Source organism: Veillonella sp. 3310 (genome assembly GCF_003999875.1).
GTDB lineage: Bacteria > Bacillota > Negativicutes > Veillonellales > Veillonellaceae > F0422.
The window spans coordinates 57,672-173,014 of record NZ_RQVJ01000002.1 but is presented as its reverse complement, the minus strand read 5'-3'; the positions used below and the strand labels follow the sequence as shown (position 1 = coordinate 173,014).

Sequence of the window (115,343 nt, the reverse complement as noted above, 5' to 3'; positions counted from 1 at the left end):
CACATCGGCCACCGTTCCTAATGCCACAATATCTAAATCTTCACGATATTCTTCACCGGTACGACGTTTCCATAAAGCTTGGCACACTTTAAAAGCAACTCCTACACCAGATAAGTTTTTATCAGTATAGGGACAGCCTGGCTGCTTATGGTTGACTACCGCTGTAGCTCGCGGTATTTGCGGAGGCGCCGTATGATGATCCGTAATCACCATAGACACCCTATCCCGCACAGCCTCTACAATATCATAAGAACTAATACCACAGTCTACAGAAATAATTAAATCTACCTTCTGAGATATTAAATATTCTAAGGCATCTAGGTTTAGACCATAGCCTTCACTTTGTCGCTCTGGAATATAATAGGTTACATTCGCTCCTAAGCGCGAAAAAAAACGGTACATTAGTGATGTAGCAGTAATCCCATCCACATCATAATCGCCGTAAATCACGATGGATCCGTTCATAGCTAAGACTCTTTCAATCTCTTCCACAGCCTCTGCCATACCTTTTAACATAAAAGGATCTAATACATCATCCATTGTGCTATATAAGAATGTTCGACCTTCTTCTACAGTAGTAATCCCACGGTTTGCTAATAAATGAGAAACAATAGGATGCACTGCTAATCCAGAGGTCAATTGAGATTCTACGTCGTCTTGTGCTTCCGCAACATTCCAACGTTTACCTTTTCGTTTATCTAGTTTCATAAGTACCTCTTGGATGGATATTTCTTTCATTATCATTATCATTATTATACATGAAAGTTCAAGCATTTTCAATAAGTATCATTATTAAAAATATAATAATTTGCTTTTATTATGATATATTATGATAAAAGTAGTGCTTGTAATTAAACTTCTTTACTCCTCAATTATCAATTTCAACTCCAAAAAACCACTATAACAGATGTGAGGACTACTCGTATATGAGCATCCCACACATTTAGCATAAAACAAAAAAAGGTTGTACCTAAATGCATGTACAGCATTTCAGTACAACCTATCCTAGTTCTAATTATAAAGGATATTACATCCATTACTTCTATGGAGTCATATACTATCATCATTACAGAGAAATCAAATACTCATGTACTACGATGACTACACAGGAAGTATTTCCCTATATACATTATCTCAGATGATTCCAAATAACTTCATGCTTAGGTTACCAAAGAAGAAATGGAAGATATAATTCAATACGGAAATATAAAATCCTACTTTCCACCAGGTCACTTGTGGCACGTAGTGACTGCCAAAGAAGATTGGCGTTACCCCAGAGCTATAATGTGTCAACGTACAGCCGGGGCTATTCATCAAGCCAAACATTAAAATCGCATAAGGAATTGGTGCTCCCAAGGCAATTAAGATAGACGCAAAGGCAGAAAATAAGGCTGTAATACGAGCGGTACCACTGGCGAAGAAATACTGCGAGTATACAAAGACTAACGAAATAATCAATGCCGCCCACTCCCAAGACATACCACCTAACATAGTGCTGACGAATTTTGCAAAGACAGCTACAACGCCTAATTTACCAAGCAATCCAGCCATACCTACTAGAGTACCCATCCAGATTAAAATATCCCAACCTATGGTTTCTTTCAAAATATCATCCCATGTAAGACATTCGCTAATGACACAGGCTAGTACGGCCATAATCGCAATGACCGTCGCATGTAAACCCGTAATTGTCGTAGTAGACCAGAGTAGAATTGCCCCCACAAAGATAGCTGCTACCTTTTTTTCCATCGTCGTGATCGGACCTAGTTTATCTAACTCTTCACGAGCCATAGCTGGAGCTTCTGGTGTTTCTTTGATTTCAGGTGGGTAAATCTTATAAATAAACCAAGGCATGATAACCATACTGAGCAAACCAGGCAAAGCTCCTGCTAAAAACCACTCCCACCATGTCACAGTGTAGCCAAATAATTTTGCTCCTAAAGATGTAATCAACAAGTTACCACTACAAGCGGTCAAGAATACAGTCACTGTACAGGCATTTACTGTGTGAGCCGTAGTCATTAGGTAGGCTCCCATGCGACGTGCCGTTTCTCCTGGTCTCGAATCAAAGGCAATAGAAATATTTTGCACGATAGGATAGATAATACCACCTCCACGAGCAGTATTAGATGGAGTAGCCGGAGAAATAATTAAATCTGTCATCGCCAAGGCATAGGCTAAACGCAAGGTACTCGTACCGAACCAATGAATTAAGGTATACGCAATGCGTCGCCCTAATCCAGAGTTAATAATTCCTCTAGAAAAGAAGATAGCCGACACGATAAGCCATACATTAGGCTCTGCATAGCCTAATAACGCTTCATTCATCTTAATCGAACTAGTAGCGACTGCCCCCGCAGATCCCATAAATGCCATTACCCCAGTGGGATATGGTCGTAGTATAAAGCCCACAATAGTAGCTGTAAAGATAGCTAATAAATGCCATCCTTGATCTGAAATTTCTGGCGTATGTGGCAAATACCATATGATCAGTGCCACAGCTACCACTCCCAATAGTCTTAGTAGTTTATCCATGTAGTATCATTCCTTTCTTTATTAACACATTTCCTCCAGAGACAACAAAAAACCCAGCACCATAAGGGTACTGGGTTCTGTAATCGCCAAATTAACGTTTGGAAAATTGAGATGCTTTACGAGCTTTTTTAAGACCGTATTTTTTACGTTCTTTCATACGTGGGTCACGAGTCAAGAAGCCAGCTTTTTTAAGACCTTGACGAAGTTCGCCATCAACTTCTAATAATGCACGAGACACACCGTGACGAATTGCACCAGCTTGACCGGATGGGCCACCACCAGCTACAGTTGCCACAACGTCGTATTGTTCCAAAGTGTTTGTTAATACCAATGGTTGTTTAACAATCAACTCAAGAGTTTGACGACCGAAATATTCATTTAATTCGCGTTTGTTTACAGTGATTTTACCTGTACCCGGTACCAGACGAACTCTAGCAACGGAAGATTTTCTACGACCAGTGCCGTAGTATTGTGCTACTGCCATTATATGTTCCTCCTCCCGGTATTAACGGATATCTAATTCCAAAACTTCTGGTTTTTGAGCAGCATGTGGATGCTCTGCGCCAGCGTATACATTCAATTTACGGTATTGTTGTGCACCCAATTTATTTTTTGGAAGCATACCTTTAACTGCCATTTCGATTACACGCTCAGGATGTTTTTCCAACATCATAGCAAGTGTAGTGAAACGGGATCCGCCTGGATAACCAGAATGACGGAAATATTCTTTTTGTAATAATTTTTTACCTGTTACACGAACTTTTTCTGCGTTCACAACGATAACGTGGTCACCAGTGTCTGCATGTGGTGTAAAAGTTGGTTTATGTTTGCCCCGAAGAACTTTAGCAACTTCGGCAGCAAGACGTCCTAAAGTTTTACCTTCAGCGTCAACAACATACCATTTGCGTTCAATATTGTTCGCATTGGCCATAAATGTAGTTTTCATGCTGCTTTCCTCCTAATAACAAGAATGTATTAACAGAAGCAATTGCCACCTTCCGGGGCTAGTGGAAGTCCGTACAAATTGCTTACCGAAATATTATACTCAAAACACAGTAGATATGTCAAGGTTTATCACAAAGATTTCTTCAACAACCAATCGATATCCGCTTTCTCTGGAGTTACAATGAATTGGTGTTCTCCAAATTTTTCAAACCCATAGCATTTATAAAAATGTTGGGCTTTGTAATTTTTCTCCCAAACGCCTAACCAGGCCCAGTCAAAATCACCCGACTCAGCGATACGCAAGGCTTTTTCAAACAAGGCTTTGCCCACCCCTTGTCCATGGTAATCTTTCAGCACATATAGACGTTGTACTTCAAAGGCATTCACTAGTTCACGTTCTGTTTGTGCATCGCCCCAGTTCACCTTCAAATATCCTGCTAACTCATCTTCTACATATGCTAAGTACGTTTCACTCTCACTGTCCCCTAACTCACTTTTCAATATATTATGGTTATAGGTCTCATCAAAAAAAGCTTGTAATTCCTCTTCTGTATTGTCATGGCTGAAAGTTTCTCTAAAGGTATCAGCACATAATTTAGACAACGCAGGAATATCTTCCTCTTTAGCTCTTACAATGGTGACTACAGAACTAGTTCGCTCTTGGGCTTCCCCTAAAATACGCACCTCTGGTTCCAACTGCACTCCATGACCTGCATAGATCCTTTTTTGCACTTCATGAATCACACCTAGTACATCATTAGCGGTAGCGCCTCCACGATTGACTACGAAACCCGCATGCTTCACAGATACTTCTGCGGGCCCTACGGATAAACCTTTTAAGCCAGTTTGGTCAATCAACGTTCCTGCATAATACCCTGGTGGGCGCTTGAAAGTAGACCCTGCGCTGGCATGCTCCAACGGTTGTTTAGATTCTCGTTTTTCTGTCAGTTCATCCATTCGCTTTTGGATGTCATCGGGATTTCCTTCCTGTAATTCCATAGTCACACGAACGATAATTTCATGATTCTCATGAAAGCGACTATGACGATAGGCAAACTGCAAGTCTTCTCGGTTATAGTGATGTAAGTGTCCCTGCATATCTACCGCATCCACACCGATTACCACTTGATCCATTTCTCCATCGTAGGCACCTGCATTCATGAACACAGCACCTCCCAAACTACCGGGAATACCGATGGCAAATTCCAAGCCACTTAAACTTTCACGTTGAGCATATTCAGACACTTCTTTCAATGTATATCCTGCGCTCATAGTAATCGTTGTGCCCTCGTGATATTGTTCCTCTTGTAATTCTTTCAAGCAAAGCACAACGCCACGCATGCCACCATCTTGGATTAGCACGTTAGAACCTAGGCCTAGCACAAAAGGTTCTATTTTATGGTCGTGTAGTACACGCATGCAATCCTGCAACTCTCGTATAGAATGAGGTAGTACAAGCAAATCTGCAGGTCCCCCTATTTGAAAGGTAGTGAAAGGTGCCAACATCGCATCCCTTTGAATGCGATCTACTGGAACCACCTGTTGCAATGCTTCCCATACAGCGTTCATATTACTGTGCCTTTTCTAAAATTTTCATACCTTCAGTGATTGGTTCGCTGATGATGCGATAAATATCATTCGCTACTTGTGTCCAACGTGCATGCGCTGTTAAGTACGCATTCGCACCAAAATTAGCTTGCACCATTGGCAATAAACCTTCTAATTTTTTCAACAAATCTTCCGCTTCAGGAGCGTCTGCAATTTTTGCATATTCCAATTGCATTTGTAAAGACATGAATTCTTCTACCATGCCTTTTGCCGCTTGGTCATCTTTAATCGCTTCTTGGGCTGCCATCATTTCTTTATGTTCTTCGCTGTCGCGCATTGCTTTTTGTAATTCATATGCTAAATCGTAATTCATAATTCCTCCTCCATCCTATTAGGATTTCATTCTTATATACTTTCATATATTGTGTATGCTATACAGTCTATATTATCTAATTCTTTGGTCATTCTGTGAAAGTCTATGATATTTCACTGTATATAGGCTATACCGTATGATTAAACTTACTATATTTACCATTTACTATAGACCAACACCTACTATCAAGAGCTTACACCTCGATAGATACTCCTGGTCCAACGGCCTGCAAATCTGGGAAATCCAGTTGACGCATACCTTCATAGGCAATGATTGCCACTGCATTCGATAAATTCAAAGACCGCGCTTCATCAATCATAGGAATGCGAATGCACGTATCTGGATTAGCCGCAATAATTTCTTCTGGCAAGCCTTTTGTCTCTTTACCAAATACTAACATATCTCCAATTTCATATTGCACTTCTGCATGGGTATGAGCTGCCTTTGTCGTAGCATACCAAAAGCGCCGGTCTTTATATTGTTCATACACTTCATCCAAGGACTTATGTATTTTTACATCTACTAGATGCCAATAATCAAGTCCCGCTCGTTTTAAATATTTATCTTCAATGGAAAACCCCAAAGGTTCCACCAAATGTAGTGTCATATGATTTGCTGCACAAAGGCGTGCAATATTGCCTGTATTACCAGGAATTTCCGGTTCTACTAATACAATTTCCATGATTCACCTACTATCTTATCGCTTAAAATGTCCGCTTTTACCACCTTGTTTTTCCACAAGATACACAGGACCTATGGTCATAGTTTTATCTACGGCTTTTACCATGTCATAGACGGTTAACAATCCAACTTGAACCGCTGTTAAGGCTTCCATTTCCACCCCTGTAGGGCCCGTAGTCTTCACTGTGCTACGAATGCACACAGCTTGTTTCTCTTCTACCAAGGAACAGTCTACACTCACCTTCGTCAACGCCAATGGATGGCACAAGGGAATGAGGTTAGACGTTTGTTTCGCTCCCATGATGGCTGCCAATTGTGCCACTGCTAACACATCACCTTTTTTGACATTCCCACTAGCCACAATACTAAAAGCTTCCTCACTGAGCGTAATAAATCCTTCTGCTACGGCCACGCGCTCTGTGTGATCCTTTTGGGACACATCCACCATATGCGCATTACCGCCTTCATCAAAATGTGTTAATTTCATAGATACCTCCATGTGAAGATTATTATACCATAGAGAAGGGATTGACGTCAGTAATCTGTATTGTGAAAGGTCTAAGAGATAAAAAAGAACTGTCCCGATGTGATTCAGGAACAGTTCCTTTCTATTATACGTCTTCATGTAAAGATCTTCTATCGCATCTAAATGAATATAAGCTTAGTGATATGTAATTACAGTTCGATAGTTTGCCCCGGGTCGACCACAAGTCCTGCTTGTTTATGTTTTGCTTCTAACAAAGCCACAAAAGTTGCTGGTTCTTTATCGATGACAGGCCATGTTTTGTAATGAATTGGAATGGTCGTATTAGCTTGAATCCAAGATGCTGCTGTCACTGCATCTTCTATACCCATCGTGTAGTTATCACCAATTGGTAGTAATGCATAATCGATGTCACCGTGACGGCTGATTAATTTCATATCGCTGAACAATGCAGTATCACCCGCAAAGTATACACGCTTACCAAAGAACTCAATCACCACACCTGCTGCATGTCCACCTGGCACACCAGAACCATGGAAGGCTGGTGTCAATCGAATAGAACCGAATGGAAAATTGAACTTTCCACCTAAGTGCATCGCATGAGTACGTGCACCAGCAGACGCTGCTTTACCTGCCACCTCGGCCGTAGAAATAACAAGGGCATCGTTATTCTTAGCAATCACATCGGTATCACCATAATGATCATCATGACCATGGGATACAAAAATGTATTGGCACTCTATGTCCTCTGCCTTTGCCACATCCCAAGTATTACCTGTAAAAAACGGATCACATACCAACGTGACCTCACCATTGCTCAAAGCAAACGTAGCATGACCATAATACGTTAACGTTACCTTGCTCATAAGAATACCTCCCTCATATTATCTTAGCCCAACAATATTTGTTAAGTAAATTATATCATTCATAGAAAGTGAATCGCAAGATAAAGGGCATGTATACATAAAAACAACTACCCCTCACATTTACTGCGAGAAGTAGTCGTTTTTAATTACATGTATTGTCATAATCATAGCATTGATCAAGTAATATATATACACTAAATCATTGTACTGTAAAAGTCAGCAAAACCCTACGCTTCCGCCCACTCTGTATGGAATGTACCTTCTTTGTCTGTACGTTCGTAAGTATGAGCACCGAAGAAGTCACGTTGTCCTTGAATTAGGTTCGCAGGCAATACACCACGGCGATAGGAATCGAAGTAATCTAAGGATGCACTGAAAGCAGGTGTTGGGATACCATAACGTTTCGCCGCAATGATCGCTTCACGCCATTTTGCTTGGTGTGTTTGCAATGCTTCTGCGAAGAATGGATCCAACATCAAGTTATTTAAATCCGGGTTATTAGTGAATGCTTTTTTAATATCTTCTAAGAATGCTGCACGAATAATGCAACCGCCACGCCACAATAATGCCATATCACCGAAGTTGATGTTCCAATTATATTCTTTTGCTGCTGCTTTAATCAATGCAAAGCCTTGTGCATAGGAACAAATTTTGGACGCATATAAGGCAGAGTGAATTGCATCAATCAAGGCTTCTTTATCGCCTTCGAATACATCTGTAGGACCTACTAACACTGGTTCTGCCAACACGCGTTCAGATTTGTACGCAGACATAGCACGAGCAAATACCGCTTCAGCAATAGTTGGAATTGGCACACCAAGGTCTAAACCTTCTTGGCTTGTCCATTTACCAGTACCTTTTTGACCTGCTTTGTCCAAGATTTTTTCTACTAATGGAGTTCCATCAGTATCTTTTACTCTCATAATTTTAGCAGTGATTTCAATTAAGTAAGAATCTAATAATCCTGTGTTCCATTTTGCAAATACATCGCCAATTTCATCATCGCTCATACGAAGTAATTCTTTCATCATGAAGTAGGCTTCGGAAATCAATTGCATGTCGCCGTATTCGATACCGTTGTGCACCATTTTTACATAGTGACCAGCACCGTCATCGCCTACGTATGTGCAGCAAGGACCGTCTGCCACTTGAGCTGCAATAGATGTAAAGATCGGCGCCAATTCGTTGTAAGACGCTTCGTTACCACCTGGCATCAAACTTGGACCATTCAAGGCACCTTCTTCGCCGCCAGATACACCAACGCCTAAGAAACGGAATCCTTTGGATTCTAAGTATTTTGTACGACGGATTGTATCTGGATAATGGGAGTTACCTCCATCAATTAATGTATCGCCTTGGTCTAAATATGGCAAGAACGCTTCGATCATGTCGTCTACAGGTTGACCTGCTTTCACCAAGAACATGATTTTACGAGGTTTCTCTAACATCGCTACAAATTCTTCTGGTGTATGTGCTCCGCCGATTGTTCCTTCATGGCTATAGTTTGCTACAAACTCATCTGTTTTTTGTGGTGTACGGTTGTACACAGCAATGCTGAATCCATGACGGGCAATGTTGCGGGCCAAGTTTTGTCCCATAACAGCCAAACCGACTAGACCAAATTGATATAATTTTTCACTCATCGTCATACCTCTTTCTTGATTGACTACCGTGTGTGAGCTTGTTCTTCTTTCAAACGAGCCAACATCACTGATGAACTAAACATAATAATACCTGCAATGACGGTCGCCAATGCTAGGTTTTCTCCGAAGACGATAAATCCCCAGAAGGAGTTAAAGAATACCCCTACATATTGCATAAATTGTGCCACCACCGCATTGGTTGCCACAAATGCACCGGTTAGGAAGAACTGAGCCACTACGGAAATGGCTCCAATGCATCCCAAATACAGCGCTTGTGTTGCATTAGGCCACACAAATTCTGGTATCATCACGATGCCGCCTACTAACATGGTAGTCACTAAAAAATAAAACATAATTTCATAAGAACTATGACCACCTTTTAAGCTAATGGTGCGAATCGTTGTATAGGCCGCCGCCGATAAGGCCGCTCCTGCAATGGCAATGAAAGAATACCAATGTAAGCCCGATAAATTCCACGGTTGAATCATATACACAACGGCTAAGAAGATTAAACCTAGCCATTTAGCGGATCCATTGGGTAATTTTTCTTTCAATACAATGTTGCTGAAAATCAGCACGAATATGCCCGACAGTTGAAATAAAATAGACGCATCTGCCATGGACATATACACCAAGGCAATAAAATTACTCAAGTTTCCTAATCCACCAAAGATACCTCGCAAGGTTAATAACCCTCGATGCTCTGTGGAAAAGGAAATTCTTTTTTGTCGCATCACTATGAGTACGGCAATTGTCCCTATCAATCCTCTGAAAAATGTCACCTCTGCCGCTGGCATACCATCGCCTAAAAGTTTCACAAATAAATTCATAATACTAAAAGCAAAGGATGACATGAGGGAAAAGAAAAATGCTTGTACCATAAGGTCACCTACTGTCTGAAAGTATCCACAAAGGATAGAATTTCTTCTTTCATAGATTCTTTCGGAATTACCTTAGTAAAACGCAATGGTTTATGTTGCAACTCCGCCAATTGTTTTGGACAACCCACACCTGTGACAGCCGAAATATTATCTAAGCTTTCATAAGGAGTCGCCCCTACTTTGATATCCAGCGCTTCACAAATCGGCGTTGGGAATTTGAACGGATGCGCCGTGGAGGCAATCACTGTGTGACGATGACCATCTTCTGGATGGTCTTCCAATTCTTTCATGTAAGCACCCATCGCCACCGCTGTGTGTGGATCCATTACATAGCCATAGGAGTTATACACTTGTTCAATGACAGCTTTTGTCATCTCATCGTCTACATAAGCACCAGCAAATTCTTTTTGCACCGCTTGTAGTTCTTCTGTGGTTACAGAGAATTTACCCTCTGCTTTCAACGCTTTCATGCGCTGTGCTGTCAATTCCGCATTTTCACCGCTCACATAATAGATAAAACGTTCAAAATTAGAGCTTTCTAAAATGTCCATAGACGGGGATATGGTCGTGTAGAATGGACGATTCATATCATACGTACCAGTACTAAAGAAATCTGTCAGTACATTGTTTTGATTGGATGCACAAATCAATTTGCCCACTGGAATACCCATGCGTTTTGCATAGTAAGCCGCCAAAATATTGCCAAAGTTACCTGTTGGCACCACCACGTTGAACGCTTCATCTTCGTGGATAGCCCCAGTGTTCACCAACTCAGCATAGGCTGCTACATAGTATACCACTTGTGGCGCTAATCGGCCGATATTGATGGAATTTGCAGAGGAGAACTTCACCCCTTTGTCTGCCACTTCCTTTGCCACATCAGCATCCACAAAGAGACGTTTCAAGAATTGTTGCGCATCATCGAAGTTCCCTTCGATGGCCGTTACATTCACATTGGCCCCTTCTTGCTTTTGCATTTGCTCTTGTTGCATTGGGCTAACGCCGTCTGTTGGGAAGAACACTTGAATGTGCGTTCCTGGTACATCTTTGAATCCTTCTAAGGCTGCCTTTCCAGTGTCACCAGAAGTGGCTGTCAGGATTAACACTTCTTTCGTTTCTTGCTCCGCTTCTTTCGCTGCCACCAACAAATAAGGGAATAGAGACAACGCCATATCTTTAAAAGCTTGGGTGCGACCGTGGAATAACTCCAACACAGACACTCGCTCTAACAAGGAATGCATAGGCGCCATATCTGGTGTATCAAAGTTCACCGTATTGTAAGCACTGCGAATCATCGTTTCTAATTCTGCTTCTGTAAAAGTAGTAAATAACTTACTCAACACAACCAGTGCAATTTCTTCATAACTTTTCTCTGCTACATCTTTATAGGAAAGGCATTTCTCCGGAAATGTTTCTGGCACGTAAAGACCACCATCACTTGCCAATCCATTGAGCAACGCAAAGGTTTCGCTCACCGTTTCATGACTGCGCGTACTAGTATACTTCATCTTATCATCCTTTATGTTACACAATATATTGTATTATCTTCATTCATTATAAATTAATGCTATCTATTTAGCAAGAAAAGGAGTACTATCATCCAGTAATACTACCTATACATCATAGCTTACTAACATAGCTAGAGAATCAAAACATCATTCTAAATTGTCAATTCTACTATAAAGTACTATACTATGAAGAAGGTATTATTTTAAAATGGTGGATTTATTATATCCACTAAAAGATTTTATCATTCTAAAAAGTTGGTGCTTCATTTGAAAAAACTATTACTCATATTTTTTACAATGTTCTTTTGTCATTTAACAAATTATGCTTACCAAACCACTTCCGATTTAGATATATCAGCTACTTATATAGACGTCCGTAGTTCTCATGCAAAAGAACTATTGAATGAAGATATGCCAGGAGCTATATGGGTAAACCCTCAAAACTTACTAATTATCAATAATTTCCTAAAAACGTCTGACAAAAGGAAAAAGTACATCGTATTTTGTTCCTGTCCCCACGATGAACATTCCATAGCCTTAGCTGAAATAATGGATCGCGAAGGGTATGAAAATGTATATGTATTAGAAGATGGTTGGGATATTATTACAGACAATCATCTTACCACAAGGAGGTCATAAAAATGAAAAAACTATGTATCTTAACAATCATGGCACTCTTCCTAGGGTTTCAATCTAACCTAGACGTATTCTCCGCCTTTGATCAACCTACGACAAATGGCACTATGATCGCCAAACGAGGCTGTTGTTCTCACCATGGTGGTGTAGCTGGTTGCAACAGCAACGGTTCTGTAAAATGTAATGACGGCACTACCTCTCCAACTTGTACATGTTAATGCAAAGGTAAACGTATGGGATTTCGGTTTAGAAAAACGTTAAAAATTGCACCTGGTATTCGCCTTAATTTGGGAAAAAAGGGCATAAGCACTAGTATAGGTCCACGAGGCACAAAAATCACCCTAGGTAAAGGTGGAGTCAGAACAACCGTAGGCCTTCCAGGTAGCGGTCTATCTTACACATCTTATCACCGATATAACGACAGTGTCTCTATTCCTTATACCCCTGTTTGCCCCTATTGTGGTCACCACATGAGAAAAGCTTGGACCAATTGTCCTAAGTGCAATTATAATTTATTATCCGCCCCCTCTGACAATCCTAATCCAGCGGATACAGGGACCTTAGAGGAACCTTCCTCTGCAGCAGGCTGTGGTTGTATACTTATAATTGTATTGGTAATTGCTTTGGCTATCTACATCGTTTAACTATACAGTTACGCTATGATTCTAGAACAAAATTAACAGCAACCATAACTAGGACTGTAGTACTATGCATTTGTATAGCACTACAGTCCTTTTCATAGACATTACAATAATCTCTTGAGCCCTTAAAGGGATTTTTAAATATGATGCCCATTCTTATAGAGGTAGGCAACACCGCCCCATATATTACATTTTGTAATATACATCACACATATATCCCTATTCTTACAAAATAGTCATACGTATTCATCTTGTTCTTGACAGCAAAAAACCAAAAGAGTACAATACACACATACAATCAAACATTCGGGAATAGGTGCGAAAGCATAATAGAGAAGCCAGTTAAAGTCTGGCACGGTCCCGCCACTGTAAAGCAGAGCAAATCCAAATTATGTCACTGGGAAACTGGGAAGGCTGGAGGCGCGTTGAAGCTGAGTCAGGAGAACTGCCTATTCATCATTCACCACTTGACCTACGAGAGATAGGGAGGAGAATCAAAGGCCTTTTTCTGATACTCCAAACACAAGAAAAAGGATTTTTTATTGCAATATGCGTAGTATGGGATACGACACATATTGATGATCGCCTTATCATGGACAAGTGAACTTACCATTATGGTATTAGCACTCAAAGTGTTGATATAGTTGTCATGATTTTGTATGGGCGTACATCATCATCCTAAAAAAGAACCTGCCGGCGGGCAGGTTCTTTTTTTATTTTCTCTCTATCGTCATTGCCTTTCACATGGTACAATACAATTGCATGGGGATTCCGGCCCCTTGCATCATACCCTCAAAGGCAATATGCGTGTCCAGCGCTAGCTTTAGAGGGTTTTTTCTTTGTCCATATACATGGTCTTAAAATCTTCATAATCTTCCACCATGTAGTCTGGCATCATTGACAAGGCTTTTTCTTGTATCCATTTTGGAATACCATAATAAGCACCTGCTACAGCACCAACAATAGCACCTAATGTATCGCAATCACCACCGATGTACATCACATTGCGGATAGCCGATTCATAATCTTCACTTTCAAAGAAACACTGCATGCCTTCCAGCACAGTTTTCTGACAGCTTGGCTCAAACGTATACGTCCTGTGCAGTTCTTCCACACTGTAGTCACCTGGATAGTAGGATTTTACCATCTTTTGGATTTCCTCTTTCGTCGCTCCATGCAATGCTTTGAACACGGCTAACGCTATCACCTCTCCCCCTTTTAATCCTTCTGGATCATTGTGAGTCGTACCTGTGACAATCCGACTGAGCAGTTTGGCCTCCACTTCCGTATTCGCTACATACGCTACAGGGCTAATACGCATAGCTGCTCCATTACCCCAACTACCATAAGGTTCAGTTACATCCGACAAAGCCCATTGAAAAAACTTCGCTCCAAATCCACCCATTGGTAACGGATTGGCAAGAAAATATTCTTTCATGCGAAACATAGTCACTCGTTCTAGCCGTGTCCCCCTTCCTTTTACATCCATCAAAGCCCGTGCAATAGCACATGTTAAAATTGAATCATCTGTAGGCTCACATTGTTCTGATAAGAACTCAAAATCTCGGCTTTTGATATTATCAAACTCATAGATAGAGCCTGCCATATCACCAATGATTGCTCCTAACATATAACTCCTTTCTGGTGTCTCCACCATAACAGTTGCATTAAAAATATAGTTCTATGCAAAAATTATATACTTCTATATTTTCTATGCAACATACCACGTTATACCCATTGATATAACTGAATTGTCATCATTATATACCATATCCTTTTATGAGACAATACCTCCCGATAGTCATAGACATGAAGTATATTTAGTGATAAAATTAAATGTTATTAACAATATTAAAAATGTAAGTAAGTTTGTTTTGGGAGGCACTATGTCTTTACTTTCGATGATTAAACACTTTTGTTTAGTGGCCGCCCCCGTCACAGCAACACAAGTTTCATTAATTCTCGGCAGCTTTGTAGCTGTCACCTTAACGGGGCAATATAGTACAGTGGATCTAGCCGGCATGGCTATGGGCTATAATTTATGGGTAGCAGCCTTTTTTGGTCTCACTGGTATTCTTCTAGGAGTCACTCCTATCGTATCTCACGCTTTAGGAGCTAAAAAAACAGAATCTATTGCTTCTATTATGTGGCAAAATGTATACCTAGGACTTATCTTCGCAACATGTCTTATTATAGCCACCGTCAGCGGTCTTTCTCCTTTACTAGACATACTCGGCATTGAACCCGCCGCTAAAACAGTATGTCTGCAATATATGTATGCAATGTGCGTCGCCTTTCCCGCCATGATGATCATGTCCGCTTTCCGCTACATCATCGACGCTCATGGCAATACACGCTATTCTTTATACATTATTAGCAGTAGCGTATTAATTCAGTCCATCGGTAACGCTATCTTTATTCCAGGTCTCGGCCCTATTCCTGCCTTCGGTGGCTTCGGTGCCGGCATCGCAACAGTCATCGCCTATTGGTATATGATGTTCTGTTATCTTGGAATGATTACATATCACAAGAAGTTTAAACACTATCATTTTTGGTCCTCTTTCACAGGGCCTAGTTGGGTACTCATTCGAGACCAATTGTCCTTAGGTATTCCTATTGGATTATCTATCTTTGCTGAGATTAGCATTTTCAGTGCCGCTGGTATTTCCATGGCCAACTTCGGCACGGACATCATTGCAGCCCATCAAGCTGCAGCTAGCTTCCTAGGTGTTACTTTCTCATTTCCTCTTAGCTTGAGCATGGCTTCTACCATTGTCATCGCCTATGAATTAGGCGCCAAACGATACGAGCAGGCCGTCACATACACATGGATCACTCGTGGCGTAGCTATCTTTATCGCCCTTTGCATTGGCACCTACTCTTTTACGCACATCGATTACTTGGCAGGACTGTTCACCAATGAGGAGCACATGATTCCTTTAATTGAAAGTTTCATTTCTTACGCCGTATTCTTCACTATTATCGATGCCTTAGGCACCCCTCTGCAAGGAGTGCTACGCGCCTATCGAGATGTAACAAGCGTATCTATTATTGCTATCGGCACATACTGGGGCGTGACTGTCCCTGTGGCCTATCTTTGCTTCTTATTCACAGACTTCGGTCCCTATTCTGTATGGATTGGATTATTAACTAGTACCTCGACCGCTGCCTTGTGCTATATGTATCGTTTGCGGAAAGTACAGCAAACCCTATTAACAATATAACTATGTAACCTTTACAGGACCGTTCTTAAAGCGGTCCTGTTTTTTGCTTTGACATATTGCTATTAATACTATAGAATATAGAGATGCAAATTAAAGGTTCTCATGAAGGGCCTTTACTTCTCTATAGATTACTATTGTTATATTTTAAGATAAGGAGCTCCTATGGCTACTGTAAATCCAAATTATGAAAACCTACAAGGTTCTTATTTATTCGCTAATATTGCTCGTAAAGTAGAAGCTTTCAAAGAAAGCCATCCTGAGGCAGACATCATTCGCCTTGGCATTGGTGATGTGACACGTCCCCTCGTACCAGCTGTCATTGAAGCTATGCACGCAGCAGTAGATGAAATGGGATCTGCCGACACATTCCGTGGCTACGGCCCTGAACAAGGCTACGATTTCTTGCGCAATGCTATCGCTGAAGGCGATTACGCTCCCCTAGGTATCACAATCCAACCGGATGAAATATTCATATCTGACGGAGCAAAATCTGATGTGGGTAACATCCAAGAAATTTTCTCCGAAGATAACATCATTGCAATCACCGACCCTGTATATCCTGTATACCTAGATTCCAATGTCATGGGCGGTCGTACTGGCAAAGCTATCGATGGCATTTATGAAAAAGTGGTATACCTACCAACGAATGCAGAGAACAACTTCTCTCCTGCATTTCCAAAAGAGCGAGTAGATATCGTATACCTTTGCTGCCCTAACAATCCAACTGGTACTGTATTAAGCCGCGCTCGCTTAGCAGAATGGGTGCAATGGTGTAAAGAAAACGAAGCGATTTTGATGTTCGACTCTGCTTACGAAGCTTTCATCACTTCTACGGATACAGTTCGTTCTATTTATGAAATCGAAGGCGCTCGTGAAGTGGCTATTGAATTCAGATCTTTCTCTAAAACAGCTGGATTCACTGGCACTCGTTGCGCCTACACAGTAGTTCCTCATGAAGTAACGGCTAAAAATGCAGAAGGCAAGCGTGTTCCTCTAAATCCTATGTGGAATCGTCGCCAAACAACAAAATTCAACGGTGTTCCTTACATCATCCAACGTGGTGCTGCTGCTGTTTACACACCAGAAGGTCGTGCCCAAATCAAAGAGCACATCGCTTATTACATGGAAAACGCTCGCATCATTCGTGAAGGCTTAGAAGCTATTGGTCTTACTGTATTTGGTGGCGTTGATGCTCCATACATTTGGATCCAAGCTCCTGCTGGCATGAGTAGCTGGGACTTATTCGACACTTTATTAGAAAAAGTACACATTGTGAGCACTCCTGGTTCTGGTTTTGGTCCGGAAGGTGAAGGTTATTTACGCTTAACTGCCTTTGGCAGCCGTGAAAATACACTTCGTGCCGTAGAACGTATTAAAACACTACAATTTTAAAATCCCCCTTTTCTCTATGGGAATTTTTCGCTATAATGATAGATACAAATACAAGGGAGATTAATTCCCTTCATCATTTCATACATATACTGTAAGATCATTACAGTTCGTACACTTTTATCATTATGAAAGTATAGACTTTCACGAAAGGAAGTAACATGAGCAACATTCGTATTGGTATCGTTGGATACGGCAACCTTGGTCGCGGCGTAGAAGCGGCTGTAGCATTACAACCAGATATGGAATTAGTCGGTATATTCTCTCGCCGTTCTGGTTTGCAAACTGTCAGTGGCGTACCTAGCTACACTATGGAAGAAGTTGAATCTTTCAAAGGCAAAATCGATGTCATGGTATTATGCGGTGGTAGTGCCACAGACCTAATCGATCAAACTCCAGCTATCGCAGCTCATTTTAACGTCATCGATAGTTTCGATACACACGCTCGTATCCCTGAGCATTTCGAAAACGTACGTAAAGTAGCACAAGAAGCTGGCACTGCTGCTTTAATTTCTTGCGGTTGGGACCCTGGCATGTTCTCCTTGCAACGTGTATACGCTGAAAGCATCTTACCACAAGGCGATTCCTACACATTCTGGGGCCGTGGCGTATCTCAAGGTCATTCCGATGCAATCCGTCGTATCGAAGGCGTAGCAGATGCTCGTCAATACACTGTACCTAAACAAGAGATCATCTCCGCTATCCGCAATGGTGAAACTCCTGAAGTCACAGCGACTTCTTCTCACCTTCGCGAATGCTATGTAGTGCTTGAAGAAGGCGCTGATGCAGCTCGCATTGAAAACGAAATTAAAACCATGCCTAACTACTTCGTTGGTTATGAAACAACAGTGACATTCATTTCCCAAGAAGAATTAGATGCGAACCACAAAGGCATCCCTCACGGTGGTCTTGTCATCCGCAGCGGCGAAACTACAACAGGCACAAAACACATCTACGAATTCGGCTTACAATTAGATTCTAACCCTGAGTTCACTGGTGCTGTACTTGTTGCCTTTGCTCGTGGCGTACATCGCTTAGCAGCACATGGCGGTCGTGGTGCTTTCACAGTATTCGACATTGCACCAGCTTGGTTATCCCCAAAATCTGCTGAAGAATTACGTGCCCATTATCTATAAGATGTACGTTTGACAATAGTATCTCCTTTCATGAGATATACGAGGCTGTAACAAAATAGCGTCAAATAAAATAGAGGAACGTCGATCAAGAAATATCAACGTTCCTCTATTTTTATATTTTCTACAAATCTATTGGCAGGTAGTATGCAATTATGGTATACTAGGACTGTAAAAAAGAGAGCCCATAACGTGTACTAGGCGTTAAGCTCATCTCGAAACGTATCAAAAATCGAAATGCCTAACGTGTTAAGGTACGCGAAACCTTATATCGTTAGGCATTTTACTTACTTTTACGATAAGTCAAAATTGCTACAACTAACATTCCAAACTGTATCAGTAAAGATACGATTTCAAATGGTGTCATAGTATCACCTCCTCCCAGAGTAGGAAGAGATGAGCCCAACTCACGTTGGAAGCTCTCTTATTTATAGTATATCACAAATTATACATACCGTTTATATTACTTCGATATTTTTTCGCAATTAACAAAGGAGTTACCCACCAATGAGCACAAATTTAGAAGTAGGCATTGTAGGCCTTCCAAATGTCGGAAAAAGTACATTGTTTAATGCTATTACAAAAGCTGGCGCAGAAGCGGCAAACTACCCATTCTGTACGATTGAACCAAATGTAGGTGTTGTTGACGTACCAGACGCTCGATTAGCTGTGTTAGCTGAGATGTTCGGTTCTAAACGCATCTTACCTGCTGCCATGCGATTTGTAGACATTGCAGGCTTAGTAGCTGGCGCTTCCAAAGGGGAAGGTTTAGGCAACAAATTCTTGAGCCATATCCGCCAAGTTGATGCCATCGCTCAAGTTATCCGTTGTTTTGATGACCCTAACATCACACATGTGGCAGGCTCTGTAGATCCTGTTCGTGATATTGAAATTATCAACACTGAACTTTGCTTAGCTGACCTTGAAAGCGTAGACAAGCGCTTACAACGTATTGCTAAGTTAGCAAAATCTGGCGATAAAGATGCTCGTGTGGAAGCTCCTATTTTAGAAAAAGTATCTGCTGCATTAGGAGATGCCATCCCTGTTCGTGCCCAAGGCTTAACAGAAGATGAATTAGATATTTTAAAAGATTTAACACTATTGACAGCAAAAAAATCTTTATATGTAGCCAATGTAGGAGAAGACGAAGTATCCGATTACTCTGGCAACGAATTCGTCAAACAAGTAGAAGAATACGCAGCCAAAGAAGGTTCTGGCGTAGTTGTGGTATCTGCTCGCATTGAATCTGAAATTGCTGAATTATCCGACGAAGAAGCAACGGCTTTCTTAGCTGACCTTGGGTTAGAAGAAAGTGGCTTAACAAAATTAATCAAAGCTAGTTATTCCTTATTGGGTTTAATTAACTACTTTACAGCTGGCGAAATGGAAGCTCGCGCTTGGACTATCGTGGAAGGTACAAAAGCTCCTCAAGCAGCTGGTAAAATCCACTCCGATATCGAAAAAGGCTTCATTCGTGCAGAGATCGTATCTTTTGACGATTTAGAAGCTTGCGGTAGCCAAAATGCTGCCAAAGAAAAAGGTCTTGTTCGCCTAGAAGGTAAAGACTATATCATGAAAGACGGCGATGTAACACATTTCCGTTTCAACGTATAATTACCATAGTAACACATAAGGCATATACAGTATCCCCCCGATGAGAATACACCTGTATATGCCTTTTTAGATGCAACACCTTATATGCTATTTCACATAATCTGCTTAGCTATTATAAAATTCTTACATATCCACAACGCTATCCATAGCAAAAAGCTAGGTACACTTCTTTGAGTGCGCCTAGCTTTTCTATATATACCTATGTCAAAAATATTTCTCAGCGCCCATGTTAATAACATCACTGCTTGTATTCTATCGGTTCTTTCCCCTTTTCATAATAATACATATGAGAAGGGGTTATTTTTTCTACTTCAAAGATACGTAGCACTTCTTCTATGTATTCTTCTTTTATACCAATAGATAGCCCACAAGCGCTGGATAGTTCTGGTGGCACTGGCATCAACTGATGAGGCACTGTATATTGCCCTAGCGTTTTATCTGCTTTATCTGCAAAATAGTAAGAACTAAATAGAATAAGTATTTTTGGTGATACCTTATCTATAGGTATCTTAAGCTGTTGACTAATTACTTCCAAAGCAGACACCCCCTATCCCTCATGCAATCTCTCCAGTTATATCTGTCAGTGTCACCACGCATCTAATTACAATGTAACAAATGGTTCTTGCATCATGCTTTCAGTAATAGCATAGAGATTGGTAATAGTGCCCACTTGTACTTTATCTTTTACCCCATAAAAGTCTAAGCAAATACCACAACCACTTACAGTCACGCCTGCAGCTTCTAAGACTTTGAAGTTTTCAATATGTTCAGACCCTTCTACAAGCATTTTAACAGCACTATTGATGCAATAGATGGCTTTGGGTTTCACATCCGTTTCCGTCAATACATAGATGAATGTTTTCATCAAGTTGCGGCCTAACTCTTCACTACCTTCACCTAAATAATCCTTCGTGAATAGCAACACTTTACCACCCATAGAAGCGGTTGGCACAGAAGGCACCACGGCTCCCATCAATTCAGGTGGCACTGTATCTTGACTAATTGGCGCACCCATAGCCGCTTTTTCTGCTTTTGTTTTTTCATAGGCTGCAATACTACGTTCTAGACTACCGGTTCCATTCGTCATATAAAACGGAGCTTCCCCACCAGCAATCGTTGTATTCGTTACGACCTTTCCTAAAGGTGCGGCAAATTCATTTTCAAAAATATCTTCCAAATCTAGGTCTTCTAGATCATTCGATGTTTGAATATTCACAGCACTAACCGCAGCCACTTCCTCTTTCACTGCTGTAGGCGGAATCAATACCACAATGTAATTTCCTTCTTGCTCTAACACATGGTTTTCATAGCCTCGGTATTCCCCTAATTTCACCACATTGTCACGACTCACGTCATTATCAACGATGACTTTTACATACGTATTTGCATCGGCATCCATCGCCTTTTTCGCTTCAATCACTGGTGCTGGGCATACTTGACCTCGCATATCTATAGTTACTTCTTTATTTGACATATACTTGTTTCCTTCCTTCCTGAATGACACGGCCAATCTGTGCAGCCTGTAAACCTTTTTCTTGTAACTTTGAAAGTAGCTGTTTCCCTTCACTTTCAGAACACGCAAATAATAAACCACCCGATGTTTGCGGGTCGAAGCAAATATCACTCCATACAGGATCTAAGTAGTCCTCGAATTCTGCTTGATCACCTAAAGCCTTGCGATTTCCATACGTCGCTGCAGGGACGAGGCCCATACGAGCAGCCTCTAATACATCGGTAAATAGAGGAATTTGCTCCGCATAGAGTTCAATAGAAGTTCCACTGGCTTTTGCCATTTCAGATACATGACCAATTAAACTAAATCCTGTAATATCCGTACAGCCATGAACGGCAAACTGTGCAGCCACATCTCGAGCCCCTTTATTAATCGTCCCCATGCTTTGCATAGCTTCCTGCACACCTTCAGGGAATACGCCACCTTTTGCAGCCGTGTTCATAATTCCGGTCCCAATCGGTTTAGATAGAATCAGCACATCACCAACTCGAGCATCCCCATTGGTCCAAATATGACGAGGATCGATGAGACCTGTCACAGCCATCCCAAAAACAGGCACTTCATTTTCGATACTGTGACCACCAAGAAGAGCTACTCCCGTCTCTAGTAAGACCTCATTGGCACCTTCTAATACCTCACGAAGGACACCTTCTTTCACTAAAGGCACCGGAAAGCCTACAATATTCAGCGCTGAGATAGGAGTACCACCCATAGCATATACATCGCTTAGGCTATTACACGCCGCCACTCTACCAAAGAGTCTAGGATCTGCCACTGGAGGTGTAAAAAAATCCACCGTCTGTACAATGGCTTGACTATCATTAATTTGATACACCCCAGCATCTTCCATACCAGACGCATCGGTCAATACAGCTGGATGCGTAGGCATCAGCATATGTTGTAACACATCCGCTAAGATATGAGGCCCAATCTTACACGCGCAACCACCCTTGGCTGCATATTTCGTTAAATCAACCATAGATATCCCTCTCCTAGAAAACTATACTGATATACGAACACATCTTATTCTTCTGTTGCTTCTTTTCTGGATACTATCTTTTTTACATTCTTTTCAAACTTAGGTCGTGGTATCATCACTTGATGCCCACAGCCTTCACAGACTGTTACGAAGTCAACGCCAGTTCGTTTAATCTCCCAATTCTGACTACCACAAGGATGGGGTTTCTTCATTTGTACCACATCACCTACTTGGTATTTTACAAATCCCATAGGCACCTCCTATTTTCATGATTATGTGTATAGTATATCATCTAACTTTATATTTCTCTATAGGGCCCTATGTGCATTTGTAAAAGTTTCTCCTCTATCTTATACAAATATACCAGTACCATTGATGACTAGTATCACTTAGTAGTATCTCATAAGCACCCGTTTCTTCTTCCTATCTAGGAAAGCCTATAAATAGAGGGTTTTCTATATATTATCATTATGGTTTTATCTTTTGAGTTCGATTCTCAATTTCTATTCTGTATAATCCCCTTATTTTCATAGGGAATTAAATAGCTATAAATGCGATAACAAAGCCGATTGAGAGGCTTTATCATTTATAAAAAATTTTTAAAATTTTCTAAAAAAAGACTTGCATTTCTCATTTTCATAGTCTATAATGTAATCAACAATGATTATTCGTTAAGTAACGAAATCAATAGGGACTTGTTCAGGTGAACAAGCCCACTATACAAATAAGTATTTATTTTATTACAACTATGTAAAGTACATGGAGGAAAGAAAATGCCAGAATTAAAAGGTACTCAAACAGAAAAAAATCTTCAAGCAGCATTCGCTGGTGAATCTCAAGCTAACCGTAAATATACATACTATGCAAGTGCAGCTCGCAAAGCTGGTATGAACAAAATCGCTGATTACTTCGAAGAAACAGCAATCAACGAATCCGCTCATGCTAAAGTATGGTTCAAATTATTACACGGTGGCGATGTAAACGCTGACGTAGCGATCAACTTAAAAGACGCTGCTGCTGGTGAACACTACGAACACACTGTAATGTACCCAGAATTTGCTAAAGTTGCAAAAGAAGAAGGTTTCGCTAAAATCGCTTACTTATTCGAACAAGTTGGTGTTATCGAAGCTCGTCACGAAGAACGTTACCTTGACCTTGTAACAGCTGTTGAAGGCGGTACAGTGTTCAAACGTGAACAACCAGTTGCTTGGATCTGTGCTAACTGTGGTTACATCCACATCGGTGAAGAAGCTCCTAAACTTTGCCCAGTATGTGCTCATCCACAAGCATTCTTCTCTCAACACGGAGAAACTCTTATCTAATTAGTAAACCGAGTGGTTTCTTAGATAAGTACTATACAACTGTATCAAGTGATACAAACCAATCAACATAAGAACTAAGTAGTTCTAAAGGCAAGTGCCTGATATACACAATATACTAAGTAGTAATGATATCTACCCAAGTGGGTCAAATTACATATACATCATCCCAAGTGGGTTAGAGCTAGTATAGGTATACTAAAGCGACTGTGAAAACAGTCGCTTTTTTGTATGCTAATCTATATAAGTTCATGGATATTCTCTATGTAGCCGAGATAACTATCTTTTAGTATTCATCATCTTCTCTTCATATTAGTAAGATATACTTTAGTTACAGATGATAGGATACACTAAATTAGTTCTAACTCCTATGCTTCTAATTATATGTTAATTCATAGTTTACCCTCCCTATGAAAGCCTTGAAATAGCATATAATATACTCTGGGTAACCTACTAATAGGAGATACCTAATTAAGATTTATACACTAGATACTAAGAAGGAGACGCTTATGAAACGTGCATTACTATTAACAACCCTAGCCATGACTATCGGCTCTTCCGCTTTTGCTGCATCCATTAATTATCCTAGTTTTCAGGGAGAACATAAACCTGTGTCTTTCAAAATGGCATCTACGGAAGATATGAAGGCCTATACAAAGGATCTAGAGGATTACTTAGCCGATACAGATGCAGTAATTCAAATGTTGATTACTAAAAAACGTGCCGCTATCGATGCTTACAACGCGGGTGTACGTGAATATAATAAGGACGACTTCTTCCATAAAGATCGTGTAGAACCATACTCTTACGATGAAAGCTACTCCCAAACTAAACGTGTAGGTAGTCATACATACCATTCCTTCGGAGATACAGTAATTATCACATCTAACAATATCATTCCTGTAGCTGAGGAAACAAAATCTCAAAAGAAAGAAGATGATGACGCTTTCGCACGCATGATGCGCCGCATGGAAAAACATCTTGGCGTTGATCGCTGGTAAATATACAAATAGGCTGTAGCCCCTGCAAATCAGTAGGCTACAGCCTTTTATTTATTTCTCAGTACTTTCATCATAGATACATCCTGTATCTATGGCATTACTTATACCTTATCGAATTGTTTTTGTATCATTAAATGCTTCTTGATCAAAAGTTCCTTGTAATCTATCCACCACAATTGCATTTGTCATGGAACCGCTTACATTTAACATCGTACGTCCCATATCAACGATAGGATCGACTGCTAAGATTGGAGAAATAGACCCAAAGAATGCACCCATACCTGTACCAGATAAGGAAACAGATGCTGCCATAGTCGCCGTACCAGGTACGCCAGCAATCCCTAAGGAGCCCAATGCAATAACGATTACACTCATTACATACATTGTGAAATCTAATGGCACGCCAGACACACGAGCAATGTAGATGATACACAATGCTGGGAAAATGCCCGCACAACCTTGCATGCCTGCTGTAGTACAGAAACTTGCTACTGTATTCGCAGTAGCAGGATTAACACCTAATTTTTTAGTTAATGTTTCTACTGTTAATGGCAATACGCCCATACTAGAACGAGATGTGAAAGCCAAAATTAACGCTTCTTTTGCCTTGCGGAAGTACATAATAGGGCTCACACCGAATAGTGTTAATAATACGGCTTGTACAAGTAACATAATCACTACGCCTACATAGATCAGCACAATGAACAATGCCATATCCGCAATAGCACCAAATCCTTTTTGCGCTAATGTAGTTGCCAATAGAGCAACCACACCGTAAGGCATCAAACCAATGATGAAATCAGCTACCCAGAAAATCACAGTATAGGCTTCATCAAATAATTTTGTGATAACTTGTAAATCAGTAGCCCCATGTTGTTTAGCCAATCGAGCAATGCCACCGATGATAACACCGAATACTACGATGGCGATGACATTCGTTTGCGCCATAGCATTCACAGGGTTGGACGGAATCAAGGCACGTAGTGTGTCAACCACTGGTTTCACTTCACGCATTTTAGAATCGCCTACAACCGCTAATGTGCCTTCACCTAATCCTGTTACTGTACCTAATACCAAGCCCACGATAGCCGCAATACCTACCATGACTAAGGCAACTATACCTGTGGAAGATACAAGGCGTTTTAAGTTTGCGTTCGTATCCATATGTAAGATAACATGAACAATGGAAATAAATACCACAGGAATAACAAGCATACGGATTAAATCAATAAATCCTCCCCCAATCAGAGAGAACCACTTCGTGCTTTCCTTAATGAACACCACGTCCATTGGATTTTTAGGAAATCCTGCAATCAACTGCACTGCAACCCCTAGTACAGCACCCACTACTGTGGCAATCATTACTAGTGTGCCGAAGTGAACGTTTCTTTTTTGAAGAAAATAGACATATCCTAAGGCGATAACAAATAGCACGAGTACGCCGATCGTCATAGGATCGCTAATCATGAGAAATTGTGTAAAAAATGGCATATCCATACAAATTCTCCATCCTTTCCAGACCAAACTATAGTCCAATTTACTTTTACGTCCCTGTACTATACAGGCAACAATACGCCTTATTATACCATTCTCAATATACTTTTGTCTATATCCTACTTCTTATATAGGTTTATATCCATGCATTATATTCATATAGCAGACAATAATTAACACTATTACTTAATAAATATAGGAGACGAATTATAAAATTTATAGTACAATAGAGTAGTAAAGGTTAACAATAAGAGATCTATTGTACGATGATGTGCGCCCATGAATAGAATTGATCTAACATGACATCTGACTACTTTTGTTTAGGAGGATACCATGGATACATCTTACTATTATAATTTTATCATCTTAGTACAAACGGGGAATATGACTCAAGCAGCAGAGATACTGCATATTACACAACCAGCTTTAAGTAAGCAGCTCAAGTACTTAGAAGCAGAATTTGGTACCCCCCTATTAGTGATCAAACGCGGTCAACGCGGATCCAGCTTTCACCTTACGGAAGCAGGCCGTATTTTTTATGAAAAAGCGCAGCAATTATGCTCCATCGAAGAATCTACCTATGCCGATGTAAAAAGACTTAGTTCGGAAGTAGAAGGCACCTTACGCATTGCCTCCTCTGCTTCAAGGTCTACCGCTTTAATTCAACAATATTTGCATTTCTTTTCGCGCCAATATCCTGTCGTTCGTTATGAAATTTATGAAGGACTAATGACAGATGTAACCGAATCTTTATTGAATGGCAGCGCTGAAATTGGATTATGCAATGAACAAATGGTAGATTCTAACAAATTTGATGTTCTCTACACACAAGCAGAGGATCTATATGCGCTCTTTAGAAAAGATTTATTTTGGACAGACCGTGACTTAGAAAGTATTTCTTGGAAAGATATTTCCAAGTGTCCTCTTAGTCTATCTGGTGGTTCCGTACGGATGCTCATGCAAGCTCATCATAACGACTTCTCTTCTCTTAATGTCATTTCTGTGACTACCACGAAGAGTTCTGCCATTGAATGGGCTCAGTCAGGACGTACCATAGCTATCATTCCTATGGATGCTCAAGAAACAGTATCTCATCCAGATATGACACGTATTAAGTTAACAGAACTGACAAATACATTCTATAAAGCATTTATCACCATTAAAGGTCAACCTTTATCTATGGTGGCACAACAATTCTTAGAATTCTACAAAGCTCATTCTGGAGAATAATATAGTAATACAAAAGGGTCCCGAAGGACCCTTTTTTTCATATCCGATTATAATTCTTCTGTTTCTTTAATTAAGCCTCGTTTTTTCTTATTTAAATATAAGAAATACAATGGCAAGATAATAATACAACCACCAAGGCCCCAAATCAATTGATTAGGTTTTGCTTGTGCCAGCATCCAAAGAGATGTAATGATGGCAATTACAGGGATAATAATACCTCCTGGAATTTTGTATGGGCGCTCTTTATGAGCCCATTTTTTACGGAAAATAATGACAGAAACACAAGTTGGTAAATACTGTGTAAACCGAGATACGGCACTGATGGCTGCCAACTGAACAAAGCTACCGCTCCATGCTAGTAATAAGCTAAATACACCTGTCACAATACATGCTACAACTGGTGTACCCCAACTCGTACGTTTTGCTAGGATGCTTGGTAACATACCATCTTCTGCCAATGATGTTGCAATACGAGGCCCCAAGAAAGATTGAGCAATGTTAATGCCACCCATAGATAATAATGTACCAGCTAGCACGAAATACATGCCCCATGGGCCCATAATTTGACCAAATGCTGTTTGCAATGGTGCTTTATCATTAGCAAGGCTATCACCCATAATACCGATACATACTGCCAATACCAACATATATAGCACAGATACGATGATCATGACCGTAATGATGGCACGAGGCAAATTCTTTTTAGGATTTTCCATATCTTCTGCGGCAACCGCAATGGCTTCAAATCCAGTGTAAGCGAAGAATAGCAATATCGCAGTAGCTGCAAATGCGCCCGATACGCCTCCATCTGAAAGTTCCACAAAATCTGGTACAAACGGTGTAAAATTCGTTCCATTAATAGCAAATAATCCGATCACAATAAATGCAAATAGAGGTACTAACTTAGATACGGTAATCAAGTTGTTCAGAATTTTAGTCATGTTAACGCCAATAATATTAATCACTGTTAATAAAACGATGATAATCGTGGCGATGACATCTTTCATAAAGTCACCAGATAGCGCCGGAATCGCTGCCCCCAAGGCTGTCGCAAATCCTACTGCCATAACGGCCCAAGCGATGAGCACCACAATCCATTTAAGAACGCCTACTTCAAATCCCCAAAAGTCACCTAAGGAATGTTTGGCGTATAAATAGGGTCCTCCATTACGAGTAAAGAATCCCGCTACTTCAGCAAAGCATAGAGCAATACAAATAGCAAGGAATGCATCAAATAACAGCACCCCTAAACTCGCTGGACCCATAAGAGCATATGCTTTATTCGGCAATAAGAAAATCCCTGTTCCTACAATGGCGTTAATACCGAGGAGAACGATGCTCCAAAAGCCAAATTTACTATCTTTTTGTTCCATATTAAGCCTCTTTCTTAGCTGCTTCTACAAAGTCTTTGAAAATCGCTGCATTCAACTCTGTATGACGCATCATTTCTGGGTGGAATTGATACGTACGTAGGTATGGATAGTCAATGCCTTCCATAGCTTCTACTACGGTATCTTTTGCACGACCTACTACACGTAATCCTTCGCCTACTTCTTTCACAATTTGGTGGTGATGAGAGTTAACCATGACTGTATCAGAGTCTAAGATACCAAATAATTTGGAATCCTTTTCAATCACCATAGAGTGAGTTGGTAATCCTGCTGTTTGATTTTGGGAATGCTTAATCGTAGCAAAGGCAGGTAAGTCTTGATATAAGGAACCTTTATGAGCTACATTGATAATTTGATGTCCACGGCAAATCCCCATAATAGGAAGCTTGTATTCTTTTGCATAGGCTAATAAACGCATATCAAAAATATCTCGTTCTGGCCAAATAGCGCCTAATCCACGCTCTGGTTCTTCTCCATAGAATTGTGGGGCAATATCATGACCACCAGAAAGAATGAGACCATCTAAGCGTTCCACCAATGCTTTCAATGTGGCTTCATCTTCTTGGAATGGAATAATCACAGGAATGCCGCCTGCTTCTAATACAGACTGCACATAATCATCATTCACATAGGATCGTTTATATCCCGGAAATGGACCGCCTTGGTCAATCATATGAGAACCTGAGATACCGATTAATGGTTGTTTCATAAGTAACACCTCTCCTTACTAATATAGAGTATACATTATAATTCTATGATAAAGGATATAAGGCGATATGACAACCCATAAAAATAAACAACATTTTTTTATTGTAAGCCTGGTGTTATTGCCTTATACCCATGTATCTTCACCACTATATGTAGAAAAGAGACTAGACCTAAGGTCTAGCCTCTTTTATTAACTACTATAAATATCTTATAGCAATGGTTTACGTACTACGTCGATGATGGATCCATCACGATATTCGATGATCGCTACTACATCTTTAGGGTCATGAGATACTTCAATACCTTCTGGTTTACCTACCATGTCGTACGCCATTTGTTGTAACTCTTCAATTGTGTAAATTGGCAAGTTAGAGTCTCTGAATCGTTCGATCAAATCTTGACGATTTGGATTGATCGCGATACCACGTTCTGTTACCAACACATCGATACTTTCACCTGGAGTGATCACGGTTTCTACGCGTTCACGAATCATAGGCAAACGACCACGAATCAATGGGCATGTAATAACAGTTACTTTTGCACCTGCTGCTGTATCGGAGTGACCACCGGAAGCACCCATCAAGATACCATTGGAGTCAGTCATACAGTTTACATTGAAATCTGTATCGATTTCTGTAGCACCCAAGAAAACTACATCTAAGTAGTTAGTCATGCAGTCTGTAGTAGGGTCTGCGTACATGGATGCGCTCATTTCGATATGATTTGGATTGTTGTCCAAGGAAGCTGCTGCTGTTGTATCAAATGTTTGTGTATCATAGATGGCTTTGATGTGGCCTTTTTCAAGCATGCTTACTAGTACGCCTGTAGCACCGCCAACGCCGAATCCACCAACAACGCCTTTTTTCTCTAATTTTTCACCAATGAATTTAGCTACTGCTAATGGAGCTCCGCCAGCGCCCAATTGGAAGGAGAACCCTTCTTGGATAATGCCAGCTTGATCAAGGAATTCAGCCGCCATTTCAGCAATTTTGATTTGTACAGGATTTTTCGTAATTCCTACGGCACCAGATGCGATACCTTCTGGATCACCGATAGCTTCTACTTCAACGATGTAATCTACATCTGTTTGCGGAATGGAGATAGGATATACATAATCAATTAGGTTGTCTGTTAACAATACAGTTTTATCTGCATAGTGGGAGTCAACCATAGCGTAACCCAAGGCACCGCAAGCAGATTTGCCTTTACGGCCTGTGGCATTACCACGACGGTCACAAGCAGGTACGCCCATGAAAGCTACATCAATGTGAGCTTCTCCAGTGCAAACTGCACGAGCACGTCCACCATGGGAACGAATCACTACAGGTCGTTTTAATACGCCAGGGTTCAATGTTAAGAATTTACCCAACGCATCACGAAGACCAGATGTTTCGATAGCTGTTACAGTACCATCTTTGATCATATCGATTAAAAACTCATGACAAGGAGCTAAGGAAGAGTTAAGAATTGTAATATCTTTAATTCCTTTTGCTTGTACACGATCCATTACCAATTTCATCACATAGTCACCATTACGTAAATGATGATGGAAGGAAATGGACATACCATCTTTTAAACCTACTTTTTCAATAGCTTCATCGATGGAGCCTACTAATTTATTTTCACCTGGAGTGTGAAGTTTGACTGGTTTACCTGCACGAGTACCAGTTTCTGTCATAGCGAATTGACCTTCATATACACGACGACCTTGAAGGCATTCTAATTCCATAGGAATGTCACGACCAATTTTATTTAACATCGATTTCTGCTCCTTCCTCAAGTTCTACTTTAATACCTGCTGCACGGGCTTTATCTACCACACGTTGCGCACGTACTACGATAGGACCATCGATCATTTTACCATCTACAGCGATAACGCCTTTATTGTTGCGAAGTGCTTCTGCATAGGAGTTCAATACTTTTACAGAATGAGCAATTTCTTTTTCATCTGGAGTGAACACTTCATGGATAATTTTGATTTGGCTTGGGTGAATACAAGATTTTCCATCATAACCAAGAGCTTTGATGAATTCTACTTCTTCACGGAAACCTTGTGGGTCTTTCACGTCGGAGAATACTGTATCAAGAACACGGATACCTGCTTCACGAGCTGCATGAAGGATAGTTTGACGAGCAAATAATAATTCATGAGCTGGTTTATGTTTACCTGTACGAAGGTCGGCACGATAATCCTCTGCACCTAATGCGATAGCCACTACACGAGGACCTTGTGCAATTTCACGCACATTGTATAGACCTTTTACAGATTCGATAGCAACGATAATGTTGATAGTGCCTTCTTCCCAACCGTTAGCTTTTTCTACTTCTTCAATTTTTTTAGCAACGATTTCTACTTCAGATACATCTTCAGTTTTTGGAAGACGAATCAAGTTAGGTTTTGCTGGTACAATCACATCAAGGTCAGCATAACCATATGGGGTTTGTGTTGGATGGTTGATACGTACTACTGTTTCACCTTTGAATTTTAAAGTTTTCAAAGCTTCTGCTGTCAATAAACGAGCTGTATCTTTTTCAGTGACTGCTACGGAGTCTTCAATATCAAACATGATGGAGTCGGCACCGTGGATATCAGCACTGTTAATCATTTTAGGTGTGTTACCTGGTACGAACATCATGGAACGAGATAAACGTTTTTTTGCTAATTCAGTTAATCGGCTCATTATTCTGCGCTCCCTCTTTCTAATGCACCCAATACACGGGCTTTAATCGTATAATCCCAAGCTGCTTTATCGATAGCAGTTACTTTCACGCCATCGAATCCTGCTTCTTTTACAGTCGCTTCGATGAAAGCACGAATATGCTTACCATAAGCACGCTCAACTTTAGATTTCAATTCTACTTCGATACCAGATGCAATTGGTTCTACTGTTACCAATACATCATTTTTTTCATCAAAGCCAGCCATAGCTGCTTTCACTAGATGTTTCATAGCAAATCCTTTCTATTACATCAAACTATAGTATGAAAAGTCAGAGACCAGTGATATAGAATCACTGGATTCTGACTTCATCAACCAAAAATACTCCCTATCTATTTGATAGAGTAAGACTTATTAGATTAATCCTACAATGGACCACCAAATCGGACCAAAGCCAAGTGTCACAATCAAGCCTAATACAGCCACTACTGCACCAGTTACCCACCATTGGCGAACTTCGTTGTAGCCTTCACCGAATACAATTGGGCCAGGTCCACCACCAAAGTGAGTTACAGCACCACCGAAGGCATTTGTCATGAAGATTACAAGACCTAATGTCCAAGGGTCAATGCCCGCCACTTTACCAACTGTAAAGAATACCGGTACCATGGCTGCAATGTAAGCACTGCCGGATGCAAACAAGTAACGAACTAGCACAGACAACACTGCAATCACCACAAGTGCCAATGTCTCATGATGTCCGAAGTTCATTTGAGCTTCTAACACTTTTGCTAACCAAATGAAGAAATCCGCTTTTGTTAACGCACCGGATAAACCAAGGATACCACCGAACCAGATCAATGTGTTCCAGCCACCTTTGTTTTGAAGAGCATCTTCCCACTTGATAGCGCCGAATATGTAGCAAGATACCATCGCTACTAATGCTACTGCTGTCGCATCTAATTTAAATTTAATACCTACCATACCAAGGATAGATGGTAATGCCCATCCAAGTAAGGATAAGAAGAAAATAGTAATTAATACTTTTTCACCTGTCGATACAGGGCCTAATTCTGCCAACCCTTCACGAGCAATTTTCTTATTGTCGATTTCTTTCAACTCAGGTTTATTTAATACATAAGATACGAATGGAGTAATCAATAACAAAATCAAACCAGGTACGAATAAAGCTACTGCCCAAGTTACCCAGTCAATAGAAAGGCCTAGGATTTTTTTGAAGTAATCCGCTGCCAATGCATTTGGCGCCATGGCTGTTAAGAATAAAAGGGATGTTATTTTTGTTACCATATATGTATTAGTCATTAGGTAACGACCTACTTTATTCGCTGTTTCACCAGGTTCAGAACCTAAAGATCTTGCTACAGAGTTCATGATTGGGAATACGATACCACCACAACGAGCTGTGTTGGATGGTGTAGCTGGGGAAATAATTCCGTCCAATAAAGCAGTTACATAACCAAGACGAAGTGTAGTATGACCGAAGGCATCAATCATATGATACGCAATACGACGACCCAAACCCGTTTTTACGAAGGCTACAGAAATGGAGAATGCCGCAAAGATCAACCATGTTGTAGTAGATGCATATCCAGACAATACTTCTTTTGGATTATTTAAAAATAATGCAGAGGCACCAATGGCAGATAATACTGCTACTGGAGCTGGGAATGGTTTTAATACCAAACCAACGATAGCGGCTAAATAAAAGCCAAACAATTTCCAAGCGCCGTCAGCTAAGCCTTCTGGAGCTGGAGTGAACCAGATTATCAATGGGATAGCCCACGTAATCAAGGCATTGATGATTTTTTTGTTCATCTTGTGTCTCCTTACTACATAAGATATAAATACATTGCCTATATCGATTGCACTCATACTTTCTATAAACGTGAAACTTACTATATCAATAATTATATATAAGGGCGGTTCACCACTTACTAGAATACTAGAACGTGCAAATGTCTAGGTCTTTCTACGCTCTCATTATATCCAATCATTTCAGGCGGTAAAAATAAAAATCCTTTATAAGGCTTATAAAAATTTTATTCTCCCCAAAAATCTTTCATGTATGCATTTAGAGAATGTCTTATAAACTTAGGTCTCATGCGGTTCTTATGCTATTCCTACTAAATTATTCCCATTTTCATGATAGATAGCTATGATAATTGCTACTTTTATATACATTAACAGTACGTTTATAGTATTCTAAAGTAATCAAATTTGCTGTTAGAGCAATCTGTCCATTTTAAACTATTCAGACATACTGAAAGTAAAAGATGGTTACCTACAAAACGCTAGCTACAATAAAAACTACACACAACGAGAGCGCAACTCTATTAGCTGCGCTCTCTATCTGTAATACTATATGTTCTTTATTAACTATGCATACCATTCATATAAAAATTCAAGCCCTACCTATATAAATAGGCAGAGCCATTCTTTTGCTTACCATACGCAAACAAGCCTCTTAGCTCATATACCCCGGTAAGGTAACGATTTGATGATTTTCGTAATAATCTGTTACATAATCGATGAAAGTTTTCACCGCAATAAGTTTCGTGCTTACCTCATCATGGAACAAATAGGTAGAACGCACCAATGGACGATTATCTTTCATCCGTAAAGGTTCTACATAAATACCATGTTCACGGCAACTGCCTAATCCCAAATACGGTAAAATAGCCCAACCTAGTCCTTCTCGTACGAAGTGACGGCACGTCACCATAGAGTCTAGCTCCATGGCTGGTCTCACATCCCCTACGTTATGTTCTTTCTTCCAATTTTCTACCACTGTTGCAATGGATCCATCCGTGCGATAGTTAATCATAGGAATGTCCCGTAATTCCTTGTAATCTACAGGATGCTTATACACTAAACAGTACGGTTCATCAAAGAGACGCACACCATTGGGCACATGATTATATTCGCCACGGGCAAAGGCAATCATTACTTCTCCAGAATTGAACATTTTATTCACGTGGGAACTATAACCTGTCTTCACTTCGATGCGAATCTTGGGATACTGTTTCGTAAAATTATTGAGTAAATGGGGCAACTCGTAGTCTGCAAAATTGATGGATGCCGCAATTTTTAAGGTACCTTGGATCTTCCCCGTTACCTTTCCAATATTTTGTCGCAATTCCTCTCGGGACCGAATCATACGTCGGCAATAATCGTAGTACAGCTCACCTTCGGCAGTTAACGCAATACCATCATTGGCACGAATTAATAAGGGACGCCCTAATATATCTTCTACTTGCTTTAATCGATAACTTAATGCAGGCTGTGAAAGAAATAGTTTTTCTGCCGCTTTCGTAATATTTCCTTCTTCCACCACTGTGACGAAGGTTTGCCATTCTTTTGCTTCCATCGTATCCCTCCTTACTAACTATCATCTATATCAATTTATTAATTACATACTAAAGGGGAGCTTCAGCGCTCCCCCATGCTAGTATTATAACATACATTAGCGACGACCGAAAATGCGAAGTAAATTGATGAAAATATTGATGAAATCAAGGTATAAACCTAAAGCACCAATCAATTCAACACGTTCAAGAACACTTTCATCTTCATAAGCCACTTCCATGATGGTCCGTTTAATGCGATACACATCATACATGGTAAATAAGGAGAAAATCCCTACAGCTATATAGCTGTACACCAATAATCCAAAGTCGCTAGCTCCAAAGAACATCATAATCAAGCTAGCAATGAGTAAGGCAATCACTGCCCCCATTAAAAATGTGCCTAATCCTGACAAATCCTTTTTCACCACTATTCCTAAAAAGGCAAAGCTACCAAAGACCGCTACAGCTCCTGTTAAGGCATACACCACAACCTCAAAGGAATAGTGTAACGCGATGGCGGTCAAGGTCAATCCATTCATAATGGAATAGAGGAAAAACATGGCTTTCAAAAATGTATTAGATGCTGTGTATTGACGGAAAGAAAATAAGAAAACCACCGCCACTTCAGCTAACAAAATGATATTAAAGTTAGAATGAGCAAAGCGCAACCAACTAGAGTTCGTTAACGCCATAAATCCAATGATGGCTGTTGTCAATAAGCCCCAGACCATCCAAAGCATAGAATTGCGCAATTTACGATTCACAATTTCTTCCACTACCACTGTATCTGCTTGTGTAGGAACATGATATTCCATAGTTACCTCCTATCTTGCGTTTGCAATACCTTCATAGACATTACCACGAATGCCATCGACTGTTACAATCTGACCATTTGTTAATTGAGATTGATCATGAGCCCCTAAAATGACAGGAATACCAAATTGAATCCCTGCAATCGCTGCTGTCGATGTGTATCCTTCTTCTGCAGTAATAATAGCGCCAGCTCGTTTCGCTAGTTCCATATATTCCGGTTCTAAGTCACGAACTACTAAGATACTGCCATCTGTCATAGGCTCTGCAGAATCACCGTGGTGAATTGGTCCTGTGACAGACAATTTACCAACTCCACGACCATTAATCAACACATTACCAGTGACATGAACACGAATCATATTCGTTGTACCAGATAAGCCAGATGGCACGCCTGCTGTAACCACTACTAAATCACCAGACTGAATCAATCCTTCTCCTAAGGCTGCACTCATGGCGCAGTGTACCATTTCATCAGAATTGGAATGGGAAGGCCCTTGGATAGCTGTCACGCCCCAGTATAACTGCATACGGCGAAGAGCACTCTCATGCGGGGTAACCGCAATGATTTGGCAATTCGGACGGTGGCGGGAAATGCTCATCGCTGTAATGCCAGATTCAGTACAAGTAATAATAGCTCCAGCACCTAAGGAACGACCTACTTCCACGGTAGCAGAACAGATGGCATCTGTCGTTTTGGCTTCTTCTAATGGTACTGTATGATTACTATTCACATACAGATCAGATGTTTCAGTTACCTTCGCAATGCGAGCCATAGTTGTCACCGCTTCCAACGGATAGTCACCACCTGCGGTTTCACCAGACAACATGACCGCATCCGTACCATCTAATATGGCATTCGCTACGTCACTGGCTTCTGCTCTTGTCGGTCTTGGATTCGTTACCATGGACTCTAACATTTGTGTGGCTGTAATCACCGGCTTAGAAGCAGCATTACATTTTTGAATCATCATTTTTTGTAATACTGGCACTTCTTCAGCAGGAATTTCTACGCCCAAATCGCCACGAGCCACCATCAATCCATCAGACACTTCTAGAATTTCATCTAAATTATTAAGTCCCTCTTCATTTTCGATTTTGGAAATGATGCGAATATCTGCCCCTTTAGATTCCAAAATACGACGGATTGCCACTACATCGCTAGCTCGTTGCATGAAAGAAGCTGCTACATAGTCCACACCCATTTCACAACCAAATACCAAATCTTTTTCATCTTGCTCCGACACTGGTGGCAACGATAAGGACACTCCTGGTACCGCTACGCGTTTACGGTTGCTCATCATACCAGTATTCATAACAGTCGTATGAATCTCTGTGCCTTCAATGGAATCGATGCGCAATGTCACTAATCCATCAGACAAGAGAATTTGTTTGGCCTCTTTCACGTCTTCTGGTAATCCTGCATGATTCACGGAGCAAATTTCTTTTGTTCCTTCCACATCTCTTGTGGTCAATGTGAAGGCTTGCCCTTCTTCTAAACACACTTTACCTTCTTTGAACAAACCAAGGCGAATTTCAGGGCCCTTTGTATCCAACATTAATGCCACTGGAATCCCTGTTCTAGTAGAGGCTAAGCGAACGAGTTCCATACGTTTTGCTTGTTCTTCATGAGAACCATGAGAAAAGTTAAAACGTGCCACGTTCATCCCTGCTCGCAACAAGGATTCTACCATTTCTAAACTATCTGTACTAGGTCCCATGGTACAAACAATCTTTGTTTTTTTATTCATATCTATCTCCTTATAGTAACTCGACTGTATTTGCCCCTAATAAAGCTTGCACACGCCCAATGGACTCTTTCGATGGGGTGAAATAAAAGCTGCGGTTCACCGCTAAACTGCGTTTTTGTCGTTGTAAGAATAAGGTTACTGGTGTATCTCCCTGCAGTTCTTGCAACAACTTTTGTAATTGCTGGCTCACTTGCGGTGTGTCATGAGCTATATCTATATGAATACGAATCTGTCGCACTTTATCATATTCTACTTTTAATAGTTGTACGGAGCTAGCAATACATTGTACCCCTTTCTCATCCGCATCAATACGCCCTTCTATAGCTACCACACCATCACGTTGCAATAGCATATGGCTTTTTTGATACCCTTGAGGGAATACTACCACTTGCACAGATCCTGTGAAATCTTCCAAGGTTAAGGTACACATTTTTTCTTGCTTTGCCTTCGTTAATCGATCCACTTTCTCCGTAATCAATCCACCAATGGTAACAGTTTTGCCGTCGAAATCCTCTGGATTTTCTGCTAATCTCCCTAATTGAAATAGTCCTTCCAATTCATCACGGTAGGCATCTAAAGGATGGCCCGTAATATAAAAGCCTGTATATTCCTTTTCATCTTTCAGTTTCAGCTCTTTGGGCAAGTCTGGCAAGTCTGGAACATGGATACTCTCCATTTCCTCTACCTCCGCAAAGAGGCTCACCGCTCCTAGGGCACTATTCTTTTGTCCTTTAGAACCAATGCCTTGAGCTTGTTCATAAATCTGTAACAGCTGGTTTCGATTTTCTTTGAAAGAATCCATAGCTCCGCAGCGGATTAAACTTTCCAACAAACGCTTATTTACGACACGATATGGTATACGTTCACAAAAGTCGACAATGGACGTAAATTGGCCATGTGCCTTACGCTCTGCTAGCAATTCTTCGATCGCATTATCTCCTACATGTTTAATACCACCTAAGCCAAAACGAATTTGTCCATTTTGTACGGTAAACATACGCTCTGAATGGTTGATATCTGGTCCTAACACTGCTACTTGTTTCGCCTTACACACATTGATGTAATTCGTCATTTTATCCATATTGCCCATGAAGCTTGTCATAGTAGCCGCCATAAACTCTGGGAAATAATGAGCTTTCAAATACGCCGTTTGATATGCAATATAGGCATAGGCTGCAGAGTGAGATTTATTGAATCCATAGCCCGCAAAGTATAGTAAGAGGTCAAATACTTCATTAGCCAATTTCTCATCAATACCATTGTTTACAGAGCCAGTGACAAAGGAATCTCGTTGTGCTTTCAGTACAGATTCCTTTTTCTTGCCCATAGCACGGCGCATTAAATCCGCTTGCCCCAAAGAGAATCCACCCATGGCGGAGGCAATCTGCATAACTTGTTCCTGATATAGAATAACTCCGAAGGTATCCTCTAAAATAGGCTCTAAGATTGGATGTAAATAGGTCACTTCTTTTTCTTTGTGACGGCGCTTGATGAAGTCTTCCACCATGCCCGATCCCAACGGTCCAGGGCGATAGAGGGCTACCAAAGGAATTAAGTCTTCAAAATGTTCTGGCTTTAAGTCCATCACCAGCTTTGTAATCCCTTCTGACTCTAATTGGAATACCCCTGCCGTTTCACCACGACTTAGAAGTTCGCAAGATGCCTGATCATCTAAGGGTATCGTATCTAAGTCTAAGTCGATACCGTGGTTTTCTTTAATCAAGCGCAATGCCTCACCCATCACCGTCAGCGTACGAAGCCCTAAAAAGTCCATCTTCAATAGGCCTAGTTCCTCAATATTATCTTTGTCATATTGCGTAACAAATCCATCTTCATTGGAGTTTTGCACCGGTACATACTCATCTAGAGGCGCCGCTGAAATTACAACACCCGCCGCATGAGTAGAGGAGTTACGAGCAATACCTTCTAGCCGTAAACAGAGGTCAAATAATTCTTTGACAGATTCATCTGTATCATACAAATCCTTAAGTTCTTTTACCTCTAAGGCTTTTTTCAAAGTGATCCCTAGTTCATTGGGAATCATCTTAGCTAATCGATTCACCTCTGGCAACGGCATATCTAGCACACGACCTACGTCACGGATAACGGCACGAGCCGCTTCGGTACCGAAGGTAATGATCTGCGCTACTCGCTCTTGTCCATATTTTTCTGTTACATAGTCGATTACCTTATTGCGAGTTTCATAGCAAAAATCGATATCGATATCGGGCATACTTACCCGCTCTGGGTTCAAAAACCGTTCAAAGAGCAAATCATATTTGATGGGATCTAGGCCTGTAATACCCAATAAGTAGGCTACCACTGACCCTGCCGCACTACCACGACCTGGGCCTACTAGTACCCCATGCTCCCTGGCATATTTGACATAGTCCCACACGATAAGAAAATAATCTTCAAATCCCATACGACTAATAACACCTAGCTCATAGTCCAATCGTTCTTGCAATACCGGTGTTATTTCTGGATAAAATTGAGGAATATAGGACTCGCAGACTTTACGCAAATAACTATGCGCCGTTTCCCCTTCTGGTACATCGAATTTTGGCAAATGATGCGCATCAAAATTAAACTCTACATGACAACGTTCCGCAATCTTCAACGTATTATCCAAAGCTTCTGGAATATGCCCAAAAAGCTCTTCCATTTCATCGCCGCTTTTCATGTAAAACTCATTACTGAAAAACTTCATACGGTCTACATCATTCCGCCTTGCGCCGGTAGCAATACATACCTTAATATCATGAGCCTCCGCATCATCAGCATATACATAGTGAAAGTCATTGGAACATACTAAACCTACACCATATTGCTCTGCCATCTCTACTAGCACATCTTGAACACGCAATTCCTTTGGATCTCCATGGTTCTGAATTTCTAAGAAGAAGTTATCCTTTCCATAAGTCTCTAGGTACCACTCCAAGGCACGATGGGCCCCTTCCATATTATCTTGCAATATAAGCTGTGGAATTTCTCCAGCAATACAAGCGCTCAAAGCGATAATCCCTTTACTGTAGGTAGACAGTAGTTCTCGGTCTGCACGAGGCTTGCGGTAGAACCCTTCTGTGGAAGACTTGGACACGATTTTTACAATATTCTCATATCCTTCCATAGTTTCCGCTAAAAGAATCAAATGCTTTAATCGTTCATAAGTTTTACCTTCGGGGCGGTCAAAACGACTCCCTTCCGTAACATACACTTCACACCCTAAAATTGGTTTGACCCCTTGTGCCATGGCCTCTTTATAAAAATATATGGCACCATACATATTCCCGTGGTCCGTTAACGCTAGGGCCGGCATATTGAGTTCTTTCGCACGACTCACCATTTGTGGCAATCGACTAATGCCATCAATGAGGCTATATTCACTATGACTATGCAGATGTACAAATGGTCTCATGTGCCCTCCTTACTAACGTAACGCGATATGCTTTCATTCCTTCTATTATATCATAATTTGCATATTTCAGTGTACCGTGAAAGCGTTTGTCATCTATCAATCCATGGATACTTACAAAATAAAAATGCCTATGTAATCTGTATAACAAACTACATAGGCTTTGCATTATTTAATAAACTTTACTTCTTGGTAGATAGATTCTAACACTTCTTCTTTTTTCGCATTATACTCTACTTTTTTCTGTTCAAACCAGTTATTGCCTTCTGTATCAATGGATACAATTAAAGGACCAAACTCTTTCACACGACATGTCCAAAGCGTTTCTGGCATACCTAGCTCTCGCCAGTTAGCGCTTTCAATTTCTTCCACTTCTGTAGCCGCTAGTACAGCATTGCCCGCAGGAAATACTAGATGCAAGGCTCCAAACTCTTTACAAGCACGTTCTGTATTCGGACCCATACCGCCTTTACCAACAATAAGGCGTACACCTGTCTCTTTCACAAAATCGTACTCAAACTTTTCCATACGCATACTTGTGGTAGGTCCTACAGAGACCATTTCAAATGTGTCCTCTCCCAGCTCTCGGACGATAGGCCCCGCATGCAAGATAGCTCCATCCCGTACATCCACAGGCAATTCACGGCCTAATTCAATCAACCGACGATGCGCTACGTCACGACAGGTCGTAATATGACCCGTTAAATAAATGATGTCCCCTGCTTTAATACCTTCTAAATCTTTCCGCTGAATCGGCGTTGTTAATACTTTCTTTTCCATTAATATGTCACCCCACTATGCGATAGAATTGTACATTGTCCATCTTTATCAAATACCATATGGCCTCTGCGGTGATTCCAACATCCCACATTAACTGCAACAGAAATAACCGATGGATGACGAGCCCCATGCTCAATATTGACACCTAGCAAGCACTTATCTCCACCCATACCTTGTGGGCCAATATGCAAGGAATTAATCCCATCTTCTAGCAATTGTTCCATTTTTGCTGCTCGTTCATTAGGTGCTACGGAACTTACTGGTCTCATTAACGCTTTTTTTGAAAGTAACGCCGCTGTATCAATAGACGTAGCCACACCGACACCAATTAACAATGGTGGGCACGCATTTAATCCGTAGGATGTCATCAAATCTAAGACAAACTTTGCTACTCCTTCATAGCCTTCTCCAGGCATCAATGTCTTACCGCTACCTGGCAAGGAACAACCACCACCTGCCATATAAGGGAAAATTTCAACATCATCTCGATCCGGCACAATATCCCATAAAATATAAGGTGCTAAAGTACCAATGTTTTTTCCAGTATTATATTCATCAAACGTTTCTACACAATTATGTCGAAGCGGAGTTTCCTGTGTTGCTTGATACGTTGCATTTCTCAAGATACTTTCCAATTCACCAAGCAATGGATAATTAGCACCTACTTTCACCCAATATTGCAATACGCCTGTATCTTGGCAGGATGGGCGACTTAACTCTTTTGCTAACTTCATATTTTCTTTCATAGTTGCATAAATTGTTTTTGCTAGCGGATTTCGTTCATCATTTGCTAATTCTGTAATTTTTTCTTGCACATCGTCAGGTAACACTTTAGCAACATGGCCTACAAAATCACTAACGATCTTTGTCATTCGTAACACTTGTTCTTCTTTATTCATAGAAACCTCCTAAATTATGGGTAAAAGGGAAAGAATATTGGCAAAATAATTAATGACACGATTGTCACTATCACAATGAGAGGAACTCCTACTTTCACGTAGTCCATAAAACTATATCCTCCAATGTTGTACACCATGGTATTGGCGGGCATACCAATTGGTGTTGCATATGCACAAGATGCCCCAATAACAGTAGCCATCAACACTGCTTTTGGATCAGCTCCCATGGTCTGCGCTAATTGCAAACCGATAGGTACCAACAATGCTGTAGCTGCCGTATTAGACATAAAGTTTGTTAATACAGCGGATAAGATAAAAATCACTGCCATCACAATATATGGGCTTGGATTGCTACCTAATAACCCCATGATTGTATTGGCTACTACAGAGCCCGCACCTGTTTTCACAAGAGCTGTAGCAATAGATAAGGAACCAACGAACAAAAATATTGTTTTCATATCAATGGATTTTACCGCCTCTGTTTCAGTCACCACATTCGTAGCCACTAAAATAAGTGCCCCAATCCATGCAGATACATACAGTTTAACACCAATTTGAGATTCAAAAATCATTGCTAAGATAGTACCTACCAATACCAATGTCGCCATCCATTGTTTCCATTTTGGTACATGGCTATAATCTTCCACTGTATCATAGGTAGAGTCTACAGCACGACTTGGTGTGTCTGGCAGTAATTTATATCCCAATAACAAGAAGTAAATAATACCTACTAACAAAATTGGTCCACCAATTAAAGCATAATCAAAGAATCCAAAGGATAAGCCAATTTTTTCTAATCCTGCTTGTGCGATCATATTTCCTGGGGCCCCAATTAAACTAAGATTACCACCCATAGCCGATGCCAATACTAAGGGGATTAAAAATTTTGATTGGTTAAATCCTGATTTTTGTGCAATTCCAATTGCAACAGGAATCAATACCGCTGCGGTTCCCGTATTAGACAAGAAGCCAGATAATAATCCTGTAATTAGCATGACTGCAACAATGAGCATTTTTTCAGTGCTAGCCATTTTTGTAACTACACTACCTACCACTTGTGCCACACCAGTTTCAAAGAATGCTGCACCCACGATAAACATAGCCATAAATAAAAGAACATTACCATCTACAAAGCCTGCAAAGGCCTCTTTAGGAGATAAAACTCCAGATAAGACTAGACCAACTGATACTAACATCGCCGTAATCGATAAAGGTATCTTCTCCCATACAAACATAACTATGGCAAACACTAAATAACATAACGTAATACTAACTGCATCCATTCCATTCCTCCTGAATCTCTAGTACCGTATTAATATATGCCCTCATTATAGCTATTTATACATCCTCCCTTCTATCCAATATTCATCATGATACTTTTCTATAAAATAGGCATATTTATCTATATTTTTGCAATTTTAAGTCCAATATATATAAAAAAATGCTATGTTATTACATGTAATAACATAGCATTTACCAGCATTAATTAAATTCAGCCTTATTTTATTATATAAAAATATATCCATATACTTAATATTATATATATGCAAGTAAAGTATACCTAGCTTATTCTAGGGTCTGCAATAGCTGCTGTAATTCTTCTTTAACCCGCTGAACCTTACTAACAAGGCTTTGTTTTGTATATTCATTTTCCTCATACTTCACATTCTCTCTAGTCAGGTAACTTCCATACATTGTTAATATCCCCTTAATTTCTGTATCATCAGAGCTAATATATTCTTTCCAATCTTCTAACACTGTATGACGCTCAATTCTCTTTGCCCGTTCACGATAGGCAGAAGGAGTTAGTTTAAAATGCTTTTTAAACGCACTATTAAAAGCTTTTACGTCAGGGAACCCACAATAACTTGCAATATGAATAACCATATCATCCGTATTTACTAATCGTATCGCTGCTTCACGCAATCGCATACGTGACACATATTCTAAAAAAGTAATCCCCAGCTGCCGTTTAAATAGTTGAGAGGTGTAGCTTTCAGTATATCCGCCTACATCAGCAATCGTTGCTAACTCAAGACGGTCGCGAAAATGTTCATCGATAAAATGAACCATCCGTTCAAAATTTTCTTCTTGATGCAATATCTTAGTGGATAATTGATTCTCGTATCGACTAGCCAGTATAATCTCATACACATTTGACAACACTGTATATATAACACCATCTACCTTCATGGTTTCTAACGCACTAATGCTTATTTCTGCAGTATGATGATTCATAATATACGCTAACGATTGGCGAAGCTCTTTATACCTTTCAGCAATATTTATATCTTGTGTGGAGACTGACACAAATCGATACTTCATAAAATCCTGATCATACTGCAAAAACCATTGTGGTTCTACATGAAAGACGAGAGCAATCGTATCCTCTTCTAATGCCAATGTAGCATGCCCACATTGTGATGAATACAAAATCATGTCATCTCGTTGTAATGTATAGGTCTGCCCCTCTACACACACTTCTAAAGCTCCCTTTAATACCCATAATAACTCAATATGATTATGCCAATTATAATGATAGGTGGAAATACGATATATGTGACTTTTAACTTGTAATAACCCTCTATCAATAGCGTATCTAAAATATTTCATAGGAACCTCTTCATCTCTATAATTGTACATTACCTAACCCTGCTTATGTATAATATGCCTTCATCTCCGCTTTCACTTGCTCCCAATTTGGCAACACATCGCTCATAACCTTATAAAAGCGTGACGAATGGTTCGGCTCTATAAAGTGCGCAAATTCATGGACCATCACATAGTGAGCAAACTCGGTAGGCCCTAATAGCAATCGAGTATTCATAGTGATAATTTCTTTTACAGGCATACAGGATCCCCAACGGCTCGTCATATATCGCAATCGCAAGGTCGGTGTCGGCACTGTATACCCCGCTTGTTGAAACTCACTATACACTTGTTGTGCTAGTGTTTCCATGAAGTCCTGACCTATGGTTTTCCAAAAGCTAAGCCACATTCGTTCTACTTTGCTAGCATCCAAGGTCTCATGATTACTTGGGTAGCGTACCAACAATATGTCGTCTACCACCGTTACTGCATAGGTAGAGGCGTTCCCTCTCGACAGTTTTCTTTGTGATCGGCTTCCTTGTGTGCCCTTCCTTTTTGATGAACTACCTTTCAATGGAGAATCTGACGGAGTATCGCTTAATTGACTATCCTGCGAAGATATTTCCAAGTAGGCAGATACTGCGTGAGGCTTTTCTAGTACTACTCGATACATCTTACCCATCACCATGATTTCTGTATCTACAGCAGGTACCATCGGATGACCGCCTCTGCTTTTTCGATTTTGTAGTGCTTTTTTAATGAAAGCTCGATGACGACAGATAAACTCTTCAATCATCCCTAGGGGGACACGAGGGGAGGCAGACACTCGTACTACGCCACTGGTGGTGACACGAAGATTCATGTTCTTCACGCGTTTTCTATGCAGTTCATAAGTAATGCTACCATCTGGCAGTGTGCGAAGTTCTTTCATCCTGTCTCCTATATCATTACTAATGTATTACTTATATATCTATTATAGGCTTTCACCCCTATAAAACACAACAAAATAGAGAAAGCCATGGTATCCCACTACTTTCTCTATTTCTATGTACATAGACTATTCCTAGTCTAGTATATGTAATTATTTTGCTGCTTTTGCTGCTTTCGCACGAGCGGAACGATCCAAGATCGCTTTACGCATACGAATATTTTCTGGTGTTACTTCTACCAATTCGTCATCGTTAATCCACTCTAAGGCTTGTTCCAAGCTGAAGATACGTGGGGGTGTTAAACGAACTGCCTCATCAGAGGAGCTAGAACGCATATTAGTAACATGTTTCTTTTTGTTAGGGTTTACGTCCATATCGTTTTCACGAGCATTTTCGCCGATAACTTGGCCTGTGTATACTGGCACGTTAGCACCTAAGAATAAAGTACCACGGTCTTGTACAGAGTTCAAGCCATATGGTGTTGTTTCACCGTCTTCGAAGGCTACCAAGGCACCGCGCGTACGGCCTGGGATATCCCCTTTGTATGGTGCATAGCCATGGAATACATGGTTCATGATACCATTACCTTTTGTAGCTGTTAAGAACTGCGCACGGAAACCAATCAAGCCACGAGCAGGTACTACGAATTCCATACGTAAGTAACCAGCTAATTCAACCATGTTGATTAACTCAGCTTTACGAACACCTAAGTTTTCCATAACAGCGCCCATAAATTCTTGTGGCACATCGATAGTTAAATGCTCCAATGGTTCACATTTTTGACCATTGATATCTTTGAAAATTACACGAGGTTTACCCACTTGCAATTCGTAACCTTCACGGCGCATAGTTTCGATCAATACTGCCAAATGCAATTCGCCACGGCCAGATACTTTGAAAGAGTCCGGAGAATCTGTTTCTTCTACACGCATGGATACGTTAGTTTCTACTTCTTTGAACAAACGGTCACGTAAATGACGACTTGTTACATAGTCACCTTCACGGCCTGCGAATGGAGAGTTATTAACGGAGAACATCATGGATAATGTTGGCTCATCGATAGAGATTGTTGGTAGTGCTTCTGGATTTTCTGCATCCGCTACAGTCTCACCGATATTGATGTCATCGATACCTACGAAAGCGATGATGTCGCCCATGCCTGCTTCATCTGTTTCTACACGATTTAAGCCATTGTATGTGTACACACGGCCGATTTTGCCTTTACGAGTGCTTTCACCATTCATCAACACCACTTGTTGATTTGTTTTCATACGGCCACGAACGATACGACCTACGGCAATTTTACCTACGAAATCATCATAATCAAGTGTGGTAACCATGAATTGCAATGGACCATCGATATCGCCTTCTGGAGCTGGAATTTCTTTGATCAATACATCGAATAAAGCCGTCATATCTGTGGAATCATCTTCCATGGATGCTTTCGCAATACCATCACGAGCTGATGCGTATACCACTGGGAAGTCCAATTGATCATCGTCTGCTTCTAGTTCCATGAACAATTCTAATACTTCGTCTTCTACTTCGTGAACACGTTGGTCAGGGCGGTCAATTTTGTTGATAACCACGATTGGTTTCAAACCTTGTTCCAACGCTTTGCGCAATACGTATTTCGTTTGTGGCATTGGACCTTCGAAAGAGTCAACCAATAACAATACGCCGTCAACCATGTTCAATACACGTTCTACTTCACCACCGAAGTCAGCATGGCCCGGTGTATCCACGATGTTGATTTTTACATCGTTATGCATAACTGCTGTGTTTTTGGAAAGGATTGTAATCCCTCTTTCACGCTCTAAGTCATTAGAGTCCATTACACGTTCAGCAACTTTTTCATTCTCACGGAAAATATGGCTTTGTTTAAGCAATGCGTCTACCAATGTTGTTTTACCATGGTCAACGTGGGCGATAATCGCCACATTGCGAAGATTTTCACGAATCATTCTATACTCCTTTATCTACTTAAGTAGGATATTCCTAATAGTTGTACAAATCGTACTACGACAGTCTATTATATACTTTATTTTAGGATTTTACAAGGAAAAAACGCCACATACTTTTATCTTATAACAGACAATGAAAGTACATGACGTTTCTAATAGATATACAATTTTTATCGACTGATACTCAATATATCCTAACTTTCAGATTAGTGTTTACTTTTAGAATCGTTTCTTCGGCAAATGCCTGCAAAGATAGATCCTGTAAAGTTATGGATAATAGAGAACACGGCGCCTGCTACGGCTGCTTGTGGTGTAAAGTGTTTCAACGCCAAGCTAGCTGCTAGCGCAGAGTTTTGCATAGCCACTTCGATTTGCATAGCACGACGATCTGGTACGTTAGAACCAAATAGACGACAAATGAAATACGTCACTACATAACCACTCACGTTTTGCACTAAGCAAGCCAAGAAAATCATCACACCGTGCGCTAAGATATTATCACGGCTCACCGCAGTGACGCCAGCTAAGATAATCAATACCGCTACGGCACCTACTGTTGGCAACACCTCTTTCACAGGTTCAATGCGAGAACCGATGAAATAGTTCACAATAATGCCCAATGCAATTGGCACAGCAATGATTTTCACGATGGACATGAACATTGGCCAGAATGCAATATCTACTGTTTGTCCAGCGTATAAAACGATGAAAATCGGTGTTAATACCGGCGCTAATAGAGTCGATACTGTCGTCGCAGATACGGACAACGGCACATTACCATTTGCTAAGAATGTCATCACATTAGATGCAGTACCGCCTGGAGCAGCCCCCAATAGGATGAAGCCTAAAGCAATTTCAGGTGGGAATCCAAACAAGGTACCCACTAACCAGCCTGCTAGTGGCATCCATAAGAATTGAATCAAGGATACCAAGATCACTTGCCACGGTTGTTTAAATACATCTAAAAATACTTTTCCTGTTAACGTTAAGCCCATGCTGAACATAACTAACTGCAACAAAGGAACTGTTTGTTTCGCTGCCCCCATGAATACTTCTGGCACTAAGAATGCGATAACTGCCATAGCCAACACAATCCATGCTAGGTAATCATTGAACAAGCGATTGATACTACGAATAAAATTCATATGTAACCTACTTTCTATAAAAAATGAGAACTTTACAATTATAGCAAATCTTCGTATTAAATAAAAGATAATTATGGTAAATTTATAATATATTTGTCCGTTTATAAATCACAGCTATTAAAAGTTATCTTCATCATACATTCTTGGATAACATTTCCATGTGCAAGATCTAACACGCACATGGTGCTCCTGGATTTGATTAGAAAACAAAAGAAACATAAGTGACAGCAACTCCTAACATCCTCATTCGATGCCTTGAGCCCTCATCACTTATGTTTCTTACTTGTAAGATAGTTTTATGTAAATTGATTGGCTAGCTATTTAAAAACTCCTCGATTACTGGATTTTCCATCATCTCCGCTTGTTCTTCTGGAGTAATGACTTGCACCTTATCTCGATCCACATTGACCAAGCACAAAAATCCTAGATGATCTCCTTTGTTCGCACGAAATTGATGCGCCATCAACTTAGGGATTTCAATCATATCCCCTTCTTGTACATCTTCTATGGTATCACCCATTAAACATTGGCCTTTTCCGCGGAAGATCATCACCATATGCGTATGCTCATGGCGTTCCATAGTACTGTAACCACCTGGTTGTACTTCAAAATAGCGGAACTGACATGGAATATCCCAAGCCCCATCGAAAAGAACTTGACGGGTTACATCTTTAAATGGGCTATTATCTTGCTTGTACACCAACGTGTCGACTCCATCCCAGGTGTATTCTTTTTGATTAAACTTGCGTATCATGCTAACTCCTATAAAAGGGCCATCTTGGAATCAATCCAGATAGCCCCTCCTTGTATTCTAATATATACCTGGCATATCACCAGATAGGTACGCCTTATTTGAATATTTTCTTAATAGCACCCAAAATGCCACCATGTTCATGGACATAATCTTTCACAGATTCCACTTCAAAGCCTGTTTCATCGATGGCTGCACGAATGGTCGCTTCATCAGTTTTTGTATGGTCAAAGCGAATACGCACTTCTTTTGTTTTCAAATCTACTGTAGATTCTAGTACGCCTGGTAACCCACGAACAGCACCATTCACAGTATTTTCACAGTTCACGCACATCATGCCTGGCACGTGAAATAATTTCGTAGTCACATTACCTGTGCTACCACAACCGCAATCTTTGCACATAGTTCCTCCTAATTGTTTTGTTTATGACTATTAGTAGCACCAGCTTCTACATCAATAGTTTCTGCTTTTGCTGGTTCTTCTTTAGCTACTTTTTTATCGCCACTAACAGCATCTTTAAATTCATTAATCCCTTTACCGATGGCTTTACCAATTTCAGGTAACTTTTTAGGCCCAAAGATAACAAGAGCAATAATTAAAATAAGAAATAATTCTTGTGTACCAAAATTAAACATGTGTATCACCTCGTATTTCACATCAACTAGTTTTTATGAGCTGCCTCATCTACATACCATTCCACTGGCTCATGGGTTAGCACTGCACCTGGTAAACAATGGTCTACTCGGTCTTCCCAAGAATATTCTTCGTATTCCTTACGTTGGCGAAGCACGCGAGCTAAGGCCGACTCTTTAGATGCACCTACCACTGTAAACCACACAGATTTCGCATTCACTAGCATTGGGAATGTCAATGTCACACGCTCCCATACTTTGCCGTCTTTTACGGCTACTACCATACGATCACGTTCGTATAACGCTTCAGATTTAGGGAATAAGGACGCTGTATGTCCATCATCACCTAATCCTAATAACACCAAATCTATGGATTCCTTTTCTGTACGCTTCAAGACCATTTGTACTTCTTGTTCATATTTATCTGCTGCTTCCTCCACAGTACCGTTATTCGTTGGTACTGGATAATAGTGAGCAGCTCCCATAATATTTCCAAATAAGCGATCTTTCGCACGGCCAAAATTGTTATCTGGATTTGACTGTGGCACAAATCGTTCATCTACCCAAAGGAAGAAAATATGCTCCCAATCGATGCGATTTGTATACTCATCAGAATCAAGCAAAGAAAACAATGCATTCGGCGTGGTACCCCCAGATACAGCCACCACACAAGTTCCCGTCTCGGCAATATATGCATTGGTATAATTTAAAAATCGATCGGCCACTGCTTTCGCCACGTCATCTCCTGTAGGAAATGCATGAATTATATCTCTCGCCACGACCATGATCCTCCTTCTAATAACTCTTCTGCCTCTTTTGGTCCCTCACTGAAAGCCGGGTAGAAGCATAACGGTGTTTCTTCATCATTTCGTTCCCATGCCTCAATCAATGGCTTAAATAAGCGCCAAGATTTTTCCACCGCATCATTGCGAACGAATAGCGTTTGGTCTCCTAGTAAACCGTCTAAAATCAATCTTTCATAGGCATCTGGAATGTCTGCTAATTCCTTGGAGTTGCTATAGGAAAAGTCCATTTCTAACGTATTGACACTCAATTTAGATCCTGGAGATTTTACCTCTAAGGACAATCCCATACCTTCATTTGGTTGCATGCGAAGCACCAATACGTTTTGGTTAAAATCTTTCGCATGGAACGGTTTAAAGATAGAGTGCGGAATAGGTTTGAAAGTAATAGCAATTTCACTAGATTTCTTCGGCAATCGTTTTCCTGTACGCAAGTAGAACGGCACATCACGCCATCTCCAATTATCAATGAACAATTTCAATGCCACATAGGTTTCTGTCGTAGACGTAGGTGGTACGTTTTCTTCTTTTCGATACTCGGGAGCGGGACGTTCTGTATTGCCAGAATCTACATATTGACCACGTACTGCGATATCACCCAATTTTTGACGATGTAAACTACGGATAGAGGAAATCAGCTTACCGATTTCATCACGGTAATCATCAGCATTAAAACTAGCCGGTGGTTCCATGGCAATCAAAGATAGCACTTGAATCATATGGTTTTGCACCATATCACGCAAAGCGCCTGCCCCATCATAATAGCCTGCACGTTTTTCTACACCTAACTCTTCAGCTACGGTAATTTCTACACGTTCAATATATTTGCGATTCCAAAGTGGTTCAAATATAGCATTGGCGAAACGAAGCATCAAAATATTTTGTACCGTTTCTTTCCCTAAATAATGATCAATACGATAAGTTTGCTCTTCCGTAATATATTGTTTTAATGATTCATCTAAGGCAATAGCACTTTCTAAGTCATGCCCAAATGGTTTTTCAATGATCACACGAGACCATGAGCCAACTTCTTCTAATAGCTTTGCCCCATGTAATTCACGTACGATAGGTTCAAATAACTCTGGTGGCATGGCCAGATAAAATAGTGCATTTCCACCCGTACAATGAGCCGCTGCCACACGCTCTAACTCTTCGCGCAACGCTACATACGTAGACGGATCTGTATATTGGCCCGCTACATAGGAAAAACGTTCAATAAATGCTTGTTCTTCTGCACTTGGTTCACGATCACCTAGTATGGACGCTTTCACTTGTTCACGAAACTCGTCGTGGCTCATCGCTGTACGCGCTACACCCACCACGGCTACCTTTGGTGAAAGTAAGCCCCGTTGAAACAAGGAATAAATAGCTGGTAACAATTTACGTTTTGTCAGGTCTCCGGAGGCCCCAAAGATAACAATGGCACCCGCCCCTGGTGTATGTTCAATACATAATTCTTCTTTTACATTATAGGACACATTCATGGTGAATCTCCTCTTACATCAGTTCCCAATGGAAACACTAATACTGCACCTTTTATTATAGCACAAACCCTACTATTGACAATGGTCATACGCCTTTGACTTTTTCATTTTCATAAGGTATAATGAATAAGCACAATTTGTGCAAAGTTTTATTAATCTATGAGGTGATAATCACATGGCAACGAGAAGAGAAGCACGATTTAAGTTATGCCGTCGCTTCGGTGTGAACGTTTTCGGTCACGCGAAGGCTTTAAAACGTGTAAAAAAAGACCAACGTCAAAAGAAAATGTCTGAATATGGTCTTCAATTATTAGAAAAACAAAAAGTTAAAGCATACTACAACTTGCTAGAACGCCAGTTCGTACGCTATTACGATAAAGCGAAAAAAATGCATGGTGTTACAGGCCAAAACATGTTGAAATTGTTGGAATGCCGCTTGGACAACCTTGTATATCGCATTGGCTTCGGTAACTCCATCCGTCAAGCACGTCAAATGGTAAACCATGGTCACATCCTTGTTAACGGCAAACGCGTTGACATCCCTTCTTACCAATGTAAACCAGGTGATGTAATCGAGCTTCGTGAAGCTAGCCGTGACAACGAAATGTTCAAAGTGAACTTCCAAGAACTTCGTTCTTTCGAACTTCCTTACATTGAAAAAAATCTTGACGCTTTCCAAGGCACATTAACTCGCCTTCCTGAACGTGAAGAACTTCCTATCGAAGTAAACGAGACACTAATCGTCGAATTGTACTCCAAATAATAGGATACTACAGCAACCAGTCTTCGGATTGGTTGCTTTTTTTATGCTCTCATAGTTGAAATTATTATGGACAGTTTATATAATGAAAGTACATATCATTTATTATGTGTTAAGCGAGGTGCGATTATGAAAAAACTGTTTCTTCTATTAACGATTTTTTCGCTCTTTACAATGTCAGCGTTTGCCATTTCATTAGACGAGCTGAGAAATTCACCTGAAAAATATAAACATGTCTATGCAGATCAAACTCTCGATGGATATGTAGAAATGCCTTCAATCAATGTAACACGTTATAATCCACCATACTATATTATCAACGCAACTATCTATACGGTACAATACAAAACAAATACCATTGGTAAAACAGATACTACCTTTTTCTATGATTATAATCGTAGCTCAGAAGTGCTAAAGAAAAAGTTCTCTGGCGATATGGCAATTTTTGATGAACAGAAAAAAAATTCTGGAATACAATGGAAAATGACTGGCCTAGCAGGTTATAATTTTGATGGTTCAATATACAAGCCTTATCGTCAAATACACCCCACTGACCCTAAATTTACAACCAAAACGGCTACTATCGCTTCACTAGGCTATGTGGCAGCTACATATAGCTTCTACAAATCTTACAATATGTATTTTAATCCACTTGCTGATCAATATTTACTCTAAAGGTACTCATTATGTCGCAAATTCTTCTCTCTATTTTTTACTTTATTCTAGCCGGCATTGCTGAAATTGGCGGTGGCTATTTAGTATGGCTGTATCTAAAAGATGATAAAAGCCCTTGGTATATGCTCGCTGGCGCTATTACCCTCATCATTTATGGTATTATCCCTACTTTACAAGAAGCACCTTTCGGCAAGGTCTATGCTGCCTATGGTGGTATCTTCATTGCTCTCTCTATTTTATGGGGCTATTATGTAGATGGCATTACGCCCGATCGATATGATATCATCGGCGGCATTGTATCTATCATCGGGGTACTCATTATTATGTATTATCCTCGGTAATAGATTACTTTTAGTCCACTATATCACGAAATAGGAAAGTACTGCTCGGACTAATGAGTAGTGGCCTGCAATACAAATTAAATACACAAAATCTCTAGTCCAAGTTATGCTATACACAATCGCTAAGACTAGAGATTTTTTATTATTAACATACGCTATTCTTTCTACAACTCCTAAAATCTGTGTATTGTTCTAGCTATGTTCTATTAAATTTTTTCACCATAGAAGATTAACTCTTCGTCTTTCACTAAGGCGTAGGAACGTGTACCAAGTCCCATGCGGTCTGCACGTAATAAAATGGCTTGCCATTCGCTATTAGGGGAAATATCTTTGAAATAATCCCATGTGCGTTTTTCCACTGTGCTTAATACACCGTTTTCCACTGGTGTAGCTTGGGTAATAATATCGCCTAAGGCTTCGTCCATCGCCACCATATCGTAGGACACAACGATACCTAGGTTTCCTACGATTTCGTTAGTGGCACCTGCGTCTTTTAATTTTTCTTGGTTCACATAATCCGCCACAACATCCATAGCCACGCCCACATGGAATCGTTGACGATTCCGTGTGGCAGCTGCTGCATATTCAGCCACCGCTTTATGATGCTCTGTACCTGTTAAAGCTACCAATTCACGACGACCTTCTAAGCTGGCGGAGTACCATCCTGTATTGTTCACAGCCCCAGAGAATCCGCTGTACTCATTCGCTTTAATGTGATTCACGGAAATCACCACATCACTAGTTGCAATGCGTTCATCGATATAGGCTACTTTCACAGATTCACCATCAGGAATAATAACCTCACGGGAATGATGGCTAGGCTCATCTACATAGACCACAGTGCCGCCTTCGGATTCGATGCGTGCTTTCATATATGCCACTACCGTTTCATAGGCCTCATAATCGCTATGCAAATCATTGCGAAGTAGAGCCACTTTTTTGCCAGCGCAACCAATTTCATCAAAACCGATTTTACGCAACAAAAAATCTAATCGTTTATGGATTAATTCTTGATTAACCTCTTGTAAAGGGGAGTAATATACTTCCATATCATACCTCCTATAACTACGTCATTTTGTAAAAAAGGGCTGCATCTACTGACACAGCCCTTACTTTGGCGGAGAGAGGGGGATTTGAACCCCCGCGCCAGTTTCCTGACCTACCGCATTTCGAGTGCGGACTCTTCAGCCACTTGAGTACCTCTCCGTATACGACGGCGTTCTTTGAAAAAATCTTTCATAATTTGACTGCATTCTTCTTGCAATACACCCGCCAACACCTGTGGTTCATGGTTTAAATTCGGATGTGAAAGTACATTAAACAAAGATTCTACCGCACCGCCCTTATAGTCGCTACTACCATAGACAACACGATCAATGCGACTGTTAATAATAGCACCAGCACACATAGGGCACGGCTCTATGGTAACATAAAGCGTACAACCGGTCAACCGCCACCTTTCAAGCATAGCATTCGCCTCACGGATGACAAGGACCTCTGCATGGGCCGTCGCATCATGGTCAATCTCACGACGGTTGTGATGACGACTAATAATTTGGCCTTCATGCACTAATACAGCACCAATAGGAATCTCACCCATATCATAGGCCTTACGTGCCTCTACCAAGGCTTCACGCATATACTCTTCATCAGTCATACAATCACTTCCTTTCCACTTGCCGCTACACAATAGAATACCATACTTTCAGAGAATCGTCACTTCTTAAGCTAATTATGATATAATAAAAAGTACATGCAAACATTTTGATGACTTCACTGAGGTGACAATCTTATGGAACAACGAGCTTTTAGTAAAATCAATGTGGGCCTTGCTATCACCGGCAAACGTGATGACGGGTACCACAATATAGATACCATTTTTCAATCTATTTTCTTAGGGGATTCTCTTTATTTCGCACGCCACCACTCTGTGGTATTCTCTGGCGATGCCCCTGAACTGCCATATTATATGGCACAATTAATCCCCTATACAGAAAGCAATATTGCTATGAAAGCCCTTCATATGGTGCAAGACTATACGGGCTGTACGCAAGGAGCTGCTATTCATTTGTTAAAACGGGTTCCCCCTTGTGCTGGCATGGGCGGTGGTAGTGGCGATGGTGCCGCAATGCTACTGGGTCTTAACAAATTCTGGGACCTTCGCTTAACCGATGAGGAACTAATGACCATGGCTTCTAAACTTGGTTCTGACGTACCTTTCTTACTGAAAGGCGGTACTGCCCGCGGCACTGGTCGAGGCGAACGATTAGAAACTTTACCTACTAGCGGTGCTCAATGGCTACTGATCGTAAAACCAGAAGTAAGCATTTCCACTGCAGAAGCCTATGGAAGATTTACAGGTACTTCTCGTGTGACTTCAGCAACGATGGATACCGTTACCACACATATGAAAGCCAAAGACTTTCGTCAGGCTTTCATAACTAGTGACAACACCTTTGAAGAATTAATTTTCCCTGTCCACCCAGAACTTGTGATATGCAAGCAATTTTTCTTGGACCGTGGATTCCCTACCATCATGACGGGTAGTGGTCCTACTATGGTGGTGTTATTGGAAAAAGCACTGGATGCTATTCGATTACAAGAAGAAATTAAACAAGCCGGTCATAACTGGCTTTCACTAATTACGAAAACACATGATGAGGAGGCCCTACGATGAATGCACCACGTTTACAACCCATCCGTTTAGATGCGTACAAACCACTTCGTGAGATTGTTAGCGATGCGTTACGCCAAGCCATTCGTGACGGTCTGTTGCCACCAGGTGAGAGGCTAATGGAGATTCCTCTTGCAGAGGAGCTCGGTGTGAGCCGTACTCCTATTCGTGAAGCGATCCGCATTTTAGAACAAGAAGGTCTTGTGGTTATGATTCCTCGCCGTGGCACCTATGTGGCGGATATGAGTTTAAAAGATGTAACAGAAGTATTTGAACTTCGTTCTATCTTAGAAGAACTCGCTGCCGAACTCGCCGCAGAGCGTATTACCAATGAAGAAATCGAGGCCTTAGAGCAGCATCTTGTTGAAATCGGCAACTACATGAATGAAAATAATTTAGACAAAGTTGTGCAAGCCGATATTCTATTCCACGAAATTCTCTATAAAGCATCTCGTAATGATCGTCTTGTGGAAATGATTCACAACCTACGGGAGCAAACTTTGCGCTTCCGTACGTTGTCTATGAGTCAGACGGGACGTCTTGCAAAAACGTGGGATGAACATCGTCAATTAGTAGAGGCTATTTCCGATCGCGATGTAGAACGAGCTCGCCATATTGCTCGCATCCACATGGAAGAATCGGAGAAAACATTACTTGCTGGTATGAAGCTCAAAGGACATGAGGAATAATTACATACTATATAGAAAAGGCTCCTATGGAGCCTTTTCTGTTTCTCTATATACATGAAATCATGTTAATATAGCATTTACACCAAAAGAGGAATGGTTCTGATGTATCAGTTCCATTCCTCTTTTTATATCTATATTATATTGGTTCTATCATATATTTAGAGAAGACTGCAAGCGCCCCCAAGATATATTGCCACGCATAGACATAGGCATATCATTCAGTTTGCATAGGGTCCAACCTCTATTTTCCACTCATATATTTTGCTTTAAATGCTGCTAATTGCGCTTCTTCTAATGACATACCTTCCCCTTGGAAGTGAGCAATGCTTTGTTGCATTTCTTCATAAGCGGTTGGCACAATTTTGGTAAAGCGATCTTTGTACAATACCCAGTTCTCTAGCATATGGCGACCTTGTTTAGAGTTCGTATGCAATACATGTTGTTGCACTAACTCATGAATCCGTGTTAGGTCACTTTCACTAGGCTTACGAAGTTCCACAAGTCCTGTATTGCAGTAACGTCCATCTAGGTCAAGCACGTACGCATAGCCACCGGACATGCCGGCGCCAAAGTTACGGCCCACACGTCCAAGGACAAGGACCTCGCCGCCTGTCATGTATTCGCAACCGTGGTCACCCACACCTTCTACGACAGCAGTAATACCACTGTTACGAACGCAGAACCGTTCCCCAGCGACACCATTGATATAGGCAGTACCAGAAGTAGCCCCATAGAATGCCACGTTGCCGATCAAGATATTTTCATGCGCTTCATAGGTAGCTGCTTTTGGAGGGTATGCAATAATCGTACCGCCGGACAAACCTTTACCAAGGTAATCGTTCGCATCCCCTTCCAGTTCTAAGGTCATACCGTTCGGAATGAAAGCCCCGAAACTTTGACCTGCAGAACCAACGAAATTCAATTTAATCGTATTATCTGCCAAGCCCGCTTCACCGTAACGACGAACCACTTCACCGCCGACTAAAGTACCTACTACACGATTCACATTGCTAATAGCCAATTTCGCACGAATAGGTTTTTGATCATCCAAGGCAGGACGGCACATACGAAGTAATTTTTTCATATCCAAAGTGCGTTCCAATTCATGGTCTTGATCAATGCTATGCAAATGTCCCACAGAAGCATCTGTGTATGGTTTGAACAAGATTCGTTTCAAGTCCACACGAGACAATTTAAAATTATCGTCTTGGGAGCATTGGCGCACTAAATCAATACGACCTACTAACTCACGCACGCTACGAATGCCTAAACGAGCCATGATCTCACGCAATTCTTGGGCGATGAACTTCATCAAGTTTTCTACATATTCTGGTTTGCCTGTGAATTTAGCACGCAATTTTTCATCCTGCGTTGCCACGCCGTACGGACATGTATTCATATGGCAAACCCGTGCCATGCGACAACCTACTGCCACTAATGGCAAGGTACCAAATCCGAATAACTCTGCCCCTAGCAAGGCTGCGATAGCCACATCATAGCCAGTCATGAGCTTACTATCTACTTCCAGTTGTACACGGTCACGCAAACGGTTCAACATCAAGGTTTGATGTGTTTCTGAAAGTCCTAATTCCCATGGCACACCTGCATGTTTCACAGACGTCCGACCAGCTGCACCCGTGCCACCATCATAGCCTGAGATAAGGATGCTATCTGCTTTCGCTTTTGCTACCCCTGCAGCAATGGTACCAACCCCAGCTTCGGAGGTCAATTTCACAGAGATCGCTGCACTTGGGTTCACGCATTTCAAGTCATAAATCAACTCTGCCAAATCTTCGATAGAATAAATGTCGTGATGTGGAGGCGGGGATACAAGTTCTACCCCTGGTGTGGAGTGACGGGCTTTACCGATCTCAGGATATACCTTTTTACCTGGCAATTGGCCACCTTCACCTGGTTTCGCCCCTTGGGCACATTTAATTTGCAACTCTTTCGCATGTACTAAATAATTCGTAGTTACCCCAAAACGACCAGACGCAATTTGTTTAACTTCACTATTACGATTGTCGCCATTGGCGTCTAGGACAAAACGACTGGTATCTTCGCCGCCTTCTCCGGAGTTCGATGTAGATCCTAAACGGTTCATAGCGATAGCAATAGTTTCATGGGCCTCTTTACTGATGGCACCATAACTCATAGCACCTGCTTTAAAGCGTTTCACAATGTCTTCCACTGATTCTACTTCTTCTACAGGAATACCGCCACCCACAGGGAAGTTTAATTCCATCAAGCTACGCAAGGTTACGTGATAATCTTCACGAATCATTTTAGAGTATTCTTTGTATGTATTGTAATCCCCTTCAACCAAGGATGTTTGCAATAACTTAATCGTATCTGGATTGAATAAATGCTCTTCCCCATCTTTCATTGGACCGTACCAACCGCCTGGTTCGAGGACTTTCACATCTTCTCTGAAAGCTCGTTGGAATCGTTCCAACGTTTCACGGGCTACGCCACCTAAGCCGATACCGCCAATGCGTGTCGGTGTATTTGGGAAGTAGGTACTAATAAAGTTTGTATTCAAGCCCAATGCCTCAAAGATTTGCGCTCCATGGTAACTGCGTACAGTGGAAATGCCCATTTTCGACATAACTTTCATAATGCCTGATACAGAAGCCTTGATGTAATTCGCTTCTGCCTCTTCTGGTGTGAGATCGCCCAAGCGATTCGTTGCTTGTAGTTCACGAACTGTCGCTAATGCCACATACGGATTGATGGCTGTTACACCATAGCCTAATAAAGTACAGAAATGATGTACTTCACGAGGTTCCCCAGATTCTAAGATTAAGCCCATTTCTGTGCGCAATACGGTGTTAATCAAGTGATTGTGCACCGCAGCCACTGCTAATAACGCAGGGATTGGCGCATGATGTTCGTCTACGCCACGGTCAGATAAAATCAACACATTTTGGTCAGTACGAGCTGCTTCCTCTGCATCTTTGCACAAACGGTCTAAGGCTTCTTTCATGCCTTCCGCACCTTTGGCAGGGTCAAACAGGATGGACAAGGTCACCGATTTCATGCGACGACAGTCCAATTGTTTGATACTCGCCAATTCTTGGTTCGTCATGATTGGTGTCCGCATAGATACGGCGTAGGTACCCACTTTGTTGGGGTCCGTCAAGTTACCGCTATTGCCAAGCATCACTCGTGTAGAGGTCACCATTTCTTCGCGGATGGCGTCAATTGGCGGATTGGTTACTTGCGCAAATAGTTGTTTGAAATAGGAGTACAACATTTGTGGTTTATCGGACAAAATCGCCAATGGTGCATCGGCACCCATGGAACCTACTGGATCTTTTCCATCTTTCGCCATAGGGATAATCATACGTACCAAATCTTCTTGGGTATAGCCGAATACTTGTTGTTGCATGAACAAATCGCCCACTTCTGGAATGCTATCTTCCGTAGCTTGTTGAATTTCCGACAAATGAATCACATGCTCTTTTACCCACTCGTGATAAGGAAGTTCTGTAGCTACTCGTTGCTTGATTTCTTCATCAGAAATGATACGACCTTCTTCTGTGTCGATTAAAAGCATTTTACCTGGCTCTAAGCGACCTTTGGCGCGAATCATATCGTCCGCTTCGTTCACTACGCCTACTTCAGATGCCATGATCACACGGTCGTCAGCAGTCACATAATAACGTGCAGGGCGCAAGCCGTTTCTGTCCAAGACACCACCGATAACAGTCCCATCGGTAAAGCCCATAGCTGCTGGACCATCCCATGGTTCCATCATGAAACTATTGAACTCGTAGAAGTCATGTTTTTCTTGACTCATCAAAGTATTGCGTTCCCATGGTTCTGGAACCATCATCATGATGGCATGTGGCAAGCTACGGCCTGTCATGTGTAAGAACTCAAGGGTATTATCGAACATGGCAGAGTCAGATCCTGTATCATCCACCACGGGGAATACTTTTTTAATATCTGGGAACAATGGAGATTCTGCTTTTCCTTCACGAGCATTAATCCAGTTTACATTACCACGGATCGTGTTGATTTCCCCATTATGTACTAAGTAACGATTAGGATGGGCCCGTGCCCAGCTTGGGAATGTATTTGTACTGAAACGAGAGTGGACCATCGCTAAAGCAGAGGTGAAATCTAAATCGTTCAAGTCAAGATAAAAGTTACGTAATTGTACTGGTGTCAACATGCCTTTATAAACGATCGTTTTAGACGACAAGGATGCAATGTAGAAATCGCTACTCATTTCTTTGCTCAATGGAACGATGCGTTTTTCCGCAATTTTACGAATCATATATAATTTACGTTCAAACTCCGCTTGGTTTGTCACATCTGGACCTTTACCGATGAGGATTTGGATCATCCAAGGGCGAATCAAAGCAGCCTCATGTCCAACAGCTGTAGAATCTACCGGCACTTCACGCCAACCCAGTACGATTTGCCCTTCTTCACGAACAACCTCTTCTAGGATACGCTTTTGCTCATTTCGCAATGTTTCGTACTTGTGAGCAAAGACCATGCCCACACCGTAGTCGCCTGCCGGCGGTAAATGGATACCCAACACTTCGCACTCACGACGGAAAAAGTCATGTGGAATTTGCACCAAGATACCTGCTCCATCGCCCGTATCCTTATCAGCGCCAGCACCACCACGGTGCTCTAAACGCTCAAGAATACGCAAGCCATCATCGATGATATCGTGGGATTTCTTACCTTTAATATTCACCACAAATCCCATGCCGCATGCATCTTTTTCAAATTGGGAACTATACAAACCATTTGCTTCCAAATGGCGCTGCTCCTCATGTTGTTTTGCAATGGTACTCATTTCCATCATAACCCTCTCCTCCTGTAGGCTCTCTATCACTACACTAGCGTACTTAACACTAGGTATACACATACTGAAAGTTCTAATTCATATGTCAAATGACTGTACTTCATAGTAGTTCGGCTAGATGCTGTATTAGCATCCACCTACTATATGCTCACTCTGTAAAGAGTTAGCCTCTTATGATAATCAGTAACTACATTTCATAATAATCATAAAATATAGCTCTAATTCTATAGAATATAGAACTGTATATTATAGTAGCAAATATTATACTATTTTTCAATACATATCCATCATGTATACATGTATTCTTAAACGATTCACCTCTTTTTACTTCTTATCTCACGACTTCAAACTCATATATTATTGTGTATCATCTATCAACTCTTCAAAAATTTATACATTTACTTTCATGGGTTCTTTCAACATTACTTTCATCCACATCCTTATATATGCCTACTATGCAAGAAAACGCACAGCTACCCTAAGGTAACCATGCGTTTACGTCATTGTAAAAGTATTCTATTATACGATGCGAACAATCCAGCCTTCTGGTGCTTCGATTTCACCATGTTGAATGCCAAGTAATGTTTCGCGCAATTTTGTTAATGTTGGGCCCATTTCATCCATGCCGCTTGGGAAGAAGATATCTTCTTCTTTGGAATGTACCATTCCCACAGGAGAAATAACAGCCGCTGTACCACAAAGACCACATTCAGCGAAGTCTTTCAATTCTTCTCTGTACACTTCACGATGTTCTACGGTCATGCCCAAATAATGTTCAGCCACATACATCAAGGAGCGACGTGTGATAGATGGAAGAATACTATCGGATTTAGGCGTTACTAATTTGCCATCTTTCGTAATGAAAATAAAGTTCGCTCCACCAGTTTCTTCTACTTTTGTGCGAGTTCGAGGATCCAAATATAGATTTTCTGCATACCCTGCTTCATGGGCTGCTTCTAAGGCATGCAAGCTCATAGCATAGTTCAAGCCCGCTTTAATATGACCAGTACCATGTGGTGCTGCACGGTCAAAATCGGAAATTTGGATTTTCAAAGGTTTTACACCGCCTTTGAAATAATCTCCTACAGGAGTACCGAAAATACGGAATTGGAACTCATCTGCTGGTTTCACACCGATAACACTGTTAGTACCCATCAAGAATGGACGAAGATACAAACTACCACCTGTGCTATATGGAGGCACAAACTCTTGGTTTGCTTTTACCACTTCTTTCACAGCCTCGATAAAACGATCTGTTGGGAACGGTTGCATCACAAGGTATTTCGCAGAATCATACATGCGCTCAGCATTTAAATCTGGACGGAAACACACAATGTGACCATCTTTTGTGTAATATGCTTTCAAACCTTCAAAAATCGTTTGCGCATATTGGAATACACCAGCACATTCATTGAGGACAATATTCGCCTCACCCGTTAAACCGCCTTCATCCCATTGACCATCTTTGAAATTAGACACATAACGGAATGGCGTTTCTTTATAACTAAAATCTAAATTGTTCATATCAATCTTTGCCATACTGTCCTCCTACTATTCCATACCCGTGAAAGCCTATGCATCAGTGCATTTTCCTTCTTCACATCATATGAATATTTACTGATTTGTATTTTAGATAAAAACTATTATACACCCAACACGGAAAATGTACAAGAAGAATTATTCTATCACCCCCCACCCTAGGAATGCCCTCATTCGTAGATCATCTCGGGGCGCCTCGTTCTTCTACATTAGGCAACCCCAGAAGAGGGGAACATATAAGGGAATAAGCTTCATAAGCAGTAGCCTGTGGGTATAATACTGCTACACCACATAAACCAAGAAGAGCGCGGCATGTTCCGGAGCAAACCTACCGTAGGATCAGTTTGTGGAGGAATGTGCCGCGATCTTCCATTTGCAAAAAAATCCACCACAGGCTACAAATGAAGCCAGCATAAGTATTCCCCTCTTCCCTTTGCCCAAATCAAAATAACCGACCGCCCCAAGATGGAATAGAATAGAAAAGACTCTCGAGGGAATAGCCCCAGAGAGTCTTTTCGTCTTGCAGTATGTTGTCATGCTTAGATGACTATATAATAACTTCGTTCAGCAGCAAACCAACTTACACATTCGCTGACTCACCGGAGTTGAAGTTACTAACTAAATTATTCCGGCTTTTTAAATTTTGGAGATGTTGGACATGTTTCAGGAGTCACGTCTTTACGAGCTCCCAAATCACCACTACGATCTACATAGGTAGTATGTAATAATTCATGAGCAATATGTCCTAATGGTTTTTCCAAGAAATTAGCATAAGCATCTTTAATTTCAGGGTTTTCATAGGAAGAACGAAGCTTCATGTTGGAATCCCAATTATAAAGACCATCGATACGCTCACCTTTTACTTTATCAGCAACTGGTAATTTTGCACGTGGTTGTCCACCACCGCCGATACAGCCACCTGGGCATGCCATCATTTCGATGAAATCATATGTTTTACCAGATTCTTTCAATTCGTTCAAGAATTCACGGATGTTTTTACCACCATGGCACACAGCCACGTTGATGGTATGTCCACCGATTTCTACAGTAGCTTCTTTCACACCGTCCATACCACGCACATCTGTTAAGTTAAGAAGTGGAGCTGGAGATGGTTCGTCACCAGTGATGAATTTATAGGATGCACGCATAGCCGCTTCCATAACACCACCAGTATTACCGAAGATAACCCCACCACCAGTAGCAGCACCGATAAATTTATCGTATGCAGAGTCTTCTACTGCAGCAAAATCTAATTCCGCTTCACGAATCCATTGTGCAAATTCACGTGTAGTGATACAGATATCTGTATCTGGACCCAAGTCTTCGCCAGTGAAACGAGACGCGTTATTTTGCTCAGGACGACGGATTTCTGCTTTTTTAGCAGTACAAGGAGCTACGGATACGGATACGATATTCTTAGGATCGATATTCATATTTTTTGCAAAATATGTTTTTACCATAGCAGATTCCATAGCGATACAGCTACGAGCTGAAGAAATATGAGGTACATATTCTGGGAAGAATGTTTCACAGAATTTTACCCATGCTGGACAACAGCTAGTAAATTGTGGCAATGGACCTGTACCATGTAATTTACGTTCTAATAGTTCGTTTGCTTCTTCCATGATAGTTAAGTCGGCACCGAAGTTAGTATCAACTACATAGTCAGCACCTAACGCACGAAGAGCACCTACCATTTTGCCTTCTTGGTATGTACCAGGCTCAAATCCAAATTCTTCACCGATAGACACACGAACGGCTGGCGCTGTTTGGATAACTACGATTTTCTCTGGATCTGCAATAGCTTCTTTTACTTTATCTAATTCTGTACGTTCGTACATTGCACCAAATGGGCAAATTACCGCACATTGACCACATTGGATACAAATAGGATTATCTCCTGTTGCTTCCAAATCATAATAGTCAAGTACGCTCATAGTGTCAGCACATGCTTTACGACATAGAGTACAGTTCTTACATTTTTCTAAATCATGAATAATCGCCACATTATCCTCAGCAATAGGGGCACGGCGATCAAGATGTTGGAATCGACTTTCGAAACTCATTATTATGCACCTCACATAGTGTAAACAATACTAGTTATGTATTCATTAACTTTCCGTCATATTATAACAAATATTCAGACTTGTGAAAATAAATAAATACGCCATTTATTTTCCTATTCTTTTAAGTTCTAGTAAAGTTTTACACATCCACTTAGAATATACATTTATGTCATTTTTATGTTACTTTTGTCACACATGTAGATTTTTATTATATATTTTTCATTTTATATCTTTCAAAATCCATATACCCAAAAAACTACTAGGATTTTGACCACAATAGCAGAAAACAGGAGAGTTTCCCCTCCTGTTTCTATGTTATTTCAGTTCAAATAACGGAACATTTTTAGCTTGGTCTCCCAAGGCTGTTTGTGTGAAAGTAGTAATGAACTGTTGTACTGCTAAAGTCGGTGTCAAACGACCTTCTACAACGGCGTCCTCAATACCGCCTCGACAGGCTACAATTTCTGGAGCTCGATAGAACAAGTTTTGCAAATGTTCTTCCACCATGGAGTATACCCACGATAAGGTTTGATCACGACGACGTGCTTGTAGCACTCCATTGCCTTTACATTGTTCCATAAATTTCTCAATAACGCCTTGCCACAATTCCATGATACCATCCCCTGTGTAAGCAGAGCATGTATACGCATGAGTTGTCCATTGTTCCGTGGCATCCCGAATGAACCATAAAATACGTTCATATTCTTGGCGAGTGACTTTGGCACGTTGCAAGTTATCCCCATCGGCTTTATTGACAACGATGGCATCGGCTAATTCCATAACGCCTTTTTTCATACCTTGCAATTCATCACCGGCACCAGTCAACACCACCAGCAAGAAGAAGTCTACCATGGAACGTACCGTCGTTTCACTTTGACCAACCCCTACGGTTTCTACTAAAATCGTATCATACCCAGCGGCCTCACATAATAGCAAGGTTTCTCTACTTTTACGCGTCAAACCGCCCAAAGTGCCGCCCGACGGGGATGGACGAATGAATGCATTCGGCTCCCGTGAAAGTTGTTCCATCCGCGTTTTATCCCCTAGGATAGACCCCCCTGTCACTGTGCTCGATGGGTCTACTGCAAGAACAGCCACCTTATGACCATTTTGACACAGCTTTGTACCGAGTGCTTCAATCAAAGTCGATTTACCAGCACCCGGTACCCCTGTTATCCCTACACGGGTAGATTTACCAGTATATGGCAATAATCGTTGGATTACCTGCTGCGCCATTTCAAAATGGGCTGCTGCATTACTTTCAATTAAGGTAATGGCACGGGATAAAACCATTCGATTACCGGCTAGCACCCCTTCTACATAGTCATCAACGGTCAATTTTTTCCGTTTTACTACCTTAGGAGCTACTGGCTTTTGTGGGGCATGGGTATGTTCATCCATCCCATCATGGCCACCGTCCACACCTCGCATGACACGGCATGCAAATTTATCATCTTTCTCCTCAGGAACCCAAGAAGGCTTATAGGTATCATCACTCATAAGACACCCTCCTTTCACCGATTCGAATATGACAAACACGCAATCAGTAGCCAGCTACAAAGTAGCACGAGGCACTGACTACGTGTCATGTCTTACCTATATACGTATATCAGATTGTGAATACTTATTATTCTTCCTCTTCTAGACGTTCTTCTAATAACTCAAGTACTTTTTTAGCACATACTGGAATGATTGTACCAGGCCCAAAGATTGCTGCCGCACCATGCTCATAGAGATAATCATAATCTTGAGCTGGGATAACGCCACCAATAACTACCATAATATCTTCACGGCCTAATTTTTTAAGTTCTTCACATAATTGAGGCATCAATGTTTTATGACCTGCTGCTAAGGAACTCATACCTACGATATGTACGTCATTATCTACGGCATCTTTCGCTGCTTCTTCTGGAGTTTGGAATAAAGGTCCGATATCTACGTCATAGCCCATATCTGCGAAGGCTGTAGAAATAACCTTAGCTCCGCGGTCGTGACCATCTTGGCCCATTTTCGCTACGAAAATACGAGGACGGCGACCATGTTTTTCTTCAAATTTTTCAGTCATGCTGCGTACTTCTGTGATGACATCATCATCGCTGAATTCGCTACTGTATACACCAGAAATAGAACGAATGATCGCTTTATGACGGCCACATACTTTTTCTACTGCATCGGAGATTTCACCTTTAGATGCACGAGCACGAGCTGCTTCTACGGCTAATTCAAGCAAGTTTCCTTCTCCTGTTTCCATCGCTTTTGTAATGGCATCCAAACAGCTACGTACTTTATCATTATCGCGATTAGCACGCAATGTTTTTAATCGTTCAATCTGTGCCAAACGTACAGCTGTATTATCAACTTCTAAAATATCTAATGGATCTTCTTTATCAAGGCGCAAGTAGTTAACACCGACAATTTTTTCACTGCCAGAGTCAATGTGTGCTTGGCGACGAGCTGCCGCTTCTTCGATACGCATTTTTGGAAGACCTGTATCAATCGCTTTAGACATACCACCCAAAGCTTCAACTTCTTGAATGTGAGCCCATGCTTTACGAATCAATTGGTTTGTCAAGAATTCTACATAGTAAGAACCGCCCCATGGGTCGATAACTTTACATACATTAGTTTCATCTTGGATATACAATTGCGTATTACGTGCAATACGAGCGGAGAAGTCTGTTGGTAAAGCAATGGCTTCATCAAGGGCATTCGTATGCAAGGATTGAGTATGACCCAAGGCTGCTGCCATCGCTTCGATACATGTACGAGTGATGTTATTGAATGGATCTTGTTCTGTTAAAGACCAACCAGATGTTTGGGAGTGCGTACGCAATGCCATAGATTTAACATTTTTTGGGCCAAAGGATTTAACAATTTTAGCCCATAACATACGGCCTGCACGCATTTTAGCGATTTCCATGAAATAGTTTTTACCCATCGCCCAGAAGAAAGATAATCGCGGTGCGAATTGGTCAACTGTAAGACCTGCTGCCACACCAGTACGCAAGTATTCTAAACCGTCAGCCAATGTGTAACCTAATTCGATATCAGCTGTAGCACCTGCTTCTTGCATGTGGTAACCAGAAATGGAAATACTATTGAATTTAGGCATGTATTTAGATGTATAGGCAAAGATATCACCAATAATACGCATGGAAGCTGCTGGTGGATAAATATAAGTATTACGCACCATGAATTCTTTCAAAATATCATTTTGGATCGTACCTGCCATAACGGATTTATCTACGCCCTGTTCTTCACCGGCTAAGATATAGAAGGCCATAACTGGTAATACGGCACCATTCATTGTCATAGATACAGACATTTGATCTAATGGAATACCAGAGAACAAGATTTCCATATCTAGAATGGAGTCTACCGCAACGCCGGCTTTACCAACGTCACCGACTACACGAGGGTGGTCAGAGTCATAACCACGGTGAGTAGCCAAGTCAAAGGCGATAGACAAACCTTTTTGACCTGCCGCTAAGTTACGACGGTAAAAGGCATTGGATTCTTCCGCTGTGGAGAAGCCAGCGTACTGACGTACTGTCCAAGGACGTTGTACATACATCGTACCATAGGGTCCACGAAGATACGGAGGAATACCCGCTACGTATTGTAAATGGTTACATTGATCATAAATGGAGGCATCATACACAGGACCCACATCAATTTGTTCCATAGTACGAATGAAGTTGTCATCATAGGACTTGCCAGTTTCAGCTTGTAATTGCTCTTTCCATGCATCTAAATCGGATGCTTTTGGGCTAGCAGCTGTAAAAGGAATATTTCTAAAATCCGGAATCATCTACATCATTCCTTTCTCGCGTTGCATTGCTAATAATGTTTGATAGCAATTGGAGCGTACACTAATATAATCATCCATGCCTGCTGCATCACAAAGTTCTTTCAACTCTGCAGATGGAGCCCCTGCCAAGAATACTTTCATAGCTGGGCGAGCAGCTTTGATTGCTTTTGTCACTGCTGGTGCCAATTCTGGGTATGTATCGTCAGTGGAACATACGATTGTCACATCTGCATTCGATGCTAAGGCAGCTGCTACCGCTTCGTCTACAGTTGGGAATCCATCATTTGTAAGCACATCAAATTCAGCTACTTGCATGAAAGAAGTAACGAAATCGGCTCTCGCTTTATGTTGAGGAATTGGACCCATGTTAGCCAAGAAGATTTTAACATTGTCCCCATTATGTGTTTCTTTGAAGTTTTCAGTGCGCATACGCAATTCTTCGTATTGTTCTGTCCAACGATGAGATAGAATTGCTTTCACAGTGATACCTTCACTGCCATCTGCTAAGGCTTCAAAAACTTGTCCAAAGCTAGCGCCCGCTACTAATGCAGTATACGCAGCACTTACCAAAGAACCAATTTCACTGAAGTCGGATTCTTGTAGTTTTTTTAGAGCTAATTCAGCTGCATCAGTTGTACCCACATTAGCTAATGCTGCTACACGAGCTTGGCGTAAGCCCTCAAAATCTACCACTGGTACTTCTAGTAATTCTTCCGTCATATTTGGATACATGTTACTACCAACGGCACGATCTTTACGAGTTGCCAAGTTTTTAAAGCGGCTTTGTAAAATAGCATCCACGGCTTCTTGCGTTTCACCAGATACTAATGTTTCTAAGATGCCACCTTTACCTTCTAATTCTTGGAACAATGCCCAAGATTTTTCAGTCAATTCTTGTGTTAATGGTTCTAAGTACCAGCTACCACCAGCAGGGTCAACTGGTTGAATGAAGTTGAACTCTTGTTGCTCCATGATTTGAATATTACGGGCAATACGGCGAGAGAATTCATCACTTGGACGAATGCAGCCATCAAGAGGTCTTACAAACATACCATCCATACCACCTACTACTGCGGAGAAGGATTGAGAACCAGCACGTAATAAGTTTACATATGGATCAAATACAGTTTGTGTAAAGTGAGATGTACTTACGAACAAGTTTATTTTCTTCGCTGCTTCATCACCGCCACAATGTTCAATAATTTGAGCCCATACCATTTTTATAGCACGTAGTTTAGCTATTTCCATGAAGAAATTAGCTCCTACACTGACATGGAAACGGATTTGTTTCGCAAATGTATTCACGTCGATACCACGGCGTTCCATCTCACGCAAATATGTGACAGCCGTAGACATAGCAAAGCCTAATTCTTGTACATCATTGCCACCGCCATTATGGTACACATCTGTGTCTACCAACACTGTGCGTAATTGTGGTGCATGTGCAGATGCCCAAGCAATGGTATGTGCCATATCGTCAAAATATTCATCCATAGGGCGTGGTAAATGACCGTCTTGTGCCAAAGTACCAATTGGATCTGCCCCAATCATACCGGACAAGGATTTCACATCCACCCCTCGGGATTCGCAAAGTGCATGTAAAGCAGCCGCCCAACATACGCTACTAGCACCTGTACGAATATCTAATTCTTTTGTAGTTAAGTCCATGCCTTTTAATAAAGCTTCCACTTCTTCTACAGTGGACAAGGATACCCCTACATCAGCCACATCCTTAGCTTCAGCTTTCGTAGCATCTTGTCCTTTCCGTGTAGCACTATCTAGCGTGAAACTGATAGCTGTGCTACCTTTATCTAATTCAAATTGTAACATGTCATGCATGTCAGCAATTGTTTTTCCGTCACAACGTTGTGCAATTGTCCAAGGTGTATGGATATATCCACTAGCTTTCGCTCCCCGTAAATTGCTATCACGACCAGGATATGTCAAGTTTTGAGTCAATCCTTCTTGGTCGCTCAACCAATACATTGGTTGTAAAGTAATTCCTTCGTATGTTTTTGTATACATACTTTTTTGGAAATCTTTCCCTTTCAAGATACCTTCTACCGTCGTTTTCCACTCCTCGTAGGTAGGGATAGAAAACTCATCAAACGATACGTCTGGTAGCTCAAACTGTTCTTCGTGAACTTGTGGTTCATGATGCTTGTCTTGTCCCATAGTCTAGCTTCCTTTCTCTGACCACATAGGCATACGTTCCCTTACTCAAACCACTTTTCTAGTGAGATTTGCCTCATCATAGAGATTCTAATAGCTTATGTAATCGTTGCAGCTCTCATAAAAATAAAATAAACAATTAGAAAATGGGTATACCCTACCCAACCCTATAACTCATCACCCTACCTAGTCTTTTACTGAAAGATATAACTACCATTCATAAAAGAAAAACCGTTTTCGATGGAAAACGGTAGGTTATGATTTAGCGTATGCACTTAGCGCAAAACCATCTCTACCCGTCTCTCGCGGATCTAACGACATGCTTCTTACGGCAGTTCTTCTGACTCAGGATCTTCGCTACGCTTCGCCTTCCCAGTTTCCCAGTGACGTTACATGAAGTTTCGCTCCCCTTTACAGCGGCGGGACCGTGTTGGCTTTTCACCAAGCTTCCCTATTAAGCCTTGCGGCACCAGTAAGGCGAATATAAAGTTATACCTTGATTATAAACTGTTTTCTTAAAGAATAGAACGTCATTTACAGACTATAACAACATTTCACGTTGACATAAACTTCAGTTATCATAAGATATCTTTATTGCATTTTACAAGCTCATCAACACAATAGTTAACAGTTATCTCATAATAGACTGTTATTTTATTACCATAGGTTATTCATCATATTATTAATATTTATTCTCAAAATAATTATTATAGATCTTTACATCTACACCCTGCCTACGGAACCTACACCACATCTATCCTCTCATCACCCACTAATGTGACTAGCTAAAGTAGTTAGACAACACCATATGCTGTATACACAAAAAACAGAGGTACGCCTACAGCAGCATACCTCTGTTCACTTTCTCATATTCTGTTAGAAAAATTTATTTCTTTTTCCATTCCATTATTTCAAAACCATAGTTGCGAATATGTTCTTTCAATAGTTCCAAATATTTTTTCGCAATCGGACTTGGTTCTAGCATATGTGGCATTAAGTACCCCATAGTCATCGTATCTTCTACATCCAATGGGATAGCGATAATCTTGTCATCGTTCAACTCACGGCTCAAAATACCAGAACTGATGGTATATCCGTTCAAACCGACCATTAAGTTAAAAATTGTGGCACGGTCCGATACTTTGATCGTCATTTTTCTGTCCAAAGTACTTAAGATTTCCTCTGAAAAATAGAAGGAGTTATCTTCCCCTTGGTCATAACTTAAGTATGGGAAGTCTTCTAATTCTTCTAGTGTAATTTTATCTTGTTTCGCTAATGGATGTTCACGACACAAAAATACATGTGGTTCCGCTTCAAATAATGGATAAAATGTCAATTTATACTCTTTAAATAATTTCTCCATCACTTGACGATTGAAGTTGTTCAAATACAAAATACCTAATTCACTTTTGAAAGTAGCTAAATCTTCAAAAATATTTTGCGTTTCTGTTTCACGTAAACCAAATTGATATTCATCAGTATCTACACTTTTAATAAGCTCTACAAATGCATGGACCACAAAGGCATAATGCTGAGCGGAAATAAAGAAATGTTCTTTTCGTTTGGTATTCGATTTATATCGCTCTTCTAATAATTGAATTTGATCTAGCACTTGCCGAGCATAAATCATAAATTCTCGACCATCATGAGTCAAAGTAACTCCTGATTTAGTACGCAATAGTAGTTGAACACCCATTTCATGTTCTAATTCTTTCACTGCATTGGATAAGCTAGGTTGGGATAAATATAATTCCTTAGCCGCTTCATTAATAGATCCTTTTTCTGCAATTTTTTCTAAATATTGTAATTGTTGTATTCTCATCTGTATTGGCCTTTTCTATATCTATCATGAAGTACATCCATTGATCATTACTTTCATAGGAATGAAAAACCTAACGAGTAAGATATACATACTTACACGTTAGGTACTTCATGTTGTTAACGATTCCATTATTCACCCTCATAGGGTAATAGTCTTGTACAAATATAATACAAAAAAGACCTCTCATCGTCAACATTTAATTTCTATCAAATTCTTAGGAATTACAGAAAACCTTACTTCTATACGACTTTCACCAATTAATGGAAAATCAAAATACAAATGGTAGAAGTAATGAAAGTAATTAATACTGGCACTGCAGTTCGTTTTACTAAATCAAAACTAGAAATATTTGCCACACCAGCCACGGCAATCATAACTGCACTAATTGGACTTAACAAACGTCCTACAGAGGCCGCATTTTGCATACCAAGTAGCATAGTAATTGCATTACCACCTAATTCTTTGGCAAAGTTTGGCACTAATGGGGAGAATGCAAACATAGAGGCCACACCAGAGCCCATCACAATGCTCAACACTAAAATAATACCAGATACAATAACACCTACTATATCTGCTTGGATGGAGAAGGTTTTAATGAATGCTACGAACTCATTAACAATTCCTAACGATGTCAAACCAAATGCAAAGGTTTCCCCTGCTACGATTAAAGTTACGGTATTTGTAAATTGATCGCCCATACCTTTAAAGAATGTTTGGATAGACGCAGCTACTTTTCGGAAATCACGGAATCGAATGAATTCAAACACCATAGCAATGAATAAGCTCAAGAACATCGCCAAGTTTACATTCATCTTAATGCCCGCAATGCCATATTTACTAAATCCTAACATAAATACAAGTGGCAAGAATGGTAATACTAGGTACACAAGAGGTCCTACTGCTACTTCTTCTTGTGCTTCTGTATGTACTACTTCGGACGGAACATGACCAGATTTTTTATCCATATATTGTTGCCAAATGTAATGAGCAACGGCCGTCACAATACCACAGATAATATATACTTTCAATTGATAGCCTACGAAGTATTCTTCTACTCCTAACCCCACTGTTTTAGACACTAATAGACTTGTAGCAGAGGCTGGTCCAATATCCAACAAATGACCAGTAGCTACCGCTGCCGCCGCCCCAACTGGACTTACGCCTAAGCGTACCAAGATAGGGAAAATAGTGACCATCATCAACATAGCTAGACCGGATGTGCTAGGGATTACCAAGGACATAAACATATTCACTAAGAATGTTAAAGATAATACCAAATAAGGCGCTTTCATCGCTTGCAATGGTTTAATCGCAGTTGTCACCAAACGAGAGCTAGCACCGATATGATCCATGTATTTAGCAAAACCAGTACATGTCATAATCATGAGACCCAAGCCTGCTGCATCCTTTGCAGTGGTATTATTAATCCACTCAAAGGCATCGAAGAACATCATACCAGTTCCTTTTTTCGCCTCCACGAACTCCGTTGTATACCCAAGGAAGTACGCCCCTAGCATCATAATTAAACCACCTAAGAGCAATACTGTTTGTGCTTTAAACTTTTTTATTACCAATGTGCCTGCGCCTAAAATTACGATAGCGCACAACAATAAATTCATAACTACTTCTCCCTTACCCATTCAAAATAGGCTACTTAATAATTTGCTTTCGACTGTTGAAAGTCTTCTTGAATCTTAGCCAATAAGCCCGGTGTAGTGAGAATTTCCTCTACTGTGAGAGCGATTCCTTTGGCACCGTACATAATGGCATCCTCTGCTAATTGAGTTTTTCCATTATCTAGCCATTCTTGGGAATGACTTGTTACTCCTCTGCCTACAAATTTAACCCGCAAACAAGCTCCTGGTACACGGAATGTAACACTGGAAAAATCTGTAGAACCAGTGACTTTACGCGGCTCAGAAATATCAGGAGCCCCCACTTGTTCTGCATTCTTTAAGAGCAAGTCATTCAAGCTTTGCACATTGACCTTATTATCATAGGCCTTCACTTCATCCCATTCCATAGTGGCTCCCACTTGCAAGGCTGCTCCTTGCGCCACTTGTTTCACGCGCTCCACCACTTCATCTAAGCGAATGCGACTAGAGGAACGAATATACCACTGTGTACACGCATAATCTGGCACGATATTCGCTGCTTTACCACCATCTGTGATAATCCCATGCATACGTACTTCTGTAGGCACGTGCTCGCGAAGATATTCCATGCCATTAAAGAATAACAATACCGCATCCAACGCACTAATACCTTTTTCTGGGGCAATCGCTGCATGCGCCGACTTACCATGGAATTTAATATTCACCAAGTTAAGCGCCAAGGACTTACCATCTACCGTTGTAGAATCACTGCCGTGCATCATAAATGCTACATCTAAGTCGTCGAATACGCCTTCTTTGGCCATCACTAGCTTACCCGATGCAGTCTCTTCTGCTGGCGTCCCATACACCACCAATGTGGCTGGCACTTGCAGGGTACGACGTAAACCAATGGCGGCCGCACAGATAGAAGGGCCTTGTAAGTTATGACCACACGCATGACCCAAGCCTTCTAAGGCATCATACTCGCAGAGAAGTCCAATTTTGGGACCTCCTCCTTGCACATGGTACACAGCACGAAATGCAGTTTGTAAACCACTCACTTCACGGTCTACAGTAAATCCTTCGCTTTCTAGTAAATCTGTTAATTTACCATGGGCTAAAAACTCTTCATTCCCTAGTTCTGGATGATCGAAGAAAAAATCATTTAATGTTTTCATGGATCCTCGCAAGGATTCAATTTCTTCTAGTAATTGACTCATCGCTTTCTCCTTTCTTGCACAATATACATGCACAACTCTATGACTACAGGAATTACATTCCCTCAGTTTTCTCTTCTGAAAGTCCTGCTATAACTGAGCAGCAATAGCAGTATTCCGAATACTTCTATTATATAGATTTCTAGTGAAAGTTCCAATACATATAGCATAGGATTCCTCCATTTTCTCTATGCTAATTTAATATGCATCCCCTCCTAATTTCTATTGTCCATTATATATTTATAGTTTTTACCTATAACACACAATATATATTATCAATTGGTCTATATAGAAAAAAATTGGTATCATAGAAACATCTTTTACTAATAAGAAAGGAACTAGCCATGAGCGATACTATACAACAAAAACGACCAACATTATCTTACGAAATATTCCCTCCTAACACACAAGTGGGAGATGAAAAAATCATTACTGTCTTAGATGAATTAAAAAGCCTAAAACCAGAGTTCATCTCTGTTACCTGCAGTAATAAACAACGTAATATCGAAGAAACAACTATCAAGTTGTCCAACTATGTACAAAATACATTGCACATCCCTACGAAAGCCCATTTACCGGCCATTTATTTATCCAAAGAGCAAGTTAAATCTGTCATAGATAGACTAGATGAGCTAGGAATCCATAAATTATTAGCCCTTCGTGGAGATATTTTAGAAGATTTACCTCCCGTAGGTGACTTCAAACACTCCACAGAGCTCGTACGCTTCGTAAAGGAATATGCACCTCATTTCCAAATTTCCGGTGCTTGTTACCCAGAGGTGCATCCAGATTCACCTAACCAATTGCAAGACATTAAATTCTTAAAAGAAAAAGTGGATGCTGGTTGTGAACTATTGGTTACACAATTTTTCTTAGATAATAATGTATTCTATGACTTCCAAGAAAAATGTGCACTAGCAGGCATTGATGCACCAATTTTAGCAGGGGTAATGCCTATCATCAACCGCAATCAAGCTTTGCGTTTATTAACAAGCAATGCTACCGCTATTCCACGCAAATTCAAAGCCATTTTAGACAAATATGAGCATGATCCAATTGCCCTTCGCGATGCTGGCCTTGCCTATGCATTAAATCAAATCGTAGACCTTGTAACAGAAGGCGTATCTGGCATTCATTTATACACAATGAACCAATCCAATACAGCGTTGTATATCGAAAATGCAGCACGTTCTTTATTTAGCTCTCCTATTTATGAAAGCCAATAAATAAGAAGCACAATATAGCCTACAACACGTATAGTATACATACAAATTATAAAAAGAATGCTCTACCTAGTGTCTCTCTAAGAGAACCTAAGTAGAGCATTCTTTTTCTTCATTTTGGCCTTATCAGTATAGTTATATTGCAGAAACAATTTTCTTTTATCAATATCCTCTAAATATAATGTCGTGGCACCCGCTCTGAGAAATTACAGAATATTTCATAAGGAATGGTTCCAACCAAATAGGCCAATTCAAGCGCTGTAATACTCTCTTGTCCTTGTTGTCCTAGTAGTACAACCGCATCTCCTGGGGCTACTGTTATATGATTAGGTACTTTTACCATGAATTGGTCCATACAGATGCGTCCTACAATAGGACAGCGTGTGCCATGAATCAATACAGACCCTTTATTTGATAAGGATCTAGGATACCCATCGGCGTACCCTACAGGTATGGTAGCAATCGTTTCCTCTCCCAATGTTGTATACGTGCTGCCATAGCCGATCGATGAGCCTTTCGGCAGATGTTGTACATGTACTACCTTACTATATAAACTCAAAGCAGGTTTCAATCCCAATCGATTCGGCACATCCATAGATGGCATAATACCATATTGAATAATACCTGGTCGAGCATCATTAAATAGACTATCCCTTACCGCTAATAGACCAGCACTATTTGCTAAAGAAAAGCGATATGCTTCATCCCGATGGGTACGAATCATTTCTACGACCTTTCTAAATTGCTCCACTTGAAAATTAGCATGGCTTTGATCGGCTGCATCTCCATTTGCTAAGTGAGAAAAAAATCCATCAACTCGTAAATATTCATAAGATTCTACTTTTTCTAAAAATACCAATACATCTTCGGGCTTACTACCGATACGATGCATACCTGTATCTACTGCAATGGCGCACTCTACAATTGTTTCATGTCGACGAGCACATTCATTTAAAGCTTCTAAATCTGTAGATTCACAAATAGCTGGTCTAGAATGCCCTTCTATTACCAAATCAAAGGATTGAGGCAACGTCAAACCTAATAGATAAATAGGTACCGTAATGCCCGCCTCACGCAAAGGAATAGCCTCTTCTGGGAAAGCTACAGCTAAGGACTCATACCCTTCCTCTACGGCAATCCGCCCTACCATGACACTCCCATGTCCATAGGCATTCGCTTTCACCACTGCTGTACTCGTGCACCACTCCGGCAAACAATCTTTAATTTTCCTTAAATTACTTCGTATTTGTGCTGTATCAATTTCTACATAGGTAGGTCTCACACATTCACCTTCTTATTGTTAGTATATACACTCTAATATTGGCTAATATACTATTTACTAAGCTAGTATAATAGCCCTTGAATATCCCAAACTATCATCTATATGACTGATGTATCATCTATAAAATGCCCAGGTACTATTTATTATAGAACACAATGAGCACCTATAGATAACCAAAGACGACTACAGATAGCTACAGATAACTATAGACGACTACAAATAATCATCATCAACTATAAAATTCTATATTTACTTTACTATTATACACCTAAATAGAATCAAATTCTCTAGATAATCAAATATTTTCTTTGAAGTAGTGAAAATTTTAAAGTATATTATAGAACAAAAATCATACTTTGCGAAATTTCTACTGTTCTTTCGCCAAACTACCTTATAGAGATCTTTTTGATTACTTCAATATTCGTATACTTCTATTAAGTAAGAAGAATAGCACTAGCTATTTAAATAGCTAGTGCTAAAAACTCTTTATCTGAGTAGCCCCAATTTGACAAAGAGCTTATATGAGCAGCCTCAATTTAACAAAGGGACAAAAAGGACTGACTACAGAATCTTATAAACAAGATTCCGAGTCAGTCCTTATTTATTATCTATTTATTTTTACATTATACCTAAACGACGTACGTTACATTATGGCATATTGAAAGGCCATACCATTGGAATGATGATAAGACTTACAATAAAGCATACTACGATTAATGGAGTACCTGCTTTCACATAATCCATAAATTTGTAATTACCAGGTGTTAATACGATTGTATTAGGTGGTGTACCTACAGGTGTGGCGAATGCACAAGATGCGGCAACGCCAATCGCCATAAGTACTGCATGAGGGCTTGCACCCATCGCTTGGGCAATGGAGATACCAATTGGTGCTAACAATGCACAAGATGCTGTATTGGACATAAATTGTGTTAATACACAAGACAAGATAAATAATACAGCTGTTGCAAAGTAAGGACTTGGATTATCACCCATGATACCTACTACTGCATTGGCAATCATTTTACCAGCACCAGAATCATTCATAGCAGCTGCTACTGGCATCATACCTGCAAATAGGAAAATAGTTACCCAATCTATAGATTGATATGCTTGTTTCTCTTTCAAGCAACCAGCTAAAACGGCTAAAATAGCACCTACGATAGCAGCTAAATGAAGAGGAACATTAATACCAATACTTTTTAATGGATCAGACAATGCCATAAATAATACAACGCCTAATAAGATGATACCAGAGTACCACATTTTTTTAGGGTCGTTAGAAATTTCACTAGCATCCACTTCTTGTTCTACTTCAGCATCTGCATTACCATCATGTTTAGGTAAGAAATGTTTACCAATCGTTACCATGTAGATCATAAATGCAACTGTTAAAGGAATACCAATCCATGCAAATTCAAAGAAACCGAATTGAGGTAGTTTAGCTTGGCCTAATGCACCATTGATGATGATATTAGGAGGTGTACCTACTAATGTGATGATACCACCAATCCCAGCAGCAAATGCCATAGGCATTAATTGACGGGATGCTGGAATTTTAGCAGATGCACAAATACCACTAACTACTGGCAATAACGCTGCTGCCGTACCTGTGTTAGAAAGCACAGAGGACATACCTGCTGTTACAAGCATTAAAGCAATCATAAGACCGTTTTCACTTTTACCTGCTTTGTTAACAACGGAAATACCAATTTTTTGTGCTAAACCAGTATGGAATAATGCAGCACCAATAATAAACATACCTGCAAATAAAACTACTGTACTATCGGATAAACCACTAAATACTTGTTTCATTGGAATAACACCTAATAAACCAAGTGCCATAGCACCACCGATAGAAGTAATTGCGAGTGGAATAATTTCTGTTACAAATAATAACGCCATTACACCAAGGACAATTAAGGTTTGTACAGCCGGATCCATAAGAATCAACTCCTCCCTAAGGGATACATTCCTTATTAGCCGCAAAACGCTCTAAAAACAAGCGCATATAATATAGGAAGATAGGCCAATAAGAAATAACATAATCGCCGCTACTCCATACCCTTCTACTGTACAAGGGTATCCAAAATGTAGCCACTCTCCAAGTAGGCCACGGCGTAGAAAAAAGCTATATGTTTTTCGTTTTTGAAACCATTTAGATTTTCGCTCTTCACCTAATAGGAGTGCGGTGATGATAAAAATAAAAAGCGCAATACAAATACAAGCAAAAACCTTTCCTTCGTCTGATAATATCATAGGCGTCACCTCATACATAATAAAAAGTGAAAAAAGTCTGAGTATTTCTAAAGCGCTGTAAGACAAACTAAATAGTTTATCATAAAAAGTATCTGTAATAGCCTAGGCAACCCTTAGGCGGATTGCCTAGACACTGTTACAAATTATTTCATCATAGCAAGCATCGTACCAGCTGCTACAGCTGTACCGATAACACCTGCCACATTTGGTCCCATCGCATGCATCAATAGGAAGTTCGCTGGGTTTGCCTGTGAACCAACTACTTGCGATACGCGGGCCGCCATTGGTACGGCAGATACACCTGCGGAGCCGATCAATGGATTTGTTTTACCACCATCTACCCAGCACATTAATTTACCGAAGATAACACCACCTGCGGTGCCACCGATGAAGGCGATTAAGCCTAATACGATAATTTTAATGGTTTCTAAATTTAAGAAACTGTCTGCTGTCATTGTAAGACCAGTACCAGTAGCTAAGAAGATTGTTACTGTGTTAATCAAAGCGTTTTCAGAAGTATCTGCCAAACGAGCTGTTACACCAGATTCACGGAATAAATTACCAAGCATCAACATGCCTAATAAAGAAGTGATTGGTGGTAACAACAAAGAAATGGAAATTGTCGCTACTACTGGGAAAACAACTTTTTCAAAACGAGTTACTTCACGCAATTGTTCCATTACAATCTCACGGTCTTTTTTAGTCGTAAATAACTTCATAACCGGAGGTTGAATCAATGGTACGAGGGACATATAGGAATATGCCGCTACTGCGATAGCACCTAATAACTCAGGAGCTAATTTTGAAGCTAAGTAAATGGATGTAGGACCGTCAGCACCACCGATAATACCGATAGCTGCTGCCTGTTTAGCAGTAAATCCAACCATCATCGCTCCACCAAGAGCCACGAATACGCCGATTTGAGCTGCTGCACCTAATAATAATGTTTTAGGATTTGCAATGAGTGGACCGAAGTCAGTCATAGCACCTACCCCTAGGAAGATAAGAGGTGGGAAAATTTCATATTTAATCCCTAAGCCAATCAGGTTCATAACGCCTTCATGGAAACCATTATTAGGAATGTTAGCCAAAATACATCCAAATGCGATTGGACTCAATAATAGAGGTTCAAAGCCTTTCGCAAAAGCTAAATACAATAAGATAATTCCGACAAGGATCATGATACCATGACCCATTGTGAAACTAATAAAACCACTATCCACCCAAACAGAGTTGAGTGCAACAAGAAAAGCGTCCATATGGAGTTCCTCCTTTAGTAATAGAAGGGTTTAGTTTAAGCAGTATAAAGTTATGATTAGCCTAAAACAACTAAAGCGTCGCCAGTTGCTACAGTTTGGTTAGCTGCTACACGAACTTCAGCTACTGTTGCATCATGTGGAGCGTAGATTTCGTTTTGCATTTTCATAGCTTCTAAGATGCAAAGAAGATCGCCTTTTTTAACTGCTTGGCCAGCTGTAACTGCTACGGATAAGATTTTACCTGGCATTGGGCATTTTACTGTTTCTGCACCTGCTGGTACTGGAGCTGCTGCCGCTGCTGGAGCTGCTGCTGGAGCTGCTTTAGGAGCTGGAGCTGCTGCTTTAGGTGCTGCTGCCACTGGAGCTGCGCCACCAACTTCATTTACTTCTACTTCATAAACTGTACCGTTTACTGTAACATTGAACTTTTTCATTATAACTTCCTCCTGAATTACCTATTTGTAATGAAACTTTTTCATAAGCTTTAGATTAGCTTATAGGGCCTGTAAACGACTAGCTAGTCGCCAAGAATTAGACACTACAGGGCGAATGGATGCAATTTGGTTTTGCGAATAGCCCATAGCAACGATAGCACTGACAATAGCTGCTACAACTTCTGTTTCTTTGTTAGCAGCTTGTGCGTTGGTAGTCTTATTCATTAAGTTCTCCTCCAAACTATCTGGTTACATTCCTACCTAGCAGTCTACCGTCCAATTTCCAACCTGTGCTCACAATCGGTCTTACGGAAGCAATTTGTGATTTGGAATATCCCATCGCACATACTGCTGCCACGATGGCTGCAACCACTTCATCATGATTAGTAGTAGTTACCGCACTAGGAGCTGTGGCTGATGATACCTCTGCTACCTCAGCCTTAGTTGACTTTTTTTTTGTAGGATCTACTAGATAAATAATATGCATAAGCACGCCTAATAAAATTAGAACGGCGAATACAATTGTCATATTGATGGCCATAATTAGCCACGGATTATCTGTCATACTTTCACCTCATTAATAGAGAACCATGATAGTAGAATCATGCAAGAAGCAAAGTGTGTAGTATGCCTCTACCTAATATCTTATAGAGGGATATTACCGTGTTTTTTCGGAGCACGGGTTTCGCGTTTACTTGCCAACATTGCTAATGCATTGATGATAGCAGGACGAGTATGTTTAGGTTCAATTACTACGTCAACGAATCCACGTTCAGCAGCTTTGTATGGAGTTGCGAACTCTTCTACATATTTAGCTGTTTTTTCATCTTTATCTTCATCGCGTTTGAAAATGATGTTAGCTGCACCAGCAGGTCCCATTACAGCGATTTCAGATGTAGGCCATGCATACACTTGGTCTGCACCCAAATCTTGGGAACACATTGCAAGGTAAGATCCACCATATGCTTTACGAGTGATAACAGTAATTTTAGGTACTGTTGCTTCAGAGTAAGCATATAACATTTTCGCACCGTGACGAATAATGCCACCCCATTCTTGGTTTGTGCCCGGTAGGAAGCCCGGTACGTCAACGAAGTTTACAACAGGGATGTTGAAAGCATCACAGAAACGGATAAAGCGGGAAGATTTGTCGGATGCATTGATGTCTAAGCAACCTGCCATTACGCGTGGTTGGTTAGCAATGATACCTACGCTTTGTCCAGCAAAACGTGCGAAACATGTAATAATATTTTGTGCATAGTGTGGTTGTACTTCATAGTATTCACCATTATCGACTGTTGCACGGATAACATCGAACATGTCATAAGGCATATTTGGATTGTCTGGAAGTAAAGTATTTAAACCTTCATCTTCACGAGCTGGGTCATCACCAGTGTCAACTAATGGAGTGTCTTCCATGTTGTTGCTTGGTAAGAAGCTCAACAAGTAACGAATTTGTGCTAAGCAATCATCTTCGTTTTCTGTTGCAAAGTGAGCTACACCAGATACACTGTTATGAGCCATTGCACCACCAAGGTCTTCTGCTGTTACTTCTTCTGCTGTTACAGATTTGATAACAGCTGGACCAGTGATGAACATTTGAGATGTATTTTTAACCATGTAAATGAAGTCAGTTAATGCTGGAGAATATACAGCACCGCCTGCACATGGTCCCATGATAACAGAAATTTGTGGGATAACGCCAGAAGCGTTAGTGTTTTCAAAGAAGATTTTACCGTAGCCAGCTAATGCGTCTACTGCTTCTTGAATACGAGCTCCACCGGAGTCATTGATACCGATAATAGGAGCGCCCATTTTCATTGCCATACGTTGTGCTTTAACGATTTTAGCAGCGTGCATTTCCCCAAGGGAGCCACCTTCTACTGTGAAATCTTGAGCAAAAGCAAATACCAAACGTCCGTCAATAGTACCGTAACCAGTCACTACGCCTTCACCTGGTAATTCTTTTTTCTCTTGACCAAAGTTCACACAACGATGTTTAACGAATTGATCCAATTCAACGAAGCTATTATCGTCGAATAATTTTTCAATACGTTCACGAGCTGTATATTTACCGTTCGCGTGTTGTTTTTCTACGCGTTTTTCACCGCCACCTTGTTTTACAGTGGACAGCTTTTTATGCAATAATTCAATTTTTTCCTGAACTGTTGCCATTTTACACCTCCATAGAATAATTACGGATATAGTCTATTATTTCATGCGTTGGCAAAGTTCTAATAAAACACCGCCAGTAGCTTTTGGATGAAGGAATGCAATTGCAGATCCACCAGCACCATAGCGAGGTTCTTCGTCGATTAATTGAACACCTTTTGCTTTTAAATCAGCGATAGCTGCTTTGATGTCATCAACGCGAAGTGCTACGTGTTGGATACCATTACGGCCACCATTTTTTTCGATAAAACGACCGATAGGGCCATCTGGAGTTGTAGATTCTAAGAACTCAAGTTCAGCATCACCGCAAGGGAAGAAGCTTACTTTTACTTTTTGTTCTTCAACCACTTCATCTTCTGGTAGATGTTCCATACCAAGTGCGTTTTTATAAAATTCTTTTGTTGCTGCTAAGTCAGATACACCGATACCGATGTGGTCTACTTGTAATACTTTGAATGCCATAATAACTCTCCTTTCAAATGAGCTGCAACTCGAAAGTGATTTTTATCATCCTTCGATTACTTATATGATACCACGATATTAGATTTTTATCATTCTTTTTATTATCTTTTTAATGACTTTTCCAATACCGAGTTAACAACACTATAAGGGTCGTTAGTTCTATTATTAACAGCTGCTACATCTTGTTTGAAAGCATCACTTTCTACAACATGTTCGTGAACATAGCGCATGATTTGTTCATTAATCATCGCTACGAGCTCATCGTGAGTACGTTCTGCACGACGAGTTGCTAATTCTCCACTATCTTCAAGATATTCAAAGTGTTCATCTAGTGCTTCCACTAATTCATCAACACCTTCATCTTTACTAGCGATAGTTCTCTTAATTGGTGGTCTCCAATCAAGTTCACGAGAATCTAGGTCTAGCATCATTTCAATTTCAACATTAAGCTTATCACAGCCATCGCGGTCTGCTTTATTGATAGCGAATACATCACCAATCTCTAAAATACCTGCTTTGATAGCTTGGATATCATCACCTAAACCTGGTACTAATACAACCAATGTAGTATCTGCATTTTTAACGATATCTACTTCTGATTGTCCAACACCTACAGTTTCGATGATAACAAGATCCATGCCAAATGCATCCATTAATTTAACAACATCTGCTGTTTTTTTAGATAATCCACCTAGGCTACCACGTGTCCCCATACTACGGATAAATACATTTTCATTTAATGTCAAATCATTCATCCGAATACGGTCACCTAAAATAGCGCCGCCTGAGAATGGACTGGTTGGGTCAACAGCAACGATGCCGATCCTCTTACCTTGTTCTAGATAATGCTTAACCACTTTATCTGTCAATGTACTTTTACCAGCTCCTGGAGCACCTGTGATACCCAAGATACGAGCTTTACCAGTACGTGGATAAATAGCTTTCATAATATCGATCGCATTATCGTATTCATTTTCTACAGCCGTGATCGACCGTGCCAAAGCAAGACGAGAACCTTCTAATAGTTCTTTGATTAAATCCATATTGTCACCGTCCCAATTATATATACGTCTAGGCTCGAACATAGATGCCCGAGCCTAGCTCAAGTATATTATTTTACGTTAGCTTTGATGAATTCAATTACATCAGCTGTTGGAGTGCCTGGTGTGAATACTGCGGATACGCCAGCTGCTTTTAAGCCAGGGATATCAGCGTCAGGAATAACACCTCCACCAACTACTAATACATCGCCCATGCCTTTTTCTTTTAGCATTTCAACGATTTTAGGGAACAATGTGTTGTGTGCGCCAGAAAGAAGAGATAACGCAACTACGTTAACGTCTTCAGAAAGAGCTGCTTCAACGATTTGTTCTGGAGTTTGACGAAGACCTGTGTAGATAACTTCGAAACCAGCATCGCGAAGTGCGCGTGCTACTACTTTTGCACCACGGTCATGACCATCAAGACCTGGTTTTGCTACGATTACTCTGATACGTTTTTCTGCCATGATGTTATACCTCCAAATAGGTTCGATTAATTATAGTGTGGAATGAGCTTGGTATTCACCGAATACGCCGCGCAATACGTTACAAATTTCACCTAATGTAGCATATGTTTTAACGGCAGCCAAGATTAATGGCATCAAGTTTACAGATTCATCTTCTGCACCAGCTTTTAATGCTGCTAATGCTGCATCAACTGCTGTTTGATCGCGGTCTGCACGAACTTGTTGTGTTTTCTTGGATTGGTTGATACCTACAGAAGCATCGATACGAAGAAGACCTTCAACTGGTTTTTCTTCTACTTGGAATTTGTTAACACCTACGATTGTACGAAGGCCAGATTCCACTTCCATTTGCCATTTATAAGCAGACTCTTGGATTTCTTTTTGGATGTAACCTTTTTCGATAGCTTCAACAGCGCCACCCATTTCATCGATTTTTTGGATGTATGCTTTAGCTTCTTCGTAAATAGCATTAGTCATAGCTTCTACATAGTAGGAACCGCCCAATGGGTCAACTACGTCAGCTAAACCGGATTCGTAAGCAACGATTTGTTGAGTACGAAGAGCGATTTGTACAGATGCTTCAGTTGGAAGAGCCAATGCTTCGTCACGAGAGTTAGTATGTAAGGATTGAGTACCACCCATTACAGCAGCTGCAGTTTGAAGAGCAACACGAACGATGTTGTTGTCAACTTGTTGTGCAGTCAACATGGAACCAGCTGTTTGAGTATGTACACGTAACATCATGGATTTAGGTTTTTTAGCACCAAAACGTTCTTTCAAGATATGTGCCCATAGACGACGGGATGCACGGAATTTCGCAACTTCTTCTAATACGTTGTTGTGTGCGTTCCAGAAGAAGGATAAACGACCTGCGAAATCGTCAACTTCTAAGCCAGCTTTAAGAGCTGCTTCGATGTATGCAATACCATCAGCAATTGTGAAAGCGATTTCTTGCGCAGCAGTAGAACCAGCTTCACGAATATGGTAACCGGAGATGGAGATAGTATTCCATTTTGGCACATATTGAGAGCAATATTCGAAAATATTAGTGATCAAACGCATGGATGGTTTTGGAGGGAAGATGTAAGTTCCGCGAGCTGCGTACTCTTTCAAAATATCATTTTGAATTGTACCGCGAAGTTCAGTGGAAGGCACACCTTGTTTTTCAGCAACTGCAATGTACATAGCAAGAAGTACAGATGCAGGAGCATTGATTGTCATAGAAGTGGAAACTTTACCTAAGTCGATACCTTGGAACAAGATTTCCATATCTTTTAAGGAGTCAATCGCAACACCTACTTTACCAACTTCGCCTTCAGCCATAGCGTCGTCGGAGTCATAACCGATTTGTGTTGGTAAGTCGAATGCACAAGAAAGACCAGTTGCACCGGACTCGATTAAGTAACGGTAACGTTTATTGGACTCTTCAGCAGTTGCGAAACCAGCATACATACGCATTGTCCAGAAACGGCCACGGTACATAGTAGGTTGTACACCACGAGTATAAGGATAGAATCCTGGGAATCCAAGATCACGTTCATAATCAAAACCTTCTAAATCAAGCGGTGTGTATACCGGTTGTTCTGGTAAGTTTTGACGTGCAGGTACTTTCTCACAGTTTTTAGCGTACGCTGCTTCGTATTCAGCAAGTTTGGCTTTTAAGTTGTCATTAGCCATGTCATCATCCTCCTAAAAAATTAACCTTGTTTTTTCATGCTTCCTGTTTCAGTGAAGCGTTTATGCCAAGAAAGAGCTTCATCTAATAAGATAGGTGTATGGGCGCCATTTGTCTTTTCAATAGCTCTTTCGAGGTAATCTAATAATTCTTGTTTGTAGTCTGGGTGAGCACAGTTTTCAATGATTTTGTATGCTCTTTCAATTGGAGCCAAACCACGAACATCGGCAATACCTTGTTCTGTACAGAATACTTGTACATCATGTTCTGTATGGTCAATGTGAGATACAAATGGAACGATAGAACTGATGTCTCCGCCTTTTGCTACAGAGTTCGTACAGAAAATGGAGATATAACCATTTCGAGTAAAGTCCCCGGAACCACCGATACCATTCATCATTTTGCTACCCATGATATGAGTAGAGTTTACATTACCGAAGATATCGAATTCGATTGCTGTATTCATAGTGATAACACCAAGTCTACGAGCTAAGCCCGGGTTATTGGAAATCTCTTGCGGACGCAAAAGAATATGTTTGCTATATTTATCAATATTAGCGTAGAAGCGTTTCAATCCATCTGGAGATGGGGACAATGCTGTACCAGAGCAGTCTGTTACTTTACCTGCATCAATTAAGTCCAACATACCATCTTGAATAACTTCTGTGAAAATGGATAGGTTTGTGAAAGGACCTTCAGCCAAGCCAGACACAACAGCATTTGCTACAGAACCTACACCAGATTGTAATGGTAATAAGTTTTCAGGTAAACGGCCTGCTTTAACTTCTTCTAAGAAGAAATTAATCAAATGTTGACTCATCGCTTTTGCATCATCATCGATTGGTGCTAATGGACGAGTTGTGTCAGGCACATCACATGGAACGATAGCTACGATTTTCGCAGGGTCACATGGGATGTAATCTGTTCCGATACGATCGCCAGCCGCTTTGATTGGGAATGGCTCACGGTATGGAGGATCTTGTGGTTCATAGATATCATGCATACCTACCAAGGACATTGGTTGGGATACGTTTACTTCTACGATAACTTTTTTAGCTTGGCTAACAAATGTTGGAGAGTTACCAACGGATGTACTAGGAACGATACCACCATCTTCACGGATGCAAACCGCTTCAACGATAGCTACGTCAGTGTCACCGAAGAAACCATAACGAATTTGTTGCGCCATATGACTAAGATGCATATCAATATAACGAATTTTTTGGCTATTTAAAGCTTTACGAGTATCGTTATTTGTTTGATATGGGAAGCGACGACGAATACCATTTACACGAGTCAACGCTCCGTCTGCTTCATCACCAACTGAGGCACCAGTCCAAAGATCAATTTGAAAAGGATCTGATTCCATGCGTTTTGCAAGGGCCAATGGCACTGCTTTAGGGTAACCAGATGGTGTAAAACCACTGATACCTACATGGTCTCCTGGATTAATCAATTTAGCTGCTTCTTCTGCTGTAGTAATTTTTGCTTGCAACGCTGCGCCTTGCACGCGATCTAAAATGTCGATCATACTACCATCTCCTTTAGTTTGAATGACTTATTCAGCTATCTAACATTCACACACTTTTCATTTTTTATTTCTACTAAGAATTTCTTAAGTTAAAAAATTCTTTATAGAAATATTAGATTAAATATCTACTCAAAGTGTGATATTTGTTAATTCTCATAAATACTACTCATTTTTCTTGTTATTGTCAACCACATATGTAAATATATGCATAATAGGCATACTGAACAGGAAAATTTAATGCGAGTATAACTTTTTGTTATACCCTTTATCTACCTATATCTATAAATATTGGTATAGTACAAATTTTTTCGATATTTTAATTCTTATATATAAACTCTATTTATGTTTATGCATATCTAGCTGTTATATTATTCATAACTAACAGTTATTTGCTTTTATTACTTTTTGTTATTTCCCACGTTATATTCTTTAATCCGTTTCATATCTTAACTTAAAACTATATGAGTAATGATACTTCTCTTAATTCTTAACCTTACTAGTAAGAAATCATCTTTCATTATTGTTAAGCTTATGTTCATAATCATCTATAGAAATTGACTTATACAAATAATGTTATAAACCATATACATGCTTAGATACAATAGTCTCCACAATACAAAAAGTATAGAGACAGTCATATAACAATCTCTATACTTTCAGTTTTATATATTATATTTTATTTCGTATGACACTCATAGCAAAGCCCAAAAATTGCCATAGTACCAAGCTTACTTGCTGGCTATATAAAGCATGATCAAAAAGACCACTTACCAAAACAACTACGGTAATTAAGGTCATACCATACCGGAACGGAATAGATAGATGCTTTTGTTTTTGCACATTTCTGCTATGTCCCAATAAAATTGCTAATAATAAGCATAAAGATATCGGTCCTGTTTCTGCTGCCACTTGCAAATATAAATTATGAGCGTGATAGATAATCACCGTTGGATCTTGGATGAAATAATTATAATCTGGATAAGTCAGCCAAAACGTATCCCAACCAATCCCGAAGATTGGAAAATCTTCTATCATGTACATAGTACTATCCCACAGTGCCCACCGGAGCATAACCGATGTATCTTGTCCACTAAAAAGGGACCACAATCGACTGGACACTTCTCCATGGTAAAAGAATAACACTAAGGGAACCGCTAATAACGCATATAATAACCTACGCTCTACACAGATACCGGCTACAAAAACAGCTACTGCCAAACTTAGCCACATACCACGGGAATAGGTAAGGACTAAGCACAATAACATGACTGCAACGGCGAAACCCATCATAGCTGAGCGATTCCAATCTTTTGCTTTTAGCACTTGCATGGTGCCCAATCCACCAATGGAAATGGTAAAAAGTAAGTATTCTCCTAATAAATTAGGGTTCTGCAATGTTCCATACATGCGCCGCATAAGTCCCGGAAAATGGACATTATCTACCCATTCATGGATATGCTCTGGAGTCATATAAAAATATTGATACCCAGCACCTAAGCAGACAAGGAATCCAGTCATACAAAACAAGGACAAAAACGTTTTCTGTCGTCTTTCAGTATCCATATAATATGTCATCAACCAATAGATACTGCCATACATCCCTATGTGATAGAGCCAACTCATAGCCGACCATGGGACATTCGCAGAGTTAACAATGGAAATGCCTGTCCAGAGAATAAACCCCAAGACTGCCCATTGCAGCCAATGCAAGGTTCCGGTAAAACGTTGTCTATCGAATAGTAACGCTAGTAATCCCGCCACGATAATAAGAACATTACCACCTATGGGCAACAAAGAAATACACACCGTTGCTCCGTATAGTAGATAGACTATCCATTGATCCACAGATAGTCTACGTAGGGCATCCATTAGTGCCCCATTTCTTGGGCGAGCCATTGTTGCACGTCACCAAGAATGTATAAGGATCCCACTACAGCGATGATATCGCCTTCCTTAGTTATTTTCATAGCATGGTCTAAGCCCTCTTGGATAGTCTCCATAGGTTCTGCTTGGACTGGCATTTGTTTCGCCAATTGCACTGGATCAGTACCTCGTGGCGTTGGTGCTGGTACCGTAATCACACGATCCTTTTGCCCCACTAAATAGCTGACCATCGTGGATATATCTTTATCTTCTAAAATCGATAGCACCACTGTTTTCGCTTGTTCTGGGTACAGTTCATTGAAGGTCATCGAAAAGGCTTCTGCCCCGCTTGCATTGTGGGCTCCATCTAAAATGATAGTTCGTCCATGGACTTTGAACATTTCAAAGCGACCCGTCCATGTAGCACGAGCTAATCCTTCACGATACGTTTCTTCACTCACTGCTGGTTCTTTGTCTTTCAAGATTTGCAAGACCCGTGCTGCACAGGCTAAGTTTAAGGCTTGATGGATACCATGCATGGATGTGAAAAGCATATCTTTATGACCGTCTTTGTCTTTCACGGTAATCATTTGTCCCATCGCCATGGCACTGCGACTATCGATAGTAAAATCTTCGTTGAACACATGATATTTCACACCTAAAGATTTTGCCGTTTCTTTAATCACATCAAGGGCACCACCTTGAGCTGCCGTTACAAGAGGCACGCCTTGTTTGATAATTCCTGCTTTATGGCGGGCAATCTCCTCTACTGTATCGCCACAGTACGCTTGATGGTCAATGGTCACATTTGTAATCACTGCCACTTCTGGAGTGATTACATTAGTAGAATCCAATAATCCACCTAACCCCACCTCGATGACAGCGTAGTCTACGCCTTGCTCTTGGAAAAACAAGAAGGCTGCAGCTGTTAAGATTTCAAATTGTGTAGGCGCTTCTACGCCACGGTCTATAATGGCTTTCACGGCATGGCTCACACGTTCAATCAGATCAGCAAAGGCCTCTTCTGTAATATACGCTGTGTTTACACGCATGCGTTCCGTATAGGATTGGAGGTGCGGGGACGTAAATGTCCCCACACGAAGACCGCTCATGTACAATCCATAGGTAATATAGGTGGAAACGGATCCTTTCCCGTTCGTCCCCGTTACATGGATTGTCTTATATGTATTTTGTGGATTTCCTAGCTCTTCTAATAGAGCAGTAATCCGTTCTAATCCTGGATGAATCCCAAAGGAGGCTACCTCTTCTAGGTAGGCAATCGCTTCCGTATAATTCATGATGGATCTCCTTATGCTAATGTTTTTAAGAACTCTTCACGTTCGTTCAAAGCTTGTTGTTTTTGTTTGTATTCTTCTAATTTTTCTTTTTCTTTCGCTACTACCGCTTCAGGAGCTTTCGCTAAGAATCCTTGGTTGTTCAATTTTCCTTCTAAACGAGCGATTTCTTTCAATACGGTGGCTTGTTCTTTAGCGATACGTTCTTTTTCTTTGTCAGCATCGATTAAATCTTTCAACAACAAGTACACTTCTAACCCGTTCACCACTGTTACTGTCGCGTTTTCTGGTTTAGGCGCATCTGGTGAAAGTACCGTTACTTTTTCAGCCCAACCTAAGGTATGGAAGTAATCACCATGCGTTTCTAAGATGCCTTTTAACTCTTCTGTAGCAGGCACTAAGATAACTTCAGAGCGTTTGCCCATTGGTACATTCATTTCTGCACGCATGTTACGGATGCCTTTAATGCCGTCCATCATTACATTCATATAAGCCGCTGCAGAGCTAAAACCTTCCATAGATAATGTACTTGGCCATGGAGCAACCATGATGCTCTCCCCTTCATGAGGCAAGTGTTGCCAAATATGTTCTGTAACAAATGGCATAAATGGATGTAATAATTCCATCATATGACGAAGGATAGATACCAATAAGTATTGTACTGTTTGACGGTCACGACCACCTTCTTTGTTGTACAAACGAGGTTTCGCTAGTTCAATATACCAGTCGCAATAGGTATTCCAAATGAAATCATATACAGAGCTTGCCGCTTCCCCTAATTCAAATTTATCAAGATTATTCGTAATGTTAGTGACAGTTTTATTGTATTCTTCTAGAATCCATTTATCCGCCAATGTGTAATCTTCTGCACTTGGTACAAAACTTTCATCAAAGCCTTCTAAGTTCATCAATACAAATTTGGATGCATTCCAAATTTTATTGGCAAAGTTACGGTTTGCTTCCACACGTTCCATGTAGAAACGCATATCATTGCCTGGCGTGTTGCCTGTTACTAATGTAAAGCGCAACGCATCAGCACCGTATTCTTCAATGACTTCTAATGGATTGATACCATTGCCCAAGGATTTACTCATTTTACGGCCTTGGCTATCACGTACTAACCCATGAATAAATACGTGTTTGAAAGGAATTTCTTCTTTAAATTCTAAGCCCATGAAAATCATACGAGCTACCCAGAAGAAGATAATATCGTACCCTGTGACCATCACGCTAGTTGGATACCAATGTTTCACTTCCTCTGTGTTGTTAGGCCAACCCATTGTGGCAAATGGCCATAACGCAGAGCTGAACCAAGTATCTAATACGTCTGGATCTTGTTCTACCTTACCATGACAATGTGGACATTCTGTCAATGTTTCTGTGGTTACGATCGTTTCCCCACACTCTTGGCAGTACCAAGCTGGGATACGATGACCCCACCATAATTGACGAGAAATACACCAATCACGAATGGATTCTAACCAGTTCGTATATGTTTTTGTAAACCGTTCTGGTACAAATTCAATGGATTTGTCACGCACCACTTCTAAAGCAGGTTTTGCTAATGGTTCCATGGATACGAACCATTGTTTCGATACCATAGGTTCAACAGTTGTATTACAACGAGAACAATGACCTACACTGTGACCATGTTCTTCCACTTTTTCTAATAAACCTTGTGCTTCTAACTCAGCTACTACTTGTTTACGAGCCAATTCACGTGGCATATTCACAAAGTGACCTGCTCCTGCATTCATAGTGCCATCTGGATTCATTACCACGATACTTTCTAGGTTGTGGCGTTGTCCCATTTCAAAGTCATTAGGGTCATGAGCTGGTGTAATTTTTACGCAACCAGTACCGAACGATTGATCTACGTATTCATCGGCAATGATTGGGATATGACGATTCACAAATGGAAGTAATAATTCTTTGCCTACTAAGTGCGCATAGCGCTCATCGTTAGGGTTCACCGCTACGGCTACGTCACCAAACATCGTTTCAGGACGTGTGGTAGCTACGGTTAAGAATGTATCTTCTTCCCCGATAACAGGATATTTAATATGCCATAAATGACCATTTTCATCTTCGTGTTCTACTTCGATATCAGATAAAGCTGTCAAACAATTAGGGCACCAGTTAGTAATGCGTTCTCCACGATAGATTAAACCTTTTTCATATAATTCTACGAATACTTTTAATACCGCTTCATGATATCCTTCATCCAAAGTAAAACGCTCTCTCGTCCAATCACAAGAAGCACCTAAGCTACGAATTTGTTTTACAATAGTGCTACCATATTCTTGTTTCCACTCCCATACACGTTTTAGGAACTCTTCACGACCTAAGTCATGGCGAGACTTTCCTTCTGTTTTCATGATATTTTCTTCTACTTTTACTTGCGTTGCAATCCCTGCATGGTCTGTGCCAGGCATCCACAACACATTGTAGCCTTGCATACGTTTCGTACGAATCAAAATATCTTGCAATGTGTTATCTAGGGCATGACCCATATGCAATTGACCTGTTACATTTGGCGGTGGTAGCACAATACTGAAAGGCTCTTTATTCGTATCTACTTCCTCGTGAAAGTACCCTTTCTCTTCCCAATATGTGTACCATTGTTGTTCAATCTCTTTAGGATTGTAGGTTGTCAAATTTTTATATTCTTTCATATGTCCTCCTAGTTCAAATATATCTTTACATTGCTACTCTTCAATTAGCATATTTCCATGGTAAACTTCCAAAGTCACAAAATGATAGATATGCTTTACTATATACAAAAAAAGACCCCTCGTCCGTTAGGACGAAAGGGTCTATACTTCCGCGGTACCACCTAGATTATTGCCGTAGCAATCACTCATTATCGTTAACGCTGATCAGCGGGCACACTTACTCTAGTTCACCATGCCAACTCCGAGGCTACCCTCTTCCTACTACATACATTGTTCCACCACCCCAATGCTCTCTGTGATGCGTTCAAAAGATTTTTCCTCTTCCTAGTTATTATCCATATAGTATTAGTATACGTGAAAGTATGCAACACCGTCAATATATCAATCTATAAAACTATCTATTTTGTAAAGGACACATTCATTTCATCTAAGGATTTTGTCAAACTAGGAACATAGACTTTCAAAAATAGATCTACTTCTGGCAATTGCATCTGTACTAAACGTTCATAAATCGTATCATAAGCCGCATTGAACTCATTATTACCGGCAGCTTTTTCTGTGACACATTTCATAAACGCTGACAAGGTATCCGCTGCTTTCACTAGTACTTCGTATTCCTCTGGCACAGATACTAAAGCTTCCTCATAGGCTGGTTGCACTGGTTCTGGCAATGTACGCCATAAGGTTTCATTGGCCAATTGTTCTACTTCCCCATAGAGAGCGCGCAACTTAGGATTAAAATATTTCACTGGCGTGGGCATATCTCCTGTAAATACTTCACTTACATCGTGATACATGGCCAGTACCGCTAATCGATTCACATCCACATTTCCAGCAAAATATGTATTCCGAAGTACTCCCAGTTGATGAGCAATCATAGCCGTTTCTAAGCTATGACCTTGTAAATTTTCTACTTCTGTATTACGCATCAAGCTCCAACGCTGAATATATTTCATACGCCCTAAGAGGGCAAAAAAATGACTTTCTTCCATGGTATATGCCTCCTAATAACTATTTATATTATACTATCCCTGTCACTTTTGTGGTACTATAACTATATAGAGAATACAAATTTAATTCCTAGGAGGATTCATGACAACTCAAAACTCATACCTTGCCCCTGCTACATTACGCAGTGGTGGCTATGTAGATATACACAATTCTGCCATTACTGTGACCTATGACATGCCTTATTATGCCATCAGCACAAGTCCCTTCAACGGAGGCTTGCACCATGTAATGGCTGTGCGCAATCAACAACTCACATTTTTCGTCAACGATGAAAATGAGTTACCTGGTGGATCTACATCTGCTTATTTGGCAAAAGAATGCGTACAGTTAGACTTACCTATTCATTTCTGTACAGCCTTATTGACTAGTGCCTCTATGGATCGACATGCCTATGTATGTTACCAAGAAGGAACTATCATCGTAGAGGTCATTGCCACCGCAGGTGTTGAAAAAACAGCCCATCGAGCAGGCGATGGCTATACGTACTACGAAAAAGATGGCGCCTTCCATTCTGGAGGCACCATCAACTTATTAGTATTTACCAATTGCGCCCTCACCGATGGGGCTCTCACAAAATCATTGCTAACCATAACGGAAGCGAAAACTGTAGCACTCCAATCCAAAGGCATTACTAGCATTGTATCTGGACAACCTGCTACGGGGACATCTACAGATGGCGTCATTATGACCATCGATCCAAACGGAGAACTCCTTACAGACTCAGGTACATTCTCCCAATTTGGCGATACCTTAGCTAAAGCCGTACGATCCGCCATCGAAACAGCATTAGAGAACGCAGATACATTAGATACCTAAAGAACTAATAGGTAGCAAATATCCGTTCTAGCTCTTCTCGACTTCGTTCTTGTTGCAACGCTAACATCAATAAAATTCTAGCTTTCACAGGCGACAGGGAATCACTCACGATAAAGCCTTCTTTCACATCCGATGAATTGCTAGACACAATGCCATTTCCAATGCGGGATGACCGTACTTTGGGAATGGCAATTTTTTTGAGTGTATCACGAACGCCCTGTGGTAAGGTACCATGTCCAAAACCACCAATCACTAAGCCCTGAGACCGACTAGCTACCATGTTTAAAATCTCTGTATCCATACCTCCATAAAGATTAACAATTCCTACAGCTGGGAATTCCACTTCCTCACGCAAAACAAATTCACTGTCACTGGTATGCTTACGACATGGAGTATAGTAAAAATAAGCCTGTCCATTTTGTACACAACCCATATGACCTAATTGGGCATTTCCAAAGGTAGCTACATCAGTGGTGTGTAACTTTGCCACCTCTCTAGCGCTATCAATATAGCCATTCATGACCACTAATACCCCTTGATTCCAAGCATTTTCACTACGCGCTACTTGCACTGCTTGCAATAAATTCACAGGACCATCTGCACTAAGTGCTGTAGCAGGACGCATAGAACCAGTCATTACTACGGGCTTCTTTGTATTCACAGTCAACTGCAAGAAATACGCAGTTTCTTCCATCGTATCTGTACCATGGGTAATGACAATACCACCTATATCATCTCGCTCAGCCACTTCATTCACAAGCAACGCTAAATGCCCCCAACGATAGGGACTCATTTCAGAACTATCGATATTAGAGAATTGCATACTTTCAAAAGGGCCATACTCCTCCAAAGCGGGTACTGCCTGCATCAAATCATCCACACCAATCGATCCTGCTCTATATTCCGTTAATGCACTAGCCCCATTCCCTGTACCTGCAATGGTGCCTCCTGTGCCTATCATCATAATCTTTGTACCCTTCATGTGGTAACCTCCTTTGAAATCATTACTTCTATTATAGCATTCCTTCTTGCTTTGTTGGCACAAAGTTTTATCATCAAGGAATCGTTCCTCTCTCCTAATTCTTGTATTGACCCCTTACGACGAATGGAGTATAGTTATTTTATTAACAAATTCACCTAGAATTAGAAAGGTATTATTATGACACATACTAATTATACAACCAGTGTATTACACTGGTTCCATGAAATCAGCCAAATTCCTCGTGAATCTGGCAATGAGCAAGGCATTAGCGATTTTCTAATGCAATTTGCTAACGATAGAGGTTTAGAGGCAGAACAAGACGAAGAATTAAACGTGATTATCCGCGCTCATGCGACTGCAGGGTATGAAAATCATCCATCTATCATCTTGCAAGGCCATATTGATATGGTAGCAGAAAAATCTGATACATCTACTCACGATTTCTCCAAAGATCCTATCGAGCTCATCGAGGACGGCGAATGGTTGCACGCCAATGAAACGACTTTAGGTGCCGATAATGGTATTGCTGTGGCAATGGCACTAGCCGTACTAGATGACCCAACTATCCCACATGGCCCGTTAGAATGTCTATTCACTACAAACGAAGAAACAGGCATGAATGGTGCTATGGCGGTGAAAGGTGAACGTCTACATGGACAGTACTTAATCAATATTGATACAGAGCAAGAACATGAATTCATCGTAGCTTGTGCTGGGGGCTGTCGATTAGACCTTTCATTACCTACAAATTCTGTACCAACACCAGCAGGATTCACTGCTTTGAAAGTCTCGGTAGATGGCCTTCACGGTGGACACTCTGGTATCGAAATCGACAAGCAATTAGGCAATGCCGTAACTATCTTAGCTCGTTTATTGGTAGAAGCGCATCGTGAAACTCCTATATCTGTGAGCCATTTTACAGGCGGTTCTAAGCATAATGCCATCCCACGCTTTGCAGAGGCTACTATCCTTTGCCAGCCTTCTGATGCAAAAGCATTGCAAGAGTATATCCAAGCGAATGCAAACATCATTCGTCACGAATTATCTCCACAAGATCCAAATTTACAAGTAACCATCACTCCTTGTGAGACTCCTGCCACTATCTATAGCGATGCGCAAGCACAAAACTTTTTACAATTCTTATACTTAGCACCTCATGGTGTATTCGGCATGAGCAAAAAACTAGAAGGCTTAGTAGATACAAGTAATAATATCGCCATCGTCGAAGACAATGACACTCAGTTAGATATTCTTATCTCTGTTCGTAGTTTAACTATGAGCCAATTAGCCTACTTACGTGACCGCATCATGACATTGGCAAAAGCCCATGGCTTCACCGCCTCTGAACAAGGCCGTTACCCTGCTTGGGAATATGAACGCGGTAGCCGTTTAGAAGAACAAGCCATCGCTCTATACAAAGAGGTCATCAGTATAGAACCTCATGTGACAGCTGTTCATGCAGGCCTTGAATGCGGCTTATTGAAAGCACAATTACCAAATACACAGATGTTGAGCTTTGGTCCTACCATTCTAGGTGCCCATACACCAAAAGAGCGTTTACACTTACCATCAGTAACAACAGTGTCTAAGTTCTTGTTAACCTTATTAGAAAAATTACAATAACACTATGAACAAAGGGAATCGTAATGCGATTCCCTTTGTGTTAAATACAAATTATTATTACATCTATTCTTAGATGTTTCACCAAACAACACAAGAGCTGTACTCACATGTAACTTATACATGCAAGTACAGCTCTTTTTAATAGGAAATGCTAGATTTACCACCTAGTCTGACCATACATTTATCTACTTATTACACAAGAAACCAAGGCGTCCCAAATCATCTAATGCACCATCTACAACGCTACGACCAGCTATTTCTACCACTTTTCCAGATGATTCTGTTTCATTTACTTTTAATTTTTCATCTGCCACTACATAGAGCTCTTCTAATGTTTTTGGTGTTTCTAATTCTTTCATCATCAATACATGAGCAGAGTTAAAGCCTGTAACGCTATCATTGTACAAATCGGAAATATTAATAAAATTAGATCCTCCTCGATCCACCACCGTCTGTACATAGCTAGCCAACTCTTTTGATACCGTAGATACACCTTCTACAAAAGTACTGATTTCTTTTTTCTCCGTCACAGGTACAATAAATCCACACAACAAGAAACGAATGAGCATACTGTATAATTCTACTTCATTGTATTCTGTACCATTCTGCAATCGTTCTAGTTCTGCTTTACAATCTGCGACATTAAAGAATTCTCCTGTTCGGCATTGATTTACGATGACTTGCTCTATAGCATTCTCAGTATCTTTCAACACTTTACCTTTATTAACCATGCCGAAATATAAAGAATCTATAGCTTCAATTAAAAATTCTTCATTATGACGTAGTAAATGAGCTTGTGACTCATGACATAATAGGGAACGACGGAATTGTGTATCATAATAAAAATCTAGAATTTGTTCCTTTGTATTCCAATCTCCACCTGACATAGTCTCAATTAACTCTCTACGTTCTTTTTTCATCCAAGTAATCGCCGACAATTGAAAGTCTGTATCTGCTACATATATCATATTATGTTTTCTAGCTCTGTTAATGAAATCACTCACATATACCGGATCATTGATAGGTTCTAAATACTCATGAGCAATATAATACGCTTTATGATCCAACGCAGAATCAAAGCTGTCTGTTTTCCACTCCAATTTAGGAACAATATCTTTAGACTCTTTAATAAGCTCATTCATATGATGTACAAAGGAAATCGCTTTTTCTGTACGTTCTAATAAACCCATACCTTGATTATTTTGTGTGGCAAACATCATCATTTCACGAACTTGATTCAATCGATGCCAACCTGGGTATACGTTATAAGAAATATAGGCTACCCCACGCTCGGACAAGTTTACATTACAGATTTCTAAAATTTTATCTTTTACTACATCTGGTACCCAAGACCAGATTCCATGGACGATAATGTAATCAAATGTTCCGAAGTCTTTATCAATTTTCAAAATGTCTTGTTCTACTAATTTTACATTGTTAAGTTCAATGGCCTCAATGATTTCATTGCCAATTTCAATTTGAGATCCGCTGAGGTCAACGCCTACATAAGACCCTTCTGGATGATACACGGCTTGCCCGATGATATTACCACCCATAGAACAGCCTAGTTCTAGGACACGAGCCTCTTTTGCTGGTACGGGATTTAAGCCCCATAACTTCGCCTTTGCTTCCAAACTGTTAACGGATGTTACTCCGAAGGATTTAGAAGGGTATACTAATTCGTTATACGAGTTTTTTAAGGATTCGATAACATCACTTGCATCTTTTGCAACTGATGTATTTTTGTTTACGTTCATTATCAATGCCTTTCTTACTTTTATATTCGTCATCTTATAACGATATGCACACTGTTATCATTTTCACTGTATTCAATGTAATCAATTTATTATAACAGACTACCACGACTTTTGCTAATATTCTATAGACATATAGTATACGATTTGATTATAAAATATGTAATAATTGTAAAAGTATAACCATCGTATAGATAGCAAATCCTGCGTATAATACATTTAATACCCGGTTCACTACAATTTCTAGATTGATACGTCCCCTTTTAAAGAGTCTTTCATGGCGAACCAAAAAGAGATCTGGTTGACGAGAATTAGATGCACCTAGAACAATGCGATACGCCTCAATAGCAGCTCGAATTCCCACTATAATACTGACACAAACGAGAGCTAGTAACAAAGTATCTAACCATTGAGGCTCACGTATGAAGCCTTTCACTAGCAAAATACCCAACACATCTGCAGCACCGGTAAAAACGATTCCACTCACGGCTAATCCCGCTACTGCCTTAGGAGATACAAAGTTTAAAATTTCTTGCAATGCATGACCAGCATTCTCAGCTTTTTCCTCTTTTGACTCCGATTTCATCCATCTATGAATAGACCATAATTGGTATATGGTCCACGCTGTCAAATACGCTACATACATGTGTAATTCTGTCATACAATCTCCTCCATTCTACTTTACTCACTCAAATTTGATAGGCTAAATTCTAAATTCCTTAAGGTCTCCTCCCATTGATTTTCTAAACTTTATCTTTGATATAGTAGCATCTATACACCAAATAAATCCACCTTACACGCAGATAATTTACCAAGCCTTCTATAATTCATACTAACACAGTACGTTAAAATATACTACTAGCAAATGATTCTTGATGTTGTTAGAAACCCACTTGTTTTGACGATGGCAATACTAACACAATCCTTTCCTTTGCTAATGAAAGAATACCTAGCCTACTAGGTAGGTTAGGTATTCATAATTCTATATCAACGTATTAATGTCCTTCTTTAACGTGAAAGATTTCCCCTGTGACAGCATCGATTTTAATTTCTACTTCACGAGTTAATGTTTCTCCATCGATTTCATAATGAGCACGACCGTGATCTGTATCGAATTTCACTTTTTCAATGCGATAGTCTGGGTATGCCGTTTTAAAGATTTCCATCGCCTTTTCTTGCGTAATTTGTACTTGTTGTTGTGTTGCTTGCGGCGCTACGACTCCTGCTTGTTGTGGCACAGCTCCATTTGTCGTTCCTGCTGGTGTTCCATTCACTACCGGTGCTACTTGGATCGGACCTTTCACAGCTGGGATTGCACGTGTATATTGTTCACGGTCTTGATACCAGAACCAGCCCATCGCACAACCTGTCACGATAACGCCCACAAAAAAAGAAATAATTGTACGTTTCATACTATGTCTCCTTGCTAAAATGTCACATTCTTAATTCGTATATAGAAATTGGCGATTGCCTATATTATGCTTGCATAGTGTATTTGCACACTATATTTATATACTAGATTTGCATACTACATTTACATAGCACATTCTCTTAGCACATCTATACAGTATATCTATATATTTCTATATAGCTCATAGGAGTATAGTATCATATCTTTATTTCCGTAAGCAAGGGGTGTCATAAAACTTCATCAAACTTTTAAACTATTCCTCTTATGCTAGCTATACTCACCACATACAGAATCAATACGCTCCCCTATTAGAATCATATGGTATTTAAGTTATCGTTAAATTCTCACAGTACATCATAAATTTTATAATGCCCTAAGACCTGCAAATAATTGGATAGTTCTCGCACTTCAGTTAAAGCTTGTTCTACTTCTGATTCTCGACCTTCTCCTTCGATATCGATGTAGAAGAAATACTCCCACGGTGTATGCATACATGGGCGTGATTTGATGTTGACCATGTTCAATTGATGTTCCTCAAAAACTCGTAGGACTTTCACCAGTGCCCCTGGCGTATTTGGTGTTTGTACAATAATGCTCAGTTTGTGCGCATCATGAATCCTTACATCCTTATGAGTGATGATGAAGAATCGCGTAAAGTTTTCCTTAAAGTTTGCAATGTCTGGGGCTAACAATGTGAGTCCATATAATTCTTTCGCAGATGCATTAGCAATGCATGCCTTCGTCACATCCTGTGTGTCGCTCACGTATTTCGCGCTCATAGCAGTATTATTCATAGGACTTAATTGCCAAGAACTGTGGGTCGCCAAAAATTGTGAGCATTGCATGAGGGCTTGCTCGTGAGAGTACACCTCTTGAATCGTGTCGAGGCTAGCACCCGGTACACCTAGCAAACTATGGCTAATGCGATGGCGCACTTCCCCAACGATGTGAATATTTTTATCTTTGATTAAATCCGTGCTATCCCGCACTTCCCCGACGATAGAGTTTTCAATGGGCAATATGGCATAATCGATGCGCCCTTCGTGGACAGCCTGTACGAGCTCACGATGACTTTGACAACGCTCAATCCGTTGCCCCTCCACGGAGCCGCCCTTTTCTATATATTTTGAAAGTACATTCTGCAACACTTCATAGGCATAGGCCCCAGGTACACCTGTATAACCTAGCACAGAATGTGCCAACTGTAGATCCGTAACTCGTTCATCTGCCATGGTAAACCCTCCTACTTTCCGTTCCCAATATTGACATACGTACACTATTATACACAAAATACCTTCTTTGGTCATTTCCGCATCGAAGAATGATATTTTCAAGACTATGATACTTTGCAAAAAATAGTTCGAGAATCTATTAACCAATAAGCTTCTAACACAATTGACATTCTAAAATTGGTATGATAGGATTGACTTATAAATGTATATCTAAAGCGAGGGACTTTATCGTTGGTGCTCCCCACCATGGAATGCTTCATCATTCTGAAAGCGAGGGACTTTATTGTTGGTGCACCCCCACCATAAAATGAGTTATCATTTTTAAAGAGAGGCCCATAAGGATGGTGCTCCCCACCATGGATATACTTTATTTGCAATGTAAGCCGGGATGTATCTCGGCTTTTCTTTTTATAAACTATAGGCACTTTATATGAACACACAACCAAACTTAAGCTTTTATAAAATAAATGAAACATATATGGAAGCATTACAAAGCATCGATTCTAATGTTAGAATTTCAACTGGAGAAAAAAGAACTCGGCCCTATATAGGCGTGGTACTTACCATACAAAATAGACTATTTTTTGCACCATTGTCTTCTACAGTTAAATTTCCAAATACATTAAACTCTAATGATTTAAAAATTGCTAAAGCAAAAAAATCTAATATAAAGAAAAGACGCCTCAGTATAAAAGTTATAAGTAATAAGCAAATTCATCTTTGCAATATGATTATCGGAAAAATAATTCCTGTACCTAGCTCTCAAATCTCTGAAATTTCTATCAATGACTTGCTATCATCTACTATCTCTTCTGAGAGAAAATATGGTGACTTGTTACAAAAAGAATATTACGCCATTAATACCATGAAAGATACAATTTATGATAAAGCACTACGATTTTATACAAAATCAATAACTAACACCCTGCCAAAGCACAATAAAACACATTGCGTAGACTTACAAAAAGCCATTGCCTATCATGACTCTTGGATAGAAGAATATATATAATATTTTCTTTCATACTATCGCAAGAGAATTATGTATAACATATGTATGCATAGCCTAATCTTCTTCCTAGAGCTCCAATAAAACGTCATTAGGCTATGCTAGCAGTACCAAACAATACCATACGCAAAAAAGCGCGGCATGCTCCGAAACAAACCTAACGATAATATCAGTTTGTGGTGGAGTATGCCGCATTTTTTACCTTATATACCGCTAAATCTTAGCCTAAGTGCGCTATCACAGCGTCAGTCATACCTTGTGTATTCACTTTTGTGAATCCTTCACGATACATATCCCCTGTACGATAGCCCGCATCAAGGACAGCTGTTACTGCTTGTTCAATGGAGTCCGCTACTGCAGGTAAGTCCAAGGAATAACGACACATCATGGCAGCAGACAAAATCGTACCTAATGGGTTAGCAATACCTTGTCCTGCAATGTCTGGTGCGGAGCCATGGATTGGTTCGTACAAGGAAGTGCCTGTACCGATGGAGGCAGATGGCAACAAACCAAGAGAGCCAGAGATAACAGCCCCTTCATCACTTAATATATCTCCAAATAAGTTAGTTGTCACTAGGACATCAAATTGACCTGGATTCGTCACGAGTTGCATAGCTGTGTTATCTACATAGTAGTAATCCATGGAAATATCTGGGTTGGCTTCTGCTTTTTCTTTTGCAATTTTACGCCATAAACGAGAGGATGCCAATACGTTGGCTTTATCTACGCTCACCACTTTACCGGAACGTTTACGCGCTGTCTCTACAGCTACATCCATGATACGTTCTACTTCATACCGAGCATATGTCTCTTTATCCCAAGCAAATTCGTTTGGTCCTGCCCCTTGCGCTTCTTCACGTTCCCCAAAGTAGATGCCACCAGTTAATTCACGAACGATAACGAAGTCAACATTTTCTACTAGTTCTGGTTTCAACGGAGAGAACTCACGCAATGCTGGGTAGATTTTCACTGGCCGCAAGTTGCAGAACAAGCCCAATGCTTTGCGCAAGCCAAGGATAGCTTTTTCTGGACGGATAGATGGCTCCACATCGTCCCATTTAGGACCTCCTACAGCACCTAATAATACAGCATCTGCTGCTTGGCACGCATCGATCGTATCTTGAGGCAACGGTTCACCGAAGGCATCGATAGCCGCACCACCAGCTTTTTTCTCAATCCACTTAGCTGTTACACCCGCTTTAGCAAAGGCTGCGTCCACCACAGCACGCGCGGAATTTGTTATTTCTTCCCCAATGCCGTCACCAGCAATTAGGACAATCTGTTTTTCACTCATAGTAATCCTCTTTTGAAAGTCTCTACACTACACTAAAATATTTTATCTATCTAGCATACATACTATAGGGAATACCACTAGGCTAATCAATAATAGCATAACCTAATGCTTCCTATTAATTCTATTCTTCTTATCCGTCTTGTCTTGTTTTCGCAAAGTTCACTAGTCCACCTGCTTTGGCAATATTTTGCACAAATTGTGGTAGCGCTGTTCCTTGGTAGCTTTCACCTGTAGTCACATTATGGACAACACCTGTAGCCATTTCCACAGCGATTTCGTGACCTTCTTGAATGCGCTCCACAGCGTCACCAATTTCGATCACTGGCAACCCGATGTTGATAGCATTGCGGAAGAAAATACGAGCAAAGCTATCTGCTACAATGCAAGAAATACCTTTTTCTTTAATCACTGCTGGCGCATGTTCACGAGAAGAACCACAGCCAAAGTTTTTACCAGCTACCATGATTTCACCGGCTTTCACATTCGGTGCAAAGGTAGTATCAATATCTTCCATAGCATGTTCTGCCAATTCCGCCATATCCGCAATCGCCAAATAACGCGCTGGAATAATTACGTCTGTATCTACATTGTCGCCGTAGCGCCAAATTGTTCCTTGAAAGTCTGCCATATTATACCTCCTCAGGGCTTGCTAAATACCCTGCTACTGCACTTGCTGCCGCCACATATGGGCTTGCCAAATATACTTCACTGTCTACGTGTCCCATACGGCCACGGAAGTTACGGTTTGTAGTAGAAACGGTACGTTCTCCTTCTGCCATAATGCCCATGTAACCACCTAAGCACGGACCACAAGTTGGTGTACTTACAGCGCAGCCTGCTTCGATGAAGATGTCCATCAAGCCTGCTTTCACAGCTTGGTTGTACACATCTTGAGATCCAGGGATGACGATGCAACGTACAAAGTCCGCCACCTTGCGACCTTTAAAAATTTCTGCGCACATTTGTAAGTCTTCAAAGCGACCATTCGTACAGGAACCGATGATAACTTGGTCGATTTGAATACGGTCTTCTTTCACAATATCTTTCATGTAATGCGTGTTGGAAGGAAGATGTGGGTACGCCACCACTGGAGTTAATTCATCCAATTGAATAGTTACCACTTGGCAGTATTCTGCATCCTCATCTGCTGCGATTGGTTCAATAGGACGTGTGATGCGACCTTGGATATACTCCTCTGTCACTGCATCGTACGGGAATACCCCGCATTTTCCGCCCGCTTCGATAGCCATATTACAGATCGTCAAGCGGTCTGCCATCGTCATGTATTGCACACCAGATCCATGGAACTCTAGGGCTTTGTAACGAGCGCCATCGACGCCAATTTTGCCAATCAAGTCCAATACAATATCTTTACCGGAAATCCATTTGGCAGGTTTTCCTTCTAACACAACTTTGATTGTTTCTGGCACTTTAAACCAAGTTTTGCCTTCTGCCATAGCGACCCCAGCATCTGTAGAGCCTACGCCTGTTGCGAAAGCATTCAATGCACCGTATGTACAAGTGTGGGAATCGGCACCAATGATCATTTCCCCTGGCCCAATCAAGCCTTGTTCTGGTAACAATACGTGCTCAATGCCCATACGACCTACTTCAAAATAGTGTGTAATCTTATGTTGTCGTACAAAATCACGCATCACTTTCGCTTGTGTAGCAGATTTAATATCTTTATTCGGTGTGAAATGATCCGGTACTAAGTAGATGCGATCTGCATCAAAGACAGGTTTACCGATTTTTTCAAACTCTTTCTTTGCTGGTGGAAATGTAATATCGTTCATCAAGATGAAGTCTAATTGACACTCGATCATTTGACCTGCTTTTACTTCTGCAAGCCCTGCATGGCGTGCCATATTCTTTTCTGTAATCGTCATACCCATGACATTAACCCTCCTGGTTTCCAAACTCTTGTTCTAATTCTTTTGCTAAATAAATTGCGTTTACTGCGTTAATATATGCATTTACACTGGATTTTACGATGTCTGTGCTAATACCGCGGCCTTGGAATCTGCGACCATTGTAGTTAACTTTCACCACAGCTTCTCCAAGGGCATCCTTACCTACCGTTACGGAACGGATTTGGAAGTTTTCCAATACAAATGGTGTGTTCACCAATCGTTCGATAGCTCTGAAAGAAGCATCTACTGGGCCATCACCAACAGCGGCATCCATACGTTCACCATTTGGTGTTAATACACGAATGCTAGCAAGCACGTATCCATTTTGATCGGAATGGTAATCGTGTTGTACCACATGGAATGCTTGTTCATGATGCATTGTATCCATCACTAAGGCATAAATATCTTCATCGTATACCTGTTTTTTCTTATCTGCTAAGGCTTTGAATTGAACGAATAACTCATTCACTCGTTCTTCTTCTAACTGAAAGCCTAGATTCACTAGATGATCTTCAAAGGCATGACGACCGGAATGTTTACCCAATACGATGGACGTTTTTTCTGCCCCTACGCTAGCTGGAGTCATGATTTCATACGTAGTCGGATTATTTAACATACCATGTTGATGAATACCGGACTCATGAGCGAAGGCATTGGCACCTACGATAGCCTTATTAGGTGATACAGCAACACCGCAAAGTTTGCTCACCAATTTGCTAGTACGTGTGAATAGTGGTGTGTCGATGTGTACATCAAATGGATAATGGTCATGACGTGTTTTAATAGCCATCACCACTTCTTCGATAGCCACATTACCAGCTCGTTCTCCCAAGCCATTCATTGTACATTCCACTTGACGAGCCCCCGCTTCGATAGCTGCCAATGTGTTCGCATTAGCAAGGCCTAAGTCATTATGACAGTGTACACTGATGATTGCCTTTTCTATACCTTTCGTATGTTCTTTGATGTAGCGAATACGATTACCGAACTCTTCTGGTGTCATGTAGCCTACTGTATCTGGTACATTCAAGATAGAAGCTCCACCTTCAATAGCCACTTCAAAGACACGACATAGATAATCTAAATCTGTACGAGACGCATCTTCTGCGGAGAACTCGATTTCATCGAATTTACCTTTTGCAAATTCAAGGATGTGTTTCACAATATCTAACACTTCTTCACGAGTCTTTTTCAATTTATATTCAAGATGAATATCGCTAGTAGCGATAAACACATGAAGACGACTGCGCTCTGCTCCTACTAGTGCTTCTGCTGCTTTTGTCACGTCATTTTCATTGGATCGAGCCAATGCTGCGATAGTACATCCGCGTACTTCTTTAGCAATGGTAGATACCGCTTCAAAGTCACCTTCCGACGCCGCTGGGAAACCAGCTTCGATGACATCTAGCCCAAGGCGCACAAGAGCTTGTGCAATTTCTACTTTTTCTGGTGTTTGAAGGGAAACTCCTGGAGTTTGCTCCCCATCACGTAGTGTAGTATCAAAAAAATAAATTCTGTTATCCATGGTTATTCCTCTTTCTGACTAATCTATATCTGTTCGTATGTCTATTCTAATGGATGATTCTAAAAAAACTGAATATGTGGCCTCCATATCTCACCTTTGCTAAAATCATTCCTATGGTGGTTTTAAGTACCTGCCCTCTGAGATTTCTTTCAGAGAATAGAAAAACGCCCCCAGAGATGTCTATGCATCCCTAGGGGCGTTATATAACGTATTGGTTGTATCGTATTTTTTACATTTTACATACTGTCTGTCCTAGTAGTACATTACAGATTCTAACACTGTTTAGTGCGGTTATTTGTCATAATCATCCGCCTATCCTACTGTTAGTAAGCCATGCTTACATCTATCAGAACATTCCAATAGAGTTTACTTGTACTGTATACCTTATACAGATTTCATCGTAAAATGTAAGAAACACTAATCAACCTATGATACAAAAAAGCCCCTCAATGTGCCATGCACATCAAGGGGCATTATCATTTCAATAACACGGTCCCACCCTAGTTGGTTCTCACAGTTATAACGGAACTACCGTCGATGACTACTTAGTTTCACCATCGCTGCTCACAGGGGAGTTTCAACATAACCGTTCTACTACTTCACACCGACCAGTAGCTCTCTGAAAGCAACTAACTATATCTTTATACCTGTTCATCGCATTTACTTTATCTAACTGAAGATTATTCTATAGCATTTTAAGTCGCTTGTCAATAGACTCATGTGTTTTTTATCTTTATATATACACAATACGAATAAATTCTGTTATAATGCAATTATAGAAGAGTCTTCAACGTGCGTTGGGCTCATCTCTTCCTATCCTATAGGAGGAGGTGGTACTATGAAAAAGTTTTTTAGAAAAATCAATGTATTGATTTTAATTTTAAAGCTAATAGTACAAATCATTAGTTTCTTTAACAATTAATGATAAAGCCTAACGAAAGAGGTTCGCACCCTCTATACGTTAGGCTTCATCAATTTACCCATTTGAGATGAGCCTAACGCCAGCACACGTTGACGGCTCTTCTTGTTTATGTCTCAAGTATAGCACTGTTTGGGATAAAAAACAATAGGGCGGCTGTATCAAACAATAGATAATACACATCATATCGCTCCAACAATTGATATACATCGTATTCTTTTTGTATTTTCTTCTACAGATGTTAGCCTACAATTCTTCGATTTTATACAAGGTATAGCCTTCATAGTAATAACTATGGTCAATGCCCTTCATATATACTGTTCTATCATCTATTTGATCCGTTAAGGCACTTTTTAAGAGATACTTGATTTCAGTATCTTTAATAGGGCTCCGTTCCATAGCTAGTAAATAATCCTCTTTATCCACTAAGCTCCAATCTACAACAAGATGTAGTTCATCTTTCAACATTAGGTCCAGCCAGATTCTAGCGCTTCTTCCATTGCCTTCTCTGAAAGGATGTGCCACGTTCATCTCCACATATTTTTCAACAATCTCATCAAATGTAGATTGTGGCATGTTCTCTATACTTTCAAGGGCTGCCTGTAAATACATAACAGGTGCAAACCGGAAATTTCCTTTTGCCATATTTACCGTTCTAACTTTTCCCGCAAAGTCATAGATATCTTCAAACAAATATCTATGTATCGCAGCTAATTGTACAAAAGAACCTACGGGATACATAGCTAACGCTGTACCATCAAATAAATCTAAAGCTTTCTTTTTACTAATCCGCTCTTCCTCTTTAGCAAGTTCTACCGAATTATTAATTCCCAATTTATTTTGCAACACCATGTCATCACCACCTTCTAGCACAAAATATACAGACGCCTCTAACATTCATCATTTTTATAAAAATCTTATAAAAAGGACTGCAACCAGAATCTATTGTATTCTGTTACAGTCCTTTCTTTATGACACACTCATTATGTCTTATTTTTTATTATCGATAGCTGCTTTCACAAATCCTTTGAACAATGGATGTGCATTGTTTGGACGGGATTTCAATTCTGGATGGAATTGTACGCCCACGAACCAAGGATGATCTGCTACTTCAACGCATTCTACTAGACGATTATCAGGAGATGTACCAGAGATAATCAAGCCTGCATCTGTCAATTGTTGACGGTATGCATTGTTGAATTCCCAACGATGACGATGGCGTTCATAGATTAAGTCTTCACCGTATGCTTCATGTACTTTTGTACCAGGTACTGTTTTACATGGATATACGCCAAGACGCATAGTACCGCCTTTTTCATCTACATCTACTTGGTCGTCCATTAAGTCGATCACAGGGAATTGACAGCTTTCATCAAATTCTGTGGAAGTAGCGCCATTCATGTCCAATACGGAACGAGCAAATTCCATCACAGATGTTTGCATACCTAGGCAAATGCCAAGGAACGGAACTTTATGCTCGCGAGCATATTGGATAGTAGAAATTTTACCTTCTACGCCACGGCAACCGAAACCACCTGGCACCAAAATGCCGTCCACATCTTTGTATACTTCCGCTAAATCAGTACCTTCTGCTTCTACCGCTTCAGAGTCAACCCATTTAATATTCACTTTAGTGTCTTCTACGATCCCTGCATGCCCCAATGCTTCTGCTACAGAAATGTATGCATCATGTAATGCTACGTATTTACCCACAAGAGCAATCGTAATCTCTTTCTTAGGGTTCAAGATTTTATGAACCATTTCTTTCCATTCTGTCATATCTGCAGGACGATCTTCTAGGTTCAATTTGCGCACTACAATGCTATCTAATCCTTCATCTTGCATCATCAATGGTACTTCATAAATGGTGCTACAAGTACGGTTTTCTACAATAGCATCTGGGTCTACGTCACAGAATAATGCCAATTTATCTTTCATGTCACGAGAAATTTCTTTTTCTGTACGGCATACGATAATATCTGGTTGAATACCGATGCCACGAAGTTCTTTCACACTATGTTGTGTTGGTTTTGTTTTCAACTCACCTGCTGCGCTGATATATGGCACCAATGTTACGTGAATGTATAACACATCATCACGGTTGACTTCTTTTTTCACTTGGCGGATGGCTTCTAGGAATGGTAAGCTTTCAATATCACCTACAGTACCGCCGATTTCTGTGATCACCACGTCTGCATTATCTTCTTTACCAACGCGGAATACAGCATTTTTAATTTCATTCGTAATATGAGGGATAACTTGCACAGTAGAGCCAAGATATTCACCTTTACGCTCTTTATTGATCACAGACCAAT

99 protein-coding genes, 1 tRNA gene, 2 pseudogenes, 2 riboswitches and 2 other annotated features (2 of these 106 cut by a window edge) are annotated in these 115,343 nt (G+C 40.5%); of the genes and pseudogenes, 20 read left to right on the top strand and 82 right to left on the bottom strand.

The genetic code is table 11. The features are described from left to right. The 13 genes and pseudogenes from recJ to thrC all read right to left on the bottom strand — a co-directional run. On the bottom strand, nucleotides 1-708 hold the 5' end (the start) of the coding sequence (gene recJ / locus EO127_RS04340) for a single-stranded-DNA-specific exonuclease RecJ (protein WP_127448166.1). 1,299 nt of this gene lie to the left of the window's left edge; only the first 708 of its 2,007 coding nucleotides appear in the window; the start codon lies at nucleotides 706-708; its stop codon lies beyond the left edge, outside the window. 426 nt (nucleotides 709-1,134) lie between these two features. Then, entirely contained in the window at nucleotides 1,135-2,535 is a 1,401-nt protein-coding gene (locus tag EO127_RS04335) for a DASS family sodium-coupled anion symporter (protein ID WP_127448165.1), read from the bottom strand. A 91-nt stretch (nucleotides 2,536-2,626) separates the two neighbouring features. Beyond that, complete coding sequence (rpsI, locus tag EO127_RS04330) at nucleotides 2,627-3,019, bottom strand: 30S ribosomal protein S9 (protein WP_009352806.1); 393 nt, start codon at nucleotides 3,017-3,019, stop codon at nucleotides 2,627-2,629. Between the two features lie 21 nt (nucleotides 3,020-3,040). Further along, entirely contained in the window at nucleotides 3,041-3,481 is a 441-nt protein-coding gene (gene rplM, locus EO127_RS04325) for a 50S ribosomal protein L13 (protein ID WP_009352918.1), read from the bottom strand. Nucleotides 3,482-3,609: 128 nt separating this feature from the next. Continuing rightward, complete coding sequence (locus tag EO127_RS08830) at nucleotides 3,610-4,164, bottom strand: N-acetyltransferase (RefSeq protein WP_240646011.1); 555 nt, start codon at nucleotides 4,162-4,164, stop codon at nucleotides 3,610-3,612. Continuing rightward, nucleotides 4,147-5,049: pseudogene (gene murB, locus EO127_RS08825) on the bottom strand (UDP-N-acetylmuramate dehydrogenase); the annotation flags it as partial. The gene EO127_RS08830 and the pseudogene murB, both read right to left, overlap by 18 nt. A gap of 1 nt (nucleotide 5,050) precedes the next feature. Continuing rightward, complete coding sequence (locus EO127_RS04315) at nucleotides 5,051-5,401, bottom strand: YlbF family regulator (protein WP_127448164.1); 351 nt, start codon at nucleotides 5,399-5,401, stop codon at nucleotides 5,051-5,053. Between the two features lie 193 nt (nucleotides 5,402-5,594). After that, the gene (trmL, locus tag EO127_RS04310; RefSeq protein WP_127448163.1) at nucleotides 5,595-6,083 is read right to left on the bottom strand and encodes a tRNA (uridine(34)/cytosine(34)/5-carboxymethylaminomethyluridine(34)-2'-O)-methyltransferase TrmL; all 489 of its coding nucleotides are present in this window, start codon (nucleotides 6,081-6,083) and stop codon (nucleotides 5,595-5,597) included. A 15-nt stretch (nucleotides 6,084-6,098) separates the two neighbouring features. Further along, nucleotides 6,099-6,569: a cyclic pyranopterin monophosphate synthase MoaC gene (gene moaC / locus EO127_RS04305; protein WP_127165902.1), complete on the bottom strand. Its 471-nt coding sequence runs from the start codon at nucleotides 6,567-6,569 to the stop codon at nucleotides 6,099-6,101. 188 nt (nucleotides 6,570-6,757) lie between these two features. After that, nucleotides 6,758-7,432, bottom strand: a complete 675-nt coding sequence (locus tag EO127_RS04300; RefSeq protein ID WP_127448162.1) for a metal-dependent hydrolase — start codon at nucleotides 7,430-7,432, stop codon at nucleotides 6,758-6,760. 227 nt (nucleotides 7,433-7,659) lie between these two features. Next, a complete protein-coding gene (gnd, locus tag EO127_RS04295) occupies nucleotides 7,660-9,075 on the bottom strand; it encodes a decarboxylating NADP(+)-dependent phosphogluconate dehydrogenase (RefSeq protein ID WP_127448161.1) in 1,416 nt (471 codons plus the stop codon). A gap of 23 nt (nucleotides 9,076-9,098) precedes the next feature. After that, nucleotides 9,099-9,956: a DMT family transporter gene (locus EO127_RS04290; RefSeq protein WP_127448160.1), complete on the bottom strand. Its 858-nt coding sequence runs from the start codon at nucleotides 9,954-9,956 to the stop codon at nucleotides 9,099-9,101. Between the two features lie 8 nt (nucleotides 9,957-9,964). Next, a complete protein-coding gene (thrC, locus tag EO127_RS04285; protein WP_127448159.1) occupies nucleotides 9,965-11,464 on the bottom strand; it encodes a threonine synthase in 1,500 nt (499 codons plus the stop codon). 297 nt (nucleotides 11,465-11,761) lie between these two features. On the opposite strand from thrC, the gene EO127_RS08935 reads away from it, so the two are divergent. From EO127_RS08935 to EO127_RS08815, 4 genes and pseudogenes are all read left to right on the top strand, one after another. Further along, complete coding sequence (locus tag EO127_RS08935) at nucleotides 11,762-12,103, top strand: rhodanese-like domain-containing protein (protein WP_371412858.1); 342 nt, start codon at nucleotides 11,762-11,764, stop codon at nucleotides 12,101-12,103. Nucleotides 12,104-12,105: 2 nt separating this feature from the next. Beyond that, complete coding sequence (locus tag EO127_RS04275) at nucleotides 12,106-12,318, top strand: hypothetical protein (protein WP_127448157.1); 213 nt, start codon at nucleotides 12,106-12,108, stop codon at nucleotides 12,316-12,318. Nucleotides 12,319-12,333: 15 nt separating this feature from the next. Beyond that, a pseudogene (locus EO127_RS08820) lies at nucleotides 12,334-12,489 on the top strand (DUF4236 domain-containing protein); the annotation flags it as partial. Between the two features lie 81 nt (nucleotides 12,490-12,570). After that, nucleotides 12,571-12,744, top strand: a complete 174-nt coding sequence (locus tag EO127_RS08815; RefSeq protein WP_240646013.1) for a hypothetical protein — start codon at nucleotides 12,571-12,573, stop codon at nucleotides 12,742-12,744. A 294-nt stretch (nucleotides 12,745-13,038) separates the two neighbouring features. Then, nucleotides 13,039-13,209: riboswitch (cobalamin riboswitch) on the top strand. 355 nt (nucleotides 13,210-13,564) lie between these two features. Here EO127_RS08815 and EO127_RS04265 read toward each other — a convergent pair. Further along, nucleotides 13,565-14,371, bottom strand: a complete 807-nt coding sequence (locus EO127_RS04265; protein WP_164742284.1) for an ADP-ribosylglycohydrolase family protein — start codon at nucleotides 14,369-14,371, stop codon at nucleotides 13,565-13,567. A 256-nt stretch (nucleotides 14,372-14,627) separates the two neighbouring features. Between EO127_RS04265 and EO127_RS04260 the strand changes: the two genes are divergently transcribed. The 3 genes from EO127_RS04260 (at nucleotide 14,628) to EO127_RS04250 (ending at nucleotide 18,490) form a co-directional block, all read left to right on the top strand. Further along, nucleotides 14,628-15,965, top strand: coding sequence for an MATE family efflux transporter (locus EO127_RS04260; RefSeq protein ID WP_127448154.1), 1,338 nt, complete (start codon nucleotides 14,628-14,630; stop codon nucleotides 15,963-15,965). A gap of 162 nt (nucleotides 15,966-16,127) precedes the next feature. Then, nucleotides 16,128-17,357 carry an LL-diaminopimelate aminotransferase gene (locus tag EO127_RS04255; RefSeq protein ID WP_127448153.1) on the top strand — a complete coding sequence of 410 codons (1,230 nt, stop codon included), beginning with the start codon at nucleotides 16,128-16,130 and terminating at the stop codon, nucleotides 17,355-17,357. Between the two features lie 158 nt (nucleotides 17,358-17,515). After that, nucleotides 17,516-18,490, top strand: a complete 975-nt coding sequence (locus tag EO127_RS04250; RefSeq protein ID WP_127448152.1) for a diaminopimelate dehydrogenase — start codon at nucleotides 17,516-17,518, stop codon at nucleotides 18,488-18,490. A 280-nt stretch (nucleotides 18,491-18,770) separates the two neighbouring features. On the opposite strand, the gene EO127_RS08930 is transcribed toward EO127_RS04250, so the two are convergent. After that, a complete protein-coding gene (locus tag EO127_RS08930; protein ID WP_371412857.1) occupies nucleotides 18,771-18,854 on the bottom strand; it encodes a putative holin-like toxin in 84 nt (27 codons plus the stop codon). Between the two features lie 140 nt (nucleotides 18,855-18,994). On the opposite strand from EO127_RS08930, the gene ychF reads away from it, so the two are divergent. Continuing rightward, entirely contained in the window at nucleotides 18,995-20,101 is a 1,107-nt protein-coding gene (gene ychF / locus EO127_RS04245) for a redox-regulated ATPase YchF (RefSeq protein WP_127448151.1), read from the top strand. Nucleotides 20,102-20,339: 238 nt separating this feature from the next. On the opposite strand, the gene EO127_RS04240 is transcribed toward ychF, so the two are convergent. The 4 genes from EO127_RS04240 to EO127_RS04220 form a co-directional block, all read right to left on the bottom strand. After that, nucleotides 20,340-20,636 carry a DUF3343 domain-containing protein gene (locus tag EO127_RS04240; RefSeq protein WP_240646005.1) on the bottom strand — a complete coding sequence of 99 codons (297 nt, stop codon included), beginning with the start codon at nucleotides 20,634-20,636 and terminating at the stop codon, nucleotides 20,340-20,342. Nucleotides 20,637-20,702: 66 nt separating this feature from the next. After that, a complete protein-coding gene (yedF, locus tag EO127_RS08810; RefSeq protein ID WP_240646003.1) occupies nucleotides 20,703-21,575 on the bottom strand; it encodes a sulfurtransferase-like selenium metabolism protein YedF in 873 nt (290 codons plus the stop codon). After that, entirely contained in the window at nucleotides 21,565-22,593 is a 1,029-nt protein-coding gene (gene selD / locus EO127_RS04225) for a selenide, water dikinase SelD (RefSeq protein ID WP_127448149.1), read from the bottom strand. The genes yedF and selD overlap by 11 nt, the downstream gene beginning before the upstream one ends. 44 nt (nucleotides 22,594-22,637) lie before the next feature. Then, entirely contained in the window at nucleotides 22,638-22,844 is a 207-nt protein-coding gene (locus tag EO127_RS04220) for a DUF951 domain-containing protein (protein WP_127067949.1), read from the bottom strand. Nucleotides 22,845-23,366: 522 nt separating this feature from the next. Here EO127_RS04220 and rbr point away from each other — a divergent pair. Both rbr and EO127_RS04210 read left to right on the top strand, forming a co-directional pair. Then, entirely contained in the window at nucleotides 23,367-23,915 is a 549-nt protein-coding gene (gene rbr, locus EO127_RS04215) for a rubrerythrin (protein ID WP_127067947.1), read from the top strand. 506 nt (nucleotides 23,916-24,421) lie between these two features. Further along, on the top strand, nucleotides 24,422-24,913 hold the full coding sequence (locus tag EO127_RS04210) for a hypothetical protein (RefSeq protein WP_127448148.1): 492 nt from the start codon (nucleotides 24,422-24,424) through the stop codon (nucleotides 24,911-24,913). Between the two features lie 108 nt (nucleotides 24,914-25,021). Here the strand turns inward: EO127_RS04210 and EO127_RS04205 are convergent, their stop codons facing one another. Further along, nucleotides 25,022-26,410, bottom strand: coding sequence for a cation:dicarboxylate symporter family transporter (locus EO127_RS04205; RefSeq protein ID WP_127448147.1), 1,389 nt, complete (start codon nucleotides 26,408-26,410; stop codon nucleotides 25,022-25,024). A 330-nt stretch (nucleotides 26,411-26,740) separates the two neighbouring features. On the opposite strand from EO127_RS04205, the gene EO127_RS04200 reads away from it, so the two are divergent. Continuing rightward, complete coding sequence (locus EO127_RS04200) at nucleotides 26,741-27,637, top strand: LysR family transcriptional regulator (protein WP_127448146.1); 897 nt, start codon at nucleotides 26,741-26,743, stop codon at nucleotides 27,635-27,637. 47 nt (nucleotides 27,638-27,684) lie between these two features. Here the strand turns inward: EO127_RS04200 and EO127_RS04195 are convergent, their stop codons facing one another. The 22 genes from EO127_RS04195 to zwf all read right to left on the bottom strand — a co-directional run bounded on the left by EO127_RS04195 (nucleotide 27,685) and on the right by zwf (nucleotide 53,716). Then, the gene (locus EO127_RS04195) at nucleotides 27,685-29,010 is read right to left on the bottom strand and encodes an APC family permease (protein ID WP_127160322.1); all 1,326 of its coding nucleotides are present in this window, start codon (nucleotides 29,008-29,010) and stop codon (nucleotides 27,685-27,687) included. Nucleotide 29,011: 1 nt separating this feature from the next. Next, entirely contained in the window at nucleotides 29,012-29,737 is a 726-nt protein-coding gene (locus EO127_RS04190; RefSeq protein WP_127448145.1) for a gamma-glutamyl-gamma-aminobutyrate hydrolase family protein, read from the bottom strand. 207 nt (nucleotides 29,738-29,944) lie between these two features. Next, nucleotides 29,945-31,495, bottom strand: coding sequence for a citrate lyase subunit alpha (gene citF / locus EO127_RS04185; protein ID WP_127448144.1), 1,551 nt, complete (start codon nucleotides 31,493-31,495; stop codon nucleotides 29,945-29,947). Further along, nucleotides 31,485-32,417 carry an aldolase/citrate lyase family protein gene (locus EO127_RS04180; RefSeq protein ID WP_127009957.1) on the bottom strand — a complete coding sequence of 311 codons (933 nt, stop codon included), beginning with the start codon at nucleotides 32,415-32,417 and terminating at the stop codon, nucleotides 31,485-31,487. The genes citF and EO127_RS04180 overlap by 11 nt, the downstream gene beginning before the upstream one ends. Then, complete coding sequence (locus EO127_RS04175; protein WP_126939352.1) at nucleotides 32,417-32,686, bottom strand: citrate lyase ACP; 270 nt, start codon at nucleotides 32,684-32,686, stop codon at nucleotides 32,417-32,419. The genes EO127_RS04180 and EO127_RS04175 overlap by 1 nt, the downstream gene beginning before the upstream one ends. A 123-nt stretch (nucleotides 32,687-32,809) precedes the next feature. Further along, nucleotides 32,810-34,231 carry an anion permease gene (locus tag EO127_RS04170; protein WP_127448143.1) on the bottom strand — a complete coding sequence of 474 codons (1,422 nt, stop codon included), beginning with the start codon at nucleotides 34,229-34,231 and terminating at the stop codon, nucleotides 32,810-32,812. Between the two features lie 649 nt (nucleotides 34,232-34,880). Next, on the bottom strand, nucleotides 34,881-35,783 hold the full coding sequence (locus tag EO127_RS04165; RefSeq protein ID WP_127448142.1) for a LysR family transcriptional regulator: 903 nt from the start codon (nucleotides 35,781-35,783) through the stop codon (nucleotides 34,881-34,883). A 96-nt stretch (nucleotides 35,784-35,879) separates the two neighbouring features. Then, the gene (locus EO127_RS04160; protein WP_127448141.1) at nucleotides 35,880-36,578 is read right to left on the bottom strand and encodes a Bax inhibitor-1/YccA family protein; all 699 of its coding nucleotides are present in this window, start codon (nucleotides 36,576-36,578) and stop codon (nucleotides 35,880-35,882) included. A gap of 9 nt (nucleotides 36,579-36,587) precedes the next feature. Further along, nucleotides 36,588-38,324: a pyruvate kinase gene (gene pyk, locus EO127_RS04155; protein ID WP_127448140.1), complete on the bottom strand. Its 1,737-nt coding sequence runs from the start codon at nucleotides 38,322-38,324 to the stop codon at nucleotides 36,588-36,590. Between the two features lie 10 nt (nucleotides 38,325-38,334). Continuing rightward, the gene (locus EO127_RS04150; protein ID WP_127448139.1) at nucleotides 38,335-41,742 is read right to left on the bottom strand and encodes a DNA polymerase III subunit alpha; all 3,408 of its coding nucleotides are present in this window, start codon (nucleotides 41,740-41,742) and stop codon (nucleotides 38,335-38,337) included. 165 nt (nucleotides 41,743-41,907) lie between these two features. Beyond that, nucleotides 41,908-42,519: a L(+)-tartrate dehydratase subunit beta gene (gene ttdB / locus EO127_RS04145; protein ID WP_127010236.1), complete on the bottom strand. Its 612-nt coding sequence runs from the start codon at nucleotides 42,517-42,519 to the stop codon at nucleotides 41,908-41,910. Further along, the gene (gene ttdA / locus EO127_RS04140; protein WP_009352839.1) at nucleotides 42,519-43,418 is read right to left on the bottom strand and encodes a L(+)-tartrate dehydratase subunit alpha; all 900 of its coding nucleotides are present in this window, start codon (nucleotides 43,416-43,418) and stop codon (nucleotides 42,519-42,521) included. Before ttdA ends, ttdB begins: the two co-directional genes overlap by 1 nt. 14 nt (nucleotides 43,419-43,432) lie before the next feature. Then, complete coding sequence (locus EO127_RS04135) at nucleotides 43,433-44,701, bottom strand: SLC13 family permease (protein WP_127448138.1); 1,269 nt, start codon at nucleotides 44,699-44,701, stop codon at nucleotides 43,433-43,435. Nucleotides 44,702-44,984: 283 nt separating this feature from the next. Next, a complete protein-coding gene (locus EO127_RS04130) occupies nucleotides 44,985-46,031 on the bottom strand; it encodes an AraC family transcriptional regulator (RefSeq protein ID WP_164742283.1) in 1,047 nt (348 codons plus the stop codon). A gap of 43 nt (nucleotides 46,032-46,074) precedes the next feature. After that, the gene (locus EO127_RS04125; protein ID WP_127448136.1) at nucleotides 46,075-46,938 is read right to left on the bottom strand and encodes a M48 family metallopeptidase; all 864 of its coding nucleotides are present in this window, start codon (nucleotides 46,936-46,938) and stop codon (nucleotides 46,075-46,077) included. A gap of 150 nt (nucleotides 46,939-47,088) precedes the next feature. Next, complete coding sequence (gene typA / locus EO127_RS04120; RefSeq protein WP_127448135.1) at nucleotides 47,089-48,900, bottom strand: translational GTPase TypA; 1,812 nt, start codon at nucleotides 48,898-48,900, stop codon at nucleotides 47,089-47,091. A 206-nt stretch (nucleotides 48,901-49,106) separates the two neighbouring features. Beyond that, nucleotides 49,107-50,045: a bile acid:sodium symporter family protein gene (locus tag EO127_RS04115; protein ID WP_127448134.1), complete on the bottom strand. Its 939-nt coding sequence runs from the start codon at nucleotides 50,043-50,045 to the stop codon at nucleotides 49,107-49,109. A gap of 313 nt (nucleotides 50,046-50,358) precedes the next feature. Further along, nucleotides 50,359-50,799, bottom strand: coding sequence for a cupin domain-containing protein (locus tag EO127_RS04110; protein ID WP_127448133.1), 441 nt, complete (start codon nucleotides 50,797-50,799; stop codon nucleotides 50,359-50,361). Between the two features lie 94 nt (nucleotides 50,800-50,893). Further along, nucleotides 50,894-51,199: a heavy-metal-associated domain-containing protein gene (locus EO127_RS04105; protein ID WP_127160419.1), complete on the bottom strand. Its 306-nt coding sequence runs from the start codon at nucleotides 51,197-51,199 to the stop codon at nucleotides 50,894-50,896. 8 nt (nucleotides 51,200-51,207) lie between these two features. Further along, a complete protein-coding gene (locus EO127_RS04100; protein ID WP_127068892.1) occupies nucleotides 51,208-51,432 on the bottom strand; it encodes a twin-arginine translocase TatA/TatE family subunit in 225 nt (74 codons plus the stop codon). A 26-nt stretch (nucleotides 51,433-51,458) separates the two neighbouring features. After that, on the bottom strand, nucleotides 51,459-52,214 hold the full coding sequence (gene pgl, locus EO127_RS04095) for a 6-phosphogluconolactonase (protein ID WP_240646001.1): 756 nt from the start codon (nucleotides 52,212-52,214) through the stop codon (nucleotides 51,459-51,461). Continuing rightward, entirely contained in the window at nucleotides 52,193-53,716 is a 1,524-nt protein-coding gene (gene zwf, locus EO127_RS04090) for a glucose-6-phosphate dehydrogenase (protein ID WP_127448131.1), read from the bottom strand. Before zwf ends, pgl begins: the two co-directional genes overlap by 22 nt. 175 nt (nucleotides 53,717-53,891) lie before the next feature. Between zwf and rpsD the strand changes: the two genes are divergently transcribed. From rpsD to EO127_RS04075, 3 genes are all read left to right on the top strand, one after another. Further along, complete coding sequence (gene rpsD / locus EO127_RS04085; protein WP_126939854.1) at nucleotides 53,892-54,479, top strand: 30S ribosomal protein S4; 588 nt, start codon at nucleotides 53,892-53,894, stop codon at nucleotides 54,477-54,479. A gap of 126 nt (nucleotides 54,480-54,605) precedes the next feature. Then, the gene (locus EO127_RS04080; RefSeq protein ID WP_127448130.1) at nucleotides 54,606-55,151 is read left to right on the top strand and encodes a hypothetical protein; all 546 of its coding nucleotides are present in this window, start codon (nucleotides 54,606-54,608) and stop codon (nucleotides 55,149-55,151) included. 20 nt (nucleotides 55,152-55,171) lie between these two features. Then, a complete protein-coding gene (locus EO127_RS04075; RefSeq protein ID WP_197413469.1) occupies nucleotides 55,172-55,492 on the top strand; it encodes a YnfA family protein in 321 nt (106 codons plus the stop codon). 206 nt (nucleotides 55,493-55,698) lie between these two features. On the opposite strand, the gene EO127_RS04070 is transcribed toward EO127_RS04075, so the two are convergent. From EO127_RS04070 to tadA, 3 genes are all read right to left on the bottom strand, one after another. After that, a complete protein-coding gene (locus tag EO127_RS04070; RefSeq protein ID WP_127448129.1) occupies nucleotides 55,699-56,541 on the bottom strand; it encodes a DUF362 domain-containing protein in 843 nt (280 codons plus the stop codon). Between the two features lie 66 nt (nucleotides 56,542-56,607). Further along, nucleotides 56,608-56,698: transfer RNA gene (locus EO127_RS04065), tRNA-Ser, on the bottom strand. Then, on the bottom strand, nucleotides 56,652-57,149 hold the full coding sequence (gene tadA / locus EO127_RS04060; RefSeq protein ID WP_127448261.1) for a tRNA adenosine(34) deaminase TadA: 498 nt from the start codon (nucleotides 57,147-57,149) through the stop codon (nucleotides 56,652-56,654). Before tadA ends, EO127_RS04065 begins: the two co-directional genes overlap by 47 nt. A 135-nt stretch (nucleotides 57,150-57,284) precedes the next feature. Here tadA and ispE point away from each other — a divergent pair, with 135 nt between their 5' ends. Further along, on the top strand, nucleotides 57,285-58,169 hold the full coding sequence (gene ispE / locus EO127_RS04055) for a 4-(cytidine 5'-diphospho)-2-C-methyl-D-erythritol kinase (RefSeq protein WP_127448128.1): 885 nt from the start codon (nucleotides 57,285-57,287) through the stop codon (nucleotides 58,167-58,169). Then, nucleotides 58,166-58,855 (top strand): GntR family transcriptional regulator, encoded by a 690-nt coding sequence (locus EO127_RS04050; RefSeq protein ID WP_127068885.1) that lies wholly within the window; start codon nucleotides 58,166-58,168, stop codon nucleotides 58,853-58,855. The genes ispE and EO127_RS04050 overlap by 4 nt, the downstream gene beginning before the upstream one ends. A 241-nt stretch (nucleotides 58,856-59,096) precedes the next feature. On the opposite strand, the gene gltB is transcribed toward EO127_RS04050, so the two are convergent. From gltB to EO127_RS04005, 9 genes are all read right to left on the bottom strand, one after another. Further along, nucleotides 59,097-63,683 (bottom strand): glutamate synthase large subunit, encoded by a 4,587-nt coding sequence (gltB, locus tag EO127_RS04045; protein WP_371412854.1) that lies wholly within the window; start codon nucleotides 63,681-63,683, stop codon nucleotides 59,097-59,099. Between the two features lie 519 nt (nucleotides 63,684-64,202). Next, nucleotides 64,203-65,222: a branched-chain amino acid aminotransferase gene (locus EO127_RS04040; protein WP_127448127.1), complete on the bottom strand. Its 1,020-nt coding sequence runs from the start codon at nucleotides 65,220-65,222 to the stop codon at nucleotides 64,203-64,205. Between the two features lie 623 nt (nucleotides 65,223-65,845). Continuing rightward, a complete protein-coding gene (locus EO127_RS04035; RefSeq protein WP_127448126.1) occupies nucleotides 65,846-67,288 on the bottom strand; it encodes a [FeFe] hydrogenase, group A in 1,443 nt (480 codons plus the stop codon). A 315-nt stretch (nucleotides 67,289-67,603) separates the two neighbouring features. Then, the gene (meaB, locus tag EO127_RS04030) at nucleotides 67,604-68,788 is read right to left on the bottom strand and encodes a methylmalonyl Co-A mutase-associated GTPase MeaB (RefSeq protein WP_127448125.1); all 1,185 of its coding nucleotides are present in this window, start codon (nucleotides 68,786-68,788) and stop codon (nucleotides 67,604-67,606) included. A 127-nt stretch (nucleotides 68,789-68,915) separates the two neighbouring features. Beyond that, on the bottom strand, nucleotides 68,916-71,099 hold the full coding sequence (gene scpA / locus EO127_RS04025) for a methylmalonyl-CoA mutase (RefSeq protein ID WP_009352889.1): 2,184 nt from the start codon (nucleotides 71,097-71,099) through the stop codon (nucleotides 68,916-68,918). Then, nucleotides 71,100-73,274 carry a methylmalonyl-CoA mutase family protein gene (locus EO127_RS04020; RefSeq protein WP_127448124.1) on the bottom strand — a complete coding sequence of 725 codons (2,175 nt, stop codon included), beginning with the start codon at nucleotides 73,272-73,274 and terminating at the stop codon, nucleotides 71,100-71,102. It lies immediately after the preceding gene. Nucleotides 73,275-73,583: 309 nt separating this feature from the next. Further along, nucleotides 73,584-73,760: riboswitch (cobalamin riboswitch) on the bottom strand. Nucleotides 73,761-74,157: 397 nt separating this feature from the next. Continuing rightward, nucleotides 74,158-75,093: a LysR family transcriptional regulator gene (locus EO127_RS04015; protein ID WP_009352929.1), complete on the bottom strand. Its 936-nt coding sequence runs from the start codon at nucleotides 75,091-75,093 to the stop codon at nucleotides 74,158-74,160. Between the two features lie 257 nt (nucleotides 75,094-75,350). After that, nucleotides 75,351-76,712 carry a C4-dicarboxylate transporter DcuC gene (dcuC, locus tag EO127_RS04010; RefSeq protein ID WP_127448123.1) on the bottom strand — a complete coding sequence of 454 codons (1,362 nt, stop codon included), beginning with the start codon at nucleotides 76,710-76,712 and terminating at the stop codon, nucleotides 75,351-75,353. Between the two features lie 35 nt (nucleotides 76,713-76,747). Then, nucleotides 76,748-77,908: a M20 family metallopeptidase gene (locus EO127_RS04005; RefSeq protein ID WP_127448122.1), complete on the bottom strand. Its 1,161-nt coding sequence runs from the start codon at nucleotides 77,906-77,908 to the stop codon at nucleotides 76,748-76,750. Between the two features lie 341 nt (nucleotides 77,909-78,249). On the opposite strand from EO127_RS04005, the gene metF reads away from it, so the two are divergent. Further along, nucleotides 78,250-79,131 (top strand): methylenetetrahydrofolate reductase [NAD(P)H], encoded by an 882-nt coding sequence (gene metF / locus EO127_RS04000; RefSeq protein WP_127448121.1) that lies wholly within the window; start codon nucleotides 78,250-78,252, stop codon nucleotides 79,129-79,131. A 169-nt stretch (nucleotides 79,132-79,300) separates the two neighbouring features. Here metF and alr read toward each other — a convergent pair whose 3' ends face one another. The 17 genes from alr to yfbR all read right to left on the bottom strand — a co-directional run bounded on the left by alr (nucleotide 79,301) and on the right by yfbR (nucleotide 98,534). Next, nucleotides 79,301-80,410, bottom strand: a complete 1,110-nt coding sequence (gene alr / locus EO127_RS03995; protein ID WP_127448120.1) for an alanine racemase — start codon at nucleotides 80,408-80,410, stop codon at nucleotides 79,301-79,303. Between the two features lie 648 nt (nucleotides 80,411-81,058). Beyond that, nucleotides 81,059-82,354 (bottom strand): SLC13 family permease, encoded by a 1,296-nt coding sequence (locus EO127_RS03990; RefSeq protein WP_127448119.1) that lies wholly within the window; start codon nucleotides 82,352-82,354, stop codon nucleotides 81,059-81,061. A gap of 51 nt (nucleotides 82,355-82,405) precedes the next feature. Beyond that, complete coding sequence (locus tag EO127_RS03985; RefSeq protein WP_127068872.1) at nucleotides 82,406-82,669, bottom strand: hypothetical protein; 264 nt, start codon at nucleotides 82,667-82,669, stop codon at nucleotides 82,406-82,408. A gap of 143 nt (nucleotides 82,670-82,812) precedes the next feature. Then, complete coding sequence (locus tag EO127_RS03980; protein WP_127448118.1) at nucleotides 82,813-83,928, bottom strand: sodium ion-translocating decarboxylase subunit beta; 1,116 nt, start codon at nucleotides 83,926-83,928, stop codon at nucleotides 82,813-82,815. Nucleotides 83,929-83,984: 56 nt separating this feature from the next. Next, nucleotides 83,985-84,362, bottom strand: a complete 378-nt coding sequence (locus EO127_RS03975) for a biotin/lipoyl-containing protein (protein WP_127166758.1) — start codon at nucleotides 84,360-84,362, stop codon at nucleotides 83,985-83,987. Nucleotides 84,363-84,422: 60 nt separating this feature from the next. Next, nucleotides 84,423-84,587: a hypothetical protein gene (locus EO127_RS08710; protein ID WP_009352831.1), complete on the bottom strand. Its 165-nt coding sequence runs from the start codon at nucleotides 84,585-84,587 to the stop codon at nucleotides 84,423-84,425. Between the two features lie 16 nt (nucleotides 84,588-84,603). Next, nucleotides 84,604-84,927 carry an OadG family protein gene (locus tag EO127_RS03970; protein WP_127448117.1) on the bottom strand — a complete coding sequence of 108 codons (324 nt, stop codon included), beginning with the start codon at nucleotides 84,925-84,927 and terminating at the stop codon, nucleotides 84,604-84,606. Between the two features lie 80 nt (nucleotides 84,928-85,007). Continuing rightward, a complete protein-coding gene (locus EO127_RS03965; protein WP_127448116.1) occupies nucleotides 85,008-86,537 on the bottom strand; it encodes a carboxyl transferase domain-containing protein in 1,530 nt (509 codons plus the stop codon). A gap of 36 nt (nucleotides 86,538-86,573) precedes the next feature. Further along, on the bottom strand, nucleotides 86,574-86,996 hold the full coding sequence (mce, locus tag EO127_RS03960) for a methylmalonyl-CoA epimerase (protein WP_009352819.1): 423 nt from the start codon (nucleotides 86,994-86,996) through the stop codon (nucleotides 86,574-86,576). A 101-nt stretch (nucleotides 86,997-87,097) separates the two neighbouring features. Further along, nucleotides 87,098-88,039, bottom strand: a complete 942-nt coding sequence (gene meaB / locus EO127_RS03955; RefSeq protein ID WP_009352943.1) for a methylmalonyl Co-A mutase-associated GTPase MeaB — start codon at nucleotides 88,037-88,039, stop codon at nucleotides 87,098-87,100. 68 nt (nucleotides 88,040-88,107) lie between these two features. After that, a complete protein-coding gene (locus EO127_RS03950) occupies nucleotides 88,108-88,503 on the bottom strand; it encodes a cobalamin B12-binding domain-containing protein (protein WP_126937572.1) in 396 nt (131 codons plus the stop codon). A gap of 30 nt (nucleotides 88,504-88,533) precedes the next feature. Beyond that, nucleotides 88,534-90,180 carry a methylmalonyl-CoA mutase gene (locus tag EO127_RS03945; RefSeq protein ID WP_009352914.1) on the bottom strand — a complete coding sequence of 549 codons (1,647 nt, stop codon included), beginning with the start codon at nucleotides 90,178-90,180 and terminating at the stop codon, nucleotides 88,534-88,536. A gap of 20 nt (nucleotides 90,181-90,200) precedes the next feature. Next, complete coding sequence (locus tag EO127_RS03940) at nucleotides 90,201-91,709, bottom strand: acetyl-CoA hydrolase/transferase family protein (protein ID WP_127448115.1); 1,509 nt, start codon at nucleotides 91,707-91,709, stop codon at nucleotides 90,201-90,203. A gap of 669 nt (nucleotides 91,710-92,378) precedes the next feature. Next, nucleotides 92,379-93,605: an O-antigen ligase gene (locus EO127_RS03935; protein WP_127448114.1), complete on the bottom strand. Its 1,227-nt coding sequence runs from the start codon at nucleotides 93,603-93,605 to the stop codon at nucleotides 92,379-92,381. Beyond that, nucleotides 93,578-94,870 carry a folylpolyglutamate synthase/dihydrofolate synthase family protein gene (locus EO127_RS03930; RefSeq protein WP_127448113.1) on the bottom strand — a complete coding sequence of 431 codons (1,293 nt, stop codon included), beginning with the start codon at nucleotides 94,868-94,870 and terminating at the stop codon, nucleotides 93,578-93,580. Before EO127_RS03930 ends, EO127_RS03935 begins: the two co-directional genes overlap by 28 nt. An 11-nt stretch (nucleotides 94,871-94,881) precedes the next feature. Beyond that, nucleotides 94,882-97,542 (bottom strand): valine--tRNA ligase, encoded by a 2,661-nt coding sequence (locus EO127_RS03925; RefSeq protein ID WP_127448112.1) that lies wholly within the window; start codon nucleotides 97,540-97,542, stop codon nucleotides 94,882-94,884. 124 nt (nucleotides 97,543-97,666) lie between these two features. Then, nucleotides 97,667-97,877: a binding site (T-box leader), on the bottom strand. Nucleotides 97,878-97,940: 63 nt separating this feature from the next. Further along, the gene (gene yfbR, locus EO127_RS03920) at nucleotides 97,941-98,534 is read right to left on the bottom strand and encodes a 5'-deoxynucleotidase (RefSeq protein ID WP_127448111.1); all 594 of its coding nucleotides are present in this window, start codon (nucleotides 98,532-98,534) and stop codon (nucleotides 97,941-97,943) included. A gap of 100 nt (nucleotides 98,535-98,634) precedes the next feature. Between yfbR and EO127_RS03915 the strand changes: the two genes are divergently transcribed. Continuing rightward, nucleotides 98,635-99,369 (top strand): adenosylcobinamide amidohydrolase, encoded by a 735-nt coding sequence (locus EO127_RS03915; RefSeq protein WP_127448110.1) that lies wholly within the window; start codon nucleotides 98,635-98,637, stop codon nucleotides 99,367-99,369. Between the two features lie 4 nt (nucleotides 99,370-99,373). Here the strand turns inward: EO127_RS03915 and EO127_RS03910 are convergent, their stop codons facing one another. Beyond that, on the bottom strand, nucleotides 99,374-100,351 hold the full coding sequence (locus tag EO127_RS03910) for an asparaginase (protein WP_127448109.1): 978 nt from the start codon (nucleotides 100,349-100,351) through the stop codon (nucleotides 99,374-99,376). A 177-nt stretch (nucleotides 100,352-100,528) separates the two neighbouring features. On the opposite strand from EO127_RS03910, the gene EO127_RS03905 reads away from it, so the two are divergent. Then, complete coding sequence (locus EO127_RS03905; RefSeq protein WP_127448108.1) at nucleotides 100,529-101,974, top strand: aminoacyl-histidine dipeptidase; 1,446 nt, start codon at nucleotides 100,529-100,531, stop codon at nucleotides 101,972-101,974. Between the two features lie 185 nt (nucleotides 101,975-102,159). Here the strand turns inward: EO127_RS03905 and EO127_RS03900 are convergent, their stop codons facing one another. The 4 genes from EO127_RS03900 to pheA form a co-directional block, all read right to left on the bottom strand. Continuing rightward, entirely contained in the window at nucleotides 102,160-103,731 is a 1,572-nt protein-coding gene (locus tag EO127_RS03900; protein WP_164742282.1) for a class I SAM-dependent methyltransferase, read from the bottom strand. A 148-nt stretch (nucleotides 103,732-103,879) separates the two neighbouring features. Then, complete coding sequence (locus EO127_RS03895; RefSeq protein WP_127448106.1) at nucleotides 103,880-104,389, bottom strand: hypothetical protein; 510 nt, start codon at nucleotides 104,387-104,389, stop codon at nucleotides 103,880-103,882. A gap of 334 nt (nucleotides 104,390-104,723) precedes the next feature. Beyond that, nucleotides 104,724-105,140: a PepSY domain-containing protein gene (locus EO127_RS03890; RefSeq protein ID WP_127061832.1), complete on the bottom strand. Its 417-nt coding sequence runs from the start codon at nucleotides 105,138-105,140 to the stop codon at nucleotides 104,724-104,726. 343 nt (nucleotides 105,141-105,483) lie between these two features. Continuing rightward, complete coding sequence (gene pheA, locus EO127_RS03885; RefSeq protein ID WP_127061834.1) at nucleotides 105,484-106,371, bottom strand: prephenate dehydratase; 888 nt, start codon at nucleotides 106,369-106,371, stop codon at nucleotides 105,484-105,486. Between the two features lie 430 nt (nucleotides 106,372-106,801). Between pheA and EO127_RS03880 the strand changes: the two genes are divergently transcribed. Further along, nucleotides 106,802-107,380: a type III toxin-antitoxin system ToxN/AbiQ family toxin gene (locus EO127_RS03880; RefSeq protein ID WP_127448105.1), complete on the top strand. Its 579-nt coding sequence runs from the start codon at nucleotides 106,802-106,804 to the stop codon at nucleotides 107,378-107,380. A 217-nt stretch (nucleotides 107,381-107,597) separates the two neighbouring features. Here the strand turns inward: EO127_RS03880 and leuB are convergent, their stop codons facing one another. From leuB to EO127_RS03850, 6 genes are all read right to left on the bottom strand, one after another. Continuing rightward, nucleotides 107,598-108,671, bottom strand: a complete 1,074-nt coding sequence (gene leuB / locus EO127_RS03875) for a 3-isopropylmalate dehydrogenase (protein ID WP_127448104.1) — start codon at nucleotides 108,669-108,671, stop codon at nucleotides 107,598-107,600. 130 nt (nucleotides 108,672-108,801) lie between these two features. Then, nucleotides 108,802-109,299, bottom strand: a complete 498-nt coding sequence (locus EO127_RS03870) for a 3-isopropylmalate dehydratase small subunit (protein ID WP_127448103.1) — start codon at nucleotides 109,297-109,299, stop codon at nucleotides 108,802-108,804. Between the two features lies 1 nt (nucleotide 109,300). Further along, entirely contained in the window at nucleotides 109,301-110,566 is a 1,266-nt protein-coding gene (leuC, locus tag EO127_RS03865) for a 3-isopropylmalate dehydratase large subunit (RefSeq protein WP_127061840.1), read from the bottom strand. A 4-nt stretch (nucleotides 110,567-110,570) separates the two neighbouring features. Next, on the bottom strand, nucleotides 110,571-112,109 hold the full coding sequence (locus tag EO127_RS03860) for a 2-isopropylmalate synthase (RefSeq protein WP_127448102.1): 1,539 nt from the start codon (nucleotides 112,107-112,109) through the stop codon (nucleotides 110,571-110,573). A 463-nt stretch (nucleotides 112,110-112,572) separates the two neighbouring features. Further along, nucleotides 112,573-112,773: a binding site (T-box leader), on the bottom strand. A 501-nt stretch (nucleotides 112,774-113,274) separates the two neighbouring features. Next, complete coding sequence (gene fic / locus EO127_RS03855) at nucleotides 113,275-113,880, bottom strand: protein adenylyltransferase Fic (protein ID WP_127448259.1); 606 nt, start codon at nucleotides 113,878-113,880, stop codon at nucleotides 113,275-113,277. A 138-nt stretch (nucleotides 113,881-114,018) separates the two neighbouring features. Further along, nucleotides 114,019-115,343, bottom strand: the 3' portion of a protein-coding gene (locus EO127_RS03850) for a CTP synthase (RefSeq protein ID WP_127448101.1). 286 nt of this gene lie beyond the right edge of the window; only the last 1,325 of its 1,611 coding nucleotides appear in the window; its start codon lies off the right edge, out of view — the gene reads right to left on this strand; its stop codon occupies nucleotides 114,019-114,021.

Coding starts and splice junctions, on each gene's coding strand:
- EO127_RS04300 (WP_127448162.1), bottom strand. CDS start 7,432: ATGAGCAAGGTAACGTTAACGTATTATGGTCATGCTACGTTTGCTTTG.
- EO127_RS04080 (WP_127448130.1), top strand. CDS start 54,606: ATGAAAAAACTGTTTCTTCTATTAACGATTTTTTCGCTCTTTACAATG.
- EO127_RS04170 (WP_127448143.1), bottom strand. CDS start 34,231: ATGAACAAAAAAATCATCAATGCCTTGATTACGTGGGCTATCCCATTG.
- ttdB (WP_127010236.1), bottom strand. CDS start 42,519: ATGGAAAAGAAAGTATTAACAACGCCGATTCAGCGGAAAGATTTAGAA.
- EO127_RS04035 (WP_127448126.1), bottom strand. CDS start 67,288: ATGAGTTTCGAAAGTCGATTCCAACATCTTGATCGCCGTGCCCCTATT.
- EO127_RS04135 (WP_127448138.1), bottom strand. CDS start 44,701: ATGGATGCAGTTAGTATTACGTTATGTTATTTAGTGTTTGCCATAGTT.
- EO127_RS03910 (WP_127448109.1), bottom strand. CDS start 100,351: ATGAAGGGTACAAAGATTATGATGATAGGCACAGGAGGCACCATTGCA.
- ychF (WP_127448151.1), top strand. CDS start 18,995: ATGAGCACAAATTTAGAAGTAGGCATTGTAGGCCTTCCAAATGTCGGA.
- dcuC (WP_127448123.1), bottom strand. CDS start 76,712: ATGAATTTATTGTTGTGCGCTATCGTAATTTTAGGCGCAGGCACATTG.
- EO127_RS04205 (WP_127448147.1), bottom strand. CDS start 26,410: ATGGATATGCCATTTTTTACACAATTTCTCATGATTAGCGATCCTATG.
- EO127_RS03970 (WP_127448117.1), bottom strand. CDS start 84,927: ATGACAGATAATCCGTGGCTAATTATGGCCATCAATATGACAATTGTA.
- selD (WP_127448149.1), bottom strand. CDS start 22,593: ATGGTTGATTTAACGAAATATGCAGCCAAGGGTGGTTGCGCGTGTAAG.
- leuB (WP_127448104.1), bottom strand. CDS start 108,671: ATGAGTGAAAAACAGATTGTCCTAATTGCTGGTGACGGCATTGGGGAA.
- EO127_RS03895 (WP_127448106.1), bottom strand. CDS start 104,389: ATGACAGAATTACACATGTATGTAGCGTATTTGACAGCGTGGACCATA.
- EO127_RS04210 (WP_127448148.1), top strand. CDS start 24,422: ATGAAACGTGCATTACTATTAACAACCCTAGCCATGACTATCGGCTCT.
- leuC (WP_127061840.1), bottom strand. CDS start 110,566: ATGGGTATGACGATTACAGAAAAGAATATGGCACGCCATGCAGGGCTT.
- EO127_RS03945 (WP_009352914.1), bottom strand. CDS start 90,180: ATGGCTAATGACAACTTAAAAGCCAAACTTGCTGAATACGAAGCAGCG.
- EO127_RS04050 (WP_127068885.1), top strand. CDS start 58,166: ATGAATGCACCACGTTTACAACCCATCCGTTTAGATGCGTACAAACCA.
- EO127_RS03860 (WP_127448102.1), bottom strand. CDS start 112,109: ATGGATAACAGAATTTATTTTTTTGATACTACACTACGTGATGGGGAG.
- rpsI (WP_009352806.1), bottom strand. CDS start 3,019: ATGGCAGTAGCACAATACTACGGCACTGGTCGTAGAAAATCTTCCGTT.
- rbr (WP_127067947.1), top strand. CDS start 23,367: ATGCCAGAATTAAAAGGTACTCAAACAGAAAAAAATCTTCAAGCAGCA.
- ispE (WP_127448128.1), top strand. CDS start 57,285: ATGGAACAACGAGCTTTTAGTAAAATCAATGTGGGCCTTGCTATCACC.
- meaB (WP_009352943.1), bottom strand. CDS start 88,039: ATGGATTTAATCAAAGAACTATTAGAAGGTTCTCGTCTTGCTTTGGCA.
- EO127_RS04160 (WP_127448141.1), bottom strand. CDS start 36,578: ATGGAATATCATGTTCCTACACAAGCAGATACAGTGGTAGTGGAAGAA.
- EO127_RS04255 (WP_127448153.1), top strand. CDS start 16,128: ATGGCTACTGTAAATCCAAATTATGAAAACCTACAAGGTTCTTATTTA.
- EO127_RS03975 (WP_127166758.1), bottom strand. CDS start 84,362: ATGAAAAAGTTCAATGTTACAGTAAACGGTACAGTTTATGAAGTAGAA.
- EO127_RS08815 (WP_240646013.1), top strand. CDS start 12,571: ATGAGAAAAGCTTGGACCAATTGTCCTAAGTGCAATTATAATTTATTA.
- EO127_RS03950 (WP_126937572.1), bottom strand. CDS start 88,503: ATGGCAGAAAAACGTATCAGAGTAATCGTAGCAAAACCAGGTCTTGAT.
- rplM (WP_009352918.1), bottom strand. CDS start 3,481: ATGAAAACTACATTTATGGCCAATGCGAACAATATTGAACGCAAATGG.
- moaC (WP_127165902.1), bottom strand. CDS start 6,569: ATGAAATTAACACATTTTGATGAAGGCGGTAATGCGCATATGGTGGAT.
- rpsD (WP_126939854.1), top strand. CDS start 53,892: ATGGCAACGAGAAGAGAAGCACGATTTAAGTTATGCCGTCGCTTCGGT.
- EO127_RS04110 (WP_127448133.1), bottom strand. CDS start 50,799: ATGATACGCAAGTTTAATCAAAAAGAATACACCTGGGATGGAGTCGAC.
- EO127_RS08935 (WP_371412858.1), top strand. CDS start 11,762: ATGTTCTTTTGTCATTTAACAAATTATGCTTACCAAACCACTTCCGAT.
- pyk (WP_127448140.1), bottom strand. CDS start 38,324: ATGAATAAAAAAACAAAGATTGTTTGTACCATGGGACCTAGTACAGAT.
- meaB (WP_127448125.1), bottom strand. CDS start 68,788: ATGAGTGATGATACCTATAAGCCTTCTTGGGTTCCTGAGGAGAAAGAT.
- EO127_RS03935 (WP_127448114.1), bottom strand. CDS start 93,605: ATGGCTCGCCCAAGAAATGGGGCACTAATGGATGCCCTACGTAGACTA.
- EO127_RS04220 (WP_127067949.1), bottom strand. CDS start 22,844: ATGGGATTTGTAAAATACCAAGTAGGTGATGTGGTACAAATGAAGAAA.
- EO127_RS04195 (WP_127160322.1), bottom strand. CDS start 29,010: ATGGAACAAAAAGATAGTAAATTTGGCTTTTGGAGCATCGTTCTCCTC.
- EO127_RS04105 (WP_127160419.1), bottom strand. CDS start 51,199: ATGTGCAAAGATTGCGGTTGTGGTAGCACAGGTAATGTGACTACGAAA.
- EO127_RS04150 (WP_127448139.1), bottom strand. CDS start 41,742: ATGAGACCATTTGTACATCTGCATAGTCATAGTGAATATAGCCTCATT.
- EO127_RS04250 (WP_127448152.1), top strand. CDS start 17,516: ATGAGCAACATTCGTATTGGTATCGTTGGATACGGCAACCTTGGTCGC.
- EO127_RS04275 (WP_127448157.1), top strand. CDS start 12,106: ATGAAAAAACTATGTATCTTAACAATCATGGCACTCTTCCTAGGGTTT.
- EO127_RS03905 (WP_127448108.1), top strand. CDS start 100,529: ATGACACATACTAATTATACAACCAGTGTATTACACTGGTTCCATGAA.
- tadA (WP_127448261.1), bottom strand. CDS start 57,149: ATGACTGATGAAGAGTATATGCGTGAAGCCTTGGTAGAGGCACGTAAG.
- yfbR (WP_127448111.1), bottom strand. CDS start 98,534: ATGGAAGAAAGTCATTTTTTTGCCCTCTTAGGGCGTATGAAATATATT.
- EO127_RS04130 (WP_164742283.1), bottom strand. CDS start 46,031: ATGAAATATTTTAGATACGCTATTGATAGAGGGTTATTACAAGTTAAA.
- EO127_RS04115 (WP_127448134.1), bottom strand. CDS start 50,045: ATGAATTTTATTCGTAGTATCAATCGCTTGTTCAATGATTACCTAGCA.
- EO127_RS04335 (WP_127448165.1), bottom strand. CDS start 2,535: ATGGATAAACTACTAAGACTATTGGGAGTGGTAGCTGTGGCACTGATC.
- EO127_RS04290 (WP_127448160.1), bottom strand. CDS start 9,956: ATGGTACAAGCATTTTTCTTTTCCCTCATGTCATCCTTTGCTTTTAGT.
- trmL (WP_127448163.1), bottom strand. CDS start 6,083: ATGGAAATTGTATTAGTAGAACCGGAAATTCCTGGTAATACAGGCAAT.
- EO127_RS03915 (WP_127448110.1), top strand. CDS start 98,635: ATGACAACTCAAAACTCATACCTTGCCCCTGCTACATTACGCAGTGGT.
- EO127_RS03930 (WP_127448113.1), bottom strand. CDS start 94,870: ATGAATTATACGGAAGCGATTGCCTACCTAGAAGAGGTAGCCTCCTTT.
- scpA (WP_009352889.1), bottom strand. CDS start 71,099: ATGATTCCGGATTTTAGAAATATTCCTTTTACAGCTGCTAGCCCAAAA.
- EO127_RS04265 (WP_164742284.1), bottom strand. CDS start 14,371: ATGTTAGGAGCAATCATTGGTGATATGGCAGGCTCTATCTATGAGTTT.
- yedF (WP_240646003.1), bottom strand. CDS start 21,575: ATGTCAAATAAAGAAGTAACTATAGATATGCGAGGTCAAGTATGCCCA.
- EO127_RS03990 (WP_127448119.1), bottom strand. CDS start 82,354: ATGGATCCGGCTGTACAAACCTTAATTGTCCTTGGTGTAATGGCGTTA.
- pheA (WP_127061834.1), bottom strand. CDS start 106,371: ATGGCAGATGAACGAGTTACGGATCTACAGTTGGCACATTCTGTGCTA.
- typA (WP_127448135.1), bottom strand. CDS start 48,900: ATGATTCGTGAAAATCTTCGCAATGTGGCGATTATCGCCCACGTTGAC.
- EO127_RS04165 (WP_127448142.1), bottom strand. CDS start 35,783: ATGGAAGCAAAAGAATGGCAAACCTTCGTCACAGTGGTGGAAGAAGGA.
- gnd (WP_127448161.1), bottom strand. CDS start 9,075: ATGAGTGAAAAATTATATCAATTTGGTCTAGTCGGTTTGGCTGTTATG.
- EO127_RS03890 (WP_127061832.1), bottom strand. CDS start 105,140: ATGAAACGTACAATTATTTCTTTTTTTGTGGGCGTTATCGTGACAGGT.
- zwf (WP_127448131.1), bottom strand. CDS start 53,716: ATGAATGTGTCCTATAATGTAAAAGAAGAATTATGTATTGAACATACA.
- EO127_RS03880 (WP_127448105.1), top strand. CDS start 106,802: ATGAACACACAACCAAACTTAAGCTTTTATAAAATAAATGAAACATAT.
- EO127_RS04100 (WP_127068892.1), bottom strand. CDS start 51,432: ATGTTTAATTTTGGTACACAAGAATTATTTCTTATTTTAATTATTGCT.
- EO127_RS03985 (WP_127068872.1), bottom strand. CDS start 82,669: ATGATATTATCAGACGAAGGAAAGGTTTTTGCTTGTATTTGTATTGCG.
- EO127_RS04040 (WP_127448127.1), bottom strand. CDS start 65,222: ATGGCAAAGATTGATATGAACAATTTAGATTTTAGTTATAAAGAAACG.
- EO127_RS04180 (WP_127009957.1), bottom strand. CDS start 32,417: ATGAGCCGATTAACTGAATTAGCAAAAAAACGTTTATCTCGTTCCATG.
- EO127_RS04200 (WP_127448146.1), top strand. CDS start 26,741: ATGGATACATCTTACTATTATAATTTTATCATCTTAGTACAAACGGGG.
- EO127_RS04175 (WP_126939352.1), bottom strand. CDS start 32,686: ATGAAACATCTAGTGAAAGCAGCTATGGCTGGCTTTGATGAAAAAAAT.
- EO127_RS03900 (WP_164742282.1), bottom strand. CDS start 103,731: ATGAACGTAAACAAAAATACATCAGTTGCAAAAGATGCAAGTGATGTT.
- citF (WP_127448144.1), bottom strand. CDS start 31,495: ATGTTAAATAAAATTGGTCGTGACATTCCTATGGAATTAGAATGCCTT.
- metF (WP_127448121.1), top strand. CDS start 78,250: ATGAGCGATACTATACAACAAAAACGACCAACATTATCTTACGAAATA.
- EO127_RS04190 (WP_127448145.1), bottom strand. CDS start 29,737: ATGAAACAACCATTAATCGGTATCTCAGGTTCTCATATGATTGACCAA.
- EO127_RS04020 (WP_127448124.1), bottom strand. CDS start 73,274: ATGGGACAAGACAAGCATCATGAACCACAAGTTCACGAAGAACAGTTT.
- EO127_RS04005 (WP_127448122.1), bottom strand. CDS start 77,908: ATGAGTCAATTACTAGAAGAAATTGAATCCTTGCGAGGATCCATGAAA.
- EO127_RS04015 (WP_009352929.1), bottom strand. CDS start 75,093: ATGAGAATACAACAATTACAATATTTAGAAAAAATTGCAGAAAAAGGA.
- gltB (WP_371412854.1), bottom strand. CDS start 63,683: ATGATGGAAATGAGTACCATTGCAAAACAACATGAGGAGCAGCGCCAT.
- EO127_RS03980 (WP_127448118.1), bottom strand. CDS start 83,928: ATGGACGCTTTTCTTGTTGCACTCAACTCTGTTTGGGTGGATAGTGGT.
- EO127_RS04125 (WP_127448136.1), bottom strand. CDS start 46,938: ATGAAAGAACTTCGCACACTGCCAGATGGTAGCATTACTTATGAACTG.
- EO127_RS03940 (WP_127448115.1), bottom strand. CDS start 91,709: ATGATCGACATTTTAGATCGCGTGCAAGGCGCAGCGTTGCAAGCAAAA.
- EO127_RS03870 (WP_127448103.1), bottom strand. CDS start 109,299: ATGGCAGACTTTCAAGGAACAATTTGGCGCTACGGCGACAATGTAGAT.
- mce (WP_009352819.1), bottom strand. CDS start 86,996: ATGGCATTCAAAGTATTACAAGTAGACCACATCGGTATCGGTGTATCT.
- EO127_RS04070 (WP_127448129.1), bottom strand. CDS start 56,541: ATGGAAGTATATTACTCCCCTTTACAAGAGGTTAATCAAGAATTAATC.
- thrC (WP_127448159.1), bottom strand. CDS start 11,464: ATGAAGTATACTAGTACGCGCAGTCATGAAACGGTGAGCGAAACCTTT.
- EO127_RS08930 (WP_371412857.1), bottom strand. CDS start 18,854: ATGACACCATTTGAAATCGTATCTTTACTGATACAGTTTGGAATGTTA.
- EO127_RS03925 (WP_127448112.1), bottom strand. CDS start 97,542: ATGAAAGAATATAAAAATTTGACAACCTACAATCCTAAAGAGATTGAA.
- EO127_RS04315 (WP_127448164.1), bottom strand. CDS start 5,401: ATGAATTACGATTTAGCATATGAATTACAAAAAGCAATGCGCGACAGC.
- EO127_RS08710 (WP_009352831.1), bottom strand. CDS start 84,587: ATGAATAAGACTACCAACGCACAAGCTGCTAACAAAGAAACAGAAGTT.
- EO127_RS04260 (WP_127448154.1), top strand. CDS start 14,628: ATGTCTTTACTTTCGATGATTAAACACTTTTGTTTAGTGGCCGCCCCC.
- fic (WP_127448259.1), bottom strand. CDS start 113,880: ATGGTGTTGCAAAATAAATTGGGAATTAATAATTCGGTAGAACTTGCT.
- EO127_RS03965 (WP_127448116.1), bottom strand. CDS start 86,537: ATGGCAACAGTTCAGGAAAAAATTGAATTATTGCATAAAAAGCTGTCC.
- ttdA (WP_009352839.1), bottom strand. CDS start 43,418: ATGAATAAAGAAGAACAAGTGTTACGAATGACAAAGATCGTTAGTGAT.
- pgl (WP_240646001.1), bottom strand. CDS start 52,214: ATGGTCGTGGCGAGAGATATAATTCATGCATTTCCTACAGGAGATGAC.